Genomic DNA, 115,343 nt, shown 5'->3' on the forward strand with positions numbered 1-115,343 from the left:
TCCCACACCGGGGAGAAGTCGATCTCGCCGGCGACCTGCGAACGGTACGGGGACGGGTCGAAGAACGTGATCCGCCGGGTCGCGGTCCGGCCCTCGGTGAGCAGGTCCCAGAACTCCTTCGTGCCGTGCGCGCCCGGGGCGCGCACGCCGATCCCGGTGATGACGACGGGTCGGCTCAGGCTCATCGCTGTCACATCCCTCTTCAGAAGCCGTCGTGGTCGACGAGGCGCTCGGCGTTGCGCAACTGGCCGTCGTCGCGGACCAGCACGTCGCGCACGACGCAGCTCCGGACCATCTCCGGGCCGCCGCCCGGCCGCGTCGTGAGCACCAGCGCGTAGCTGGTGGCGCGGAGCCGGCCGGCGGTCAGCTCCTCGACGTCGACCATCGTGAACAGGTGCCGGCGCTGCTGCGGATCGGCGGCCTGTCGCTGGCGCACCTCGTACAGGTCGGACAGGATGCCCGGCCGGGTCCGGGCCGGCTCGCGGCCGGGCGTGTGGCCGAAGACCGCGTCCTCGGTGAAGGTGTCGGCGTAGGCCTCCAGTTTCCCTTCGTCCAGCGCCTGCATCTGGCGCGCGTAATACTGGAGAACCTCTGCATACAGTTCGGCGGCGACGCCGGGGATACCCACGATCTCGCGCTCCTTCGTCAAGCGTTCGGGTGCGATCAGTCTGTGTGAGCGGCCAAGAGCCTCGGTCGAGACGAACTCGACGTCAGTGCCTCGCCGGTGCCTCGGTCGGCGCCGCGTCCTTGGCCTCCAGCGCCGCCGTGGCCGCGTCCTCGGTGCGGGCCATGGCCACCCGCAGGATCGGTGGTGCCATGAGGGAGGTGACGATGGCGACCAGGACGATGACGGTGTAGGTGTCGATGCTCAGCACGCCGAGGCGCAGGCCGGTCATCGCGACGATCACTTCGATGACGCCGCGGGCGTTCATGCCGGCGCCGAGCGCGAGCGCCTCCCAGCGGCCGAGCCGGCTCAGCCGGGCGCCGAGGTAGGCGCCGGCGAACTTGCCGATGACGGCCACGGCCAGCACCACCAGGGCGGTCAGCAACACGGCGGGCTTGCGCAGCGCGGTGAGGTCCATACGCAGGCCGGCCATCGCGAAGAACAGCGGCGCGAGGAAGGCGAGCACCGTGGTGCGCAGCGGGAGGAGCTTCTTGGCGTCGAGCTCGCCGCTGGTGCCGACGAGCACGCCGCCGACGAACGCGCCGAACACCGCCTCCAGGTGCAGCGCCTGCGTCGCCGCGGCCGACAGCAGGACGATGAGCGTCACGACGGCCACGGTCGGCGCGGCCTCCGGCGACCGGTTCGCGGCCCGCAGCGCCAGCCGCACCAGCGGCCGGCCGGCCAGGGCCGCGAACGCGACCACGCCGATCGGGTAGAGCAGCGCGGTGGCGACCGTCCCGCCGGTGACGCCCACCGTGGCCATCGCCGAGACGACCGACAGCAGGAACCAGCCGACGATGTCGTCGACGACCCCGGAGGCGAGCGTCAACTGCCCGACATCGCGGTGCAGCAGGTTCATGTCGATGAGCGTCTTGGCGATGACCGGGATGGCGCTGACGCACATCGCGACGCCGAGGAACAGCGAGAACGTCGCCGGGTCGACGCCGTGCGGCAGCACCGACCTGGGCAGCAGCAGGCCGGTTCCGATACCGAGGCCGAGCGGCAGCAGCAGGCCGGCGAGGCTGACCCGGGCGGCGGTCGCGCCGCGGCGGCGCACGAGGCCGAACTTCAGCTCGATGCCGGTGAGGCCGACGAGCAGCACCACGCCGAACTGCCCGACCGCGTCGAGCATGTGCGTCTGCTCGGCCTGCCGCGGCAGCAGCCAGTTCGACACACCGGGCAGTACGTGCCGCAGGATCGACGGGCCGACGAGGACGCCGGCGCACAACTCGCCCACGACGGCGGGCATCTTGAGTCGCGCGGCCAGCCGGCCGAGGACGATGGCCAGCAACAGCAGCAGCGACACCTGCAACAGGAGCAGCAGCAGCGGGTGCTGGCCGATCGGCGCGATCGGGCCGGCGGACAGCGGCACGGACTCGGCGGTCACAGGCTCACCTCGGATCTTCGATGGCTTCGGTACCTGGCGCGGCAAGTCTGCAAGGGCGACCAAGAGATCTGGTCGAGGCGACCTCGAAGCCCTCTCGACCTGTTCGCGAGCCGCGGGGGCGATCGTGGAGGCATGACACTTCTGCCTCCTACCGACGTGCCCGCCGCCGCTCCTCCCACCGCCGCGCCGAAGCCGGTGGCGCTGGTCACCGGCGCCACGAGCGGCATCGGCCACGAGATCGCCCTGACCCTCGCGCGGCAGGGCTACGCCGTGTACCTCTGCGCGCGGACGGAGAAGGCCCTCGACGAGACGATCGAGGCGCTGCGCGGCGAGGGTCTCGACGCCGACGGCAGCACCTGCGACGTCACGTCCCCCGAGCAGGTTCGCGCCCTCGTGGGGGCCGCGGTCGAGCGCTACGGCCGCATCGACGTGCTCGTCAACAACGCCGGTCGGCCCGGCGGCGGCGCCACCGCGCAGCTCCCGGACGAGCTCTGGTTCGACGTCATCACCACCAACCTCAACAGCGTCTTCCTCGTGACGAAGGCGGCGCTGACGATCGGCGGCATGCTCGAGCGCGGCTCCGGGCGCATCGTCAACATCGCCTCGACCGGCGGCAAGCAGGGCGTGATCCACGCGGCGCCCTACACCGCCTCCAAGCACGGCGTCGTCGGCTTCAGCAAGTCGCTCGGGCTGGAGCTGGCAAAGACCGGGATCACGGTGAACGCCGTGTGCCCCGGCTTCGTCGAGACCCCGATGGCCGAGCGGGTGCGGGAGCACTACGCCGCGATCTGGGGCGTCGACGAGGACGAGGCGCACGGCCGGATCACCGCGCGGGTGCCGATCGGGCGGTACGTGGAGCCGAAGGAGGTCGCGGCGATGGTTACCTATCTCGTCGGCGACGGCGCGGCTGCGGTCACGGCGCAGGCCTTGAACGTCTGCGGCGGACTGGGCAACTACTGACGGCTCACTGCTTGACGAGCTGCTCGACGTAGCCGCGGGCGGCCGGCTCGAACTGCAGCGCCACGTGGGTGGAGACGGCGGTGACGTCCCGCCACAGGCGCTGCATCGGGCCGGACGTCGCCTGCCCCCGCGTCCCGGCCTGGCGGAACAGCCGGTCCACGGCCGTCACCGCCAGGTCGGTCGCCAGCGAGCAGTCGCGCAGGTTCCGGGCCGCGTCCAGGCGGCTCATCCCGCCGTCCGGATCGGCACACCGGTCGGCCAGGCCGGCGGCCCGGTCGAGCAGCAGCCGTGCCGCGTCCGCTTCGCCGGCGGCGCGGGCCAGGGCGAGTTCCGCGGACGCGCGCACGCCCTGCATGCCGACGGTCCCCGGTAGCTGCACGCCGCCGAGCTTGTCGGCGAACGCCGCCGTGAAGTCCCGGGTCATGCCCTGCGCCGCGCCGACCGCGGGGGCGGCGAACATGAGTCCGTTGACCGCCGGGAGCGGGGCCCGGTAGCAGGCGGGCGCACCGCCCGTGAAGTCGTCGATGCGCCCCTCGAGCAGGTCGGCCCGCTTGAACGCCCGGTGGTCGGGCACGAAGACGTCGGAGAGCGCCAGCGTGTTGCTCCCGGTCGCCTGCATCCCGATGCTGAACCAGGTGTCCTCGACGCGGTACGCCGAGCGGGGCACGGCGAAGAGCCACCCCTCGGTCGCGGTGCCGGACTGCGCGACGCCGCACACCACCGCCCAGTCCGAGTAGGCGATGGCGCTCATGTAGGGCCAGCGACCGGAGAGCAGCCAGCCGCCCGGGCGCGGCTCTGCGGTACCGAACGGTGTCACGGAACCGACGAGGACCGCGTCGGGGCCCGAGACCCACACCTCGGCCTGCCCGTCGGCCGGGAGATGGGCTCCGGCCATCCGGGCGATGCTGGCGATCAGCGAGGCGCACCAGGCGGTCGCCGGGCACTCGCCGGCGATCACGCCGACCGCGTCGACCAGCTCCCCGAAGGAGCCCTCGCGCCCGCCGACGGCGGCCGGCGCGAAGTGCCGGGCGAAGCCCGCCTCCACGACGGCCGCCATCACGGCGGGGTCGACCTCGCGGCGACGTTCGGCGGCCTCGGCGCAGCGCCCGGCAGCCGCCGCGATCCCGGCCGCGGCGGCGGACAACCCGGACATCACAATCTCCTCTCAGGAGCCGTTGGGCAGGTGGTGGAAGGCGCTGCGGAAGAACGCGAGCGGGCGGTCGTCGCGCAGCACGTCGAGCGCGACCACCTCGCCGATGAGGATGGCGTGGTCGCCGCCGTCCACCTCGCGATGGAGACGGCACTCGAGGTACGCCAGCGCCTTGCTCAGGATCGGCACGCCGGTGATCCCGGCGTGGACGTCGACGGCGTTGGCCCGGCGGGTGTGCCGGCTGGCGAAGATCCGGCACACCTCCTCCTGGTCGGCGGCGAGGATGTTGACCGCGAACGCGCCCGCGCGGCGCAGTGCCGGCAGCTCGCTGGACTCCTTCTGGATGCAGACCAGGATCAGCGGCGGGTCCAGCGACACCGACGTGAAGGAGTTCACGGTCACGCCGACGACGAAGGAGGTCGTGCCGCCGGTGACCACCGTGACCCCGGTCGTGAAGTGGCCGCAGACGCTGCGCAGCAGGCGAGCGTCGACGAGGGTACTGGCCTCGTTCATGCCGCACCCGTGAGCAGCCGGTCGACGAACAGTCCTTGCATGCCCTCGGAGATCTCCTCCGCCTGCTCCAGGGTCAGCAGCACGTCGCCGGTGAAGAGGCCGTCGGCCGTCCAGTCCTCGGCGCGCAGGCCGACCGCGTACGGGTTCACCGGCACGGCCGGGTCGGGCCGCTCCGTGAGACCCTGCGCGGCCCGGTGGAAGATGCCGACCGCGAGCGCCTCGGCGACGCGCACGTTCCGCGCGATGGCCGCGGCCAGCTCGTCGTCGCTGTAGTCGACGACCAACTGCCCGTGGCTGTCGCGGATCGCCTTGGCGGCGACGTAGGCGTTGGCCGGGCCCTCCGTCTCCACCCGCTCCAGGACGTTCCAGTCGCGGAAGATCTGCTGGACCCGGTCGTTGAGGGCGTAGAGCCGCTCGATGTCGGGGCGGACGCGCCGCAGGAACTCGTAGTCCAGGAACCGGTTCTTGACGAACAGCAGCACGACGCCGACATGGTTGAGCATGGCGTCCCAGCACAGCTTCGGCACCATCACGACGGGGTTGCCGAAGGCGAGGTAGTGGTCCTCGATCTTCGACAGCACGAAGGCGAACGTCTTGAGGTGGAAGTCGTTGTAGAACTCGAGCCGCTCGGCGACGTCCTCGCCGGCGAGATCGCGCACGACGAGATCGGTCGTGACGCTGTTGCCGTAGCCGATCATGTCGGAGCCGGGCGAGTAGAACGCGTCGGCGAAGGCGCCCGCCTCGCCGACGAGGGTCCAGCGGTCCTGGGAGTACACGCGCTCGACACCGAAGGCGAAGTCCTGCACCGTCAGGAAGTCCGCGACGTCGTCGACGCGGGTCTCGACGATCTCGGCGAGCTGCGGCTCGTGCCGGCGCAGCCAGTCGAGCACCCGGTCGAAGTCGCTGATCTCCTCGTACGGGCTGATCCGCGGGTCGGCGCAGATACCAACGCTGATGTGGTCGGAGCCGAGCGGAATCAGCCAGACCCAGTAGCCGTCGCCCATGAGGTGGTTGGTGCTGAACTGGCGGATGCCGACCCGGCGCATCCGGCCCAGCCACGCGGGGTTGTCGGCGCCCCACTGCTCCAGGTCGATCCCGCCGGTGAGGCGGAACCAGGAGGCGTTGACGGTGTGCGACACGTCGCGGCCGAGGCCGAGCTTGCGCCTGATCACGTGGGCGCGGCCGGCCGCGTCGACCAGCCACCGGCCTTCCACGGTGCGCTCGGTACCGCCCTGGCTGAAGGACACCAGGTGGTTGGACTCGGGCCGCAGCGTCACGTCCCGCACCGAACAGCCCTGCCGCAGGTCGGTGCCGAGGCTCAGGGCGAGGCGGGTGAGCTCGTTCTCGAAGCGGCCGCGGTCGATCTGATAGTTGTCGTGCGCCGGGAAGTCGGCCGGCCCGAGCTCGATGCGCCGTGTCAGGTCGGCGTTGTCCCCGGCGGGCTGGAAGAAGCGCAGCCCGTTCTTCTTCAGGTGGAACTTGTCCAGGTGTTCCTTCATGCCGAGGACCTCGGCGAAATAGTGCGCGCCCGCCGGGACCGTCGACTCGCCCACCTTGAACGCCGCCTCGGGTGCCAGCCCCTCGCGCTTGTCGAGGACCACGACGCTGGTCTCCGGACGGGCGCGCTTGAGCTGGATCGCGAGCGTGAGGCCCGCGAGTCCGCCGCCGAGGATCACGACATCGTGCGTACGCTGATCGGTCATTATTCCTCCTGCTGTTCGCGACGGACCCAGTCTGCGGGCGCGTGCTCGCGGCCCGCTCAAGGCCGAATGGAAGCTCGATCGCAGACGCGGGCTCAGGCGTGACAGGCCGGCAGGCCGCCGTGCAGCTCGACCATCGCGCCGAAGATCTCGTCGACGCCGGCGGCGGGCTCAGGGCCGCCGCGCAGCTCCGCGTAGGCCCGGTAGAGGTTGGGCACGAGCCGCTCGCGGTCGACGAGCCCGGCGAACTCGCCGAGGTCCGCGCCGCGAGCGACGTCGACCGGGGCGCGCCGCTCGGCCAGGCCGGCCTCGGCCAGCTCCAGCACCAAATCCAGATACCGCTCGGTGGCGCCGAGCAGCTCCGGCCCGCCGGGCGCCCCGTGCCCGGGCACGATCGTCTCGGCGCCGAACCTCCGCAGCGCCGCGACCGCGTCGCGCAGCCCGCCGACCGAGCCGGACAGCACGAGCGGCGTCACGCCCGACATCACGAGGTCACCGGTGAACAGCACGCGCTCCCGCGGCAACCAGACTACGGTGTCGCAGACGGTGTGCGCCGGCCCGAACGTGTGCAGCTCGGCGACGCGGTCGGCCAGGTGCAGCGTCAGCCTGCCGGTGAAGGTCATCTGCGGCGGGGCCAGCTCGATGTCGCCCCACTGCACGTCCGGCCACAGCTTCGTCAGATGCAGCCCGACGTCGAGCACCTCGGCCCGGGTCAGCTCGGCGCCGACGACGACGGCCTCGGGGAAGACGAAGTTGCCGAAGGTGTGGTCGCCGTGAGCGTGGGTGTTGACGACGATCCGGGGCGCGGCCGGCACCACAGCCCGGACCAGGTCGCGCAGGCGCCTGGCCCGCGCCTCGGTGGCCGCGGTGTCGACCAGCACGGCCGAGCCGCCGTCGACGATCACGCCGCCGTTGTTGAGGCACCAGCCCCCGTCGGGTTGCAGGAACGCGTGGACGCCGTCGGCGACCTCTTGTAGTCGTGGTGTTCCGGTGAATGCCCGCATGCCGACCACTGTCACACCGGGTCCTCGACGGTGGCTCGACGTCAGCCTTTGATCTCGCAGAGGGCGGTGCCGCCGGCCACGGTCGCACCGATCGCGACGGCGAGGCCGGAGACGGTGCCGGCCTTGTGGGCGGTGATCGGCTGCTCCATCTTCATGGCCTCGATCACGACGACCAGGTCGCCCGCCTCGACGGTACCGCCGTCGGCCACCGCGATCTTCACGATCGTGCCCTGCATCGGCGCGGTGAGCGCGTCGCTGGACGCGACCGGTCCGCCGCGGCCCTTCGGGCGCCGCCGTGGCGCGGCCGGGTGGCCGCCGCGTCCTCCGTTCACCGCGGCGACCGGCATGGTGCCCGGCAGCGAGACCTCGACCCGCTTGCCGTCGACCTCGACGACCAGCCGCTGCCGCTCCGCGGGTTCTTCGGCGTCGGGGGCGGCGGCAGGGTACGGCGGCAGCGTGTTGTCGAACTCGGTCTCGATCCAGCGCGTGTGGACCGCGAACGCCGCCCCGCCCGACGGCGCGAACGCCGGGTCGTCCACCACCGCCCGGTAGAACGGCAGCGCCGTGGCCATGCCGTCGACCTCGAACTCGCGCAGTGCCCGGCGCGCTCGTTGCAGCGCCTGTTCCCGGGTCGCGCCGGTCACGATGAGCTTGGCCAGCAGCGAGTCGAAGTTCTGCCCGATCCGCGTGCCCGCCTCGACGCCCGAGTCGAGCCGCACGCCCGGTCCGGACGGTGGCCGCCACACGGTCAGCGTGCCTGGGGCCGGCAGGAAGCCGCGGCCGGGGTCCTCGCCGTTGATCCGGAACTCGATGGCGTGGCCGCGCACCGGCGGGTCGTCGTAGCCGAGCGTCTCGCCGTCGGCGACGCGGAACATCTCGCGGACGAGATCGATGCCGGTGACCTCCTCGGTGACCGGGTGCTCGACCTGCAAGCGGGTGTTCACCTCGAGGAAGGAGATCGTGCCGTCGCGGCCGACGAGGAACTCGCACGTGCCGGCGCCGACGTAGCCGGCCTCGGCGAGGATCGCCTTGGAGGCCCGGGCGAGCTCGTCGAGCTGGGCCGGGGTCAGGAACGGCGCCGGCGCCTCCTCGACGAGCTTCTGGTGGCGCCGTTGCAGCGAGCAGTCCCTTGTGGACACCACCACGACGTTGCCGTGGCGGTCGGCGAGGCACTGCGTCTCCACGTGCCGGGGACGGTCGAGGTACCGCTCGGCGAAGCACTCGCCGCGCCCGAACGCGGCCACCGCCTCGCGGACCGCGGACTCGAACAGCTCCGGGATCTCCGCCAGGGTGCGGGCGACCTTCAGGCCGCGCCCGCCGCCGCCGAACGCCGCCTTGATGGCGACCGGCAGGCCGTGCCGCTGCGCGAACGCGACGATCTCCGCGGCGTTCGTGACCGGGTCCGGGGTGCCTGCGGCGAGCGGGGCCCCGACGCGCTGGGCGATATGCCGCGCGGTCACCTTGTCGCCGAGCGCGCGGATCGCCGCCGGCGGCGGGCCGATCCAGGTCAAGCCGGCGTCGAGCACCGCCTCGGCGAAGTCGGCGTTCTCGGACAGGAACCCGTATCCGGGGTGCACCGCGTCCGCGCCGGCCGCATGTGCCGCGGCCAGCAGCTTGCCGGCGTCCAGATAGGACTCGCCGGGTGTGGCGCCGCCGAGCGCGTAGGCCTCGTCGGCGGTGCGCACGTGCAACGCGTCGCGGTCCGGCTCGGCGTACACGGCGACGCTGGCGAGCCCGGCGTCCCGGCACGCGCGGGCCACCCGGACCGCGATCTCACCACGATTCGCGATCAGGACCTTCCGCATTTTCGGCTCCTCCTGCCTACCGGGAAAGCTGCCAGCTATGGCCGGGCCGGAACGCGACGCTGCGCTCAAGCCGGCGCCAATGGGCCGGATGCGGCCGCGGCGCCGGCGGGCTGCCGGTCCGGCCGAGCACCGCCAGGAGCGCGACGGCCAGCGCCGCCGTCTCGTCGGCGGAAAGGCGCCCACGCTCAACACGGAGGAACGGCGGCGCGTTCACTGTGGCGGGTTGCCGTGCTTGCGCATCGGCAGGTCGGCGTGCTTGGTCGTCAGCATGGCCAGGCTGCGGATGAGCACGGGCCGTGTCTCGGCCGGGTCGATCACGTCGTCGACGAGCCCGCGCTCGGCCGCGTGGTAGGGGTGCATGAGGTTCGTGCGGTACTCCTTCGTCAATTGCATGCGCGTGGCGTCCGGATCGTCGGCGGCCGCGATCTCGCGCCGGAAGATGACGTTCGCGGCGCCGTCGGCGCCCATGACGGCTATCTCGTTGGTCGGCCAAGCCAGGGACAGGTCCGCGCCGATGGAGCGCGAGTCCATGACGATGTACGCCCCACCGTACGCCTTGCGCAGCACCACCGAGATCCGCGGGACGGTGGCGTTGCAGTACGCGTACAGCAGCTTCGCCCCGTGCCGGATGATGCCGCCGTGCTCCTGCGCCACGCCGGGCAGGAATCCCGGCACGTCCAGGAGCGTGACGATGGGGAGGTTGAACGCGTCGCAGGTCTGCACGAAGCCGGCCGCCTTCTCGGCACCGGCGATGTCGAGCACGCCGGCCAGCGACTGCGGCTGGTTGGCGACGATGCCGACCACGCGCCCGCCGAGCCGGGCCAGGGTGCAGATGACATTGCCGGCCCAGCGCTCGTGCACCTCGAGATGCGCCCCGTCGTCGACGATCTCCTCGATGACGGCCCGCATGTCGTACGGCCGGTTGCCGTCGCTCGGCACCAGGTCGTAGAGCGCCTCGCCGCGCCGGTCGGCGGGGTCCGCGCCGAGCATCGCCGGGGGCTGCTCGCGGTTGTTCTGCGGCAGCATCGACAGCAGGTAGCGGACCTCCTCCAGGCAGGTCGCCTCGTCGTCGTAGACGAAGTGGGCCACGCCGGACCGCTCCGCGTGCACGTCGGCGCCGCCGAGGGCGTCGTGGCTGACCCGCTCGCCGGTGACGGCCTGCACGACGTCGGGCCCGGTGATGAACATCTGCGACGTGCCGCGGACCATGAAGACGAAGTCGGTCAATGCCGGGCTGTAGGCCGCCCCGCCGGCGCACGGGCCGAGCATCACGCTGATCTGCGGGATGACCCCGGACGCGCGGGTGTTGCGCTGGAAGATGCCGCCGTAGCCGGACAGCGCCGTGACGCCCTCCTGGATGCGGGCGCCGGCACCGTCGTTGAGGCTCACCAGCGGGGCGCCGGTGGCGATCGCGAGGTCCATCACCTTGTGGATCTTCTGCGCGTGCGCCTCGCCCAGCGCGCCGCCGAAGATGCGGAAGTCGTGGGCGTACACGAAGACGCTGCGCCCGTGCACGGTGCCCCAGCCGGTGACGACGCCGTCGGTGTGTGGCCGCTTGGCTTCCAGGCCGAAGCCGGTGGCGCGATGCCGCCGCAGCCCCTCGATCTCCTGGAAGGAGCCCTCGTCGAGGAGGGCGTCGATGCGCTCGCGAACGGTCAGCTTGCCCCGGGCGTGCTGGCGCCGCGTGGCCTCCGGATCGGGGCCCGCCACCACGCGCCGCTTGAGGTCGCTCAGCTCGTCCACACGCTGCAACACGGGAATTACCTCCATGAATAGCCTGGGCCGTCGGCGTTTCCCAGTCTGAACGGCGGGACTTGACCACGGCTCGAGCCCCGCCGGAGACTGGCTCAGCTAGCGCGGAGCAGGCGCGGCGCGCCGCTGGTGCGCATGCCGCCGAGGACCTCGGTCTGCAGCCGCTGCACCTCCGGTGTCGGCTCCAGGCCGAGCTCGGACTGCAGCACGCGGCGCAGGTCCTGGTAGGCCTGGAGGGCCTCGGCCCGACGGCCCGCCGACCGCAGCGCCTCGATGAGCTGCGCATGCAGCCACTCGTTGAGCCGGTGCTCCGCGACCAGCGACCGCAGCTCGGGAATGAGCTCGTGGTGCCGCCCGAGCCGGGCGTCGGCCTGGATGCGCAACTGCAGGGTGCGCAGCCGCACCTCGTTGAGCCGCGCCGCGTGGATGGTCAGCGGCGAGCCGGTCCGCACGTCCGCCAGCGCCGGGCCTCGCCACAGCGCGAGTGCCTGCCGCAGCCGGTCGGCGGCCTCGTCGACGCGGTCCTCCCGCCACAGCCGGCGCCCGTCGGCGGCCACTTCGAGGAACATTTCGGCGTCGACCCGCCCGTCGGTGACACGCAGCATGTAGCCGGGCGAGCGGGTGACGATGTCACAGCCGAAGACGCCCCCGCCAGTGACGCCGCCGAACGTCCTGCGGAGGTGATAGACGTAGGTCTGCAGGGTCGTGGCCGCGCTCCGCGGTGGCCGGTCCGCCCACAGCTCCTCGGACAGGGTGTCGGTGCTGACGACGCGGTTGGCGTTCAGCGCCAGTAAGGCGAGCACCGATTTGACCCTCGGGGCCGACGGCGCGAGATCGCGGCCGTTTCCGATGACCTCCAGGTGCCCGAGCATGTTGATCCTGATCATGTGTCCCCCGCTCAGTGTTGCCGTACTCGTGTGACTACGGGGTCGAACTGTATTGCGGCGTTCCCCCGTGCCCAAGGTTGATCGACGTTTCCTAGGGAGTAACCGGCGACGCCGAGGGGGGTAGGATGATACCCCTTTGGAGGTACGGCGTTCGCGGAAGCTCATCAATGGCAAAACGCTTGCTCCGCAATTAATCGAGCGGTAATGGAAACCGCCCGGAAAATTGTTGCCCGCTCAACCGCCAGAGCCGCCGGCGCGGTGTCCACTAACGTCGGCCGGGTCGTCGCGGGCCGGTTTTGTCGTACCCGTGTGGTGTGATGCCGGCGGTGGCCGCGGCTGGACCGCACGGCGCCCTACCCACCCGGGCAGGTCCGGACGGCCGCGACTGCTCGTGTCGGTGCGGGCGGTCCCGGCCGAGCACCGCATGCGCCGGTCCGACACCAAGGCCCGCGCCCCGGGCGGTCGCCGCCCGGGCGCCGAAACCCCGGCCGCCGGGGCTCGTGGCGCCGGCCGCGCCCGCCAGGCGGAGGCCCGCCCTGGCATCCGCGGCCGCGGTGGCGCGGCGCCGCTCGCCCGCGCCGCACGGCGCGGAACCACGACATCACCGACCCGGTTGTCTAGACCCACGGCGGCTGGATCAGCCGGGCGTCGAGCGCCTTGTTGACCGCGTCGATGCGCGAGGACGCGCCCAGCTTGTGGAAGACGTTGCGCAGGTGGCGCTTGACCGTGCCCTCGGCGATGTCCATGCGGGAGGCGATCTGCCGGTTGGTCAGGGCGTCCGCCACGAAGGTGAGCACCTCGAGCTCCCGCTCCGACAGCCCGGCACCGGCGAACGGCTCCGGCGGCTCCCTCGGGTCCGGCGGCACCTTCACCGGCAACGGCTTCGGCCGGGGCAGTGTGATCATCACCGTCCGCCGCGAGGTGCCGACCAGGTCCCGAATGGTCGACTTGAGCGTGCCCGGGCTGATGTTCTTGTGCAGATAGGCCCGCACACCGAGCTCCAGCAGGCGCTCCATGAGCCGCTGCTCGCTGTGGTTGGTCAGCACGATGACGCCGAGCTCGGGCCGGTTGGCCAGCAGCTCGCGCAGCAGCTCCTGCGGGTCGCCGTCGGCCATCGAGATGTCCAGCAGCAGCACGTCGGGCTGCGACTCGACCACGGCCCGCACGACCGACAAGCCCGCGTCCGCCTCGCCGACCACCTCGAAGTCCGGCTCACAGTCCAACACGTGCCGCAGGGACTCGCGCAGGAGCCGGGGATCGCCGGCGAGGACGATCCTCGTGACCTTCGCGTCATTCACGCGGCGGCTGTCTTCGCCCGAGTTTTGCCTTCCATCCGCCACCCCCGTGAATGTGACGTTGACGACAAACTATGAGTTTAGCCGATGTTGCAGGGCGCTCCCGAAAGTGCCACCCTGAACCGACCCTGATTCTGATCGCGTTGACCGGCACAGCTTCCGATACGACTCATTGTTGACAAAAACCGGGTGACGCGAGTCATACGCCGCCCCGGCGGAACGCCCGCATTCTTGCGTCGTCAATTATTTACGGTTACAGATGGTCCGGCCGCTGCCGGATTCCCGGCCGGCTGCGGGGGTGCCGCTCGGGCAGGTGACTCTCTTCGGTGGCCCGCAGCACCACGTTGTCCAGCGCCTCCCGCTCGCGGAAGAACCGCACGACGTCCCGGACCGCGTGCCCGACGCGGCGGGCCCGGTCGATTTCGGCGTCGTCCAGGTAGGTGCACTCGGTGATGACCACCGCCACCGGCTCACCCGGGTTTCCGACGCCCACCAGGACGGCGCGGCCGTCGCCCGGTGCGCTGGTACCGCATGACGCGGTAGACGACCGTTTCGGGGGCGGGCGCCGGGCTCCGGGCCGGGCAGCTCCATGATCATGGGAAAGATGCGGCTGTCGGGGCAGCCGCATCTTTCCCATGATCATGAGATCGAGCGGGACGGCGCCGGATCGCACGTCGGCCGGCACCCCTCGGCGACGACGCTCCCGGTTCCCCTCGCCCGGGCAGATCTCCGGCGACCGGGGCGGTGGCCACCACCTCGCCGCGCTGCTGCTCCACCACGCCGCGCGCGGCGAGGACGGCCGCGGGCCGGCGACGGCTCTCACCGATGCGATTCGGGGTCCACTTCGGACGGTCCACGGATCGCCGCCCTCTCGCCGGCGGCGGCGGTCACGGTGCTCACCGCCCCGCCGCGGCGCTGCGGGCCATGCGGTCGCATTACGGTGACATCCCGCTGTAGCGCGGCCAGCGGGCACCGCGAGACGGCATGCGAGTGGCCGGAGGGTGGGCTCCCTCCGGCCACTCGACTTCAGCAGTTCGGCCCGACCGTGCTCATTCCGGTGTAGACGAACGCGTCGCTGACCCAGGTGCCGTCGGTCAGCTTGTCCCAGACCGCGCTGGCGCCCCAGCGGCCGGTGAGGCTGGTGCCGTTGCGCCAGCAGGAGATGGTGACTGTGGTGCCGTCGGCGACGGACCCGACGATCGGGTAGCCGGTGCCGGGTCCTGAGCGCTTGTTGATGCTCGTGTCGTCGTTGGCGTCGACGATGCCCTGGTCGAAATCGAGCGCGCCGTAGTTGTACAGCAGGCCACCGACGTCCGCGGGCTGATTGCCGGCGTTCACCACCTTGCTGCCGTGCAGCGCGGAGCCGGCATACGGCTCCGACCCGTTGAGGAACACCCACCCGCCGGCGGATCGCGTGACCCACGAGGTGTGGGCTTCGCCCTTGAGGATGGCCCAGTGGACGTGCCGATAGAGGGCGTTGCCGCCGCAGGACACGTCGGTGCCGGTGTTGCCGAGGAAGGTTCCTTCGGTGACGGACGCGCCGTTGTAGTCGACAGGCGACCACAGGTGGTAGTAGTCGGTGGTGTAGCCGCTGCCGTGGTAGACACGCACCCAGCCGCCGTACTGTCCCGAGCCGCTCCCGTCGCACATCAGATACGCGTTGCCGCCGCCGGCGGCCAGCACACGATAGTCACCACCGTTGAGGTCGATCGAGCTGTACGGGGTGTCGGTGCCGCTCCAGCCGTGCGGCCCGCCGGTGTACCTCCAGGACTGGCCGAGCGTGAACGGCAGGCGCAGGCCGGTGTTGTACGTGGTGTCGGCCGTGGACCGCAACGTGCCGGTGGCCCGGCCCAGCACCCGGCGCTCCCCCGCGGAAACGATGGTCGCCGGCGCTCGGCGGGCCAGCGCGGTGAACTCCGTGGTGCCGTCGAGGCTCGCCTGCCAGCCGCTGCCGGTGCGGTGCGCGAGGAACATCCGCCCGATCGGATACTGGTCGGGTCGCGCGGGTGCGGTCAGCACGGCACTGCCGAAGGCCCAGTCGCCGGCCTGGCGCTGGACACGCACCCGCGAGTGCCGCCCGGCGGCGGTTGCCTGCGCGTGGCTCACGTGCACCCGTCGCAGGATCGCGGCGGACACGGTTTCGTACAAGCTGCCCTCTGGAACGGCTGGTCGGGCGGCCGCCGACGTGCCGGCGGAGGCCACGCCGAAGAGCGCCGCAAGCAGCGTGGTCGTCGCGGCGGCGAACGCGCGCCTGGCGACGGAGGTGTACGCGAACATGGCTTGCTCCTCACGTATCGACGAATGGGAATCCGAGCAGAACCACGTCCGTCAATGTATGGCAAGACTCCAATCGCAGGTAGCCGAAGCAGCCGGGTTCACCCGAATGTGGACGTCGGGTCGGGTCGCGCTCGACTCACTGGTCCCCATCCGCGGGATGTGGCTGCTCATGCCCGCGCTGCGCAGCCCCGGGCCGGGCGGGCGCTGTCGCCGCGGGTCAGTCGTAGGTGTAGAAGCCGCGGCCGCTCTTGCGGCCCAGCAGTCCCGCGTCGACCATGCGGGCGAGCAGCGGCGGGGCGGCGTAGAGAGGCTCCTTGAACTCGTCATAGAGCGAGTCGGCGACCGCCTTGGTGGTGTCCAGTCCGATCAGGTCCGCGAGCGCGAGGGGGCCTTGGGGGTGCGCCGCGCCCAGCACCAGTCCCTGGTCGATGTCCTTGGCCGTCGCGAAGCCGGACTCCAGCATCCGGATCGCCGAGAGCACAAACGGGATCAGCAAGGCATTGACCACGAACCCGGCGCGGTCCTGGCAGTCGATCGCCGTCTTGCCCAGGCGTCCCTCGACGAGAGCCCGCGCCCGTTCGGTGGTGTCGGCCGAGGTGAGGAGGCTGGGGACCAGCTCGACCAGACGTAGCACAGGCACGGGGTTGAAGAAGTGCACGCCGATGACGTTCTGGGGCCGCGAGGTGGCCACGCCGAGCTTCATGATCGGGATGGACGACGTGTTCGACGCGAAGATCGCGGTGGGCGAGACCACGATCTTGTCGAGTTTGCGGAATAGGTCGGTCTTGGCCGCCTCGTCCTCGACGATCGCCTCGACGACGATGTCGCGGTCGGCGAGGGCCTCGAGTTCGGCGGCGACGCGGAGCCGGCCGAGCACCTCCGATGCCGACTCGATCCGGCCTTTGGCCTCGGCCCGCTCCAGCGACTTCGCCACGCGCGCGCGACCGGCCGCCGCTGCCGCCTCATTGGACTCGGCCACCACGACATCCAGGCCCGCGCGGGAGCACACCTCCGCGATCCCGGCCCCCATCAGACCGCATCCGACCACTCCGACTCGTTCCATGACGCCACCCTCTCCGGTCTTGCCGTACACCCGCACTCAGTTCCGTCAGTACGGTACTCAGTACCGAAGGTGGCTTCAAGGTGCCTCGATGACGGGATGCCGGTGCCCGACGGGGATTTCCTCGGGCGCATCGACCCGGTGGTCAGCATCTCCGGGCAGCTCGTTTCCCTCACCGAGATCCGCGACCCTGAGCCAACCGTCAGACGATGGCACGGAAGCGGCGCTCGGGCCGTCCGGTGCTGCCGTAGCGGGAACGAACCTCCGCCGCGCCGGTGGTGGCCAGGTGCTGCAGGTAGCGGCGCGCGCTGGCCCGGGAGATGCCGATCGATTCGGCGCACTCGGCGGCGGAGAGCCCGTTGCCACCGGCGCTGCGCAGCGCGTTGCGAACCAGTTCGATGGTTTCCGCGGTGATGCCTTTCGGCATCCCGCTCGGTGCCGCACCGCCGGTCCGACGGGCGAAGAACCGGTCGATATCCTCCTGGCGCGCCTCCTCCCGCCGGCTCTCGGTGAGGTCGCCCAGGCTGCGATGCCACTCCGCGTACTGTTCGAGCCGTTCCCGCAGGTCCTGGTAGCGGAAGGGTTTGATCAGGTAGCTGACCACCCCGCCGCGCAGCGCCTGTTTGACCGATTCCGCGTCCCGGGCGGCGCTGACCACGATGACGTCCACGCCCGTCGCCGCGTGAGCACGCAGTTGCTGAATGACCTCCAACCCGGTCATGTCGGGCAGGTAGATGTCGAGCAGGACGAGGTCCGGACGCAGCCGCACCACCGACTCGATCGCCTCGGCGCCGGTGTGCGCGGTCCCCACCACCTCGTACTCCGGCGTGCGCTCGACGAAGCCGCTGTGCACCCGCGCCACCATGAAGTCGTCGTCCACCACCAGGACCCGGATCATGACGCGGTACCCGCGTACTTCGGCAGCCGGGCGACGAACACGGCGCCGCCGTCGTTGGCGACGCGCACGTCGCCGTCGCGGCGCAGGCAGACGAGGCGTACCAGAGCCAGGCCGATGCCCCGTGGCCGGCCGGGGTCACCAGCTTTGGTGGAGAACCCACGCTCGAAAACGTCTTCGGCGAGTTCCGGGGACACGCCCGGTCCGCAGTCACGGACCGTCACCACAACCTCCTCGTCTGCCTCACGCACCTCAACCTCCGCCCAGCCGGGCATGCCGGCACCGAGGGCGTCCAGGGCGTTGTCCACCAGGTTGCCGACCACCGTCGCAACATCTGCCGATAACCGTTCATCGATGTGTCCCAGGCTCGACGTGGGCGCTATCCGTAACTCGATGCCCTGCTCCGCCGCGACGCTGCCCTTCGCCACGAGCAGCGCGGCGACGGCCGGGTCGGCGATGCGGGAGGTGACGCTCCCGGTCAGCTCGGCGTGGCGCGCGGTGATGCGGTGGATGTACCCGGTCACCTCCCCGTACTCGCCGAGTTCCACGAGGCCGGAGATGGTGTGCAGCCGGTTGCTGAACTCGTGGGCCTGCGCGCGCAGGGCGTCGGTGGCCTGCTGGACCGCGTCCAGCTTGTGTTGCAGTGTGATCAGCTCGGTCCGATCACGCAGCGTGGTCACCGAGCCGAGCGGGCGGCCCCGGCTGGTGACCGGCATCCGGTTGAGGATCAGGACCCGGTCGCCGACCGGCACGGCCAGGTCGGACCCGCCGGTCTTGCCGGACAGCACGTCCAGCAACGGAACGCCGAGTTTCAGCTCACGCAGCGTGCGTCCGACAGCATCCGGGGAGAGGTCCAGCAGCGAGATCGCCTCGTCGTTGATGAGTGTCACCGTCTGTTGCCGGTCCAGCGCGATCACGCCTTCCTTGATGCCGTGGAGCAGCGCGTCGCGGTGCTCCACGAGACCGGTGATCTCGATCGGCTCCAGTCCGAGGGTCTGGCGCTTGACCCGCCGGGCGACCAGCAGGGAGCCGAGCACGCCGAGCGCGCTCGCGATGCCGAGATAGGTCAACAGGTTCGGCATCGCCGATCGAAGATCGTCGAGCAGGGACGGCTGCCGCCGGCTGACCACCACCACTCCGACCACCTCGCCGAGGCTCTGCGGGTTGTCGCTGAGCACCGGCACCTGGGCCGCGACGAACTTCTCGCCGTCGTGCTCCGCCTCGCCGACCCAGCCGCGGCGCGAGACGAGTGAGCTCTCCGGCAGGTCGAGCGGCTTGGCGAGCTGATCCGGGTCCGGGGACGCGATGACGATGCCGTCGGAGCCGACCACGATCACCGACGTGGACCCGGAGACGCTGCGGGTGTTCTCGGCGACCGTACGGATGTACACCGTCTGGTCGGCGGTCGTACGGTAATCGAGTTCACCCCGGCCTAACAAGCGCTGGTTCTCCAATGCTTCGCGCAGGCTGGTCGAGGCCGCCATCGCTTCGGCCACCGATCGGGCGGTGCGCCCCTCCGTCCGGGAGAAGTCCGCCTTGGATTGTGCCAGCGAGACGGCCGCCACGCCGATCAGCACCATACAGACGATGCCGAGCTGCAGGGCGAGCAGTTGGCCGGCGAGTGAGATCCTGGGCCGCACGTTTGCTACCTCCTCCGCGGTGTCGTGAGCACAAAGGCCAATATTTTCTTTGCGCTCGCAAACGTGACAGCGGTCATATGGCCCTCGCATCATCGCACCGTCATTCCAACGACACACCCCTGACCCCGGAAGGAAACATATGCGCATGCGACCACGGCTTCGCGCCATAGCAGCAGTGGCAGTTCTGAGCCTGGGACTTTCGATCACCGGATGCGGCGCGAGCGCCGACGACAAGACCGGCGGCAGCGCTGACAGCGGACCGGTCACCGGGCTGCGAATCATGGTGCCGAACAGCCCCGGCAGTGGCTACGACACGACCGCCCGCACCGCGTCGAAGGCCATGGAGGACGCCAACCTCGCCCGCAGCATCGAAGTGTTCAACCTCGCCGGGGCCGGCGGAACGGTCGGGTTGCAGCGCCTGGTGAACGAAAAGGGCAACGGCGACATGATCATGCAGATGGGCCTGGGCGTCGTCGGCGCCGTCTACACCAACAAGTCGAAGGCCACGCTGCAGGAGACGACCCCGATCGCCAAGCTGATCGAGGAGTCCGAGGCGATCGTGGTGCCGAAGAACTCGCCGTACAAGACCCTGCAGGACCTGCTGACGGCGTGGAAGGCGGACCCGCACAAGGTGCCGGTCGGCGGCGCCTCGAACAAGGGCGGCCCGGACCACCTCACGCCGATGCTGCTGGCCAAGGCCGTCGGCGTCGCGCCGAAGGACGTGAACTACGTCAGCTACGACGGCGGCGGCGAACTGCTCGCCGGCATCCTCGGCAACAAGATCGCCTTCGGTGCCACCGGCATCGGTGAGGTCGCCGAGCAGGCCAAGGCCGGCGAGGTGCGGATCCTCGCGGTGACCACCGCCGCGCGGGTCGCGGGCGTCGACGCGCCGACCCTCAAGGAGCAGGGCGTGGACCTGGTCTTCACCAACTGGCGCGGGCTCGTGGCTCCGCCCGGGATCTCCGACGAGAAGAAGAAGCAACTGGTCGACCTGGTCACCAAGATGCACGACTCGAAGCAGTGGAAGGACGCCTTGGCCGCGAAGGGCTGGACCGACGCGTTCGTCGCCGGTGACGCTTTCGCAACGTTCCTGAAGAGCGAGAACGACCGGGTCGCCGGGGTGTTGGGCGAGTTGGGCCTGGCGTGATCACGCGGACTATTCGCTGGGGGCAGGGCCGCTCCGAGATCGGTGTGGCCCTGTTCCTCCTCGTCCTGGGCATTCTCATGCTCATCGACGCGGCCCGGATCCGGTCGGGGCTGGGTGTGCAGGGACCGGTCGGGCCCAAGGCCATACCGACGGTCATCGGCATCCTGCTCGTGACCAACGCGGTCCTGCTGGCGTGGGACGTCATGCGCGGCGGGCGGGGTGAGCCGGACGTCGGCGAGGACGTCGACCTGTCGCAGGGCACCGACCGGCGGGCCATGCTCCTGCTCGCGGCCTCGTTCATGGCCAACATCGCCCTCATCGAGCGGGCCGGCTGGCCAATCTCCGGCGCCGTGCTGTTCTACGGCTGCGCGTACGCGCTCGGCAGCCGGCACTACATCCGCGACGCGATCATCGCCGTCGCCCTGTCGGTCGGTACCTGGTACCTGTTCGCCGTCGGGCTCGGCATCGGGCTGCCGGTCGGCATCTTGAAGGGAATCCTCTGAATGGGCGGGCTGAGCGACCTCATCGGCGGTTTCAGCACCGCGCTGACGCCCGCCAACCTGCTCTACGCGTTCATCGGCGTGCTGCTGGGCACCGCGATCGGCGTGCTGCCCGGCATCGGCCCGGCGATGGCGATCGCGCTGCTGTTGCCGATCACCTACGGCATCGACGATCCGGTGGCCGCGTTCATCATGTTCGCCGGCATCTACTACGGCGGCATGTACGGCGGATCCACCACCTCCATCCTGCTCAACACGCCCGGCGAGAGCGCGTCGGTGATGACCGCCATCGAGGGCAACAAGATGGCCAAGCGGGGCCGCGCGGCCCAGGCGCTGGCGACCGCGGCGATCGGGTCGTTCATCGCCGGAACGATCGGCACGCTGCTGGTGGCGCTGCTCGCCCCGACCGTCGTGCGCCTGGCCGTGCAACTGGGCGCGCCCGACATGTTCGCGATCATGGTCCTCGCCTTCTTGGCGGTGACCTCGGTGCTCGGGTCCTCGCGGGTCCGCGGCCTCGCCTCGTTGCTGCTCGGCCTCACCATTGGCCTGATCGGCATCGACCAGGTGAGCGGCCAGCAACGGCTCACCTACGACATACCGCAGTTGGCCGACGGCATCGACGTGATCGTCGTCGCGGTCGGGCTCTTCGCCGTCGGTGAGGCCCTGTGGGTGGCCGCGCACCTGCGCCATGGCACGGCCGGGATCATTCACACCGGTCGGGCCAGGATGGGGCGCGAGGACTGGGCACGGTCCTGGAAGCCGTGGCTGCGGGGCACCGCGATCGGCTTCCCGTTCGGCGCGGTGCCGGCCGGCGGCGCGGAGCTGCCGACCTTCCTGTCGTACGTGACGGAGAAGCGGTTCTCGAAGCGCCCGGAGGAGTTCGGCCACGGCGCCATCGAGGGCGTGGCCGGGCCGGAGGCGACCAACAACGCCTCGGCCGCCGGCGGGCTGGTGCCCCTGCTCACCCTCGGCCTGCCGACCACCGCGACGGCGGCCGTGCTGCTGGCGGCCTTCCAGCAGTACGGCATCCAGCCCGGTCCGCTGTTGCTGTCGAACGAACCGGAACTGGTCTGGGGGCTGCTCGCCAGCCTCCTGATCGGCAACGCCATGCTGCTGGTGCTCAACCTGCCGCTGGCGCCGATGTGGGCCAGGCTGCTGCGCATCCCGCGGCCGTACCTGTACGCGGGCATCCTCTTCTTCGCCAGCCTCGGCGCCTACGCGGTGAACGCGTCCACCTTCGACCTGATGGTGCTGTTCGTCATCGGCGTTATCGGCTTCGCGATGCGTCGCTTCGGGTTGCCGGTGATGCCGGCGATCATCGGTGTCATCCTCGGGCCACGCGCCGAGGTGCAGATGCGCCGCGCGCTGCAGATCAGCGACGGCGAGATCAGCGGGCTGTTCAACACCACGTTCGCCGTCACGGTCTACGGGATCGTCGGGCTGCTGATCCTGTGGCCGCTGATCAACCGTTTCGTCATCCGGCGGCGGAACCGGCCGGTACCAGTCACCGGATCCGACCCGGCCACGGCGGAGGAACCGGCGACGGAGACCGGTGCGGCGTTGCGCCGGTCGGCGGGCGCCCCGGACCACACCGCCACGGCCGAACGGGAAGACCACCACAACGCGAGGGAGGACTCGTGACGATCATCGTCGGCTACGTACCCAGCCCGGAGGGCAGGGCCGCCCTGCGGCACGGGATCGCCGAGGCGACGCTGCGCGGCGAGACCATCCTGGTCATCAACGCCTCCCGGGGCGACGCGTACGCCGACCCCCGTTTCGCGCTGACGGAGGAGCTGGACCGGGTCCGCGCCGAACTCGCCGGCACGGGCGTGCCCTTCGAAGTGCGCCAGGTCGTGCGCGGGCTGGACTCGGCCGAAGAGGTGATCAAGGCGGCGGAGGCCACGGGCGCGCCCCTCATCGTCATCGGCCTGCGGCACCGCACACCGGTCGGCAAGCTCATCATGGGCAGCACCGCACAGCAGATCCTGCTCGACGCGCCGTGCCCGGTGCTCGCGGTCAAGGCCGACCCGGCCGACGCATGAGGGCCCGCCGTTCTCACCGAGCGTCTGAACCGGGAGCGTACATGTAGACTTGTATGCCGACCCGGACGGACGTCCGGGGCCTCGGCCAGCGGTGCGCGGCCGCAGGTGGCGGTCCGGAGGAAATGGTATTGGACGCGCGATCCGGGGGACGGGTGTCGGGGGCGACCGTCGTCTACGACACCCTCCGGGACCGGATCATGAGCCAGGCGCTCGCGCCCGGCGTGCGGCTCAACGAGATCGAGCTTGCCGCCTCGCTCTCGGTGAGCCGCACGCCGCTGCGGGAGGCCCTGCGCATGCTGCTCTCCGAGGGACTGGTCAACCAGCTTCCCACCGGTGGCATGGTGGTCGCACCGCTGGATCCGCAGGACATGCGCGAGCTGTACGTGGTGCGTGCCGCGCTGGAAGGCGTCGTGGCGCGGGAGGCCTGCCCGCGGCTGACCGAGGAGCACCTCGCCGCGCTCGACGCGATCATCGATCAGATGAGCCGGCTGCTCGACTATCCGGGCGAAATGCTCCGGCTCGGTCAGCAGTTCCACACCCTGCTGCTCGTGGCCTCCGACAACCGTCGCTGCGAGCAGTTGCTCCGCCAACTCCACAGCCACCTCAACCGGTACCAGACGATCACCGCCTCCATCGAGCCCCGCCGGCATGAGGCCTATGCCGAGCACCAGGCGATCCTGGAGGCGCTCCGCGCCCGCGACGCCGACGCCGCCGAGGCGCGGATGCGGAGACACATCATGGCGGCGTATACCGAAGCACGCTCGGCGCACCCCGGGGAGTCGTGACGCTGCGAGCCTACGCGCGGTACCGCTCCTGCGGTGACGGCACGGCGACGTGTCCGTGCATCAGCCGGCGGGCCGTGCGCAGCAGCGCCGCGCTGACCGGGTGCACCGCACCGTCGCGTTGCTCCATCACCGCGTCGGCCACGACGACCCCGGACGGGTTGGCCAGCCGCAGCGGCCCGGTCACACCGCCGGCGATCGTCCACGGCAGGGTGCCCGGCACGCGGGCGGCCACGGCCAGGCACAGCGCTCCGGTGACCGTCACCGCCCGATGCGTGCGCTCCATCGACAGCATCCGCACGCCGAGGTCGTGGGCCGCCGGCTCGATCCGTTCGCCGGCGAGCGTCCGGAACGCGTCCGGCGGCGATATGACCGCCACCTTCGGGTTGGCCAGCGGCACGGCCTCCGGCGTCGCGCCGAGCCCCATGAGCACACCGCCTGCCCGGCGGATCCGGTCGAGCAGCGCCATGGCCCCGGTGTCGTCGTCGAGCTCCTGCGGTTGCTCGACACCCCGCAGGCCGACGTCCCGGGCCGCGACGATGACGACCGGGTTGGCCGCGTCGACCAGCGACGCGCGGATCACGTCGGCGCCGACGCGCAGTTCGTCGACCGGACGCCCGGTCGGCAGCAGCCCGGCGGTACGCGAACCGGCCGGGTCGAGGAAGTCCAGCCGCACCGGGGCTCCCGTGCCCGCCACCCCCGGCACCACCAGGTCGCCCCGCACCACGGCACGCCCGTGCCGTACCGGGAACCGGGCGTGGATGATCTTGCCGGTGTTGGTGTTGTGGATGCGTACGAGCGCCTCGCCGTCCGGCCTCGGGCACAGGCCCTCGTCGACGGCGAACGGCCCCACCGCCGAGGACAGGTTGCCGCAGTTCGCCCCGTAGTCGACCACCGGCGCGTCGACCGCCACCTGGGCGAAGGTGTAGTCGATGTCGGCGTCGGCGCGGGTCGGCGGGCCGATGACGGCCGCCTTGGAGAGCGAGGAGATCCCCCCACCCATGCCGTCCAGTTGGCGCCCGTACGGGTCGGGGCTGCCCAGCGCGCCGAGCAGCAGCGCGTCGCGCGCCGCCGGGTCGGCCGGGAGGTCACGCTCGTGGAAGAAGAGGCCCTTGCTGGTGCCGCCGCGCATGAAGACGGCCGGCACGAACATCTGGCTCACGCTGCCTCCTCCGCTCCGCTCCCCCGACCGCGCGAGCCGCAACTGAACCCATGGTGAGCGGCCCCTCCGCTACGCTCCGGACCGCTCACGCCGCCTCCTCCCCGGCTTTGACGAGCTCGCGCCACACCGCGGGCAGGATGCCGCCGTGGCGCAGCCGGTCGACCTCCTCCGGGGTGTCGGCGCGACACCGCAGCGGCACCGTCGTATGCGTTTCGTCGGCCCGCCGCACGACGCACTCGACGGTCGCGCCCGGCACGATGCTGGCCGGCAGGAGTAGGTCGAACGTCTCCGACCCGGTCAGCCCCAGCGATCGCGCGTCGACGCCGTCGGGAAACTGCAGCGGCAGGATGCCCATACCCACCAGGTTGGCTCGGTGGATGCGTTCGAACCCGCCGGCGATGACCGCCCGCACGCCGAGCAGCGCCGGCCCCTTGGCCGCCCAGTCCCGCGAGGACCCGCAGCCGTAGTCGCGCCCGGCGAGGACCACCAGGGGCACGCCGCGGCCGGCGTACTCCCGGGCCGCGTCGAACACGGAGGCCGTGCGGCCCTCGGGAAAGACGCGGGTGACCGACCCCTCGACGCCCGGCACGATCGCGTTGCGGAGCCGGCGGTTGGCGAACGTCGACCGCATGCCCACCTCGTGATTGCCCCGCCGGGTGCCGTACGAGTTGAAGTTCGCCGGCGTGACCGCCCGGTCCCGCAGATATTGCCCGGCCGCGCTCTGCGCCAGGATCGTCCCGGACGGTGAGATGTCGTCCGTCGTCACCGAGTCACCGAGGATCACCAGCGGCCGGGCGCCACGCACATCGGTCAGCGGCGGCGGGACGAGCGGCAGATCCTGGAAGTACGGCGGGCGGCGGATGTACGTGCTGTCCGGATCCCAGGGAAAGCGGAGCTGCCGGGGCTCCGTCGTGGCGCGCCACCGTTCGCCGCCGTCGAAGAGGTCGGCGTAGTCGTGATCGAACATCGCCGGCCGCAGTGCCTGCTCGACGACCGCGCTCACCTCCTCCGGTGCGGGCCACAGGTCCCGCAGATGTACCGGCACGCCGTCGCGGTCGGCGCCGAGCGGCTCGGCGGTCAGGTCCGCGGTGATCGAACCGGTCAGCGCGTAGGCCACCACGAGGGCGGGCGCGGCGAGGTAGGCGGCCCGCACGTCCGGGTGGATGCGCCCGGCGAAGTTGCGGTTGCCGGAGACCACGGCGACCGCGACCAGCTCGCTGTCGGTGATCGCGGCGGAGAGGACCGGGTCGATCGGCCCGGACATGCCGTTGCAGGTGGCGCAGCCGAATCCGGCCACCTGGAAGCCGAGCTGGTCGAGGTCGGCCTGCAGGCCGGACCCGGCGAGCATCGAGGCGATCACCTGGGAGCCGGGGGTCAGTGACGTCTTCACCCACGGCTTGGTGGACAGCCCGCGCCGCACCGCGTTACGGGCGAGCAGACCGGCGGTAGCCATCGCGCGGGGGTTCGAGGTGTTGGTACAACTGGCGATGGCGGCGATGATCACGGCGCCGTCGCGCAGCCGGTACGACCCGCCGTAGACCGATGCCGTGGCCGGCGCGGCGCGGCCGGTCTCGCCGGCCAGGTGCCGGCCGAACGCTCGAGCGGCGTCGGCCAGGTCGATCCGGTCCTCTGGGCGGCGCGGTCCGGCGATGCTCGGCCCGACCCGGGCCAGATCCAGGCGGACGACCTCGTCGTAGTCCGGGGTGTCCGCGCCGGGTTCGCGCCACAGGCCCAGCTCCCGGGCGTACCCCTCCGCGAGCGCGACCTGCTCCGGCGCGCGCCCGGTGGCCCGCAGGAACTTGATCGTGTGCCGGTCGACCGGGAAGAACGAGCACGTCGCGCCCTGCTCGGGCGCCATGTTGGCGATGGTGGCGCGGTCGGGCACGCCGAGCGTGTCCAGGCCCGGACCGAAGAACTCGACGAAGGAGCCGATGACGCCGACCTGTCGCAGCAGCTCGGTGACGGTGAGAGCGAGATCTGTGGGTGTCGCCGTATCCGGCAACCGGCCGTGCACCTCGACGCCGACGACCCGCGGCAGGGCGAATGTGAACGGGTGGCCGAGCAGCACGGCCTGCGCCTCGATGCCGCCGAGTCCCCAGCCGAGGACGCCGACACCGTTTACCATCGGCGTGTGGCTGTCGGTGCCGAGCACGGTGTCCGGGAAGGCCAGGGCGGGGCCGGGACCTCGGTCGTCGGTCCAGACGATCCGGGCGAGTCGCTCGACGTTGATCTGGTGCATGATCCCCTTGCCCGGCGGCACCACCCGCAGGTTGTCGAACGCCTGCTCGCACCAGCGCAGGAAGCCGAAGCGCTCGACGTTGCGCTCGTGTTCGAGTCGCAGGTTCACCGCGCCCGCGTCGGCACGCGCCCAGGCGTCGACCCGCAGCGAGTGGTCGATGACCAGGTCGACCGGCAGCCGCGCGTCGACGGCGGACGGGTCGCCGCCGGCCTCGGCCACGGCGTCGCGCAGCGCGGCGAGGTCGACCAGCAGCGGCACGGCGAGCAGGTCCTGCAACAGCAGCCGGGCGGGGAAGAGCGACACCGGCGCACCGACGCGCCGTTCGAGGATCGTGTCGACGGCCTCCGGCGATCCGCCGCGCCGGGCGGCGGTGCGGACCGCGCCTTCGGCCAGGACCCGCAGCACGTACGGCAGCCGGCGCCAGACCGGGGCCGGCACCCCGACATCGGTGCGCCGGTAGGCCCGGCCGTCGACGGTGAAGGTTCGCTCAGGGAAGGGGCTCACGCGGACTCCTGCTTGTGCTCGGGCGGCGTGGGTCGCTAGCCTGTCATACATGTATACAAAAATGCAAGCGGCATTCGCGGCGGGCACCGCGGGAACGGCCGACCTGGTCGACGAGATCGGCGACGAGGTGCGCTCGTGCGACGTGCAGTTCACGCAGTACGGCGGGGTGCGCCGGTTCTTCGGGCCGGTCCGGACGATCCGCTGTCACCAGGACAACGCGCTGGTGAAGCAGGTGCTCTCGACGCCCGGAGACCGGGGCGTCCTGGTCGTGGACGGGGGCGGTTCCCTCCACACCGCCCTGGTGGGCGACGTCATCGCCGGTCTCGGTGTGCGGAACGGCTGGGCCGGGCTGGTCCTGCACGGCGCGGTCCGCGACACCGAGGCCTTGGCCGCACTGCCGCTGGGCATCAAGGCCCTCGGCACCAACCCCCGCAAGAGCGGCAAGACGGCGGCGGGCGAGACCGACGTCCCGGTGACCTTCGGCGGCGTCGTCTTCTCCCCCGGTGACACGCTGTACAGCGACCCCGACGGCATCGTGCTGGTCCGCTGAGCCGCACCGACCGATGCCCGTCCCGAACCGAGCCCAACAGCACCTGCTGCTCGTACACACCATCCTGGTGCAGGCGGTCACGTTCATGCTGCGCCCCGCCGCCACGTACCAGGCCCTCGACCTCGCCGTGCCGGCCACCTGGCTCGGCGTCCTGGGCGCCAGCTTCGCCGTCGCGCCGCTCCTCCTCGCGGTGCCTTCCGGCCAGGCCGTCGACCGGTTCGGCGAACGACGTGTCGTGCTGGTCGGCTCCGTGCTGCTCGGCGCGGCCGGTGTCGGCTTCGCCCTGTTCAGCGACTCGGTCGCCGGGCTGGTGCTGGCCAGCATGGTCCTCGGCACCGGCCACCTGTGCTCGGTCGTCGGGCAACAGGCGCTGGTCGCGAACCGCACGCCGGCGCACCGGTACGACGTGGCCTTCGGTCACTACACCTTCGCCGCGTCGCTGGGGCAGGCGCTCGGCCCGGGCCTCATCGTGGCGTTCGGCGGCGCACGGCCCATCCCCGACACCCGCGCCGTCTTCATCGGCGCCATCGCCCTGACCCTGCCGCTGCTGGCCACCGCGGCGGTCCTGCGGCCGTCGCACCACCACCGGGCGGCCGGCGAGCGCGCCCCAGCCGGGTTCCGCGACCTGCTCCGGCTGGACGGCCTGGTGCGGGCCCTCGCCGTGAGCTGTGTCGTCCTCGCCGCCGTCGACATCACCGTCGTGTACCTGCCGGCGCTGGGCGCGGAACGCGGCATCGCCGCCGGGTTCATCGGCACGTTGCTCGCGCTGCGCGCCGCCGCGTCCATGACGTCCCGGCTGTTCCTGGGCCGGCTGACCGACGCCATCGGCCGGCGATGGCTGCTCATCGGCACCGTCGCCCTCGCCGCCGTCGGCCTCGGGCTGCTCCTGCTGCCCATGCCGCTGTGGTTGATGGCCGTCGTCGTCATCGCGGCGGGCCTGGGGCTCGGCGCCGGTCAACCGCTGACCATGTCCTTCCTCGCCGAGTCGGCCTCGCCCGGCCTGCGCGGCCGAGCCATGTCGCTGCGCCTGACCGGCAATCGGCTCGGCCAGGTCCTCATTCCCAGCGTCGCCGGCCTCGTCTCGGCCGGAGCCGGCGCGGCCGGCGTCCTCGCGTTCACCGCCGCCGGCCTCGCGATGGCCGCCGTCACGGCTCGCGGCCTGCACCGCTCACCACCCACGACCGGCAGGCCATGACCGCGCCGAAACCGGCCGTGAGCACAATGCACAAAATCTTCAGAACATCAGTTATGCGCAAAACGAAGAAAAGGCTAGGAGCCGTCCACCGGGCTCCCTACCCTCCTGCGTACACCCGAAACAACAATCCGAATCCGCCGGGTAACACGAGGAGCCCGAATTGGCTATTCTGGCAATTCGTGTCGAAATGCCACGACCGCGCACCCGGCCGGTCACGGAGACAGTCGCACCGGCGCCCGCGGCCGAACAGGCCACCGCCGCGCCGGCGGCCGCATCGGACCCCAGCGGCGCATTCCTCGACTTCCGCTGACAGGACAGCCGCGGAACGCCCGCCGTCTTGTCGCAGCGTCACATTCCGAACGTTGTCCTGGTCCGGGAAGGAAATAGTTGGCGGAGCGGAGATGGCTCCGGGTCGCGGCCGCTGCGGCGGTCCTGGCCCTGGGCCCGGTCATTTCGGCGTGCGACGCGAGTGCGGACAGCGATGCCTCGGCTGCTCACGCCGGGCCGGTCAACGGCCTGAGGATCCTGGTGCCCAACAACCCGGGCAGCGGCTACGACACCACCGCGCGCACGGCGGCCAAAGTCATGCAGGACGCCGGTCTGGCGCGGGATGTGTCGGTCTTCAACGTCGCCGGCGCCGGCGGCACCGTGGGCCTGCGGCGCGTGGCCGACGCGAAGGGCGACGAGAACCTGCTCATGCAGATGGGGCTCGGCGTCGTCGGTGCTGTCTACACCAACAAGTCCAAGGTGACGCTCACGGACACCACGCCCATCGCCCGCCTCATCGAAGAAGTCGAAGCGGTGGTGGTGCCGAAGGATTCGCCCTACAACACCTTGCAGGACCTGGTGACGGCCTGGAAGGCGGATCCTGGGAAGGTCCCGGTCGGTGGCGCGTCGGCGCCGGGTGGCCCGGATCATCTGATGCCGATGCTACTGGCGAAGGCGGTGGGCGTGGCGCCGAAGAGCGTCAAGTTCGTCAGCTACGGCGGTGGTGGCGAGCTCCGGGCCGCGGTCCTCGGCAAGGAGGTGGCCTTCGCGGCCACGGGCATCGGTGAGGTCGCCGAGCAGGCCAAGGTGGGTGAGGTGAAGATCCTCGCGGTGACCAGCGCGCAACGGGTCGCCGGCGTCCACGCGCCGACCCTCAAGGAGCTGGGCGTGGACCTGGTCTTCGCGAACTGGCGCGGGCTCGTCGCGACATCGGGCCTGTCCGCCGAGAAGCGGCAGCAGCTCGTCGACCTCGTCACGAAGATGCACGACTCCGCGGAATGGAAGGTGGCGCTGGCGGCGAAGGGCTGGACCGACGCGTTCGTGGCGGGCGACCCGTTCACCACGTTCCTGACGAGCGAAAACGACCGAGTCGCCAAGGTGCTGAAGGAGTTGGGGCTCGGGTGAACTCGGACATCGTCCGGCGGGGACAGCACCGCACCGAGTCGAGGACAGCCCCTCTCCCTCATGATGGACGGAGCACTTTCATGATCGGCTCAATGCAGCCAACCCGCCGTGGCGTCGCGATCGCCGACAGAAATGTCGTCACGGCCGCCACGGCACAGCTTGCCCGGCAGGAGCGGCGTCGCCGGGTCATGAATCGGGTGGCGCAGCTCACCGCCCTCGCCATGCTGATCGGCGGGTGGCAACTCGCCGGAATGTACTGGCTTGACCCATTCCTCTACAGCATGCCTACCGCGGTGTGGGAGCGGTTGGTCGAATGGTTCAGCGTCGGCACGCCGATCGGCTCCATTTGGGAACAGATCTTGACCTCCCTGCGAGAATCCGGTGTCGGGTTCGGTCTGGGCGCGACCGCCGGCGTCTTGTTCGGCATCCTGGTCGGTGTCAGTCGCGTGCTTTCCGACTTTCTCGGCCCCTTGATTCGGGCTGCCAACATCGTTCCCAGCATCGTGCTCGTCACCTTGTTCTTCATCTGGTTCGAGCTCGGCACATCCTCAAAGGTGGCGACCGTGATCGCCATGGTCTTCTTCGCCACCTTTTTCGCGACGTTCAGCGGAATCCGAGACGTCGACGTGCGGATGATCCAGGAGGCCGAACTGTTCGGGGTGAGCGCCGCCGCTCGCGTCACGACCGTCATCGTGCCGCTCGCCGCCACCCGAATCGTCGCGGGACTGCGGTCGGCCGCCGAGCTTGCCTGGATCGGAGCGATCATGGCGGAGTTCATCGGCGGACGGAAGGGACTGGGGTTGCTCGTCCGCTACGGCGAGGCGACGTTCGACGCGACCGGCATCCTCGCCGGAATGATCGTGATCACCGCGATAGCGGTCGCCGGTAAGGCCATCCTGACGAGCATCGAACGATCGCTGGTCTCGTCGCGCTGACAACGCGCCCTCGACCGAGGCGTCCGACGCCACCGACCTCGGGTGCGTGGGCCCGCGGCGTCGGTGGCCGCCGGTCACTCGACCGCGCGCCCGGCCGGTGAGGACGACCTCGACCGCGCGGACGGCGTCGACGGCGCCCGGAGCGCCGTGCTGCTCATGGTAACGGGCAGCGGTGTGGTGGCCGCCTCCGTGGAGATGACCAGCTCGACGCTGAGCATCGGCGCGGTCGCGGTCCCGGCGATGGTCCTCGGCTGGATCGCCGGCGACCGGGTCAGCCGGCGGATGGACCAGACCTGGACCCGACGGGCGGTCATCGCGCTCCTCGCGGTCGGCGCGGTGCTCGCGGCGGTGACCGCTTGAGTCACCCGCGTTCCCAGGCCGTCCGCCGACGCGCTCGGTCATCCCGGCTCGCCGTCGCGGCGGTCTCCGTGGGTGGCGCGCCGGGTTCCCCGACCCGTCGACCGAACTATCTGGGGCAAACCGCTGCCGTGTCCCTATCCCAGTCCCTATCATCGGCGTCTATTCCGCGGAATTGCCTTAGGGTGTCACACACCGTTCAGCCTTCGTCTGTCGACCGGTCGAAGCCGGGCGCCTAGCGTCCATGGACCGGCCCGCAGGTTACCGGAGCCGAATCATCGCATCTGGGAGGTCGCCCCTATGTCCCGTGCGCATGTCCGGCGAGTCATCCTCGCCTTGTCCCTGCCCGCAGCCGGGTTAGCGGGCCCGTTGATCGCCGGCCCGGCGTCCGCGGATCCCGCCGGAACGGCTCCGATCGCCGCCATCCAGGGCACGAACACCGACACGTCGCCGTACGCCAACAGGGAGGTGACGACCGAGGGCGTCGTGACCGCCACCTACACCACCGGCGGATTCAACGGCTTCTTCCTGGAGTCCGGCGGCGCCGGGGGCAGCGAGGCGGACGACACCACGCCGGGCGCCTCCGACGCGATCTTCGTGTTCGGCTCGGGCGTGGCCGGCCAGGTCAACATCGGCGACAGCGTCCGCGTCACCGGCACCGTGCAGGAGTACCAGGGCTTGACCGAGATCGTCCGCCCGGCGGTCACGAAGCTCGCCAACCCGCTGCCTGCCGTCGTGCCGAACGTGATCCCGTGGTCCGGCCTCACGACGGACGCCCAGAAGGAGGCGCACGAGGGCGAGCTGATCCTGCCCCAGGGCAACTTCACCGTGTCGGACAACTACGGCACGAACCGGTACGGCTCCTTCAGCCTCGCCGCCGGTGACACGCCGCTGCGCCAGCCCACGGACGCCGGGCCGCCCGGCAGCGCCCAGGCACAGGCCGTGGTCGCCGAGAACACCGCCCGGATGGTGACCCTGGACGACGGCGCGAGCTGGAACTACAGCGGCAACGCGTACACCGGCCAGCCACTGCCGTGGCTCACGCCCGGCAACGCCGTCAGCGTCGGCTCGAAGGTCACGTTCCACCAGCCGGTGATCCTCGAGTACCGGTTCTCGCTGTGGAACTTCCAGCCGGTCCGGCAGGTGACGGACGCCGGCGCCGCGGTCGCGACCTTCTCCGACACCCGCGCCGGGAACCAGCGACCGGCCGCCGTCGGCGGCAACGTCCGCCTGGCCACGTTCAACGTCCAGAACTACTTCCCGACGACCGGGGAGGCGTACGTCGCCAACGGACTCGGCACCTGCACCTACCACAACGACCGGGCCGGCAACCCCATCGCCGTGGACAGGTGCACCGGCCCCGGCAACAGCCCCGGCCCGCGCGGCGCCGCCAACGACGCCAGCTTCCGGCGGCAGCAGGCGAAGATCGTCACCGGCATCAACCGGCTCGGTGCCAGCGTCGTGTCGCTGGAGGAGGTCGAGAACTCCGCGAAGTTCGGCAAGCCTCGCGACACCGCGCTCGCCGAGCTCGTCGACGCGCTCAACGCCGCCGCCGGCTCGACGGTGTGGGCGTACGTGCCGTCGCCGACCGACGACAAGCTGCCGCCGCTCGCCGAGCAGGACGTGATCCGTACGGCATTCATCTACAGGCCGGCGGACGTCGCGCTCGTCGGCGGGTCGGTGGTGCTCACCGGTGACTCGGGCCCCGGCCAGCCGTTCTCGATCGCCCGCCAGCCGCTGGCCCAGGGCTTCAAGAAGGCGGGCACGACCGACGCCGACGCGTTCCTGGTCGTCGCCAACCACTGGAAGTCGAAGGGCAAGGGCACCCCGCTCTACGACGGCGACACCGAGAACACGTCCTCGCCGGCGGTGAACCAGGGCTGGTTCAACGCGACCCGGGTGCGCCAGGCACAGGACACGAGCGCGTTCGCCACGCAGGTGGCGGCGAGCCTGGGCACGAACCGGATCTTCCTGGTCGGCGACTTCAACGCCTACACGCAGGAGGACCCGATGCGGGTCCTGTACGCCAACGGCTACACCGACCTCGGCGCCGCCATCGACCCCTCCGGGTCGACGTACGCCTACAACAGCCTGCTGGGCTCGCTCGACCACGTGCTGGCCAACCCGGCCGCCCGTGCGATGGTCACCGGTGCGGACGTGTGGCAGATCAACGCCCAGGAGGCGGTCGCCTACTCGTACAGCCGCTACAACTACAACGTCACCCTGCTGTTCAACGGCAGCGACCCGTTCGCGGCGGCGGACCACAACCCGGTCATCGTCGGGCTGAACGCCCCGGTGACGCCGGCCTGGAGCGCCTCGAAGGTGTACAACACCGGCGACAAGGTCGCCTACCAGGGCTCCATGTGGCAGGCGAGTTGGTGGACCCAGAACCAGGTCCCGGGTGACCCGTACGGCCCGTGGCAGCAGATCGTGACGGCTCCCGACGGCACCGCCGTCTGGACCCCGTCGCGCATCTTCAACACCGGAGACACCGTCGTCTACCAAGGCAAGAAGTACGTCGCCCGGTGGTGGACGCGCAACCAGGCGCCGGGTGACCCGTACGGCCCGTGGAAGAGCGTCGTCTGATCCGACCGCACAGCGACCCGGGGCCGCCCTCCACGCGAGGACGGCCCCGGCCGTAACGGCCACGCGCCCGGCGTGCCGGTTGTGGCCGGACCCGCCGCGGTGGCGAGTGTGGCGCATTTGGCTCTTCTGGCCCTTGTGGGACACCCGGGCGGTTCGGTTAGGGTTGCCATCCACGACAGTGGGACAGCCGTCTCACATTTCGGGCCAGCGTTGTCCCGTCGCGATCCGGATGCGCCGTCAGGCAACGGAGGCCAGTCATGCCTGATCCGATGGGATTCATGAAGTACCGCCGGCAGCTCCCGCTGCTGCGCCCGGTGCCCGAGCGGGTCGCCGACTGGCGCGACGTGTACCAGCGCGTCGACCAACAGGTGATCCACGAGCAGTCCAGCCGGTGCATGAACTGTGGCGTCCCGTACTGCCACAACGCCTGCCCGCTGGGCAACCTGATCCCGGACTGGAACGACCTGGTGCGCGTCGGCGACTGGGAGCGCGCCGCGGAGACGTTGCACGCCACGAACAACTTCCCCGAGTTCACCGGTCGGCTCTGTCCGGCACCGTGCGAGGCGGCCTGCGTGCTCGGCATCGGTGACGACCCGGTGACGATCAAGCAGGTAGAGGTCGAGATCATCAACCGCGTGACCGATGGCGGGCCGCTGCGGCCGTTGACGGTCGCGACGCGCTCCGGTCGCAGCGTGGCCGTGGTCGGCTCCGGGCCGGCCGGTCTGGCCGCCGCACAACAGCTCGCGCGGGCCGGACACGCGACGACCGTGTACGAGCGCAGCGACGCCGTCGGCGGCCTGCTCCGCTACGGCATTCCCGACTTCAAGCTGGAAAAGCGCCACATCGACCTGCGGGCCGCTCAGCTCGCCGCCGAGGGAGTGGCGTTCGTCACCGGCTGCGAGGTCGGCGTCGACGTCTCGCTGGCCGAGCTGCGGGAGCGGCACGACGCCGTCGTCCTGGCCTGCGGCGCCCTCGACCCACGCGACGTGCCGACCACTCCCGGTCGCGAGCTCAGCGGCATTCACCAGGCGATGGTCTACCTGGAGGGCGCGAACCGGGTCGTCGCCGGCTCGCTGGACGCACCGCCGATCGACGCGGCCGGCCTGAACGTCATCGTCGTGGGCGGCGGCGACACGGCCGCGGACTGCCTCGGCACCGCGCACCGACAGGGCGCGGCCAGCGTGCAGTTGGTGGAGGTGGCACCGCTGCCTCCACCGCAGCGGGACGGCGGCCGCGACCCCTGGCCGACCTGGCCGACCATGCTGCGCAGCGGCTCGGCGCACGAGGAGGGCGGCGAGCGCAACTTCGGCTGCGCGGTGCGCCGCTTCCTCGGCGACGACGAGGGGCGGCTGCGCGCGGTCGAACTGGTGGACGTCCTCATCGGCCCCGGCTTCACGCTGAGCGAGATCGAGGGCACGATCCGCGAAGTGCCGGCCGACCTGGCGCTGCTGGCGATCGGATTCGCCGGTACGCAGCCCGGACCGCACCTGGCCCAGGCGGAGCTCACCCGCAACGGGCGCGGCACGATCGACGCCGGCGGCGACTGGCAGACCCGGGCGCCGGGCGTCTTCGTGGCCGGCGACGCCCGGCGGGGACCGTCGTTGATCGTCTGGGCGATCGCGGAGGGCCGCTCGGTCGCCGCGGCGGTCCACCAGTACCTGGGCGGCGGTGGACGCCTGCCCGCCCCGGTCACCCCGACCTCGATGCCGCTCAGCGCGAGGTAGGCCCGGCACCGGGAACCAGCGACGGGACGATCCCGCGGTGGCGCCTCCGGCGGGGCTTCGGGTCCGCTCGGGCCGGCGCCGCGGGGCTCGACCACGCCTCGGCGCCGTAGCCTACGTCGATGACATCGCATCGAAGCCCTGTATGAGGTTCCAGACCTGATCCGGCACTTCCTCCTGAGCGAAATGGCCGGCGTCCGTCAACAACGCGGTCGTCACGTCTCGGACTCCAGCGTCGCGGAATCCCCGGGCGTAAGTGGCGATGTCGCCGCCTTCACCGTCTCCTCGCAGGTACAGCAGCGGGGTGTCCACGGGTGCGGCTTCGGCGAAGGCGGCGTTGTCCCGTGCGTCCTGAGCGAAAGCCCGGTACAGATCGAACCCGGCGGTGAGAGCGGCATCGCTGCGGTAGGCGGCGGCATGGGCGGCCCGTGATGCCGGGGAGATCCTCGCCGGGTCCACCGACAGCACGTCGTAGAAGTAGTCGAAGTACTCGGCCTGGCGCCCCTGGACCAGCATCTCGGGCAGTGCCGGCACGGCGTGCAACCCGAAGTGCCAGATGTAGGGGTTCTTGAGGACGTCACCCCACGGCTCGACGCCGGGGATCGCCGTGTTCATGATGACCACGCGGTCAACGTCGCCGTACCGCCGGAGGTAGGAATAGGCAACCATGCCGCCGGCGTCGTGACCGACCAGCGTCAGGTCGGCGAGCCCAAGGCTCCGCACCAGGCCGTGGACCACCTGCGCCAGCTCGAGCTTCGACCCGCCGGCGACCGCTCCGGCCGACTCACCGATGCCGGGCAGGTCGATGGCGATCATCCGCGCGCCGGCGTCGGCGACATCCATCACCCTCTCCCAGGTCCGCCACGACTCCGGCCAGCCGTGCAGGAACAGATACGGCCGGCCCAGCGGATCCCCTGCCTCCACCACGTGCAGCGAGAGGTCGGCGATCGCCAGCCGTGTGTGACGCGGCCTGGTAGACATGCCTCACGTCTATCAAACGACGTGGATCACGTCCACCGATCCGAGCTCGCCGCCGCGGCGGCCACCCGCCTGCCGGTGCGCGTGGTGGACGGCGGTACCGCTTATTTAAGACTTGACTTAATTAACCTGTCACTGACATAGTTCCCGGGTGCACGCGTTCGACATCCTCGGCGACCCGGTGCGACGCCGAATACTGGAGCTCCTCGCCGACGGAGAGCAGGCCGCCGGCGCCGTCAGCGAGGTCGTCCGGGCCGAGTTTGGCATCTCGCCACCGGCGGTGTCGCAGCACCTGCGAGTGCTGCGGGAGTCGGGTTTCGTCACCGTCCGCCCGGACGGCACGCGACGCCTCTACGCGGTGGAGGCAGCACCGCTGCGAGAGGTCGACATCTGGCTGGATCGCTTCCGGCAGTTCTGGAGCCAGCGCCTGGACGCGTTGGCCACCGAACTCGCCCGCGGCAAACGCGAACGCCGTGCACAGCGCGACAACGGTGGAGACACCGACGGGGACCCTCGTCGGGGGACCGCGTCCGTCAGCGAGGAGGACACATGATCGACGTCGTCGACCAGACCAACGCAACCCAGCGGGAGACAGGCATGGACAACGCCGGCGGCACCCCCGAGATCACCGGTGACCACTGATGACCCACGACGTCACCGCCGCCGCCGGATCGACCAGGACGCTGCTGACCTGCGGCATTGTCGCCGGACCGCTCTACATCGTCGTGGTCGTCCTGCAGATGCTCACCAGGGACGGATTCGACATCAGCCGGCACCCGGCCAGCATGCTGAGCAACGGCGACCAAGGATGGATCCAGATCGCCAACTTCGTGGCCTGCGGTCTGCTGTTCGTGGCGTGCGCGATCGGGCTGCGCCGGATCCTCGGCCCGACGGCGGGTCCGGGAGCGACATGGGGGCCGCGGCTGATCGGCGTCTTCGGTGCCGGGATGCTGGGCGCGGCCGCGTTCTCCGCCGACCCGGCCGACGGCTTCCCGCCGGGCACTCCGAACGGCACACCCACCACGATGAGCTGGCACGCGGGGGTCCACCTCCTGGTCGCCGGCATCGCCTTTCTCGCGCTCATCGCCGCATGCTTCGTCTTCACCCGACGGTTCGCCGCGGCGGGCCGTACCGATTGGGCGGCCTTCAGCGGTGTGACCGGCGCGGCCTTCCTCGCCACCTGGAGCCTGATCTTCACCTTGCAGGGATCGCGCCCGGCCAACATCGCCTTCGCCCTCGCGATCGCCCTCGCAATGGTATGGGCGTCGCTCCTGGCCGCGCACCATCGGCCCCGACCCGCGACAGCATGAACCGGTAACGCGCCTCCCCCTCCCCCGTCGTTCAGCCCAACAGTCCCTCGTCAACTCGAACAAGACCAACAACTCGGGCGCGGGGCTCGCGAGGTGTCGCCGCCGACGCCCGCCGACCCGCGCGCTTTGCGTAGGGCGAAATCGTCGATGCCGAGTACGCGTGGCGCGGCGGTGAGCGTGGGCTCCGGGGCGCAGCGCAGTAGCCGGAGCAGGGTGCTGCGGGACACGTCGATGGCCAGCTTGGCCGCCGGCCGGACCCCGGCCCGGCCGGCGAGAGCCGTACCGATGCCGTGCAGCAGATCCTGCAGCGGCTGGCTGCGCCGGCGCCGCCTATCGGTCAAGCCGGATATCTGCTCGACGAACGTGCGCACCGCGCAGTCGCTCACTCGGCAGTTGAACCTCCGGACCTGCAGGACCAGCCACACCGGCCGCCCGCCGATCGGTGTGTCGGCCAGGCTGCGCTGGTAGCGGCCGCGTATCGAAGTCGACACCGTGCCGCAGCCCAGACACGTGGCGGTCTCGCCACGAGCTCGACCGAACAGGTAGTTGGCCTCGGGGCCGGACTCCACCCGCTCGATCAGCACGCCAGACAGGTGCGGCAGGACGACCTCAGTACTCCGAATGATCACGGGTGGCCGTACCCATATCCTTACGACACACCGAAACGGCCCGGACGATCTTCCGATCGTCCGGGCCGTTGGTTAAATCTCAAGCCTAGATAGCGGCACTAACGGAGGCATGCGGTGGCGGCACACACAGCGCGGGGCGGTAAGCCGCAGGTGGGCGAACCGGTCATCGACCGTGCGTTCAAACTGCTCGCCTCGTTCGGGCCTGACGACCGGGTCATGTCCTTGGCGAAGCTGAGCCGCCGGGCGGACGTCCCGAAGAGCAGCGCGCTGCGTATCGCTCGCAAATTGTGTGACTTCGGGGCGCTGGAGCGGCTGGAGACTGGCGAGTTCGTGATCGGGCTGCGATTGCTGGAACTCGCGGCGATGGCTCCGCGCGGCCACGGGCTGCGGGCGGTCGCGCTCCCGTACATGGAAGACCTTCATCACGCTACCCGCCAGCACGTACTGCTCGCGGTGCGCAGCGGCAATGAGGCAGTGCTGGTCGAACGGTTGTCTGCCCGGAATGCTGGCAGCGTCCTATATTACGTGGGCGGCCGCATTCCGCTGTACGGCACCGGAGTGGGCATGTGCCTGCTGGCCTATGCGCCGACTGCGTTCCAGGAGGAGGTCCTCAGCGGCGAACTCGTGCTGCGACCGGAACACCGCCGCCTGGACCAGGGCCAGGTTCGCGCCCAACTGGCGACGATCCGCAAGGAGGGCATCGCGATCATCAGGCGGCCGCGCCCAGAGCCGATGACTTCGGTCGCCGGGCCGGTCTTTGGCCCACACAAAGACATGATCGCCGCGTTGTCCGTGGTTGCCCCGACGGCCGCCACCGACGCCGTCGCCCTGCGTCCGGCCGTCACAGCGGTCTGCCGTGCGATCTCCCGGGGACTATCGCCTTAGGCATGTTGGGCGGCGGTGATGACGCCGCGGACGGCGTCGCGGACTCGGTCGGCGGCGTGCTGCGGGTCGGGTTGGCCGGCGTCGAGCCAGGCGATGACGGCGGCGATCGCCACGGTCGGGACGAGGTCGGCCGCCCACGCCGCCCACGCTGGATCGGGGATGCTGTCGGCGAGGTGCTCGCGGGCGACGGCGGTCATCTGGCCGCGTCGCTGGTCGGCACCCCGGAGGTGGTGTTCCTGGACGAGCCGACGACCGGCGTGGACCCGGCGAGCCGGCGGGAGCTGTGGGCGCTGATCCGGGATCTCGTCGAGGGCGGCACGACGGTGCTCCTCACGACGCAGTACCTCGAGGAAGCTGACCACCTCGCGCACCGCATCGCGGTCCTCGACCAGGGCCGGATCGTGCGGGAGGGCACCGCCGCAGAGCTCAAGGCACAGCTCGGCGGCGCGGTCGTCGAGGTCGGTGTCGGCGAGCGTGACCGGGTCCGGACGATGACCGCACTGGCCGGCCGCGGCGCGGCCGCGCATGGTGAGGCGATCGCCGTGCCCGCGCCGGACGGGGTGGGCACGCTTGAGCAGGTGCTGCAGGTCCTGGCTGCGGCGGGCATCGCGCCGCAGGTGGTTGGGCTGCGGCAGCCGAGCCTGGACGACGTTTTCCTCGCCCTCACCGGCCGTCCCGCGGCTGGGCCGGCCGCCGCTGTTGTTGGGCGGGCGGCGTGACGGCGGCGCCCGCGCCGGGCGCGCTGGTGCTGCGACCGGGGCCGCGCCGGGGCGTACGCGACGTGGCGGTCCTGACCCGCCGGAACCTGTTGCACACCGTGCGGATGCCCGGGGTGCTGCTGGTGGCGAGCGTCATGCCGGTGGTGTTCGTGCTGATGTTCACCGCCGTGTTCGGCGGCGCGGTCGGCGCGGTCCTGCCCGCAGCGGCAGCGGGCCGGTATGTCAACTGGCTGGTGCCGGGGCTCCTGGCGCAGTTCGCGTTGTTCGCCGGGGCGGGGACCGCGTCGGGGATCGCCGACGATCTCGCGCGCGGGACGGTGGACCGGTTCCGGTCGCTGCCGATGACCGGCGTCGCCGTCCTCGCCGGGCGGACGCTGTCGGACTTGTGCCGCTCGGCCGCAACCCTCGTCCTGATGAGCGGCGTCGGGTTCCTGCTCGGCTTCCGGTGGCAGACCAGCGTGCTCGGCCTCGCCGCCGGGATCGGGGTGGCGCTGCTGTTCGGGTTCGCGTGGTCGTGGGTGATGGCCGTGGCCGGGCTGCTGGTGCGCACGGCTGAGGCGGTGCAGGGCGCGGTGTACATGGTGGTGTTCCCGCTCGGGTTCACCAGCGCCGTGTTCGTCCCGGCCCAGACGATGCCCGGCTGGTTGCGGTCGTTCGCCGAGCACCAGCCGGTCACCGTCACCGTCACCGCCAACGCGGTCCGCGGCCTCGTCCTCGGCCCCGGCGCGCTGCCGCCCGGGCAGAGTGTTGCCGGGCAGGTCGGGCTGACCACGGTGTGGGCGGCCGCCATTCTCGCGATCGCGGTGCCGGTCGCGGTGCGGCTCTACCGCCGTGCCGGGACCTGACCATCCTCGGCCGGCCGGCCGGGCGGCCGCTGATCCAGCGGGCGGCGAGCAACCCGGAAGCGGCGGTGAGCGCCGCGGCGACGACGGTGGCGTTGAGGCCCAGGGTGTCAGCGAGGACTCCGGCGACGAGGGCGTCGGCAACGTAGCCGATGTCGCGCCAGAACCGGTAGGTGTCGAGGGCGTTGGCCCGCCAGACCGGGTGGGCGTGGTCGGACGCCGACGCGATCAGCGCCGGATACACCATCGCGGTGCCCAGGCCGAGCAGGACCGTGGACAGCACCCCGGCGAGGAGCGGATGGTCGAGCAGGGCGAGCGCGGCGACCAACCCGGCGGCCTGCACGAGCATGCCGGCGACGATGAGCGGTTTGCGACCGGTGCGGTCGGCGAGGTGTCCGGTAGGGATCTGCCCGAAGCCCCACAGTAGCGGGTAGAGGCCTTTGATGAGGCCGACGGCGGCGAGGCTGAGGCCGTGGTCGGTGAACAGCAGCGGAAAGACGCCCCAGGTGAGGCCGTCGTTGAGGTTGTTGACGAGGCCGGCCTGGCAGGCGCCGCGCAGCGACCCGGTGCCGCCATGACGTCCGCGCGAACGTCGCCGCGAGCCCCGGCCGCTGGTCGGGCGCCGGTGGCGGGGGCGGGATGCTGGGCGAGTTCGAGGGCGACGTGGGCGGCGGTGTCGCGCACGACGAGGGACAGCAGCCCGGCGGCGACGAAGACGACGCCGATCAGCTCCGGAGCTGGGCGCGGCCCGTAGCGGGTGGCGAGGTACCCGGTGACCAGAGCCGTCGTGCCGACCGCGGCTTACCCGGCGGCCTCGTTCAGGCGGTGGCCAGGCCGCGGCGGCGGGCCGGTCTATTTGGACTACAACGCCACCGCCCCGATCGACCCGCGTATCGCCGACGCCATGGTCCCGTGCCTGACCACCTGGTTCGGCAACCCGTCCAGCGGCCACCCCTACGCCGACCGCCCCCGCGGCGCTCTGCAGCAGGCCCGCGCGCAGGTCGCCGCCCTCGTCGGCGCCCGCCCGGACGAGGTCGTGTTCACCAGTTCCGGATGGATGCGGTCCTTTCAGGAATGCGCAGGCAGCGTCGAGGCCCACGCAGTCACGGTGTCGGCGTAGAGCTTCGGGTCTGCACCATGCATGGAATGGGGCATCTGCGGGAATGGCCGGTAGGTCAACGAATGCCCGGCGGCCTCCACGAGTTCCCGAACCCGTCGTACCTGCTCGTCGGAGATCGCGCCGAGCAGGTGCCCGGTGTCGGCGTCGACTCGGTGGAAGTGGTGGGTGAACAGCACAGGCACCCGGACCGCCGCCAGCATGGCCTCGTGGTCGCAACCGACCATGACCGTGCCGGTGACGAAGGCTCTGGCCCACTCCGGGTCGTACTCCCTCAAGTTTTGCGGTGGCTGCGGCCCCGGCGGTGGCTGGTCGCCGCCTATGATGGCCAGACTCTTGAGCAGTACCGGCGGGACTTCGCGCGGCATCGCCTGCATTGCGCCCAGCCAATCGCCGACGGACCACTGGTCCCCGAGCCATTTACTCCAGACCGCGAACATCGGGCCCATGGCCTGATGGATCGATGGTCCGCAGGCCGGCCGCGCCTGCGACGCGAACAGCGGCGGGTCCTCCCACACAGCACCACGGATCTGGCCAGGCTTGGCGTAGGCAGATAGCCATGCGGCCAACACGCCCCCGGATGACAGGCCGGCCACGATGGTCGAACGGCCGATGACCAAGTCGATAAACCGGACGAGATCGTTGCCGAGGTTGTCCAAAGTGTAACGTCCCGGCGTCCATGACGAGCGGCCCTGCCCGCGCAGGTCGACCGCGTAGGCCCGGAAGTGCTTGGCCAGCAACGGCAACGCCTGCTCATACCCCCACCAGGACTCCGACTGTCCGGGAATGAGTAGCAGCGCCGGGTGCTCAGCATCGCCGGCAACGGCGTAGTTCATCCGGATCTCACCGAGGTCGACGGTCTTCTCGGTAAAGTTGTGCGGCACGAATGTGTCGGCACGTTGCGCTGCTTCGATATTCACTATCGATCGCTCCATATTCTTTCTGACTGCCCCGTTCCAGCGCGGAGCGCGTCGGCATCTTCTGGACTGTGCTGCGAAGCGGCTGCTGTACCAGTGGCCAACCGTTCGAAGAACGCGGCCTGCCGCCGGGCACGGCGTACCGGGTCAGGGACGGGTGGTGGCGGCCTGCGACATCGCCATGTACGGGTGGGCTGAGTGGACCCGATCCGTTCCGCCGTATCGAACTCGACCAACCGGCCATGTTGAGGGCCGCAATCCGGGATGCCACGTGTTGGACCACCGCGAGGTCATGGGAATGAACAGGTAACTGACTTTCAGCGTTTGGCGCAACTCGTCGAGCAGGTTGAGTACCTGCACCTGGATCGACAGGCCGAGGGCGCTGACGGCCTCGTCACAGACCATCACCCGGATAGCACGGGTTCGGCTCGTACGTGTGGGTGACACCGGGCGCTGTCTCACTCGACTGCAGCCGGTACGGACGAGCGCCAGCGGTACTGGTGACCAACGCCATGTCGCCAGCAGGGATCACCTTCGGCCCTAGCCTTCCAGGACGCTCCAGTCCCTAACATTGCCGCTCCCCCGGAAGCTTTGAGCACGGAACCTTTCCGGACCCTTGACCGGACAATGCTGGCGACCGCCGGCGCCTTCCGTGAGCGCACGTTTCAATCATCGGCACGGTTATTTTCCCGACGTGTGGTTCCCCTCGTAACGTGGAGGCCAGAACTTGAGGGATAGAGGTTCATGGCTGAGATGAGACGCCGGTTCGATCCGGAGTTCCGCGAAGGTGCGGTCCGGATCGTGCGTGAGACCGGCAAGTCGATCGCGCAGGTCGCGCATGATCTAGGGATCAACGACGGCACCCTGGCCAACTGGATGAAGAAGGACCGCGAGGCCCGTGGCGAGGCCGCGGCCGGGCATCTGTCCGAGGATGAGCGGGCGGAGCTGGCGCGGTTGCGGCGGTAGAACGCCGAGCTGGCGATGGAGCGTGATGACGCCCCTATGTGGCCGGCACAAGGATCCCGACCGTGATCCGAGGCCGCCGGCGGGCCGCCTACACCCGCCCGCACGGCGTGCGGCACCTGTTTGCCGCCCTGGACCTGGGCCGCGACGTCATGTACGGGCAGGTCAAGAAGCGTCGGCCGGATCTGTGCCGTGCCGGCGGGCGTGCCGCTCGAGGTTGCCGCCGGGCCATGGCCGCCGTCGTCGCCGTGCCGCTGGCCCGGCTCGGGTCTCGCCCGGCGATCCGCGGCAGGGGGAGGCAGGGCGTGGCTCGGCACTGGCGCGGATCGATCAGGTTGCCGGCTGTCCGGTCGTGGGCATCGCCATGAGCTGCCCCACCCCGGCCCACATGCCGCTGCGGCGGGTGTCATCGGCGAAGTCCGCCGGATCCCCTGGCGCCGGCCGCCACTCGGGTGCCCAGGTCACCCCCGGGTCGACCAGTTGACAACGGCCGGCGAAGAACCGCTCGACCTGTGCGCGCGGTCGCGGTTTGCCCGCGGTGGTGGTCCGTTGTGTGTAGACCTCGCGGGCAGCCGCGGTGCGTTCGTCGCTGAGCGCGAACGTCTCCGCCGCCCCGTGCGAGATGACGAGGTAGCTGCCCGTCGGCAGTTCCGCGACGAGGTGGTCGACGAGCCCGAACGCCTGGGTGTCGTCGGGGACGAAATGCAGCACGGCGGCGAGGATCAGCGCTGTCGGCGTGGTGAAGTCGAGCATCCGGCGGACCTCGGAATGGCCCAGGATTGCCTGCGGCTCGCGAAGGTCACCGCGGATGGCCGTGGCCCGGTCGTTGCCGTGCAGGATTTCGAGGCTCTCCGCCACCGCGACCGGGTCGATGTCGACGTAGACCACCCTGGCGTCGGGCGCGGCGGCCTGGGCGATCTCGTGGACGTTGCCGGCCGTCGGGATCCCCGATCCGATGTCCAGGAACTGCCGGACGCCGGCCTCGGCCAGGAACCGCACGGCGCGCCCCAGGAAGGCCCGGTTGTTGCGGGCTACCGCCGGCACCACCGGGAACTGGTCGATGACCGTCTGGGCCGCCTGCCGGTCCGCCTGGAAGTTGTGCACTCCGCCCAGGTAGAAGTCGTACATCCTGGCCGCGGTGGCCGGCTTCTGCTCGCTCCTCTGCGTGCCGCCGGTCGGGCTGTTCATCCGTATGTGCCCCTCACAGTTGCGATCGACGTCGGCCATCACCCACGACCGTCAGGATGGTACCGGTGCCGGCCCACCGGCGACGGTCCACCGCGCGGGTGGCGGAGTTCCGGGAGGGATGTCCCCGCGAGGATCAGGACGGGGCCCAGGGGCCTTGGACGAACGCGCCGCCGGTGGTGAACGGGAACGAGTTCATCGTGCAGCCGTTCAGCGCGATCGTCTGCGTCTGCATGATCGGGGCGGGGCCGGAGCCGGGGCACTTCATGTGGTCGAAGCCCAGGAAGTGGCCCATCTCGTGGTTGATCGTGTTGGCGTGGAAGTCCTCGCCGGGATGCCCGGCGATACCCTTCAACCAGCGGCGCAGGTTGAGCAGGATCGTCTGGCCGTAGCGGCACGAGTAGATACCCTGCGTGTTGACACCGACGGAGGCGCACAGCTTGTCCACCGTGTCGGGGGTCGCCAGGCGCAGGCGGACACTGAAGTCGGTGCCGCTCACCCGCTGGAACGACCAGCTCGCGTCGGCCAGCCTGTTCGGACCGTAGGTCACCGGGTGCTCGGCGGACAGGGTCCAGCCGCGCGGCGCGCCGATCGCCCGCTCGACCTCCGCGGCGGTCTCCGCCGGCGTCCAGACCGGGTTGCCACCCCACTGGATACCGTCCTCGACCTCCACCCGGTACCGCACCAGCGTCGCGCCACCACCGACGACCTCCGTCCCACCGGAAGCGACCGTGAAGGTCCCCGCACCCCGCATCGGAACGCCGTCGGCACCGGGGCTGACCGGTTGGGCGCCGCCGGTGTCACCGCCGGGACTGACGGGCTTGGCACCCCCGATGCCGGCGCCCACGCCCGGCGCAGGGGCGTCCGTGTGCGGTGCGGGTCCCGCGTGGTGTGCGGATCGGGGCGCCCCTGCCGCGATGAACCCGGCCGTGGCAAGCAACCCGCCGAGCAGTGTCACGACAACCGCGACAGGTATCAGGTAATGATTGACGCGCATGCCTCAGCCCACGGAGCTTGAGGCACGCGCGAACACCCGGAATCCGCCCATGCCCGGCACCGTAGGAATCCGGCGGTTGGAAACTGATGAAGAACCGGTGGCACCGGCCGGGACGGATCGAAACCCGACCCGGCTTTCGCGGGATCTTCACAATCGGCGCGGGAGCACGGCTGTGACGAGCGCGCGGATGGTGGCCGGCACGCTGAGGCCCGGCCTCGGCGGGCCTGATGGTCGGCGTCGATCGCCAGGTCCGGCGCCGGGTCCCCCGGCTATTCGACGGGCAGGTCGGGCATGAGGTGGCCGACGCGGCGCAGCGTACGCAGGTAGTTGGCGCCGCCGGGCACGGCCGCCAGCCGGGAGCGCAGCCGGGTCGGCTATCCGAACCGGTCGGCCAGCCTCGTCAGCTTGGTGACGTACGCCGGCCAGTCATAGTCGTGGGGGATGTTGGTGTTCTCCCGCCGCAAGCCGATCGCCGCGTCGTGCTGCTCGCGCATGATGTCGGCGTGACCGGCGTGACGGGCGAGGTCGCAGGTCACGTGGACGATGATCCTGTGCAGCGTCACGACCTGTCCATCCGGCCGCCACCACGGCACCCGGCCCGGCGCGTCGAGCGGCAACTGCTCGATCGTCTGATCCGCGAACGTCCCGACACGGCGATACAGGTCGATCAGCCCGTCCTTCGTCTCGTCCTCCCGCGCGTACCAGTCCGCCTGCGGGTCCTCGTCGTACAACTGTATGGGGACCAGTTCTCCGGGCGTCGGGAACTCGCGCCCGAAGGTAGGCCCGAAGTAGACGGCCTCGACGTTGAGGCAGTGCTTGAGGACGCCCAGCAGGTTGTTGCCGGTCCCGGTGCGGGGCAGCCTGGCCTCGCGTTCGCTCAGCCCGTCGAGCTTCCAGATCAGGTCGTCGCGAGTCTCCTGGAGGTAGTGGCGCAGCGCAGCCTTCGGTTCGCCCAAGTCAGCCATGCCGGCCAGTTTTCCTCATGCGTCGAGCGATCGCACGAGGTTTCGCCGGCGAGACCAGCGCCCGGCTCGATCCGCCGCGACGGCTCCCCCGGCAGCCGATGCGACCGCGGCGCCGCGCACGTCTCCCACCGTCTCGACGCCACGGAAACCGCCGTGGTGACCGGCCGGGGCGCCACGCTCTGTTCGTCGCGCATGATCGGTACGTGATTCTTTGCTGGCGACGCAACACCTGGCGGGGCGGCTGAGCTCTCTCACAGTGAGGAGGTGCGATGGCCGTCGACGAGCCTGAAGTGCAGCGCCAGCTCTGCGAGTATCTCGCAGCGCGCCGCGACGCGGTGCGCCGACTCGACTACGTGCTGTGCGGCTGCCGGTCCCCTGGCACCCGATCAGCACACTCCGCGACGGCAGCTTCCTCAGCTTCACGTCGCAGACGCTCTTCCGCTCCGCCGACGCCCAGCACTGGACCCCGGTGAAGGCGCTGACCCGCTGACCCCTCCACACAAGACCTGGAGTGAGCATGTCCGAACACGACGACGTCCAGACCCGCGTCCTGGAGGACCTCAGCGATGCGGTCCACTATCGACGGTGGCTCGCCGGTCTGGCCGAGCCCTACCTCGGCGATGACCCGATCGAGATCGGGGCCGGGATCGGTGACTACGCCGCGGAATGGGTTTCGACGCTACCACGTATCACCGTCACAGAGGCCGACGAGTGTCGCCTCAAGACGTAGCACGAGCGCTTCGTGGACACCCGCGGGTGACCGTGCAGGCCCTCACGCTGCCCACAGCAGAGCGTCGCGAGCACAGCGCCGCGGTGGCCCTCAACGTCCTGGAACATATCGAGGACGACCTAGCCGCAGTACAGGCCGTCGCCGGGCTCGTGCGTCCCGGCGGCGCGGTCGTGCTGATCGTGCCGGCGTTCCCGTCCGCGATGAGCCGATTTGATCGCTCGGTCGGGCACGCGCGCCGGTACACCCGCCGCTCGCTGTCCACTGTGCTCACCGCGGCCGGACTGGAACTCCACGATGTCCGTTATGTCAACCCCATCGGCCTGCTCAACTGGTACCTCATCTGCACGCTGCTCGGCTCGTTCCCGCGCAACGGTGTCGTGCTGCGCGGCTACGACCGGCTGGTGGTTCCGCTGGCACGGCGGCTCGAACGCCGTTGGCGCCCCCCGTTCGGCCAGTCGATCTTCGCCGTGGCCCACCGTCCCTGTCCAGGCTGAGGCACCGAACTCGTGGACCGTGCTGACCTTCCTCTCCGACGCGCCGCCCTGGGCGGGCCGGTACGGAGAGGCGGTCACCGCCGCCACCTGCTGGCGGGGGACCGCGCTCGCGGTCGTGGACGAACCGAATCTGCCCGGCGGGCTTGACCTTGACGCTACGTCAACCCCGCATGCTGGCCGTCATGAGCATCCCGCCAACAACCCAGGCGATCCAGGGACCTGCGATCCACGTGCAGGGCCTGGGAAAGTCGTACCAGGAACTGCGTGTGCTGCGCGGCGTGGACCTCCAGGTGGCGCGGGGCAGCATCGTCGCCCTGCTCGGCTCGAACGGGGCGGGCAAGACGACGCTGGTGAAGATCCTGTCCACGCTGCTCAAGGCCGACGCGGGGACCGCCCGGGTCAACGGCTTCGACGTCGCGACACGGGCCGCCGACGTACGCGAGTCCATCAGTCTCACCGGGCAGTTCGCGGCGGTGGACGAGATCCTCACCGGGCGGGAGAACCTCGTCCTGGTCGCCAGGCTGAGGCACCTCAGGGAGCCGGGCGCGATCGCGGATGATCTCCTGAGGCGCTTCGCGCTGACCGAGGCGGGCACCCGGAGGGTCGCGACGTATTCCGGTGGCATGCGCCGCCGTCTGGACATCGCGATGAGTCTGATCGGGAATCCGCCGGTCATCTTCCTCGACGAACCGACGACCGGGCTGGACCCGGAGGCGCGCATCGAGGTGTGGCAGGCCGTCAAGAAACTCGCCGCGGGCGGCACGACCGTGCTGCTCACCACGCAGTACCTGGGCGAGGCCGAACAGCTTGCCGACCGGATCGCGATCCTCCACCAGGGCCGGATCATCGTCGACGGCACCCTTTCCGAGCTCAAACAGCTCCTGCCGCCCGCCAAGGTCGAGTACGTCAAGAAGCAGCCCTCCCTCGAAGACGTCTTCCTCGCGGTCGTCGGTTCCGCCGGCAGCGAAACCGAGCACGGCGACGCCGACAAGGGCGACCAAGACCGCAAGACCACGTCGAACGAGAGGTAGGCGACAGCGATGGCCACACGTTTCCTGGGCGACACCGCCGTGCTCACCGGACGGACCATGCGCCACGTCACACGCAGCCTGGATACCGTCATCACGACCACGATCACGCCCGTCGCCATGATGCTGATGTTCGTGTACGTCTTCGGTGGCGCGATCGACACCGGGACGGTCTCGTACGTGAGCTACCTGCTTCCCGGCATTCTGCTCATCACGATTGCATCGGGCGTCTCCTACACCGCGTTCCGGCTCTTCACGGACATACAGGGCGGGATCTTCGAGCGATTCAACTCCATGCCGATCGCCCGATCGGGCGTGCTGTGGGCGCACGTGCTGACCTCGCTGACCGCCAGCATGATCTCGCTCGTGCTCATCGTCGGCGTCGCCCTCCTCATGGGCTTCCGCTCGGGCGCAGGAGTGCCGGCGTGGCTCGCGGTCGCCGGTATCCTGATCCTGTTCACACTGGCAATGACCTGGATCGCCGTGATCCCCGGCCTCACCGCGAAGACCGTGGACGGCGCGAGCGCGTTCGCCTACCCGCTCATCTTCCTGCCGTTCATCAGCTCGGCCTTCGTGCCCACCGACACCATGCCAGGCCCGGTGCGTGCCTTCGCCGAACACCAGCCGGTGACCTCCATCGTCAACACGATCCGCGATCTGTTCACCGAGCAACCGGTCGGCACCGACATCTGGACCGCCCTCGCCTGGTGCGTCGGCGTCCTCATCGTTGCTTACGTCTTCGCCAACATCTCCTACCGTCGGAGGATCTCCTGAGCCGGGCGTCGACCGGGCCGGGCGAGTCGGGGCAGGATCCGCAGCATGCTGACGATCGGTCAACTAGCGGCGTACGCCGGCGTCACGGTGCGGGCGGTGCGGCACTATCACCACATCGGACTCCTACCCGAGCCGGACCGGGACGCCTCGGGTTACCGGCGTTACGGCGCGAAAGCAGTCGTGGCCATCATCAAGATCCGCACCCTCGCCAACGCCGGCGTGCCGCTGTCCCAGATCGGTCGGATGCTCGAAGCCGACGCGCCGACCTTCGCCGAAGCGGTCCAACGGATCGACAACCACCTGCACGAGGAGATCGAACGGCTGGAGACCAGCCGCAGACAGATCGCGCAGTTGGCCGCCGGGGACAGTCTGGCGTTACCGCCGGAGGTGGTCGCCTATCTCGATCGGCTCCGGGAGATCGGGGCGTCAGAGCGGATGGTGGAGGGGGAACGGGACGGGTGGATCCTGCTGGCGGCCCGCTGGCCCGATCGCATCCACGAAATCATGCCCGCCAAATTCGCGCAGCTCGGTGACCCGCGACTCGTTCGGCTCTATCGGGTCCTGTCGGAGATGCTGGAAAGCGACGCGAACGACGATCCGCGCATGGAGGAAGCCGCCGACATCATGGCCGACCTGGCCGAGCAGGCATACGACTCCAGCGAGAACAACCTCCGCGAGCTGGCGAACGATCTGACGTTCGACCTTCTGGACGCACTTGCCGTCGAGTCCGACCCGCGGGCGCGGCGGATGCTGGACCTGATGCGCAAGCGTGGCTGGGCCAGTTGGACCCGGCAGGAGCGGCTGGCGCCGCCGCCCGACTAGCCTCCGGACGTCCGCCCACCCCGGTGAGGCGCTACGGGATGGTGACGCACAGTCGTGCGGGTGGTGTCTGTCGCTCATGATCGCCGCTGGACCCGGGATGGCGCGTTCCGGTCCGGGCGACTCCATGATCATGGGAAAGATCTGGCTATCGGGGCAGCCACATCTTTCCCATGATCATGGGATCGAGCGGCCCGCGCGGCGGATCGCGCCAGAACGCGCGCCGGCGACCTTCACGCGTTCCCGTTGCCCGCCGAGGGTGCCGGCGCGGCTCGGGCGGACGTCGCCTGCGCGACCCCGGGCCGCAGCAGCGACGCTTCGCGGCCGGGGTGCCGCCGCGCCGACAGCAGGGTCAGCACCGTGGCCACCGTGCCCACGAGCAGGGCGGTCCAGACGTTCAGGCGCAGGCCGAGGATGTGGTTCGCCGGATCGGTGCGCAGCATTTCGATCCACAACCGGCCCACCGTGTAGAGCGCCACGTACATCCCGAAGACGCGGCCGTGCCCGAGCCGCCAGCGGCGGTCCGCCCAGATCACCACGCCGGCCGCGCCAAAGGCCCACAGCAACTCGTAGAGGAACGTGGGATGGAACGTCCCCAGCACTTCGGGCCGGCCGTCCGAGCCGAGAACGGCATGACCGGCGGACTGGTCCCACCGGTAGATCCGCAGCCCCCAGGGCAGGTCGGTGGGTCCGCCGTACAGCTCGTTGTTGAACCAGTTCCCCAGCCGGCCGATGCCCTGCGCCAGCGCGATGCCCGGTGCGGCCGCGTCGGCCATCGGAGGCAGGCGCACGCCGGCGCGGCGGGCACCGATCCAGCCGCCGAGCGCGCCGAGGCCGATGGCGCCCCAGACGCCCAGGCCACCCTCCCAGATGTACAGCGCGCTGATCGGATCACCGTCCGGACCGAAGTACGGCTGCCACGTCGTCATGACGTGGTACAACCGGCCACCGACGACGCCGAACGGGACCGCCCAGGTGGCGATGTCCAGGACGACACCGGGCCGGCCACCGCGTTGCGTCCACCGGCGCTGGGTGAGCCAGATCGCGACGGCGATGCCGATCAGGATGGAGATCGCGTAGCCCCGCACCGGCAGCGGCCCGAGGTGCCAGACGCCCTGGGCCGGGCTCGGGATCGCGGCGAGCGGGCTCACCCCGCGCAGCCCTTCCGCATCCGCGCCGAACAGGAACCGGTCCTGTCCACGACATCCGGCGCCGCGGCTGATACTCGCATGAGGACACTTCCTGGAGTCACCGCGACAGGATAGCCCGCTGGCGCCGTTCACTCATGGCGGTGACGCCGTCAGCGCGGAGTGGCCTGCGCACCACCCGGCGCCCGCGGAACCGGGCTCGGACGAGACTCAGCGCCATTGCCAGGTGATCCCGTACTGGCCTGGCGGGGGGTCGAGAGCGATGTACTGGAAAACCGGCGTCTTGGCGTCCACCCTGGCGTCGCCCTTGTGCTGCCAGGGCAGCGTGCTCCGGGGCTGCCAGTAGGCGTGGCAGCGTTCGGGTAGCATCTGTGGGTCGAAGTTGACCTGCACCACCAGCTCCCGGGTCGGCTTCCAGACCGCGATTTGCGCATGCCGATCGGTCTGCCCCGGAGGAAACCGCAGCGCGAACTCGACGACCGCCAAATCACCGGTTTGCATCGGCCGGTCGAGGAGAAACTCGAACACGCAGGTCGACGTGGGCACGTCGGCGCGGAACCGGGCCGGGCGGCACCCCTCGGCGAAGGTGATCATCGGCGGTTGGGACAGGGTGACGCACCGGGTAATGAAGATCATCCGGGTGACGTTGTCCCGGTCGGCGCGGACCAGGCGGCGCACCCGGACGGATTCCTCATGCCCGGCATGGTCGATACGGTAGGACAGGTGCTGCGACACTTTGGCGAGATGGTCGAGGTCCTCGGGGCCTGCGTCGATCTTCGCCAACGCCCGGACGACAGCCTCCGGGACCTTCCAGAGTTGGTCGTACGCCATCGAGGTCCCTGGGCGCGGAATCCACCGGCCCCGCGGTTTCCGCGGACCGATCAGGTCGGAGAGGCTGCCGGCAGGCTGGTCGAGGATCCGCTCCAGCACGCTGACAGCGGCCACCGAGCGGGTGCGTTCCGGCTGGTTGCTACCGTTCTGCCAGTAGCTCAGCGTGCTGGCGCTGACCGGTGTGCGGTTCTTCCGGAGCTGGTTCGCGATCTCTTGCAGACTGAGATGGCTGTGCTGGATGGCCGCTCGCAACGCGGTGCTGAACTCGCCGGGTGCGACCGGCCGACCTGAATTGCGCGCTGTCGGCGACTCCATTCGAGAACACCTCCTGACCTTCGGTGCGGTCGATGTCCGGGATCGATCGACCGTGACCATGCTCGTAGCCGATCGATGACCATCTGAATTCGATGATCACCGATGGACTGGAGCATGGTCAACGATACGACCCGGCGGCCGGGCCTGGACAGCCTGGTGGCCGAGCGGGCCGCCGGGGCGCCGCAACCCCCACCCGACCGAGCCCACCGGGCCGTCACCACGCAGCGCGAGCCGGGCCGCCGAGCGCCTCGGTCAGTCCGGCCGCCGCCATCGAGCACGCCGACCCCACCTCACCCTGGCAGCCGACCTCGGCACCCGAGATCGAGGCTCCCTGGTCGCTGGGCTCGGTCACCGAGGCGCGCCGGGGGACGAACCGCCGCGGAGCCGCCGGGGCTGCCCGCTGCCGTCGGCGGGGACCGTGAAGATGGCGGGGTGACCGTCCACCGGCTGGGCGTAAGCGATGGTGTCCGGGTCGAGCCAGGCCGGCTGGTCGTCGATGTGGTTGGTCTCGGCGAGCGCGGTGTCCACTCCTGTGTCGAGGTGGAGCACGTGCAGGCGCCACCGGTTGTCGACGCGCTTCTTGTACGCCAGTCGATCACCGTTCGGGGACAGCGACGGGCACTCGACGTTGTCCCTTACCGCTTCCAGCCGTCGCGCGTCCAGGTCGCCGCGCATCAGCCAGGTCCGCTCACCGGACGCCATCGTCGCGTAGAAGGTGCGGTCGTCCTTGGCGAAGGTGATGCCCCAGAAGTTGCGGTTCTCGGCGGTGAACGTCCGGCCGTCCACGACGGCGGTGAAGTCTTCCAGGGATCCGTAGTGCTGCCGGGTGGCCAGATCGTAGACACCGGCTGTCGTGGAGAATGCGCCGCCGGCGAGATACGAGTCTCCGGAGCGGAACACGGTCCAGGCCACCAACCGGCCGGAGGCGGAGACCCGGGTCCGGCTGGGTGTGCCCCAGAGGTCGAGCACGGTCGGCTGTGCCGAACCGCCGGAGAAGATGGCGGCCTCGTACCCGCCGGGAACGGTCGACGCGCGCAGGCAGGCGAGGGTGCCACCTGCGGCATAGGTACGCACGCAGGCCGGGCCGACACCGACCACCCGTTCCGGGTCGTTCCGGGAGACCTGGCGGGTCCGCCCGTCCCGGTCGTCGACGTAGAGGAGGGTGCCGGGGCGGTCGAGATCCAGGGGTGCCGCGCCCTGGGCGTGCTTCGCGCCGGCCCAGCGCCAGCCGGTGTAGCCGGTGGCGCCGACCAGGACCAGGGCGATCAGGAGAGCACCGAACAGGCGGGATCTGGTGGTCATGGGGTGTCTCCCTGGCGTCGCGGTGCGGCGCCGACGATGATGGCGAGGCCGAGGACGACGGCCAGGACGGCAAACGCCCACTGTGGTCCGGCGGCTTGCAACGTCGCGCCGAAGCCGACCGCGCCGGCCGCCCGGGCAAGCGTTTGGACGGTTTGCACGGCCGCCAGCCCGGTCGCCCGCAGCGCTTCCGGTATCAGCGGCCCGACGTGGGCCATCAGCACGCCGTCGGTCGCGGCGTAGAACAGTCCGTGCAGGCCGAGGGCGAGCACGGCAGCCGGCCAGCCGATCGTCGTGAACCCGACGAGCAGGTACGCCGCGAGCAGGAGGCCGTGGCCGGCGAGGAAGATCCGCCAGCGGCCCCAGCGGTCGGCCAGACGACCGACCGGCGCGGCGGCGGCCAGGAAGGTGATCGCGGTGGCCAGCGGGAGCAGCGGCAGGACGGCGGTGGGCAGGGCGGCCCGCTGCTGGATCGCGACGTACAGGACCATGTCGCCGACGGTGAACAGCCCGAGCAGGCCGGCGGCCAGCCAGGTGCGGCGCACCGCCGGTAGGTTGAGCACGGACAGCACGACGCGGGGCGCGAGCCGGTGCCGGGGGGCCGCGACGACCGCGGGCACGCGCACGAAGAACAGCAGGATCAACACACCCACGATGCCGAGGCTGAAGCTGGTCACGAAGACCGCGTCGTACCCGACCGCGAGGGCCACCAGCCCGGCGGCGGCCAGGGGGCCGAGCATCGCACCCGTGGTGTCCATCGCCCGGTGGACCCCGAACGCCCGGCCGAGCCGGTCGGCGGGAGCGGCCATGGTGATCATCGCGTCGCGCGGGCCGGTGCGGATGCCCTTGCCGGCCCGGTCGACGGTGAGCACCGCCCCCAGTCCGGCCAGCGACCCGCCGGCCAGGGGCAGCCCCAACTTGGCCACGGCGGACAGCGCGTAGCCCACCGTGGCCACCGCCTTGAGCCGGCCGAGCCGATCCGCGACGTATCCGCCCGCCACGCGCAACACGGCGGTGGCGGTCGCGTACAGCCCCTCGATCATGCCGAGTTGCAGAAAGCCGGCACCGACACCGTAGACGAGGTACAGCGGCAGCACCGCGGTGACCATCTCCGCAGACACGTCGGTGACCAGGCTGACCAGGCCGAGTCCGAGGATGGTCGGCGGCACGGCGCGTGCCGCGGTGCCGGAGGGTCGGGAGGCGTCGGTGCTGCGGGTGGTTGCCAGATACATCACGCGTGACTTTCGGTTGCCAGGCAGGCCCGGCCGGCGCGTGCACACGCGCCGGCCGGGCCCGGGATCAGTTGGTGATGCTCAGGTCGTCGACCTGGGCCTCGAAGAGGCTGGCGGTGCCGGCGTCAGCCGCCTCCACCTGGATACGGATGGTCCTGCCGGCCCACGCCCCGAGGTCCACCGTGGCGTTCCGCCACGCGCCGGCGACCTCGGCCGCCGCGCCGACCTTCTCGAACACGGTGGTCACCGTGGTGCCGTCCACGATCCGTACCCGCAGGTAGTCATCGGAGCCGGAGTTGTCACCGTGGGCGACGCTGTAGGCGAAGCTCAGCTTCGCCGTCCCGGCGGGAACCACGATCTGCGGCGACCGAATCGACGTCACGCCGCCGTCGAGGTCGTTGGATCCGTATGCGGCTCCTGCCGCTGCCCCGGTGACCAGGCAGTTGACGCCGCTGGTGACGGTGCCGAGCTGCTTGACCTGGTTACTGTAGGTGGAAACCGTCTGGTCCGGGTCGCCGCGCTGGAGCCGACCGGCGGTAGCGGTGTCCGTACCGGCCGGGTTGACCGTCCATCCCTTGTCCGACTCGAAGTCGTCGGAGAAGGCGGCCGTGCCGCCGGTGACCGTCACCTGAAGGTTTGCGGTGCGGGTAACGGCCCCCGAGGTGGCGGTGATGGTCGCGGTGCTGGTGCCGGCATTCGCCGACGACGAGGCGGTCAGGGTGAGCGTCGAGGTCGCACTGCCGTTCGCCGGCGGGGTGACCGAGGTCGGGTTCAGCGTCGCCGTCACTCCGGCGGGCAGGCCCGAGACCGACAGCGCGGTCGCGGCGGAGAAGCCGCCGGTGCTGGACACCCGCACCGAGGTCGTGGTGCTGCCGCCCTGCCTGAGCGTCACCGCCGTGGGGTCCGTGGTGACCCCGAAGTCCGGGGCGGTGCTGGCCTTCCGGCACGTGCCGGTGACCCGGTCGGTGAAGGTGCGGCCGGCGACCGGCACGAACTCCACGGTGTAGCCGGTGGCCGTCAGCGTCATCTTCCCCACGCCGAAGGTGTTGTTGTTGAACACCTCGGACGGTCCGGCGGACCGCGTGGTGGCCGAGTACAGCGCCCGGCCACCGGTGCCGATCACGAACTGCCGCACACCGTTGGCGTCGTCGCGGGTGCCGTCGGCGCGGGCCGGGGCGAAGCGCTCGTAGTGGTGGTCGTGGCCGTTGATGATGAGATCGGCCTTGGCGTCGTACAGTGCGCTGTACAGGACTCCCATGCCGCTGTTGTCACCGTGATCGCCGCTGGAGAAGCGCGGGTGGTGCCAGTAGGCCGCGGTGCACGGCTTGGTGTTGGTGGCGAGGTCGTTCTTCAGCCAGGTCACCTGCGGGGAACCGGCCGAGACGCTGACGTTGGAGTTGAGCGAGACGAAGTGCCAGTCACCCACGTCGAAGCTGTAGTAGCCCTGGTCGCGTGCGCCGGTCTGGACGCCGTTGCCGTTGTAGTAGTCGAAGTAGCCCGCCGCGCCCGACGTGCGGTACTCGTGGTTACCCGGCGAGGGATGGACGATGTTGTTGAACTTCCCCCAGTTCGGGTGGTAGTTGCTGTTGTACTCCGACAGGGTGCCGCTGTCGTACGCGTTGTCACCGGCGGTGATCACGGCGGTCGGGTTCATCGCCGTCACCACATCGTCGGTCTGGTTGCAGGCGGTGCCGCAGATGTCACCCGCCGCCGCCACCGTCACGCTCGCGGCGGCCAAGGGTTGACTGCCCGACTGGAACGCGTCGATGCGGTAGCGGCTGGCCGGATCGGCAAGGCTCGGACTGATCTGCACACACTCACCGGCGAAAGCGCGAGTGTGGAACGCCTTTCCTGGCCAGTGCCGACCGGTGAAGGTGAAGCTGCCACCGGCGACACCGGACACGGTGACGGTGTCCTCACCCCGCAGCGACAGCTCGGTGAACCGCAGGCGGAGCCATTCGGCCCCCTGCCGGCACACGGTTTGCGGGGCCGCGGCACGCGCCTGCCCGCCCGCCCCGCTGATGTCGGTACGGCCGGTGGTGGTGCCTCGCTCGGACAGTTGGGCAACCTGGGCGACGGGTTCCGGCGCGGACATCGTCGCCCGGTCGGGCTCGATCCGCGCGCTGGCTTGCGATCCAGCCGTCAACAGCGCCGCGACGACCAGTCCGGTGGTGGCCGAGGCGAGAACTGTTGTTCGTCTCCGTCTGATTCTGGGCGGTAGCGGAATCTGCATCGGTTCCTCTTGTGAAGAGTGGGGATAGCGGGCAGCCGAAGCCACTCGGAGAAGGGGGAAGGGTCCCGCTGCGCAGGGGTGGGATGAAACATGCGTGCTGCGTGGCAGGTTCTTCGCTCGTGGCGTCCTGCCTGCCCTGGGGCTACGCTGACCTTAATCAACGTCGATTTTTCGTCAACGAGTCGGCCGACTTCACACTGAATAAACCTGGCCAGGCTCCGGCCGGGCGGCGCTCGCGGCGCACCGGCCGGAGGCGAGGGGACCAGCGGGCCGTCGATGACGTCGGCGAGGCCCCTGCTCGATGACGGCGTGACCGCGGCGGGTCAGATCGGCGTCCACGGCGGATTCGGTGGTGTCGGCGCGGCAGGCCGTGCCCGATGGCACCGCAGGCCCGCGCGCAGGCTTGTTACGCATCGATCTTGCAGTTGTGGTGCCCAACAAACCGGGCATTCAGGGAGTGTTCGGGCACCACAACTGCAAGATCGGCAAAGGGGGGGAGGGGGAGCGGGTCGATGTTGGTGGATACCGCGCTAGGCGGACAGCAGGCCGGCGACCCGTTCGCCGGCGTCGACGAACTCCGCCATGATCCGGTTGACGATGCCGGCGCAGGTCTCCTGTCGGTTCATCATCCCGACCACCTGGCCCACCGGCGTGCCGAGAACGTCGTCGATGCCGTGCTCCACCGCGCTGGTCATCGCGTCCCGGACGAGCTGGCCCTGCAGCGGTGTGGGCAACGCGGCCGGCGCGCCCCTGCCCTCCCATGCGTCGACCCACGGGGTACGCAGCAGCCGGGCCGGCTTCCCGGAGTACGACCGGGACACCACGGTGTCGGCCGACGTCGCGGCGAGCAGCCGCCTGACCAGGCCCGGTTGCAGGTCGCTCTCCGGGGTTGTCAGCCACACCGAGCCCAGCCAGACGCCCTGCGCGCCCAACGCCATGGCCGCCGCCATCTGCCGGCCGTCCGCGATGCCGCCGGCGGCCAGGACCGGTCGCCCGCCGGCCACGTCGACCACCTGAGGTACCAGGACCATCGAGGAGATCTTCCCGACGTGCCCGCCGGCCTCGTGGCCCTGGGCGATCAGGATGTCCATCCCCGCCTCGACCTGCTTTTCCGCGTGGCGCGGGCTACCCACCAGCGCGCCCAGGCGCACGCCCTGTGACCGAGCCGCTTGTGCCACCGATGCCGGCGGCGAGCCGAGCGCGGAGACCAGGAGCGAGATGTCGGCGGCGAGCGACACCTCGGCCAGCTCCACGAAGTTGTCGGTGGTCAGCTTGTGCGCGGAGTAGAGCCGGGCACTGTCCGTGTCGGCCGGCGGCGGTACTTCGAAGCGGCCGACGAGTTCCCGGACGAAGCGCACCTGTTCGGCGGGCAGCGCGGTGTCGTCGACGGCCGGCGGGACAGCGGTGGACGGGAAGATGAGGTCGACGCCGAACGGGCGGCCCCGGCACTCGGTCTTGATCCAGGCCAGGTCCACCGCCAGCTCGGCGGCGGAGTGCCGGGACACGCCCAGCACGCCCATGCCACCGGCCCGGCTCACCGCCGCGACCACATCGCGGCAGTGGCTGAACGCGAAGAGGGGGTACTCGATCCCCAGGTCATTACACACGTCGATATTCATGCGAGGGACTCCCTGAGCACGTTCTTGAGCGTCTTTCCGGCCGCGTTCTTGGGCAGCTCGTCGACCAGACGCACCACGCGGGGTGCCTTGAAGTCGGCGAGCACCGTGCGGCAGTACTCAACAATGGACAGCTCCGTGGCCGGCGCACCGGGGCGCAGGACGACGGCGGCGACCGGCACCTCGCCCAGGGCCTCGTGCGAAACGCCGAACACGGCTGCTTCCAGCACGTCGGGATGCCGCAGCAACGCGTGCTCGATCTCGGCCGGAGCGATGTTGTACCCGCCCCGGACGATCAGTTCGCGGCGCCGGTCGACGAAGTACAGGAAACCCTCGTCGTCGAAGCGCACGATGTCACCGGAGCGGATCCAGCCGTCCACGAACACCGAGGCGGTGGCCTCGGGATCGCGATGGTATCCGCGCATCACCGACGGGCCACGGAATTGCAGCTCGCCGGGCACGCCCGCGACGACCTCCCGTCCCGCGTCGTCGACGACCCGGAACCGGCTGGCCCGACCGGCCGCGCGTGCCCCGATCGACCCCGGTCGGTGCCGGGTGTACTCGGCGGGCAGGTAGGTGCCGCCCGGCCCGGCCTCGGTGAACCCGTACGTCTGCATGAATCCGACCCCGGGCAGCCGCTCGCTCAGCCGTTCGATGACCGAGGTGGCCATACTCGCGCCGCCGTAGTCGAGCAGCCGTAGCGAACCGAGGTCGTGGTCGGCGAGCCCGTCGTACGCCAGCCAGTACTGGTAGATGCTCGGGACCGCGACGTACACGGTGGCGCCGAACTGTTCGATGCGTTCCAGGCAGCCGGGCAGCACCGGTTCGTCGACGACGACGTGGCCGCCGGCCCAGAGGCAGGACATCGCGTTGAAGTGCAGCCCAGCGCCGCTGACCACCGGAAACGGGCTCTGCAACACGTCGTCGCCGGTGAGCCGGAAGCAGTCGGCCCAGGCGATCCCGGCCGCCAGCGACGACGCGTGCGTGTGCTCGACGCCCTTGGGCAGCCCGGTGGTACCCGAGGTGTAGAGCACGGCGGCGAGATCGATCTCGTCGGCCCGGTGCGCGGGCCCGGGACCGGCGTGTTCCGCGAGTTCGGCGACGGCGACGGTCCGGACTCCGGGCACCGGCGCGGCGTCACCGGCCACCACCAGGGTTTCGGCGCCGCAGTGATCGAGCAGGCCCGCGACCTCCACCGGCGACAACCGGGGACTCATCGGCACGTTGACCGCGCCGGCCTTGAGGACAGCATGGTAAAGGACGAGTCCGGCGATACCGTGGTCGTTGCCGATCGCCCATGCGACCGGCGCACCGGGTGCCGCCACGCCGGCGGCGAGCAGCCCGCCGGCCAGCCGGGACGACGCCGTGTCGAGCTCGGTGTAGCTCAGGGTGCGATAGCCCGCACCGTCGCGGCCGGACACGGCGGGCCGGTCGCCCAGGTCGGCCGCCCGCTTCCGGAGCAGGGCCGGGACGGTGCGCGGGGTGTACTCGCGGGGCAGCGGATCAGTCACGGCCGGCACCGCCCACCGGCACCAGCCGACCCTCGGTGGCCATGGCTCGCGCCAGTTCGTCGCGCAGCGCGCTCTCGGAGCCCCATGCCGGGGCGGCCACGAGCACCTGTGCGAGCAGTGCCCCGACGGCGCACTCGTCGGTGTAGCCGATGGCGCCGTGCACCTGCAACGCCACCCGGGCAGCCCGTTCGGCCGCCGCACCGGCGGCGAGCACGGCGACGCAGGCGTCCCGGCCGGCCGACCCGATGCCGGTGTCGCGTGCCACCGCCGCGCCGGCCACCAACGGCCGGGCCATCGCCAAGGCGGTGTGTGCGTCGGCGAGCTGATGCTTGACCGCCTGGAACGAACCGATGGCCACGCCGAACTGTTCGCGGGTCCGGGCATGCTCGACGGCGAGCGCGAGCGCGGCCGCGCCGGTACCGATCAGGTATGCCGCCGTGGCGGTACGGGCGCAGGCCAAGGCGTCCACGGCCGTGCCGGCCGGCAGGTCCGTCCACGCGGTCGCGGAGACGGTCCACCAGCGCGGTCGTCCGAGCAGATCGCGCCGGGCGAACGGGGCGGCGGCGGCCGCGGGCACGACGCCCAGCCGGTGCCCGTCGACCACGAGCACGCTGCTCACCAGGTCGGCGTCGAGCACGAGGCCGGCATGGGCGCAGCCGAGCCGGTGCGCCCCGGTCAGCACGTCGGGCAGCAGTTCGGGCACGGCGGTGGCGAGCAGCGGGCCGGTGATCACGGCGGCGACCCACGGGAACCGGGTTGCCCGACGGCCGAGCTCCTCGACGGCGGCGATGCCCTCGACCATGCCCAGGCCGAGCCCGCCGAGTTCCTCGGGGACGAGCAGGCCGGGCAGGCCGATACCGGTGATCGCCGCCCAGGGTTCCGCGGTGTCCGGCGTGGCGGCGACGATGTCGCGCACGGTGCCGGCCATCGCGCGCTGTTCGGCGGTGAATGCGAAGTCCATGTCATCCCCTCGGCAGGCCGAGCAGTCGTTCGGCCACGATGGTCCGCTGGATCTCGTTGGTGCCGGCGTAGATCGGCCCGGCCAGTGCGAACAGCAGCCCCTGCCGCCACGTCTCCCGGTCCGGTTCGGTCGCGCCGGGGAGGTCGTCGAGGATCGCCATGGCCGTCTCGTGCAACAGCAGATCCAGTTCCGACCAGTACGGCTTGGTCATGCTGGCCGAGTACGCCGGCTCCGTGCCGGCGGCCGACGCGTACCCGTGCAGCCGGTACGCCTGCGCCATCGACCATGCTGTCTGCACCGCGTACCGGTGGCTGAGCCGACGCGGCTCGTCCAGCCGGCGCCACAGCGCGACGAGTTGGTCGGCCACCGCCAGGAACCGGCCGGGACTGCGCAGGCTGACCCCGCGCTCGTGGCCGGCGGCGGACATCGCGATCCGCCAGCCGTGGCCCGGTTCCCCGATGACGTCGGACTCGGGGACGAACAGGCCGTCGAAGAAGATCTCGGCGAACACCGGCTCACCGTCGATCCGGCGGATCGGGCGGACAGTGACGTCGGGGCTGTCGAGCGTGAACATGAGGTACGTCAGGCCACGATGACCGCGTCCGGGCGGACCGGAGCGGAACAGGCCGAAGCCCCGGTCGGCCACCACGGCGCGGGAACTCCAGATCTTCTGCCCGTGCAGCGCGAAACCCCCGGGAACCGGATCGGCCCGGCAGGCGACGCCGGCCAGGTCGCTGCCGGCGCCGGGTTCGGACCATGCCTGTGCCCAGACGACGTCACCGGCCACCATCGCCGGCAGCACCCGGGCGCGCTGCTCCTCGGTGCCGTGCTCCAGCAGGGTCGAGCCGAGCAGGGTCAGGCCGTTGTGGTTGATCCGGGCCGGCGCGCCGGCCGCGTGGTACTCCTCCTCGAACAACAGCCAGTCGACGAGGTCGTAGTCGCGACCGCCGTACCGCTGCGGCCACCGCACCACCGACCAGCCGCTGCCGGCCAGGGTCCGCTCCCAGGCCCGGTGCAGCGCCGCGCCGGCCTCGGTATCCATCGATGGAAGTGGTTGCATCGGCACGTGTTCGCGCAGCCAGGCGCGCGCTTCGCGGCGCCGGGCCTGCCGCTGCGCGGACACGGTCAGGTTCATGCCCGGCCGTTCCGGACGCTGTCCCGCATGGCCTTCGGGTCGAACCCGGCCAGGGAGTCGCTCGACACCTCGGCGTTGTGCGCGTGCGCCACGTGGTGCAGCCCGAACACGGAGTCGATTCCGGCGTGCAGACCCATCAGATCCTCGCACTGGTTGACCGCCTTCTTGGCCAGCGCCAGCCCGAACGCCGGTTTGCCGGCGATGCTTCCGGCGAGCCTGAACGTCTCCTCTTCCAGGCGTTCGGGCTCGACCACCCGGTTGACCATCCCGAGTTCCTTGGCCTCGGCCGCACCGACTCGGCGGCCGGTGTAGAGGAACTCCTTGGCCATCCGGGGGCCCATCACCCACGGATGCGCGAAGTACTCGACCCCGGGGATTCCCATGGTGACCACGGGGTCGCAGAAGAACGCGTCCTCGGCGGCGACGATGAGGTCGCAGCTCCACGCGAGCATCAGGCCGCCGGCGATGCACGCTCCCTGGACCATGGCGATCGTCGGCTTGGGTATCGCCCGCCAGCGCCGGCACATCCCGAGGTACACCTCGGCCTCGCGGGTCAGCCGGCCGTCGGCGCCGGCCCGGCCCACGTGGGTGGGCAGGATCGCGGCCCGCCTGGGGTACTCGACGCCGACGTCGCGGCCGGGGGTGCCGATGTCGTGCCCGGCGGAGAAGTGCTTGCCGGCGCCGGCCAGCACGATGACGGCGACGTCGTCGTCGTCGACCGCCCGGCTGAACGCGTCGTCGAGTGCGTACGTCATCGCGGAGTTCTGGGCGTTGCCGAAGGCCGGCCGGTTCATGGTCACCACGGCCATGGCATCGCGCCGCTCGTATCGGACGGGGTTCTCGTCGGTCATGGAAGCTCCCGGGGGATCAGTCGCTCGACGGCAACGGCTTGGTCGGACGCAGGGTGAGGTCGCGGCCGGCGTAGCTGAGCGGCCCGGCGCCCGGCCTGGTCACCAGCACCTCGATGCGCAGCACCTCGTCGACGAGCTCGTACCGCTTACCGAGCAGCAGCGTCGGCGCATCCTCCGGTACCGCACCACCATCGGCGGCCTCGCCGGTCATGGGCAGCCCGGCACAGCGCAGCGGCTCGGTCACGCCGTCGGCGCGTACGACGATGACCTCCCCACCGTCGACCTGGCTGTGCAGGCGGGTACCGATGGTGAACATGCTCAACTCCTTGACGACGTGCGGGTGAGTGCCGCCGCGAGGTCGCGGCGGACCAGCTTGCCTGTGGGGCTGTACGGGAGTTCGTCGACGAACACCACCTCGTCGGGGGTGCGCGAGGAGCGCAGCCGAGCCCGGCACCAGTCGATCAGCTCGGCGGCGGAGACCGCGCCGGCGCGGGCGATCACGGCGGCGACGATACGTTCGCCCCACTCGGGGTCGGGCAGTCCCAGCACGGCCGCGTCGCGGACCGCCGGGTGCGCGGTGAGCACATCCTCGACCTCGGCGGGCGCGATGTTCTCACCGCCCCGGATGATGGTGTCGTCGAGCCTGCCCTGGACGAACACGTACCCGTCGGCGTCGAGGAAGCCACCGTCACGGGTGTTGAACCAGCCCTCGGCGTCCAGCGCCGTGCCCTGGCCGACGTATTCGCCGCTGACCTGCGGACCGCGCACCCACAGCTCGCCGGGTACGTCCGCCGGGAGTACGGTGCCGTCCGGGCCGCGTACCTGGAACTCGACGCCCGGCAGGGGCCGCCCGACGCTGCCCAGCCGCCGGGCGACGGACCCGTCCGGGGATCGCACCGCCGCCCGATGGTCCTCGGGGGTGAGCAGGGTCAGGGTGGAACTCGTCTCGGTCAGCCCGTAGGCGTTGGTCATGCCGGTGTGCGGGAACGCGGCCAGGGCTGCCCGGATCGTCTCGGGCGACATCCGCGCTCCGCCGTACGCGAGGTGGCGCAGCGTCGGTACCTCGGGATCGCGCCCGTCCAGGTGTCCCAGGATGCGAGCCAGCATGGTCGGCACCACCATGGCGGAGGTCACCCCTTCGCGTCGGCAGGTGGCCAGCCACTCCCCCGGATCGAACCGCGGCAGGTACGCCAGGCGCCGCCCGCTGAGCGGATTGGTCAGCGCCGAACCCACCCCCGCCACGTGGTACGGCGGGACACTCACCAGGCTGACCTCGTCGGGTGCGGCGCCGACCAGTTCGACGGAGTTGAGCACGTACGAGGCCAGGTTGGCGTGGCGCAGCGGCACGGCCTTGGGCGCGGCGGTGGTACCACTGGTGAACAGGATGACGGCGACCTCGTCGCCGTCGGCGCGGCCGGCGGGTGCCTCCGCGCCGGTAGCGGTGGCCAGCAGATCGAGCCATCCCGTGGTGTCGACGTCGGCACGAAGGCGGTGGGCCTGTTCCGGATCGGCGATGACCATCGGCCGCTCGAACCGCGCGACCAACTCGGCCAGGGCGGCGTCGGTCAGCCGGTAGTTGAGCGGGACGAACGGCACCGCCGCGGCGCAACACGCGAACAGCGTCATGGGCACGGCCGGACCGTTGACGCCGAGGAACAGGCACGCGTCGCTCCCGGCGAGCCGGCTCGCTCCCGAAGCGGCCCGGCGCAGCAGACCGGCCAGGGTGACCGGGCCGGTGTGGTCGCGCAGCACCTCGCGATCGGCGTCGATCGCGGCCGCGGCCTCGAGCAGCGCAGACAGCATGTTGTGACCCCGTTCGTGGATGTCCCGCCCCGGTCGCCGGACGACCTTGTCGAAATCAGTAGGGGTATTTAACGTTAGGTGTCCGTACTAGTCAAGGGAGCCGGTGATGAACCTGTCCCGCCCGCGGCGCACCAGGTACCTCGATGCGTGACGTCGCACCGACCAGGAAGCTGGCCGCCAGGATCGAAGGCGACGGCCCGGAATTCGACGAACTGGTGAGCCTGGCCCGCGCCTCCGGCATGCACACCATCGCCGTCGCTCTCCCCCGGGCGCCGGTCACCCTCGTCGAGGTGACCGACACCGGCCGCGCGGCGCGCGCGGCGGCCGTCGTCGAGAACCTCGCTCCCGTGGCCGCCTGGGCCGCCAGTGGGGCGATGGCGCTCACCGGCCCGGCGGGCGGTCCACCGGCGGCACCCGAGGCGCCGATCGCCAACCGGATCAATGCCGCCACCGCGTGGTGGTCGGTGCTCAGCGAGCTGTGGGGGCGGCGCACCGGCGTCCCCGGCGCCCAGTTGCTCGCCGAACGCGCGGCGTGGACCGGCCGGCGACGCGCCGGGCAGGAGTCCGTCGGCGGCTCCTGCCGCATCGTCGGCGCCGGAGACGGCTGGCTGGCGGTGAACCTGGCGCGGGCCTCCGACGCCGAACTGGTACCGGCCTGGCTCGCCGACCCGGCCCTGCACGACCTCGACACCGCCCACCTCTGGCCGCTGATCGCGGCCCGGCTGCGCGACCGCCGTGTCGACGACCTGGTCCACCGCGCCCGGGGGCTCGGGATTCCGGCGGCGGCGCTCGGGACCCGGCACGGCGCCACCGACCCGGGCGCCGGAACCGGCACGCCATGGCGGCTGGTCCCGCGCGGCGGGGACGCCCGGCCGGCCGGGCGGATCGCGCGGGTCGTCGACCTGACCGCGCTGTGGGCGGGGCCGCTCTGCGCCGGCCTGCTGGCCCGCGCCGGGGCCGACGTCGTCAAGGTGGAGTCCGTCGACCGGCTCGACGGTGCGCGCCACGCCGCCGGCGGCTTCTACGACGTGCTGCACGGCCCCCACCGCAGCGTCACTCTCGACCTGCGTCAGGCCTCCGGCCGCCGGCAGCTCGCCGGACTCATCGCATCGGCCGACGTCGTGCTGGAATCGTCCCGCCCCCGCGCCCTGACCAACCTGGGCCTGAGCCGAGCGGCGTTCTTCGCGGCGAATCCGACGCTCACCTGGATGTCCATCTCCGGGTACCGATCACCGCCCGACGCACCGGCGTTCGGTGACGACGCCGCCGTCGCGGCCGGTGCCGTCATACCCGGGCCGGAACCGAAGTTCTGCGCCGACGCGCTCGCCGACCCGGTCACCGGGCTCTACGCGGCGATCGCGACCGTCACCTCCCGCCTGCTCGGTGGCGGGCACCACGCCCAGCTCACGCTCGAGGAGTGTTGCCGCCACGTCGTGCGGCCCTGCCGCCGCCCGCAGCCGCCGTACGGCATCACGCACACCGGGGCCGACTCCTGGCGGGTGCACGTCGCAGGCCACTCCGTCGACGTCGCCGCACCGGCGTCACGGCCGCATCCTGGCCGGGCACCCGAACCCGGCGAACACAACGGCGAACCTCGGTGGGCGCAGTGAGCCACCTGACCCTCCGGGACGTCGAGGTCAACGGCGAGCCGGAGGTCGACGTCCGGGTCGAGAACGGCACCGTGGTCCGCATCGGCCCGCGTCTCGCCGGCGACGACCCCGACGCCGTCGACGGCCGGGGCGGCGCGCTCCTGCCGGGACTGCACGACAACCACATCCACCTCATGGCGCTGGCCGCCGCGCTCGACTCCGTGGACTGCCGGGCGACCACCGACGCCGACACGTTCGCACGGTTGCTCCGCACCGCACCGCGGGGCGGCACATTGCGTGTCGTCGGCTACGACGACTCGATAGCCGGTCCGCTCGACGCGGCGGCACTCGACCGCATGCTGCCCGACCGCCCGGTGCGCGTACAGTACCGCACCGGCGGCGTCTGGGTGCTCAACAGCGCCGCACTCCGCCGGCACCCGGAGGTGCCCCGTGACGGCATCCTCGTGCGTGGCGACGCGCTGCTGCGCGACGGCTCCGCCGGGTTTCCCGACCTGGCCCGGGTGGCCCGCCTGCTCGCGGCACACGGCGTGACCGGCGTGACCGACGCGACACCGGACCTGGACGGTGCGGCCGCTCGGCACCTCGCCGAGTCGCACGCGAACGGCACGCTCCCGCAACGGCTGCTGTTGCTGGGCGCCGGCGACGCCGACTGCCCGGCCGACCTGCTGGGCCCCCGCAAGATGGTCATCGACGAGTGGAATCCGCCCGACCTCGACGCCATGGCCGCCCGGATCGGCCAGTGCCATGCGCGGGGGCGCAACGTCGCGATCCACTGCACGACCCGGACGGAGACCGTTCTGGCCGTAGCGGCGCTCGATCGGGCCGGCGCACGGGCCGGCGACCGGCTCGAGCACGGCGGGGTGATCCCGCGGGAGTACGACGCGTGGCTCCGCGCGCACGAGGTCGCCGTGGTCACCCAACCGAACTTCGTCGCCGAGCGCGGCGAAGAATACGTCCACCGGGTCGATCGCGACGATCTCGCGGTGCTCTACCGTGCGCGCAGCCTGGACACCGCCGGGATCACCGTGGCCGGTGGCACCGACGCACCCTTCGGTGGCGTCGACCCGTGGGCGGCGATGGCCGCCGCGCAGCACCGGAGCACATCGCACGGCCGGTGCCTGGGAGCGTCGGAACGCCTGACCGGCGCCCGGGCGCTCGCCTTGTTCACCGTGGATCCGCTCCGCCTGGGCCGCGGGCGAACGGTCGAGCCCGGCGCACCGGCGGACCTGTGCCTGCTGGACCGACCGCTGGCCGACGCCCTGCGACAGCCGGGTGAGGTTCGGGTACGCGCCACGTTCGTGGCCGGCAACCGCATTCCCGCGCAGCGGCTCGGCGGATCGCGTGGCCCGCTTCCGGACCGTCGCGCGGGCCGCTGAGCAGCCGCCGAGGTGATCTCCTTGACGGACACAGCATAGGGTACCTAACCTTTAAGCGCCCTTTGTAGCAGCGGGAAGCGGGAATCCATGGTTGACGAAGAAGCAGGCCGTGTGCGGATGGATCGCGACGGCGAGGTGGCGATCATCACGCTGGACCGGCCGGAAAAGCTGAACGCCTACACGCCCGAGATGTTCCACGAGATGATGGAGGCGTTCGAGCGGTTCCGCACCGACCCCGGCCTTCGGGTCGCGGTGCTGACCGGTGCCGGAGAGCGTGCGTTCTGCGCCGGCGCCGATCTGTCCAAGACCGTCGGCGCGCTGACCGACGGCGGCCCGCGCCACTTCGCGGACATCACCAAGCGGTTCTTCTCCGACATCTACAAGCCGATCATCACGGCCGTCAACGGCCTGTGCATCGCGGGCGGACTCGAGATGATGCAGGGCACCGACCTTCGCCTGGCGGTGCCGCACGCGACCTTCGGGCTGGGCGAGGTGCGCTGGGGCATCACTCCCGGCGGCGGCTCGCACGTGCGGCTGCCGCGTCAGATCCCGTGGGCGGTCGCCATGGAGATCCTGCTGACCGGCCGGCCCATCTCCGCGCAGCGCGCGCTCGAGGTCGGGCTCATCAACCGGATCGTCGAGCCCGAACGCCTCCTGGACGAGTCGCTGGCACTGGCCCGAACGATCGCGGCGAACGCTCCGCTGGCCGTGCAGGCGGCGAAGGAGATCGCCGTGCGGGCGATGCAACTGGAGACACCGTTCGAGCTCGAGTACTACATCTCCGGCCCGATCCTGCGCACGGAGGACGCCAAGGAGGGGCCGAGAGCCTTCGCCGAGAAGCGCCCGCCGGCCTACCGAGGACGGTAGCCATGACGGTCACCGAGTCCTTCGCCGACGCGACGGCCATCGCCGGCGTGGGCGAGACCCGCTACTGCCGCGGGGCCGACCCGCGAGCCACGGACACCTCGCTCGCGGTGGACGCGTCGCTGGCCGCGCTGGCCGACGCCGGCATTCCACGGCACCAGGTGGACGGGCTCATCGCGCCGTACATGGGACCCAGCGCCGAGGATCTGATCGTCAACCTGGGGCTCGACCGGGTGCGGTACGCCGTCCAGGTGAATCTCGGCGGAGCGAGTCCGGTCGCGGCGGTCGGCTACGCGGCGGCCGCCATCGCCGCGGGCGCGGCCGAGGTGATGCTCGTCGCGGTCGGCTGGGCCGGATACTCCGGGCGGCGGGCCCGCTCGCTGAGCGACGTGGACGCCTCCACGCCGTACCGCCGGGCGGTGCGCGACCGGTACGGACCCAACGGGGTTCACGCTCCCGCCCAGGTCTACGCCCAGATGGCGCGACGGCACATGCACGAGTTCGGTACCCCGCCCGAGGCGCTGGGCCAGGTGGCGGTCACGACCCGCCGACACGCGTCCGCCCACCCCAACGCCGTCATGACCAGACCCCTCACGCTCGAGGACTACTTTTCCTCACGCTGGATCGCCGAGCCGTACCGCCTGCTGGACTGCTGCCTGGAGACCGACGCCGGGGCGGCCCTCGTGCTGGTGTCGGCCGAACGCGCCCGCCGGCTCGACGGGCACCATCCCGTCCTCGTCGCCGCGTGTACCGACGGCCGGCCGTCGGATCCGCTGGACATGTACAACCGGACCGACTTCTTCGAGATCGGGCTCACCGAAGCCGCGCCCAGAGCCTGGACGATGGCCGGCGCCGGCCCCGAGGAGATGGACTTCGCGCAGGTCTACGACTGCTTCACCTTCGAGGTGATCCAGCAGCTCGAGGAGGCGGGCTTCTGCCGGCGCGGAGCCGGTGGGGAGTTCGTGCTCAGCGGCGCGACCGAGCTGGGTGGCCGGCTGCCGGTCAACACGCACGGCGGGCTGCTCTCGCAGGCCCACGCCCTGGGCCTCAACCACGTGGTCGAGGCCGTCGTCCAGCTTCGGCACGAGGCCGGGCCGCGCCAGGTGGCCGGCGCCAGCATCGGGGCCGTCACCGGTTGGGGAGACCTGGGAGACGGAAGCATCGCCGTGCTGAAGCGAGGAGACCGCGGATGAGCCAGGTTCCACCACCCGCCGTCGCCATGGCATGCTGCACAGCCTGCCGTCGGTGGTTCGTCGTGGCGCCCGCACGCTGCCCCGCCGACGCCGCGCACGAGATCCTCGACCGGCCGTTGAGCGGACACGGTGTCGTCTTCTCGTTCACGGTCACGCACCAGCCCATGCGCGCGTCCGCCGGGGACCGGGTGCCTTACGCCACCGTCCTCGTCGAGCTCGACGAGGGCCCGAGGGTGCTCGCACACGTGGACGCCTCGCTGCCCCGCCCGGCCATCGGGCAGCCGGTGCTCATCCGGGCGCAGGACGACGCAGACGACCCGCACATCCCCCCCGGTGCCTACATCGCCACCGCCCGACCACGAACCCCGGAAGGCACGCCGTGAACGCCTCCCCGCCGGCCGGCCACCTGCTCAGCGGCGTCGTGGTCCTCGACCTCTGCGACAACCTGGCCGGGGCGTACTGTGCCCGGTTGCTGCGTGACGCCGCGGCCACCGTGCTGCGCCCGCACGGACAGCCGATCCACATCGAGGACGGTGGGACCGGATCGTCGAGCGCCGCGCGGGACGCGCTCGCGCGGATGTTGAACGCCCGCAAGGAGATCATCGCCGATGACGAGGTCGCGGCTGCGATCGACCGGGCCGACGTCGTCATCGACAGTGCCACCTGGTCGGGGTACGACGCGGCCGGCGCCTTCGCCGCCCGGCCGGGCCTCGCCGCCGTCACCGTCACCGAGTTCGGTCTGTCCGGGCCGTGGGCGGGCCGGGACGGCGGGTCCGCGATCCGCCAGGCGATGGCGGGATCGACCTATTGGCGGGGCGACGAATCGCTGCCTCCGGTCATGGCCGGCGGGGACATGGAACAGTTCCTCGCCGGCGCGTATGCCGCCGCGGCCGCCGTCGCCGCGGTCCGGCAGTCTCGGCGCACCGGTATGGGCGACCACCTGGACCTGTCGCTGTTCGAGGTCACCAACCTCGGCCTCACCACGCTCGGACCCACGCTCGCGAGCATGTGGGGCAAGGCCGGCGAGGACTTCCCGCACCGGTCCCTGCAGATCCCGGCCATCGAACGGGTGAAGGACGGGTGGGTGGGGCTTTGCACGATCTCCGCCCGCCAGCGTCAGGATCTCATGCTCCTCATCGGTCGGCCGGATCTCGCCGACGACGAGGCGCTCTCGTACGCGGGCATGCCGACCGCGCGGTCAGCCGGCGTCCGGCGCGCCATCGAGGACTGGACGGAGTCGCGTACCGGCGAGGAGGTCATCGACGCCGCCTCCGCGTTGCGGATCCCGGTGGCGCCCATCGGCAACGGCGCCACCCTGCTCGACAACGAACACCTCGACGCCCGGGGCTTCTTCCAGCCCACGGGCACGGGGCTGAGACAACCGGGCGCGCCCTTCCGCTTCCACCCGGTCGAGCCGCCTGCCGGTGCACGGGAGGGCGGCGGCCGGCCGGAGTCGTCGGCCCCGGTGGCCGCCGGGGACCCTGACGGCACAGGGCATCTCGACGGGCTGCGGGTCCTCGACCTCACCGCCTGGTGGGCCGGCCCGGCCGCCTCGCACCTGCTGGCCGCGTTCGGCGCCGATGTGGTGAAGGTCGAGTCCGTCAGCCACCCGGACGGGATGCGCTACTCGTTCGTCGTCGATCCCGGCGCGCATCAATGGTGGGAAAGGGCGCCGGTGTTCTTCGCGCTCAACACCAACAAGCGCGGCATCACCCTCGACCTGACGACCGACCGTGGTCGTGAGCTGCTACAGGAGCTTGCCGCCAACGCCGACGTGCTCATCGAGAACTTCTCGGCCCGCGTACTCGACTCGTTCGGGCTGGACTGGTCGGCGATCCGGGCTCGCAATCCCGGCCTGACCGTGGTCCGGATGCCGGCGTTCGGCCTGGACGGTCCGTGGCGCGACCGGACGGCATTCGCGCAGACGATCGAGCAGTGCAGCGGTCTGGCCTGGATCACCGGGCACCCGCAAGGACCGCCGGTGGCTCCGCGCGGCATCTGTGACCCGCTCGCCGGCATTCACGCCGCCTTCGCGTGCCTGTCCGCGTTGGAGGGCCGCGACCGGGGAGCCGCCACCGGCGTCGTGGAGGTGTCCATGCTGGAGCCCGCGGTGATCGCGGCGGCCGGACAGGTGCTCGCCTGGCAGCTCGAACGGCGGCTGCCGGAGCGGCTGGGCAACGGCCACCCCGGACACTGCCCGCAGGGCGTGTACCCGACCGCTGACGGCGCCTGGGTGAGCATCAGCGTCCGGGACCGGGACGGCTGGCGAGCGCTCGCGCGGCAGTTGCACCGACCCGACTGGCTCGACGTGCGGTGGGACTCCGCCGAGGCCCGGCGCGCCGAGAGCGAACGGATCGACACCGCCATCACCGGCTGGTGCCAGCGACACGACGCCGCGACCGCCGTAGCACGGCTGGTCGCCGGCGGCGTCCCGGCCGCTCGGGTGGACGGCAGCGGCAGGGCGCTGCGGCACCCGCAGTTCGAGCACCGCCACTTCTTCGAACCGGTGGCCCACGAAGTGGCCGGCACGCATCCGGTGCCCGGGCTTCCGTTCCGCTCCACCACCTTCCGTCAGCCGTGGAACCGGCGGCCGGCACCGACCCTCGGGCAGCACACCGAGGAGGTGCTGCACAACTGGCTCGGCATGTCGGCTTCGAGCGTGGCCGGGCTGACCGCGGCCGGCATCAGCGGCACATGGCCTACCAACGTCGATGCGGTGGAATGAGCATGAGGCCATGGGAAGCTCCGGCCGCGTTGGCGGACCGGCTCGCGACCCCGTTGCTGGATCAGGACGGGCAGTTGACCGATCCGTTGCTCGTCGTGGACCTCGACGCCGGCCCGATACCCGAGCCGCCGTTCCAGGTGCCGAGCCCATCCGACCGGATTCTGCTCGGTGTCACCAGGCACAACCGGCCCGTCCCGGCTTTGCGGCCACTGCTGGAGGCACTGGACCTGATCATTTGTCCGTCAGGTGCGGGCGAATCGCATCGTGCCCTCGTCGGGGTGCCGTCACCCGTGAGCGCCGCCGCCGCCCTGCACGCCGCCGCCACGGCACATCCGACGGCCGCGACGACCCTCGCGGGGCTGTTGCGCTGGGCCCCGGAGCTGCCTGTGCCAATCGGCCTCGACGCCGAATCGCTCGCGTACTCCACGCTGCTGGGAGGCGCGGAGTTTCAGCAGTGGCTCGCACGGCGCGGACCCCGCCCGCCACGGCCGCCGGCCGGCGACCCGCCGGTGCTCGTCGAGCGCATCGGCGATGCGTTGCGCATCACCCTGCATCGCCCGGAGCGCCGCAACGCGTACGGCCGAGAGGTTCGAGACGCACTCGTCGCGGCCCTCCGGATCGCCGACGTCGATGCCGGTGTCGAGCGCATCGTGCTGGACGGCGCGGGACCGTCGTTCTGCTCGGGCGGGGACCTCGACGAATTCGGCACCGCCCCCGACCTGGCGACCGCTCACCTGATCCGGACCAGGGCCGGAGCGGGCAGGCTGCTGCACAGGCTGGCCGACCGGACGGAGGTGCGTCTGCACGGCTTCTGTGTCGGCGCCGGCATCGAGCTCCCCGCCTTCGCCGGCCGGGTCGTGGCCGCGCCGGACACCCGCATCCGACTCCCCGAGATCGGCATGGGCCTCATTCCGGGCGCCGGCGGCACGGTCAGCATTCCACGCCGCATCGGTCGCTGGCGAGCCCTGTACCTGGCGCTGTCCGGCGACACCCTCGACGCGCGGACCGCCCTGTCATGGGGCCTCGTCGACGAGGTCACCGCCGGTTGACGTGCCGCCCCCCATCCGACCCCACACACACCTCAGGACCACAATGCCTCCAACCTCCCACGCCGCACCGCCCGAGCAGCCGAGCCTGCGTGACGCCCTGCTCGCCCGCCGCTTCGACGACGCCCACGGACTGCGCTACCGCGACGACCACTGGACCTGGGCGCAGTACGTGGCGGCCTGCGCCCAGCGGGCGCACTGGATACTCGCCCGGCACCGCCCGCCCCGGCCGTTGCACATCGGCGTCCTGATGGACAACTACCCGGAGTTCACCTTCCTGCTCGGCGCCGCGGCGTTGGCCGGCGCCACGGTGGTGGGGCTGAACCCGACCCGCCGGGGTCAGGAGCTGGCGCGCGACATCGAGCACACCGACTGCGCGGTGGTGATCACCCAGGAGTCGTATCTTCCGCTGCTGGCCGGCCTGGAGCTGACGGTGCCGGTGATCGACGCCGCCGACCCCGGCTACCTGGCCGACGTCGCGGGCCGGCCGGCCGAGCCGCCCACGCACCACCAGGCCTCCGCCGAGGCGCTGTTCGGTCTGGTCTTCACCTCCGGCACCACCGGCAGCCCGAAGGCCGTGCGGTGCACCCAGGGCAGTCTGCTGCGCCGGGCTCGCCGGGTGGTCGACCTGGTCGAGCTGGCCCCCGCCGACGTCTGCTACGTCGCCATGCCGCTGTTCCACTCCAACTCGCTCATCCTGGGCTGGGCCCCGGCCATGGTCGCCGGGGCCGCCGTCGTGCTACGGGAACGGTTCTCGGCCTCCGCCTTCGGTGACGATGTACGCCGATACGGCGTGACCTACAGCAACTATGTGGGCAAGCCGCTGTCGTACATCCTCGCCACTGCGCCTCGCCCCGACGACGCCGCCACCACCCTGCGCCTGGTCTACGGCAACGAGGCGCCGGACTCCGTCATCGCCGAGTTCGGCAGGCGCTTCGGTTGCCGGGTCATCGACGGTTTCGGCACCACCGAGGGCGGCATCGGATTCAACCGCACGGCGGAAACCCCGCCGAACTCGGTCGGCGTGCCGCGCGGGAACATCAAGGTGCTCGACCCGGCGACCGAACAGGAGTGCCCGGTCGCCGAGTTCGACGCGCACGGCAACCTCCGCAACGCCGACGTGGCGGTCGGTGAGCTGGTCAACGTCGGCGGCGTCGGCACCTTCGAGGGGTACTACCGCGCCGAGGCCGCGATGCGCGAACGGGTACGGGGCGGCTCGTACTGGAGCGGCGACCTGGGGTACCGGGACGCCGCCGGTTACTTCTACTTCGCCGGCCGCGCCGGGGACTGGCTACGGGTCGACGGCGAGAACCTCGCCCTCGCCCCGATCGAGCGGACACTCGCCCGCTACCCGGGCTTCGCCGAAACCGCGGTGTACCCGGTACCGGACCCGGCGGCCGGCGACCAGGTCATGATCGCGGTGGTTCCCCGGGACGCCTTCGACGGCACCGACTTCGCCGAGTGGCTGGACCGCCAGCCCGACCTCGGCGCCAAGTGGGCACCCGCTTTCGTCCGGGTCAGCCGGACCCTGCCCACCACGTTGACGAACAAGCTGCTGCGCCGCGATCTGGTGGCCCAGTGCTGGGAATGCGCCGATCCGGTGTGGTGGCGTCCCCGGCGCGCCGGGGCCTACCAGCCGCTCGACGCGGCGGCGCGGGAGCGGATCCGGGCGGACTTCGCCCGGCATGGACGCGAACGACTGTTGCGACCCGGCCCGGCGGCGGGCCAGAAACGGAGTGTGTGAGGTGCTGCTGGAGGGCAAGGTCGCAGTGGTCACCGGGGCCGGCACCGGACTGGGGCGGGCGGAGGCGATCGCCCTGGCGCGGTCCGGTGCCTTCGTCGTCGTGAACGACCTCGGCGTCGCGCTGGACGGGGCGCCCGACGAGAACCGTGCCGAGAGCGTGGTCAGCGAGATCCGGAAGTTCGGCGGTGAGGCCGTCGCACACGCCGGTGACGTCAGCGACTTCGACGCGGCGGGCGCACTGGTGGAGTGCGCCGTCTCGACGTACGGCTCGCTGGACATCCTGGTCAACAATGCCGGCATCCTGCGCGACCGCATGATCTTCAACATGTCCGTCGACGACTGGGACGCGGTCATCCGGGTGCACCTGCGCGGCCACTTCAACACCTCCCGGTGGGCCACGAGCCACTGGCGGCGGCTGGCCCGGCGCACCGGGGAACCCGCGTACGGACGGATCGTGAACACCGCGTCCGAGGCGTTCCTGCTCGGCTCGCCCGGCCAGCCGAACTACGCCGCGGCCAAGGCCGGCATCGTTTCGCTCACGCTGGCCACCGCGCGCTCCTGCGCCAAGTACGGCGTGCTGGCCAACGCGATCTGTCCCCGTGCCAACACCCGGATGACGGGTACCGAGCGGGCTGACGGCGATCCGGACGACCCGTTCGGCGCGGCGCGCGTAACGCCGCTGGTGACCTATCTGGCCTCACCCCGCGCGGCTCGCGTGTCGGGCCAGGTGTTCGTCGTGTACGGCGGGATGATCGCGCTGCTCAAGGCGCCCGCCGTGGACCGCCGCTTCGACGCGGGCGCGGCCGGCTGGACCGCGGAGTCGCTGGCCGGCGAGCTCGAGCCGCTCTTCGCCACCCGTACCCCCGTCGAGGACGGCTACCTGGCGACCGAGTTGCGGGCGCTGGCCAGCGACTCGTGGAACACCCGGGAACGGTGACGCACGGGGCCCCGGTCACGGCCGGGGCCCAGTGCGTGGCCGTCGGTGGCTGGAGCGTTACCGGCGCTCGATGATGGTGGCCGAGGCGAGCGCCGAACCCGCGCACATCGAGACGAGCGCGGTACTCGCGTCGCGGCGCTCCAGTTCGTGCAGAGCGGTGGCGATCAACCGCGCTCCGGTGGCGCCGACCGGGTGCCCCAGCGCGAGCCCGCCGCCGTTGACGTTGAGCCGGTCCAGATCGGGCCGGTGCACGCCGGCCCAGGACAGCGGCACCGCGGCGAAGGCTTCGTTGATCTCGAACAGGTCGATGTCACCGATCGTCATGCCGGCCCGGTCCAGCACGGCGCTGGTCGCCGCGACCGGGCCGTCGAGGTGGAAGAACGGGTCGGCACCCACCATAACCTGGCTGACGATGCGCGCCCGTGGCCGCAGCCCCGAGGCGACCGCGAGGTCGTCACGCATCCACAGGACGGCCGACGCCCCGTCGGACACCGGCGCCGAGGTGGCCGCGGTGTGCAGGCTCTCCGGCCGGACCGGGTCCAGGCCGGCGAGGGTGCTGCGATCGGTCGGCCGTGGAATGCCGTCCCGGGTCACCTGGACCGGGCCGTCCACAGTGGATACGGTAACCGGTACCACCTCACGGTCGAACCGTCCCTCCGCCCAGGCCCGCAGCGCCTTGCGGTGCGAGTGCACCGCGAACTCGTCCAGCGCGTCCCGCCCGAAGCCGCGATGCCGAGCGATCCGCTCGGCGGCCGCGAACTGGTCCGGCATGTCGATCGTCCAGCCCGGGGGGCGGTGCGCGTGCACGCCCGCGATCCGGTTGCCGAGCAGCGGGACCCGGCTCATGCTCTCCACCCCGCAGGCGACGCCCACGTCGATGACGCCCGCCTCGATGAGGCCGGCGACGATGTGGTTCGCCTGCTGGCTGGAGGAGCACGCGCAGTTGACCACCGTCGCTGCCGTCGTCGTGGGCAGCCCGGCGGCGAGCCAGGCGGTCCGGCCGACGTTGGACGCCTGCTCCCCGGACTGTGTCACGCAGCCGCAGAATAGCTGCTCCACCCGCGCCGGATCGACGCCGGTCCGGCCGAACAGGGCGGTGAGCACCTGGCCGAGCAGTTCGGCCGGATGCACGCCGGCCAGTTCCTTGCCCCGTTTGGTCATCGGGCTGCGGACCGCCTCGACGATCACCGCGTTCGCCATCGTCAACCTTTCTCTTGCCACGCTCCCGCGCTCAACTGACGGGCAGGGTGGCTCGACGGCAACTGGTAAGGAATCCAAATATTAAGGTTACCGCCACACATGTCAAGAGCCGACCTGGAAGTGTTGACGGTCAACGTCGACCTGGGTATGGTCCAAGAAACTTAGGACACTTAACTAGTGTGGTGTACCGCGAGCCAGCCTGATCCCGAAACGCGCCTGACGAGCGAGGTACCCGTGCACATCTTCTACACCGGCGAGCAGTTGGCCCTGCGCGAGGAGTCCCGCCGCTATTTCGCCCTCCTCGGGCGCGACCTGCCCGCGCCCGACAGCGATGAGGTCGAGGTACGGCGGGAGTGGTACCGCCGGCTGCGGCGGCGGCTGGGCGCGGACGGCTGGCTCGGCGTCGGCTGGCCCCGCGAGGTGGGCGGCCAGGGTCGCACTCCGCTGGAACAGTACGTCTTCTTCGAGGAGGTACAGCGCGCCGGCATTCCGTATCCGATGATCTCGGTGAACACGGTGGGCCCGACACTGATGAGCTACGGCAGCCCGCAGCAGCAACAGGAGTACCTGCCCGCGATCCTGCGCGGCGACATCGAGTTCTCCATCGGCTACACCGAACCGGAGGCGGGCAGCGATCTGGCGTCGTTGACCACCAGGGCGCACCGCGACGGCGACGAGTACGTCATCAACGGCGCCAAGATCTTCACCTCCGGCGCGGAGGTCTCCGACTACATCTGGCTGGCGGCACGCACCGACCCGGACGCTCCCAAGCATCGCGGTCTATCCATCTTCATCGTGCCCACCTCGGCACCCGGATTCTCGGTCGCGCCGCTGCACACCATCGCCGCGCGCATCCGCCGCACCACCTCCACCCACTACGACAACGTCCGGGTGCCGGCCGCGAACCTGGTCGGGCACGAGGGCGGCGGCTGGCGCCTGATCACCAGCCAGCTCAACCACGAGCGGGTCGCGATGGCCGCCGCGGGCGCCCGGATCTTCGGCCTGTTCGACTCCGTGGTCCAGTGGGCCGGAGAGCAACCCACGACCGGCGGGCGGCTCATCGACGAGAACTGGGTACGGCAGCTCCTGGCCCGCGCCTACGTCCGCATGGAAACCCTGAAGCTGCATAGCTGGCGGGTCGCGGACGCGCTCAACCGCGACGAACTGACACCCGCGCTGGCCTCCAGTGCGAAAGTGGTCGGCACCGAGGCCATCCTCGACGTCATCGGCCTGCTCATGCAGATCGTCGGCGAGCGGGCCTACCTCGCCGCCGACGACCCGGGAGCACCGCTGGCCGGCCGGCTGGACATCGAGTACCAGGCATCGGTGGTGGGCACCTTCGGCGGCGGCAACAACGACGTGCAGCGCGAACTTGTCGCCATGTCCGGACTGGGCCTGCCCCGGGCACCCCGCTAAGACCTGTTCAAGGAGAACCTTATGACGACCCTGCCGCTGTTCCGCACCGTTCAGGACTGACGCCGGTCATGGACTTCAGCCTCACCGAAGAGCAGGCGGCGATCCGCGAGACCTGTACGGCCGTCCTGGCCGAGCACGACATCGTGCGCACCGGCTGGCGCGACCTCCCCGGCGGAGCCGACTGGCTGGACGCACCGCTGTGGCGGAAGCTGGTCGAGGCCGGCATCCCCGAGCTGTACCTGCCGCAGCGCTGCGGCGGCGGCGACTACGGCGCGATCGAGCGCTGCGTCGCCGCCGAGAGCCTGGGCTGGCACCTGGGCCGGGTACCGCTGATCGAGACGACGGTGCTCGCCGGCATGCCGCTGGCCGCCGCCGGCACCCCACGGGCTGACGCGCTGCTGCGGGACATCCGACGCGGCGCACTCGTGGTCGGAGCGTACCGGGAACCGGCCCGCCCGGGCTTCGGTGCGGCCGGGGTTGTCGCCGACGCCGGCACGCTCACCGGCGCCAAGTCGTTCGTCGCGTTCGCCGAGCCCGCCGAGAGCTTCGTGGTCTCCGCCGCCACCCCGGACGGCACCGGGCTGTTCCTGGTCGACCCGGCCGGGCCCGGGGTGCGTACCATCGAACACACCGCCACCAATGGCCGTCCGGAATGGACAGTCGAGTTCACCGGCTGCCCCGCCGAGCCGCTGCTGGCGCCGGGCGCCGCCACCGAAGACGTCCTCAACCGCACCTGGGCGCACGCCGCCGTCGCCTCGGCCGGCCTGCTGGTCGGCATCACCGGCCGGGCGTTGGAACTCAGCCGGGCACACGTGCTGTCCCGCCGCCAGTTCGGGCGGCCACTGGCCGAGTTCCAGGCGGTCACGATGCACATGGCCGACGCCTTCATCGACGTCGCCACGATCCGGTATGCCACCTACCAGGCCGCCTGGTGCCTGGACCACGACCGCGACGACCGGGAGGTCACCGTCGCCCAGATCGTCGCCGGCGAAGCATCGGCCCGGGTGCTCGGTATCGCCCAGCACCTCCACGGCGGGACGGGCGTGGACCGGGACTATCCGCTGCACCAGTTCCTGCGGTGGGCCAAACACGAGGAGCTCAGTTACGGGTCGGCCATGGCGCACCTGGACCGGTTGGGCGACGCACTCGCCGGGCAGGTGCCGGGATGAGCGCGGATGACACCGCACCGCTGCGCGGACTCGTCGTCGTCGAGTGGGGTAGTGACCACAGCCTGGCGTACGCGGGCTGGCTGCTGCGCCTCCTGGGCGCCGACGTCGTCAAGATCGAGCCACCGGACGGCGACCCGAGACGCACCGCGCCGCCGTTGGCGCCGACCGGCACCAGCGCCATGTTCGAGTTCCTCGACGGCGGTAAGCGCAGCGCCCGCGTCGATGCCACCGACCGGGCCGCCATCACCCGGCTGATCGAGCGGGCCGACCTGGTCCTGGAGGCGATGGGCCCCGGCCGCGTCGAGGCGCTCGGTCTCGGGGACCTGTTGACCCGGCCCGGCATCCGGTTCGTCCGCGTCTCCCCGTTCGGCCAGGACGGCCCGCACGCCCCGCATCCGGCGACCCCCTTCACTCTCCAGGCGGCCAGCGGCTGGCTGCAACGGCGCGGCAACAGCGCGAGGCCGATCCAGGTCGGTGGCCGGTACCCGCTGGCTTTCCAGGCGGTACACACCGCGCTGGCCGGACTGATCGCGCTGGCGATACCCACCACGGCGCCGGTGGTCGCCGATCTGTCCCTCCAGGAATGCCTGCAAACCTCCACGCCGCTGCCCACCCGGCTGCTCGACCTGCTGCGCCAGCTCGGCCGCGAGGAGCAGTTGGAGCGCCGGCCGCTGGGCGTGGTGCGCTGCCGCGACGGCTGGGCGGGCATCAACATCCTCACCGCACAGCAGTGGGCCGACGTGTGCGTGCTGCTGGGCGTCGAGGAGTTCGTCGACGGATGGGCGGTCCTGCGCCGCGATCCGGCACGGCTGGCCGAGTTCTCCCGCCGCACCCGCGACGTCCTCGCCGGAATGGCCGTCGACGACGTCGTCTCACTCTGCCAGGCGTTGCGGGTGCCGGCGAACCCGATCGGCGACGGCGGCACGCTGCCGGGGCTCGCCCACTGGCGGGAACGGGAGTTCTTCGTGACCCGGGAACGCGACGGCGTCACGTGGCGTCACCCGTCGGCACCCTGGCGCTTCTCCCGCAGCCCGCTGGCCCCGCCCCGGAACGCTCCCGATCTCGGCGAGTACCAGCCGACGCCCGGTGCGCCCTGGCCGACGCCCGGCTGGGGCAGTGTGGCCGCGCCCCTGTCCCGGTTGCGGATCCTCGATCTCACCACCTTCTGGGCCGGCCCGTCGATGACCTGTGTGCTCGGCGGGTACGGGGCGGACGTCATCAAGGTGGAGTCGATCCAGCGACCCGACGGGCAGCGGTACGGGCTGACCTTCCGGGAACTGGGTGACGACTGGTACGAGCACAGCGGCCTGTGGCAGGGAACCAACCTCAACAAGCGCAGCCTGACCCTGGATCTGACCCGCGAACCCGGCCGCGACCTGGTCCGGCGTCTCGTCGCTCGCGCCGACGTCCTGGTGGAGAACTACTCCGTGCGGGTGCTGGACTCCTTCGGCCTGGGCTGGGACGAGGTGCGCGCGCTCAACCCGCGCGCGGTGCTGGTCCGGCTGCCCGGTTTCGGCCTGACCGGCCCGTGGCGGGACTACGTCGGCTGGGGCATGACGTTCGAACAACTCTGCGGCCCCGCCTGGCAGACCGGCGAGCCGGACGGGCCGCCGGTCACCCCCGGCGGCTACTGCGACGCCCTGGTCGGCATGCACGGCGCGGTCGCCACCCTGGCCGCGCTCGTCGAACGGGACCGCTCCGGCATCGGGCAGCTCGTCGAGGTGCCGCAGATCGAGGTGGTCGCCTGCGCGACGGCGGACCAGATGGTCACCGCCACGCTCACCGGCGCCGCCCCGGGACGGGTCGGCAACGACAGCCCGGATGCCCTGCTCCAGGACGTCTTCCCGCTGGCCGGACCGGACGAGTGGCTGGCCCTCAGCGTGCAGACCGCGGCACAGCTCGCCGCGCTGCGCACCGTCGTCGGCGACCGCGACGGGCCGGTCCGCGAGGCGGTCGCCGCCTGGGCGGAGGCCCGGAAGCCGGACGAGACCGTGCCGGCGCTGCTCGCCGCCGGGATACCAGCCGCCCGGGTGGAGACCCCCGCCACGATCCGCGAACACCCGCAACTGGTGGCCCGCGGCTACTGGACGACCGTCGCCCGGCGGCGTACCGGCAGCGCCGTCTTCCCCACGTTCCCGGTCCGGTTCACGCCCGGCCCGCCCAACGCGCACCGGCGCCCGGCCCCGACCCTCGGCCAGCACAACGAGGAGATCCTGCGCGACGAGCTCGGCCTCGACGACGCCGCGATCGCCGCGCTGGCCGCGGACCAGATCATCGGTACCACCCCACTGGGCGCCTGACCTCGGTGGCACCGGCCCACCGCACCTAGGAACGGAAGAACTGGCGTGAAACCCGACTTCGACACCTACTCGACCGCGTACCGGCACGTCGCGATCACCCGCACGGATGGGATCATCGAGCTCACGCTGCACACCGACGGCGGACCGCTGGTGTGGGGCGACGGTCCGCACACCGAACTCGGCTACTGCTTCGCCGACGTCGCCGCCGATCCGGACAACCGCGTCGTCATCCTCACCGGCGCCGGGGACCGCTTCCTGGCCGATCTTGACACCAGTTGGGTGGGCGGCATGAACCCCGTCAAGTGGGACAAGATCTTTCAGCATGGGCGACGGCTGCTGACCAACCTGCTCGCCATCGAGGTGCCGGTGATCGCCGCGGTGAACGGCCCGGCTCGGGTGCACGCCGAGCTGGCCGTCATGTCGGACATCGTGCTCGCCGCCGACACCGCCGACTTCCAGGACGCTCCCCACTTCCGGTACGGCACTGTGCCGGGCGACGGCGTCCACATCGTCTGGCCTCATCTGCTCGGCCCCAACCGCGGCCGATACTTCCTGCTGACCGGACAACGGCTCAGCGCCGCGGAGGCGCACACCCTCGGCGTGGTCAACGAGGTGCTCCCCGGGGAACAGCTCATGCACCGCGCCCGGCAACTCGCCGGCGACCTGGCCCGTCAGCCCGACATGGCGCTGCGCTACACGCGGGCCGCGCTCACCGAGGAGCTCAAGCGGCGACTGGCCGACGGCCTCGGATACGGGCTCGCCCTCGAAGGCCTCGCCGCCTACCAGTCCTGGCCGTGACCGGCGCTTCCGCTGAATCATATCGGCCAATCGAGTGACTCACCCACTCGAATCTCCAGTGCGCCAACAAGCCCTTGACGTGCTACTGGGGCCTGGTTATGCTTCGGGCCTCTAACTATTTGGTAGCTGAACTAAAATCCGTATCTCTTCACCTTGTCGGCTTTTGTGACGCAGATGAGCGACGTCCGCGAGCCGAGCCGGATGTGACCGGCGCACCGGGATCAATGTGGTCTTCAAGCAGGAGAGTCGACATGCATGAGAAACGCGGCAATCCAAAGCGCGGGTATCTGAACAGGGCCCTCGCCAGCATCGCCATGTTGGGGTTGCTGGCGGCTGCCGCCATGGGATGTTCGAGCGGCGGCAAGGACAAGACGCCGACCGACCTGAGCGTGGACAGCAACGGAAAGCTGAGCCAGCCGACGACCATCACCGTCGCGTTACCGGCTCGGTTGGGTGCGTTCACCGACGCCTTGATGGCCCAGGAGTGGGGCGAGTTCCAAGCCAGGAACCTGAAGGTGGATCTGAAGCTGATTCCCTCGAGTGATGCGTTGGTGCTGCTCGCCAAGGGCGACGTGGACGTCGTTCTCACCGGGATCAGCGCGAACCTGTTGAACGCCGCGAGTTCCGGCATCGACATCCGGCTCGCGATGCCGCAATACCTGACGAACCCCAAAGGCAAGACGGGCTGGTACGTGAGCACGAAGGCACTGGGGGGTGCGACGTTCTCCCCGGAGATGCTCAAGGGCAAGACGGTGGCCTCCAGCCAGGGCTCTGACGGAGCATCGATCCTGGGCCTTGTCGACACCCTACGATCGGCCAACCTGACCTTGAAGGACGTGACCGTCAAGAAGATGGCGAGTGCGGACATGGTCACGGCGCTGGAGAACGGCGCCGTGTTCGCCGCCGTGGTGTCCGAGCCGCTCAACGTCGCCCTCGAGGCGAAGCGGAGCGCCGTGATGTTCACGTCTGTCAGCCGCCCGGATTGGCCGCCCGCCTCAGCCATCTTCGGGCCGAACCTGCTCAAGAAGCACCCTGCGGTCGCGAAGGCATACGCGGCGGCGATCCTGGCGACCCGCGCGAAGCTGGCCGGTGACTACGTCAACGATCCCAAGCGCGCGCCGGAAGTCGCGAAAGCGCTCGATCTGTCGATGGAGCAACTCCAGAGCGCGACCTCGTACGTGTGGAAGACCGATCTGCGCTTCCCGGACGGATATGTCGAGCAGTATCAGGACATCTGGAAGCAGGCTGACCTGCTGACATATTCGACGAAACTGTCCGGTGCCGACATCGTGGACACTTCGGCGTTGGACTGGGCGATCGGCCAACGGTAGTCCCCGAACCGGCCAGCGGGTTCATCCTCGGTCACGGCACCGTCGCCGTGGCGATTCCCCCAGGAAAGGAGGCCGATCCGGATGTCGAATCATGATCTGACGATACGTGGGTGCACGGTGGTGGACGGAACCGGCGCCGCACCTTACACCGCCGACATCGGCATCAAGGACGGGGTGATCGCCGAGATCGGCGACCTCGACGACCGCTCCGGTCGCACGATCGACGGCGACGGGGCCGTGGCCATGCCGGGCTTCGTCGACATGCACACGCATTTCGACGCGCAGGCCACCTGGGCACAGCACATGCAGCCGGCGTCCTGGCACGGCGTGACGACGGCCGTGATGGGAAACTGCGGCGTCGGCTTCGCGCCCGTCGTCCCGGCCGACCGTGATCGCCTGGTCAAGCTCATGGAGGGCGTCGAGGACATACCAGGCGTCGTGCTGCAAGAGGGTCTCGAATGGAACTGGAACTCCTTCCCCGAGTACCTGGATGCCGTCGACGGCCTCCGGCACGACATGGACCTCGCCGCGCAACTCCCGCACGCCCCGCTGCGGGTTCGAGTCATGGGCGAGCGAGCTCTGGCCCGAGAGCCCGCGACCGACGAGGACATCGACAAGATGGCGGCGATCGCCGCTGAAGCCTTCGCGGCCGGTGCGGTCGGTTTCAGCACTTCGCGCCTCCTCAACCACAAGAGCAGAGCCGGCGAGGTCATCCCTTCCTACGGGGCCGGCCAGGCTGAACTCGTCGCGATCGCCCGTGCCCTCGGCAGGGGCGGTCGCGGCGCGTTCCAGTTGGTTTCCGACTTCGACGATCTGGACGTCGACTTCGGCTTGATCGAGGCGATCGTCGAGGCGTCGAACGTCCCGCTGTCGTTCACGCTGGTCCAACGCAAGGACGAGCCCGAGCTCTACACCGAGATCCTGCGAAGGATCGCCGCGCTGAACCGGTCCGGCCACAAGGTGCGCGGGCAGGTCGCCGCGCGTGCCATCGGCATGATCATGGGTTTGCACTGCACGCTGCATCCCTTCATGACCAACCCGGTCTGGAAGGCCGAGATATCCCGGCTCCCGGTTCCCGAGCAGATACGCGTGATGCGGCGGGACGAGGTCCGTGCCGCGATCCTCAGCGCGCAGAACGACGAGTTGGTTCCGTCGCTGATCGGCGGGGCGTATCTCTACCGCTGGGCGGACATGTACGAACTCGCCGATCCGCCCAACTACGAACCCGGTCCCACCGAATCGCTGGTCGCGCGCGCCCGAACCCGTGGGGTCACGCCGGCGGAGATCTGCTACGACATTCTCGTCCGGGACGAGCAGGGCGGGATGATCTATCTGCCCTCCGCCAACTACGCCTACGGCAGCCTGGATGTGGCGCGCCAGTTGATCAGGAACGAGTACACGTTGCCGGGCCTCTCCGACGCGGGCGCTCATGTCGGCACCATCTGTGACGCGAGCTTCCCGACGACGATGCTGCAGTCGTGTGTGACCCCCGCGGGGGTCGACTGGGACGGGGTCCGCGACTTCGTTCGCAGGCAGGCCCGGTCCACGGCCGAGTTCGTCGGCCTCACCGATCGAGGCATCCTGGCTCCGGGCTACAAGGCCGATCTGAACGTCGTAGATCTGCGGTCACTCGCCGTCGGAGCGCCGTACGCCTCCTATGACCTGCCGAGCGGCGGGCGACGGTTGCTCCAGCGGGCGACGGGCTACCTGTACACAGTGGTGTCCGGCGCGGTCACCTACCGAGACGGGGTACCCACCGGAGAACTGCCCGGCAGGCTGGTACGGAGCCGCTGGCATGCGGCGGCGTAGCGCGTCAGGCCGGGCGCCCAGGACTCAAGGAGCGACGATCGCCATGGGGGCACATTGAGAGAGCTTCACGGTCGTACGGTACGCGACACGCCGGACGAGATCTTCTCGCCTCGGCGGACGGCTGTCCTGGCCATCGACATGCAGAACGACTTCTGTGATCCTGACGGAGCGTTCCCCTCCGCGATGGCGGCAGACGTGTCGATGGCCAGACGAATCGTCCCCGGTCTTGCCGACTTCCTGTCCGCCGCTCGCGCCGCGGGCGTGCTCGTCGCGCACACCCAGCACATCGCGTCGGCCGGCTTCCGGAGCGACTCGGCCGTACGGATTCGACGCGAGCTCGGACTCGCGGACGGTGGCCGGGGCTGGCCCGCCGGGTTCCAGTACACCGTCGCGGGCACGTGGGGTGCCGAGTTCATACCCGAACTGACACCGAACGCGCGGGATCTGGTCGTGCCGAAGTACCGAACCAGCGCGTTCGTCGGGACGAGTCTGGATCTCCTGCTGCGAGCAAACGAGATCGAGACCGTGATCGTCACAGGCTGCGTCACCAACGGCTGTGTGCTCGCCACCACCGTGCACGCCGGAGCCCTCGACTACTCCGTTCATGTCATCCCCGACTACGTGGCAGCTTGGGACCGCGGTCTGCACGAGGCCGCGCTGAGCCTCATGCCCACGGCCGAGCGGCGTGCGGTTGACGCCGCGTGGAACGTGGACGGTTGAGCCAACGGTGCGGGTGCCGGTCGCGGCCGGCCGGCACCCGCACCACTACCCGTTCGCCTTCCGACGGGCCGTCCCCTGCCGCCGCTCGGCGAACAGCCGCTGCTGATTGCTGTCGACCAGCTTGGCCACGATAGCGCCCAGCCGCTTCACCTGGGCCGGGCCGATGAACGACAGAATCTCCGCCGCCAACCGGTCCTCCGAGGCCTGGGTCTCCAGGTACAGTCGCTCGCCGTCGGGCGTCAGCTCCAGGATCACCGCCCGCCGGTCCTGGGCGACCCCGAAGTGCCGCTTGATCAATCCTTTCTTGACCATCGACTCGATGGTCTCCGAGATCGCCGGCGGTGTGATGCCGAATCGGCTCGCCAGCTCACTCGACAGTGTCACGCCGCCGTGAATGTGTTTGAGGATGCGCATCTGTCGATAGCTCAGACCATGCACACCGATGAGCTCCTTTTCTTCCAGCCGCACGATGATCTGCGCAAGGCGGATCAACTCACGACCCACCGGGACAGCCGAGTCGAGCGGATCAACTTCCGGAACTCTCTGCGAAGCTGGCATGGCTGAATAATAAAGGGTCCACACCAACTGCGGCCAACCTACCGGCAGAGTACGCGGTCAACGAGTCCGGCAAACCACGTCCAAGGCCACAACCCGAGTGCCGCGAATGGCCAGCGGGTTGATCTCCACCTCCTCGACCTCCTCGTGGTCGAGCGCGAGCTGAGCCACCGCGCCCATGGCGCCGACCACTGCGGGCAGCGTCGCCGGCACGATCCCGCGCGGATGCGCGGTCAGCCGCCCACCGGCCAGCCGGTGCAACGCCGCCGCGACGTGCTCGTCCGGCTCCGTCGCCATCACCGTCTCCGCCTGGCCCACAATCTCCACCAACCGTCCGCCCAGCCCGACGACGAGCACCGGGCCGAAGTCGGCGTCGCGGCGTACCCCACAGAACAGCTCCACGTCCGGGGTGACCATTTCCTGCACCAACAGTTCGGCCGGCATACCGAGCGAGGCGGCGACCTCCAGCAGCTCGGCCGCGGCGGCGCGGACCGCCTGGGCGTCGGCGAGTCCCAGGACGACGCCACCGTGGTCGGACTTGTGCACCAGTGTGGTCGAGTCCAGCTTCAGCGCCACCGGGAAGCCGACGCTCGACGCGACCTTCACCGCCGTCTCGACATCAGTGGCAGTGCCGAACCCCGCGGTCGGCACGTCGAACGCTTGCAGCAACAGGAACGCGTCGGCCTGACGAAGCATGCCCCGGTGCGGGATCGTGCCCTTCCGCCCGGACGGCGTCCGGCGGCGTTCCGCCGCCGCGGGCGCGGGATACCGCACGAGGCCGGCCACGACGTCGAGCGCCCGGCTCGGATCGGACACGGCCGGAACCCCGCGCACGGACAGATCATGGGCGGCCGCATCGTCGTGCGCGGCGACGACCAGGGGGGTCCCCGTAGGGCTGTGGTACCGCGACAGCGTCTCGATGATCTCGTCCCGCCGTGTCGAGTTGGTGCCGTAGAGCACCAGGCAGTCGTAGGAACTGGACCGTAGAGCCCGTTCGAGCACCTGCGGAAGGATGGCCGGGTCGTTGATGCTCTGCGCGGTCACGTCGATCGGGTTGATCGGGCTGGCGAACGGCGGCAGCACTGCCCGCAGCTCCTCCTGCTCCGCTGACGGCAGCGCCGGAACGGTGAGCCCCCGACTCGTCGCCACGTCGGCCAGGTGGATACCCATGCCACCGCTCGCGGTCACGATGCCGATCCGGTTGCCCTTCGGGCGGTTGCCGGCGAGCAACACCGCCGCGTGGTCGACGAGCGCCTTCGGGCTCGCCGCGAAGACGACGCCCTCGCCGCGCAAGGCCGTGCGGAGTGCGTCGTCGTCCGACGCGATCGCGCCGGTGTGCCCCTGGGCGCCGCGGGCTCCAGCCTCCGACGTGCCCATCTTGAGCATCACGATCGGCTTGCCGAGATCTGCCGCTCGTGCGGCGACCCTCGCCATCCGCCGCGGCTCGCGCAAACCCTCCACGCACAGGATCACGACCTGGATCTCGTCCTGCTCGACCGCATACTCGACAGCGTCAGCCGCCACGACGTCGCACTCGTTGCCCGTCGCGCACATGAGCGCCGCTCCGAGTCCCCGCCGCTGCACGTCATTGAAGATACCGCCGCCGACGGCGCCGCTCTGGCTGATCACCGCGATCGGCCGCCGGCTCGCCGGTCGCGTGTCGAACCGCATGAAGCTCGCGACCATCGAGTTGTGCATGTTCACGATGCCGACCGCGTTCGGACCCAGTACGGGCATGCCGGCGTTCCCGGCGATACATCGGATACGATGCTGGGCCTCGGCACCCGCGGCACCCAACTCGGCGAAGCCGCTGCTGAGCACGACGGCGGCACCGGCACCGGCGCGGGCGGATTCGTCGACGACGTCGGCGACAGCGTGTGCGGGAACGCAGACGAGCACCAGGTCGGGCGGTGCCGGCAACTCGCTCACGCGTGTCGCACCCGGTACGCCCCGCAGGTCGTTGCCGGAGGAGGAAATGGCGAACACCTCCCCCGTGAATCCTCCGGCCAGCAGGTAGGCGAGCAGCCGCCCGCCGAGGCGGGTCTCGTCAGCGCTCGCGCCCACGACGGCGATCGAGCGCGGCCGGAACAGCCGGTCGAGGGCCACCAGACGGTTGGTCGTCCGCATCAGGCCGCCCCCTCCGGCTCGAACTTCAGCAGTGTCACGTCGCCGACGTCGACGAACACCGGGCGCACCCGCATGCCCACCTTGATCTCCTCCGGCGCGACGTTCACCAGCTCACTCGTGCACCGGGGGCCCTCGTCGAACTCGACGACGGCGAGGAGCTGCGGCACGTCCCCGGCCCACTCGGATGAGGTCGGGCGGTGCGCCACCGTGAAGGTGTAGACCGAGCCGGTCCCGCCGACCTCACGCCACTCCAGGTCGTCGGCCAGGGTCAGCGGGGCGAGCACGCGCGGGTAGTACACCCAGCTTCCGGTGCTCGGCGAGTACTGCAGGAGAACCTTGCGGTCCCGCAGGCCCGTCCAGAACGGTGCCGAGGTCGCGGTGGCCACGGGCAGTGGTTTGTCCATGGTCGGTCACTCCCCCCGCAGGATCAACGCGACCTGCTCGCTCATGATCCCGCCGTTACCGGTGACGAACGCGGTGTCGCAGCCGGGCACCTGTGCTTCGCCGGCGCGGCCCATGATCTGACGGGCCGCATCGCACACGTGCGACATCCCGCCGGCCATACCGCTCTGCCCGAACGAAAGCTGCCCGCCCTGCGTGTTGCAGGGAAAGTCGCCGCGGTAGGTGAGGTCATGCTCTCGGACGAACTGGGCGCCGGCGCCCTTCTTGCAGAAACCGGCGTCCTCGATCGTCAGCAGTGCGGTGATCGTGTAGCAGTCGTAGAGCGAGACCATGTCGATGTCGGACCGGGCGACGCCCGCCATGGCGAAGGCCCGGTCCGCCGCTGCCGCGATCGGCGTACGCAGCAGGTCACGCGCATAGGTGGGCGTCTTGAACTCCAGCCGTTCGCCGCAGCCGACGACCCAGACCGGTCGGTGGTTGGCCCGCCGCGCCACCTCCCGGGAGGCGACGACCACCGACGCGCCGCCGAAGCAGCGCATGACCGTCTCCAGCATGTGGATCGGATCGCAGACCATGGGACTGGCGAGCACATCGTCGACCGTGATCGGCTTGCCGTGGAAGACAGCGTCCGGGTTGGCGCAGGCGTTGAACCGCTGATCGACCGCGATCTTGGCCAGAGCCTGAGCGTCGTAGCCGAACTCAGCGGCGTAGCGGTTGGCGATCATGGCGTAGGGCGCGTTCTGCGCGATGTTGCCGTACGGGATCTCGAACTCGGCCTGCGGCGAGCCGAACAGCTCGCTGGATGCGCCGTACCGGCGAATGTCATGCGCCGGACGATGCGGCGACTCCGCGACCGGGCCGGCCGGCACGGTGCACAGCACGACGTCGGCGAGGCCCATCTCGATCGCCGCGGCCGCGCGCCAGATCATGCCCGCGCTGGTCGCACCGCCGAGGTCTACGAACTCGGCGAAATCGACCTCGATACCGAGGTACTCGGCGAGGGTCGCGGGCACGAACCGGGCCGACTCGGCGACATGGGTGGCGACCAGTCCGTTCACGTCGGTGGGGGCGATGCCCGCGTCGTCGAGCGCGGCCCTGGACAACAGCGCCCACTGCTCGATCGTCGGCCGCGGGGTCAGCGTCGACCGGCGTTCCGGGCGCAGCTCGGTGAACCCGACGATGGCCGCGTCCCCGCGCAGGCCAGTCACGGCACGTCTCCGATCGACCCGATCGACCCGATCGAAAGGGATGCCTTTCCTGACATCAGCACAGTTCCTTCCTGGTTGAGTGCCCGCAGCTCGACGTCGACGAGGTCGGCGGCGTCGGCGCCGCGGCGGCGTCCGGTGACGGTCGCGCAGAATCGCAGCAACTGATCGGGGTAGGCGCTGGCGCGGTTGGTGATCGACATGGACACCACCCGGCCGCGGGTGCCCACCCAGTCGGTGAGGACCTTCATCATCAGCGCGCTCTGCAGCGGACCATGCACAAGGATGTCCGGGTGTCCCTCCACCGTGGTCGCCCAATCGCGGTCATAGTGGATGCGGTGCCCGTTGTACGTCGCGGCGCTGAAGAAGAAGAGCTGTGCCCGGCTGACGGTCGTCTCCAGCACCGGCAGTTCGTCACCCGGCTGCGCCGTCTGCGGTTCGATAGCGGTTCCCATCACTCCTCCGGCCGGACGATCGTGGATCGGCGCACGACGGCGACGAGTTCGCCGCGCTGGTTCTCGAACGAGATCTCCCGGGTCAACACCACGAACCGGCCGCTGCGCCCCTGTTTTTCGACGATGCCGCCGATGCGAGTCGTCGCGGTGAGCGTGTCACCGGGGTAGGCCCACGCGTGGTACTCGGCCTCCTGCCCGCCGGCCATACGCTTGCCCGGCAGCGGAATGGGCCGGCCCCGATCGACCGGGATACCGTCGGGGCGCAGGTCGGCCAGGTCGGCGACCGGGGCGACGACGTAGGTGACGAACATCGGCGGCATGACGACGTCGGGATGACCGGCCGCCGCCGCGGCGTCCCGGTCGAAGTACAGCGGGTTGTGATCGCCGACTGCGGCGGCGTACCGCTGGAACTCGGTGGCGCAGACCTCGCCGCGGTGCTGCTCGACGACGGTGCCGACGAGGGCCGCGAGCTCGGGGGTGACCAGCGGCTCAGACATGGGCGGCCGCCCGCTCCGCTCGCGCACGGGCGAGCTCGCGCGCGAGGCGCCGCAGGAGGACCTCCCGGCCGCCGCCGCGCAACTCGAGCAACTTGGCCCGCTCCGACCACAGGTGCAGGTCGGTCTCCCGCAGGTAACCCATTCCGCCGTGTAGCTGGTGAGCGGTGAGGGTGTTCTGTTTGAAGGCCTGGTGGCAGGTGAGCGCGGCGATGACCACCTCCCGCTCGGCGAGTTCCCCGCGTCCGACGGCCCACGCCGCCTGCCACGCCGTCAGCCGCGCACCCTGCACCGCGATGCGCATGTCCGCGACGTGGTGAGCGACGGCCTGGAACGCGCCGAGCGGGCGGCCGAACTGGTGCCGGGTCAGCACGTGCTCGACCGTCCGGTCGAGGACCCGCTCGGCACCGCCGACCGCCTCGGCGGTCTGCAACGCCGTCAGGGCGTTGCTCGCCCGCCGCAGCCGGAGCAGCACCGCGGCCGCGTCGGCGTTGGGCGGCACGATGACGTCGTCGTCGCGGAGCGGGACGTCGCTGAGGAGCACGTGGCTCTGGGACTGCCGGGCCTGGGTCGCGAGCCGGCGCCGGTCCACACCGTCCGCACCTGAGGGCAGGCAGACGACCCCGATGCCGGCGGCGCCGAAGTCCACGGGCACGAGGAGCGCGTCCGCCTCGGCCACGTCGGCGACGTACGGCAGCCGGCCGGCCAGCCGCCAGCCGCCGACGCCCCGCGTCGCACGGACCCGGGGGGCACAGTCGGAGGCGTCGTCGGGAGCGGACAGCGCGACCGTCGCGCGGAGCTCGCCCGCCAGCAGTGGCGCGAGAACCCGCTTGGCTGTGGCTTCGTCGGCGAGCAGCGACACGGCGACCCCGAATCCGATCGAGTTCAGGATCGCCGACGGGCAGAGGGCGTAGCCCGCCTCGCGGTAGAACAGCGCCAGGTCGAGCAGCGTCGCGCCGTCACCGCCGGCCGACGTGGGCAGGGCCAGCCCGAACATCGACTGGTCGACGAGCCGGCGCCACAGGGCGGGCGGCAACGCCGTGGGGTCCGCCTGTACCCGCCGCACGACCTCGGTCGGGCACTCGCGGGCGAGCAGGGCGCGCATGCTGGCGCTGAACGCCTCCTCTTCCGGGGACAGCGTGAGGTTCATCGAGTGGCCTCCGGTCGGGTGAAGGGCTTGCGAGACGAAGGCAGACCGTGGCCGCGCTGTGCGATGACGTCGCGGAGCACCTCGTTGGTGCCGCCGCCGAAGCGCCGCAGCGGGGCCGCGCGGTACAGTTGCTCCATCGCGCCGGACATCGGCGCCTCCGGCTCGGCAGCGGTCAACTGGCCGGCCATGCCGAGCAGTTGGACGCATTGGTCGGCGATACGCTGCCGCATCTCGCTGGAGTACACCTTCTCGCAGGTGACCGACATCGTCGGATCACGCCGCTGCGCCGTCAGGGATGCCGCCTCGAGGCCCAGCAGCCGCGTCACCTCGATCTCAGCCTCGATGATCGCGAGCCGGCGCTGCACGTCCGGACGGTCGATCAGGCGGGCGCCGGTCTCATCGGGGCGGCAACAGTGGGCGACGAACTCGTCGACGACGCGCCGCAGGTCGCCGGAGCTCGTCAGCGCGCCCCGTTCCAGGGTCAGCGCCCCGGTGATGTACTGCCAGCCCTTGTTCGGCTCGCCGATGAGATTGCGCTTGGGAACCCGTACGTTGTCGAAGAAGGTGATGTTCGTGCGATAGTCGGCCCAGGTGATCAGCGGCCGCACCGCCACCCCCGGCGCGTCGATGGGCACCATGATCACCGAGATGCCCCGGTGTTTGGGCGCCTCCGGGTCGGTGCGCACGCACAGCCACTCGTGGGTCGCGTGGTGGGCGTTGCTGTTCCAGATCTTGGAGCCGTTGATGACCCACTCGTCGCCGTCCAGCACCGCCGACGTCGACAGGCTGGCCAGGTCGGAGCCGGCGTCCGGCTCGGAGTAGCCGACCGCCGCGACGATCTCGCCGGACGCGATGCCGGGCAGGAAGTCGGCCCGGTTCTCCGGCGTGCCGAACCGCATGATGATCGGGGCCACGGAGGTGACGGTGAGGTCGGGAGGAGGTGCGCCCGCGTAGTCGAACTCGTTGACGAGGATGTGCTGCGCCATCGCCCCGAGGCCGAGGCCGCCGTGTTCGGCGGGCCAGTTCAGGCCGTACCATCCGAGCTCGCCGACCCGGGCGCGGAATGCCGCCGACGCCGGTCCGGCCTTCCCGACCGACGGCGTGCGCTGCTCGGCGCGCACCTCGTCGGTGAGGTTGGCGGCCAGGAACGCGCGCACCTCGTCACGCCAGGCCAGCTCCTGCGTGTCGTACTCGAAATCCATGAACGGCACTCCTTCGTTGTGCTCGCACGGCGCTCGGCCGCGACGGACGTGTCGGCGGACGCATCGATGGACGATCTGGAGCAGGATCAGTGCGTCATGCCGGCACCAGGCGCGAACGCTCCGGAGGCGACGAGCTCCGCAATGCCGGCGCCGTCGCCCTCGGCGACACGGGCTATCAGGGGTGGGTGGGCGACCACGAGCTCGTTGCCGTCGTACCCGAGCACCGCGCCGTTGATCGATCGGGGATCGGCGCAGAGGAGCCCGGCGATGACCGGCGCCACCCGGTCCGGCGGCCGGTTGCGGTCGGGAGTCTCGACACCGCGCACGGTGCTCATGCGGGTGTAGGCCTTGGGCGCGAAAGCGACCACGGCCACCCCGGCGTCGGCGAGGTCGAGGCTCCAGGCCCGGGTCAGCGCGACGATCGCGGCCTTGGTCGCGCCGTAGGTGCCCATGCCGGCCATACCGACGAAGGACTTCGACGTGGTGTTGACCACGACGCCCGTACGGCGAGCCGTCATCCTGCGCAACGCGTGGTGAGCGACGGCGACGGTGCCGAGTAGGTTGACCTCCAGGCTGCGCCGCACCCGCTCCATCGTCTCGTCCGCCACCGTGGCGACGTGGAAGATCCCGGCGTTGTTGATGACCGCGTCGAGGGGGCCCACCCGCTCCTCGGCATCGGCGACCAGTTGCCCGGCCGCATCCCATTCGCTGACGTCACAGGGCAGTGCGACCCCGTTCGGCAGTGCGTCCGCGGCCTGCCGGACCTCGGCTGCGTCTATGTCACTGAGGACGACCCGAGCGCCCCGATCGGCAAGGTACCGCGCGTAGGCGAGGCCAAGACCGCGCGCCGCCCCGGTGATCAGCACCGACCGGCCATCGACATCTACGTTCATCGCTCCTCCTCGACGGCTGTGGCGACCTCGCCGAGCAGCCGCACGAGCCGCTGGATCGCGGGATCCCGCCAGCCGGCGCCGGTCAGTCGCACACGCGTGATCGCGAACCCTGTGCCCGTGCGCACATTGCCCCAGGCCAGCGAGCCACCGGAGCCCGGATGGCCGAACGTGGCACTCCCGGCGGCGAACGGCACATCCCACTCCCAGCCGTTCTCGTTGCCGACGTAGAAGCCGAGGCCGTGCACGACTTGCGAGCCGATGGTCCGGTCGGTCTCGCGCAGCAGCGGCCGGGCGGCGCGCCGCACCCAGGCCGGGTCCACCACCGGGCCCGCCACGCCCCGCTGGCCGGCGATGCCCGCGTACAACGTGGCGAGCGCTCGTGCGTTGGTGATGCCGTTGACGGCCGGGATGACGGCGCGGCGGACGTCCGGGCGCCCGTAGACCGCCTGGCTCACCGCCAGCCGCTCGGGAAGCGCTCGGGCGAGAAGGCTACCGGGATCCGGCGGCCGGCGCGGATCCCGGACGACGGCGTGCACGCGCGGCTCGACCGCGTCGGGGATGCCGAACCAGAACTCCGCCACGCCGAGGGGGTCGAGCAGTTCCCTGCGAACCAGCGTGGCCACGTCGGCCCGCACGTCGAGGGCCCGCCGGACGGTCTCGCCAAGCAGCCAGCCGTAGGTGAGCGCGTGATACGCGCGGACCGCACCCGCCGGCCACAGCAGCTCGAGGGCGGCCACCCGTTCGACCATGGCGGACCAGTCGCACATCTGCTCCACTGTCACGCCGGCGGGCATCTGGGGTATCCCCGCCGTGTGCAGCAGGACGTGCCGCACCGTCACGTCCTGCTTGCCGTTCGCGGCGAACTCCGGCCAGACAGTGCGGACCGGTTGGTCCAGTTCCAGCGCTCCTCGGCTGAGCGCGACCAGCGCGAGGCCCGACAGCACGCCCTTGGAGACCGAGAAGACCGGCAGCAGCGACCGACGGGTGAGCGGCGGCTCGGCGGCGTCGTGGGCACCGGCTGTCACGTCGGCCAGCACTGTCCCGTCGCGCACCACACAGACCTGGACACCGAGTTCGCCGTCGTGCGTCAGCGCCTCCAGCGCGGCACTTAGGCGTCCGGACGGATCCGCTGCCGCGTCCAGGGCCACGCTCCGCGTCACCGTCATCCGGCCATCACCTGCTCCCGCAGTTGACCGCCGATCGCGTTCGTGGCCTCCACCAAGGCCTTCGCGATCGCGCTGATCTGGTCACCGACGAACTGCCCGGGACGGCCGAACAGGGTGCACGCGAGCACCGGAGCACCGGTCGGCTCGAAGACCGGCGCGATCACGAAGTTGGCCACCGTCTGGTCGCCGGGTGCGGCCGGCGGCGTGCGGGCCCGGACGAGGTCGGCGACCTCCATCGCCACTTCGATCATGCGCGGTGAGGCATCCGCCCGGGTGAGCTTGGCCAGCACGGAGTCCAGGCCGACGTCGAGGTCGTGTTCGCCGCCCAGGGAGTATCCGCGGGCCCGCACCGCGGCGAGCGCCTCGATGCTCACGTCGCGCCGAGCCCGTTCACCCGTGTCGAGTCGGGCGAGCCATTCGGCGATCTCTTCGGGCGATGCCCACGCGTAGAAGACGGTGCCGAGCGGAGGGGCGAGCGGGACGCGCCGGCCGATGCGCGTCGGAAGGTGCTCCGGCTCGACGTCGCCGAACATGTCGAGCACGACCATGTCCTCGCCTTCACGGGCGCACACCAGTCCACCGCAGCCGAACCGCTGGGCCAGCGCGAAAACCGCCTCGCGCGCGGCCAGGAATCCGGAATGCGTGCGCCCGGCCGCCGAGCCGAGCCTGGTGAGCGCGGTTCCGAGGAGAAACCCACGGCGGCGTTCCGCACGGCGTACCAGATTGTGGCTCTGCAAGCAGGCCAGGGTGGCCGAGCAGGTCGCCGGGTGGATGGCGAGCGCGGCGGAGATCTCGGTGAGCGTGCGCGCGTGGGACGGCTCGTCGGCCAGATAGTTCAGGATCGCGACGGCCCGGTCCACTGCCGGTACTGGTGTCGGCATCGTTCAGCGCCCTCCGTCACGACGCCGCCTGGTCGACGAGACTCGGCGAAGCGTGCGATGCAGCAACCAGAACCGGATCAGGCCGTCGCCCCATTGCGTCACGATGCGTCCCCTGGAGTCCTTCATGTAGTTGTTGGCGTGGGCCCACGCGGTGTTGGCGAGCCGCCGCTGCAGCCAACGGTTGTAGGCGTCCACGATCCATGGGCGTACCTCGATCGCCGTCGCCCCGGAACGAAGCATCGTGCGGAGCTCTCGGACGATGTAGTTGGCCTGCAACTCGTGATGGAACAGGATCGGGCCACCGTTCGTGTTGGGGCCGTACAGCATGTAGAAGTTCGGAAAGCCCGGCACGGTCATACCGAGGAAGGCGAACGGGCCGTCACGCCAGACGTCACGCAGCCGCCGACCGTCCCGGCCGAAGACGTCGAGCGTCGACAGGTATTCCGACGCGCGGAACCCGGTCGCGATCACGAGCACGTCCGCCTTGTGCTTGGTGCCGGACTCGTCGATGACGACACCCGGGCCGATGTCGGCCACGGCACGGGTCACGAGACGTACGTTGTCTCGAAGTAACGCGGGATAGAACGTGCTTTGCAGAATGCGTCGCTTGCCGGAGAACTCGTACTGCGGCGTGACCGCCGCCTTGAGGTCCGGCCGGTCGCCGAACACCTTGTCGATGTAGGCACGTGCCATGACCTCGGCGCGGGCGTTCCGCTTGCTGCCCGAGTGGTGCACCGCCCCGCCCTGGTACGCCAACTGTGCCTGAACGAACAGCTTGAGCCGCCGCAGCCGGCGACGGACCGGGCTGGCGTAACGGCGCATCTCCTCGGCGGTGAAGTCCCGGTCCCCCTTCGGCAGGATCCACCCCGGCTCCCGCTGGAACATCGTCACCTGCTCCACCCGGTCGGCGATGGCCGGCACGATCTGCGTCGCGGTCGAACCGCTGCCCACGATCGCCACCCGCTTCCCCGCCAGGTCAACGCCGTGATCCCAGTACTGCGTGTGGAACGCGGGCCCGCCGAAACTGTTCAGGCCGGACCAGTCGGGCAGCTTGGGGTCGCTGAGGAATCCGACCGCGCTGACCAGGACATCCACCTCGTGCGTGGCGCCGGTGGAGTCTCGCAGGCGGTAGCGATGCTCGTCGTCGCTCCACCGTGCGTCGAGCACGCGGGTGCCGAACCGGAAGTGCTCGCGTATCCCTTCGGCGTCAAGGATGTCCTGGATGTACCGCAGGATCTCCGCCTGCCCTGCGTGCGTCCGCGTCCAGTTGTGGCTGGCGAAGGAGAACGAGTACAGCGCGGAGTGGACGTCGACCTCGGCGCCCGGATACGTGTTGCGCCACCAGGTCCCGCCCGGCCCCGCCTCAGCCTCGAAGACGACGAAGTCGTCGAAGCCGGCGCGCTTCAGTTTGACCGCCGCGGCGATACCGCCGAGGCCGGCACCGACGATCGCGATCGAGGGGCGTCTGCGGGCTCTCCGGGACATCAGATCCATCAGGCCACCCGCTTCTTGAATACAAGAATCTGTTCTTCTATGCAGATGTAGTTAGCATTACTCAGGATCTCGGCGCGGTCAAGAGGTCGCGACCGGCGGCTCCGGCTCGGCTTCTACGAACTCCACCGGCACCGGCACGCCGTCACGGCGCGGCGGCACCATCGGCGACCGCGCCCCGTCCGCGAACATAATCAACACTGTTGCCCCGTCGGGTCCGCTGGTCAGCGGGCCGTAGACGACGCCGGCCCGCACCACACGGATGTCCCCCGGTCCGTACCAGCGCCGCCCGACCCGCTGCGAGCCGGCAAGGACGATCTCGGCGTAGTCGGTGTCGTGGGTGTGCATGCCGACCCGGACCCACGGCTCGAACCTGACCCGGATCACCTTGGGGGCGCCCGCCGGATCATCGGAATCGCCCACCACGAAGGCGCGTGCGTCGATGCCGGGCCGAGCACGGCTGGCCGGGAGCTCGTCCCACGACAGGTCCCGGTGCGGTCTCATCTCGGCACCAGCGGCAGACCGCGCCGCTCGGCGGCGATCAGTGCCGGGCGGATGCCGAGGCGCATGCCGCTCACCCGGCCCCGGTGAATGCCACCACGGCGCTGCCGTTGTTCAGCGGGCCGACCGCGGCCAGGGTGGCGCCACGGCGGGCCACCTGCCGCGGTCCAGCCCGACCGGCCGCCTGCAAAACGGCCTCGGCGAGGTGCCCGATGCCGTGCAGCCGGCCCTCCGCGAGCTGGCCGCCGAAGGTGTTCACCGGCAGTGCTCCGTCGAGGGCGATGCGGCCGTCCTGAATGAACTCGTACGCCTCCCCGGTCCCGCAGAAGCCCAGCGCCTCGAGCCACCAGTAGACGAAGAAGCTGTAGCCGTCGTAGAGCTGCGCCGCCGTGACGTCGGCCGGGGTCAGTCCGGTATTGCGCCACAACAGGTCGCCGACCACACGAGCCTCCTGCTCGATGTGCCGCAGCGGCGGCCCGAACGACAACTGGGACGACATCGGGCTGACCTTGCCGCCGACGTACTGGCTGTAGCCCGCGACGAGCGCCGGCGGGTTGCGCAGGTCCTTCGCGCGCTCAGCGCTGGTGAGCACGAGCGCGGCCGCCCCGTCGACGGGAAGGTCGCAGTCGAGAAGGCACACCGGGTCGGCGAGCATGCGCGATTCGAGGTACTCCTGCGCGGTGAGCGGCTTGTCACGGAAGTACGCGTGCGGGTTGTGGCGCGCGTTCGCCCGGTTCTGAACGATCAACGACGCCATGTGCTCGCGCGTCGCTCCGTACTGGTGCATGTAGCGGGCATAGGCGGCGCCGTAGTACTGATAGCCCCGGTGCAGGCCGAACGGCGCGGTGAACTGCTGCACGCCCGGAGCCCGGTCGGACGTGAAGGCGTTGTAGGAGCCGGCCGGGTTGTGCATCGTCCGATACACCACGCAGGTTTCAGCGGCACCGGATGCCACCGCGTTGACCGCCTCGATGAACCCGTTGGGAATCAGGTTGTCAACCTGTACGTGCCAGCGCAGCGTGCTCGTCAGGCCGAGGATCCGCGCGATGAAATGCACGCTCACCACGTCGACGCCGTCGATGTTCGGACTGCCGAAGACGGGCGTCTCGGGGTACGTGACCAGCCCGTCGACGTCGGACACCGGCAGACCGGCGTCATCGAGTGCGGCGGAGATGGCATCGACGGCGAGCATCCCGACGGGCCGCTCGCTCCTGCGCGGCAGTTCGGAGAAGCCCACGCCGACGACCGCGACCCGGCCGCCCAGTCCCCGGGCGCTCACTCGTCCACCAGCTCGAACTGCGGGAGGCAGATGTCCTCCGTCAGCCGCTCGAACACCACACGTACCCGAGCACCGATGCGCACTTCCCCGGCCTCCGCGCCGACGAGGTTGGCGACGAGGACGAGCCCGGGCTGCTCGTCCAGCTCCACCCACAGGTTCACGTAGGGAACACGATCCTCGAAGCCGGTGATGCGCTTGTCCCGCATGACCACGAAAGATTCGACGACACCGCGCCCGGACACCTCCCTGAACTCGAGCTCGTCGCGGCCGCAGCAGGTGCACACCGGCTGCGGCGGGTGGAACCAGCGGCCGCTTCGGTGACACCGTTGAATGACCAGCCGCCCTTGTGCGGCGGCCTGCCAGAACGGACGTGAGAGCGCGTCCGGCATCGGTAGCGGCGGCAACGCTGAGCGCTTGAGTGTGACGATCGCCGGACCGGTGCCGGCGAGCGATTCAACCATTGGGTCCTCGCCTCGAAACCGTCTTGCTTCGAATACCTGGCTGTTGGCCGACCGGGCGCGACCGCTGGTCACCCCCGGCGCAGGGTCCCGCACTACGGCCCAAACTACTTCGGTACCTGTACTATGGTGATGCCGAACAGTACGGAGCTGACACTATGATGTCAACCGCCGCGCAACCTCGTCGCGACCCACTCACCAGCCAGGCCGCGTCGGCTCCGCCCCGACCGGCCGCCCCAGAGGGCCGATCCACGGAATATAGTTCTGGCACCGAACTTGACAGGGACCGAACTTTATGATGATTTGGCACTCTCAGCTAGGCCGCTGACGCGGCGAGCTCTGAATGTCGAGGAGGCCCCCGGTGAGCGAGCGCGACGAGTCGTTGGACAAGCGGATCGCTTCGTATGTCGGCGCCCCGCTGGGACCGGTCCGGCGGGCGCGCTGGGCGGTGAACGAGTCCATGATCGGGCACTGGGCCGACGCCATGGAGGACCGCAACCCCGTCTACACCGATTCGGATCTCGCGGCCCAGTCGGTCTACGGTGGCATCATCGCCCCACCGACCATGCTCCAGGCCTGGACCATGCCGGGCCTCCAGCCGCGGGTGCAGGATCTGGAGGTGGAGATCAAGGCATTCCTGGCCGAACACGGCTATCGCGGTGTCGTCGCGACGAACTGCGAACAGGAGTACTTCGCGCCACTGCGCCCCGGCGACCACGTCACCGCGGAGGGCCTGGTCGAGGACATCTCCGCCGAGAAGAAGACGGCGCTCGGGCCGGCCCGCTTTCTGACAACGCTGTACCGCTACCGCACCGACGACGGGACGCTCGCGGCAACGCATCGCTTCCGAATCCTCTGCTACCGGCCGACGGCCAAAACCTCCTGACAACGCCACCACGCCACCCGCGTCGGTGAGCTGATCGCCGCCTCATCGACCAGGAGACCCGAGGAGCCGCACCATGCCGATCGACACCCTTCCCGCCACTCGCCGCGTCGCCGACGTGGCCGTCGGTACCGAACTGCCACCGCTGGTCATCCCGCTGACCGTAACCAAGATCGTCGCGACGGCGATCGCGACCCGCGACTACGCACTCGTGCACCACGACCAGGCGACCGCGCGTGAACGAGGGCTACAGGACATCATCGTCAACATCCTGACCAGCAATGGGCTGGTGGGCCGGCTCGTCACCGACTGGGCCGGGCCGAACGCGGTGCTGAAGAAGGTCGCGATCCGGCTCGGTGTGTCGGCGTATCCGGGTGACGACCTCACGCTGTCCGGCACTGTCACCGAAATCGACGGCAACACGGTGACGATCGCCGTGACCGGCGCCGTACCGCGGGGCAACCACGTCACCGGAACCGTCCTGGTGGACCTTCCGAACTAGCCGTGCAACGGTCGCCTACCGGCGTACACCCGTCCCGGCCACCGCGGCCCGATCGGGTTCCCGGTACGCGGCGACGAATGCCTGATCCGGTGGGTCGGGATTGATCACGGCGGGATATTGCGTGGTGATCACCGGGCCGGTTAGGCTTCGGCTCAAGTCCTACAGCCACCGAACAATTAGGAAGCAATACCGGTTCCGATGGAAATGCCGGTCCCGGTAGATATGGGTACCAGTCCCAGCGACTGGCTGGTCGGAGTCCAGGAGTAGCGGCGTGGCGCACAAGATCCTCATCAAGGACGTGGCCAAGGTGTATGGCACCAGGCAGACGGTCGACGCCTTGGCCGACGTCAACCTCACCATCGACGACGGCGAGTTCGTCTGCATCGTCGGGCCGTCCGGCTGCGGGAAGTCGACGCTGCTGCGGATGGTGGCGAACCTGCACCGGCCGACGGCGGGTTCGGTGGAAATCGTCACCGAACGGGCTCAGCCGTGGCCAACCGCGATGGTGTTCCAGGACTACGGGATCTTTCCGTGGAAGACGGTCGAGCAGAATGTGGCGTTCGGATTGCGTCCGCGGGGGGTGGGTAGGGCCGAAACGCGGCAGCGGGTCGGGCGGTGGTTGCAGCAGATGGGGCTGACCGACTTCGCGAAGGTGTATCCGGCCAGCCTCTCAGGTGGCATGCGGCAGCGGGTCTCCATTGCCCGCGCGATGGCCGTCGAGCCGGAGGTGCTGCTGATGGACGAGCCGTTCGCGGCGCTGGACGCCCAGTTGCGCCGGGTCTTGCAGGAGGAGTTGCTGGCCATCTGGCAGAAGAACGCCCGCACCGTCGTATTCGTCACCCACAGCCTCGACGAGGCGATCCTGCTCGGCGACCGGGTGGTGGTCATGTCCGCCCGCCCGGGGCGCATCATCGGCGAGCATCACGTCCCCTTCCCGCGGCCACGCACCCCGGACATCCGCGCCACCGCCGAGTTCGCCGCGCTCGAGCAGCGCATCTGGGAACAGCTCCGCAGCGAGGTCGAGCAGGCCACCGGCCACACCGATCCCACCTCCCTGGGCGAATCGGCAACGCTGGAGGTGGCGCGGTGAACCCCACGACCGCCGTGAGCCCCACCCCCGCCCGCACCCCCTGTGTGGTCGCCCCGACCAGCCGCGAGCTCGACCCGGTCGGCCACGCCCGCCGCACGCGCCGCTACACGACGGTGCTGGCCATCACCACCCCGGTGGTACTGCTCGCGGTGTGGCAACTCGCCGCCATCCAAGAATGGATCGACACCCGGTTCTTCCCCGCCCCGAGCCGCATCGCCGCCACCGCCTGGACCATGACCCAGAACGGCACCCTGGCCGACGACGTGTGGACGACCCTGCGCGCGCTGATGATCGGGTTCGCCCTCGGCCTCTTCGTCGGCGTCGCCACCGGCGTCGCCCTCGGCCTGTCCTGGATCGTCCGCGCCGCCCTGGAACCCCTGCTGTCCGCCCTCTACACCGTGCCCAAGCTCGCCCTGCTCCCCTTGCTCCTGCTGATCTTCGGACTCGGTGAGACCCCGCGGATCCTCCTCGTGGCCATCGGCGTCTTCTTCATCATCTGGATCAGCGTCGTCGAGGCCATCCTCGACATCCCCGAGGGCTACAAGGAAGCCGCCGAATCCTTCGGCGTGCGCGGCTGGATGTGTTTCACCAACGTCACACTCCCCGCGATCCTGCCCCAGATCGCCACCGGCATCCGCCTCGCCATCGGCAACGCCGTCCTCATCATCGTCGGCATCGAATTCGTCAACGGCGACTCCGGAATCGGCTACCGCATCTGGCACTCCTGGTCACTGTTCGCCGCCGACCAGATGTACGTCGGCATCATCACCGTCGCTCTCCTCGGCTTCCTCCTCAGCTTCCTGGTCCAAACCACCGCCCGGCTAGTCATCCGCTGGACCCCACGAAACACCACCCGCTGACCGAACACACCTGGCGATTTGCCGCATCGCCTCATCGGGTGAGGATCAGTACCCCGGTGGCGGCGCTGAGGGCGACGAACGCGGTCACCGTACCGGTGAGCAGGAACCGCGGCCATGAGATGTCCACGCCGTAGCCGCGACACCGGGCGTACCAGATCAGGGTCGCCAGCGAGGCCCACGGCGTGATGAGGGGCCCGACGTTCGTGCCGATCAACAGGCCGAGCAGTTGGTCGTGCGTTGCCTGGCTCGCCGGGATGACCGCCTCGATCGCCACGTACGCCGGTAAGTTGTTGCCCGCGTTCGACAGCACCGCACCGATCCCGGCCGCGCGCAGCGTCCCCCACGGTCCGGTGTCGTCGCCCACGAGGCTCCGCAGCATGCCGGCGAGCCCGTGTGCGGTGATCGCGTCGACCGTGAGGAACAGACCGGTCACGAACGCGAGCAGTTGCCAGGGGATCATCCGCGGGGTCAGCACGGCGCGGTGGCGCACCGCGAACGCCAGCAGCACGACGGCCATGCAGGCCGGCGAGACGAGCTGGATGGGCACTCCGACGAGCAGCCCCACCACGAAGATCACACAGGACCCGGCCGCGACGACGAACAACGAACGATCCCGGGGCCGGTACGGGCTCGGCGGCGGATATCTGTCCTCGTGCCGTGCCCCGCGCCGCCAGTAGAACAGCCAGAGGCACGCCATGGTCGCCGCGACGGACGCCAGCTCGACGAGCCACAGCCGGGCGGCGAACTGCGACGACGACAGTTGGACGCGGTTCATCGCCAGCAGGTTGGTCAGGTTGGACACCGGGAGCAGCAGGCTCGCCGTGTTCGCCAGCCAGACGGTGGTCATCGCGAGCGGCGTCTTCGGCATGCCGATGCGCACAGCGGTGGCCAGCATGACCGGGGTGAGCAGAACCGCCGTGGTGTCCAGGTTGAGCGTGGCCGTGGTGATCGACGCGAAGCCGACGCACATCAGGAACAGCGCGAAATAGTTGCCTCGGGCGGTCCGGGCCAGCCGCGCGGCGATGACGTCGAAGACCTCCGCGGCGGCGGTCAGCTCCGCGAGCACGATGACCGAGCCGAGGAAGATCAGCAACGGCAGGAGCCTCCTGACCGTACCGGCCGCGGCGGGGATCGGGACCAGGCCGGTCGCGACGGCAAGCAGGCCGAGCACGGCGAAGATGATCGCGATCCAGTCGAGCACGCCGAGCCGGCGCACGAAGGGCGGTCCAGAGACCTCCGGCTGCTTGGCTTGAGATCTCAATGTGCCCATACGCCTATCTGTCCGAGCGCCTGACGTGGCCGCGGCCATCGTACGCAGGTGGCCCGGAGGATCCCGGTGCCGGTGACGATCCGCTCCCCGGCCGGCGTGGACGACGGCGCATCAGGGAAGCGCTCGTGGCCGTCACACACCGAGCTCGGCGCCGTGAGCCTGGAGGCTGTCGACCACCGCCGCGATGGCCGGCCGTGCCCACGAGGCGGCGCGGATGACCGCGTCGATCCGGCGGTGCCTGGGCGGATCGAGCAGTACGGCCGGGACGTCCGTGCCGAGCAGTGCCAGCCGGGGCAGCACCGCCGTGCCGACGCCCTGGCTCACCAGGGCCGCGATGGTGGCGAGACCTTCGAATTCCCACCGGGTGGCCGGGCGGATACCCAAGCGCGCCAGGATTGGGTCGGTGGCCACCCGTGAGGGTTGATCGGAGGGAGCGCACAGCCACACGTCTCCGTCGGCCGGACCGGCCAGCATGAGCGGGTCGCGCAGCAGCAGCCGGCGTCGCAGGCCCGGTTCGCACACCGGATCGTCGCTCCAGTCGTCCACCAGCGCGACGTCGACCTCGCGAGAACGCAACGCGTCGAGGGCCCGGAGCGGGTCGTACTGGCGCAGGACGAGATCGAGCGCGGGATATGCGCGCCGCACCGCGATGAGCGCCGGAGCCCACGCCGTGGCGGCCGTCGGCACTCCACTGACGACAACGCGGCCGGCAACCGCTCCGGCGGCGGACGCCACGTCGGCCTCGGCCGCCTCGGCGGCGTCGAGCAGTCCGGCGGCGTGGCCGGCCAGCCGAAGCCCGGCAGCGGTCAGCGCGGCACTGCGCGCCGATCGCTCCAGCAGGGCCGCACCCACCTCCCGTTCGAGGACGGCGAGCTGCTGTGACACGGCCGACTGGGTGTATCCGGTCGCGGACGCGACGGCGGCGATCGTGCCGTGCAGGGCGAACAGGTGCAGCAGCCGGAGCCGGCGCAGTTCGAGCATCAGCGTTTCTTACTCTCACGGACGACTATTCGCGCTGTACCTGGTGCCTCTTCGCGGCCACTGTGGGTGGAGCATCCACATCGAGGAGGATATCCATGTCCGTCTCCGCGACGCTCGCGATCAACGACGAGGTCGCACGCCGCCACAGCGCAGGGCTGTCCTGCCTGCCGCTCGGCTTCGGCGAGGCCGGCCTGCCCGTGCATCCGCTGCTCACCGCCGAGTTGTCGCGCTGGTCCGGCGTGGCGTCCTACGGCCCGGTCACGGGTATCGCCGCGCTGCGCGAGGCGGCCGCCGGGTACTGGCAGCGGCGGGGCCTGCACACGACCGCCGACCAGGTGATCGCGGGGCCGGGCAGCAAGGCGCTGCTGTGGGCCGTGCTGCGCGCCTGCGGCGGTGCGGTCGCGCTGCCCCGGCCGAGCTGGGTCAGCTACGCGGCGCAGGCCGCGCTGCATGGCCTGCCGGTGCACCTGGTGCCGACTCCGCCGGGCCAGGGTGGTGCGCCCGATCCGGAACGACTCGCCACGGTGATCAAGGCGGCCGAGGCTGCCGGGCAGCCGCTCACCACCGTGGTGCTTACGCTGCCGGACAACCCGACCGGCACGCTGGCCGCCCGGAACACCATCGCGGCGGTGTGCGAACTCGCCCGGAAGCACAACCTGACGGTGGTCTCCGACGAGATCTACCGGGACCTCGTGCACGACGCCCACGCCGACTTCGTCAGCCCGGCCGAGTTGGCCCCCGAGCGGGTCGTGGTGACGACCGGGCTGAGCAAGAGCCTCGCGCTCGGCGGTTGGCGAACCGGGGTGGCACGGTTCCCGGCGACGCCGGCCGGGGACTCCCTGCGGGCTGACGTCGCCGCCATCGCCAGCGAGGTGTGGTCGGCACCGGCGCAGCCGATCCAGCGGGCGGCCGCGCTGGCCTTCACGGAGCCCGCGGCGCTGCGCGAGCGGGTGCGCGACAGCCGGCGGTTGCACGCGCGAATCGTCGCCGCCGTCGCCGACGTCCTGATCGAGGCCGGGGCACGTCTGACCTATCCGAGCGGCGGCTTCTACCTCTACCCCGACATGCGCGAGCTCGCCGGCCGGTTCGGCGTCGCCGACGACACCGAACTGGCGGCCGTGTTGCTCTACCGGTGCGACATGGCCAGCCTGCCCGGTTCTACGTTCGGAGACGATCCCGCGGCGCTGCGACTGCGGATCGCCACGGGGCTGCTCTACGGCGACGACGACGAGCAGCGCACCGCCGCGTTGCAGGCCGAGGATCCCGTGCGACTGCCCTGGATCGCGGATCATCTCCACCAGCTCAACCTGGCGCTGACCGGCGCGCGTGCCGACGCTCGACCCGGCCGCCGCGAACCGCGGCCACGTCGGACCTCTTCGCCACACGACGCATCGTAGCGGGCGGCATCCCGATCGCGCGTACGGTGCCCGGTTGAGCCGTGGCTACCACGCTGGTTGCACGACCGGTACGGCGTTGGGTGGATCGGCCGGCGAGAAGCTCCAACCACAACCCGATGCCTGTCGATCATTTCCTTCGTACATTCGACGGGCGACCGCCCGGCTCAATGCCCATGCGCCGCAAGGCGGGTCCGAGAGAAGGGCGGAACCCTGATGCGCCGATGGACGCGTCGGCCGTGGGATCGGAGACCAGCACGGTGATCGAGTCTTCGCCGCGGAGCTCGGCGCCGCAGCCCAGAGCCGTGGTTCGGGTCGGTCCACGCCGGACCGTGGCGGGGCCGGCGGTCCGGCCCGCCGCTTCGCCCGGCCTGATCGGCCGGGCCATCGAAGCGATGCGGGCCGGTCCGGCCCGGGTCGCGCGCGAGCGGTCCTGGTCGGCGATCGCCGGCCGGCGGCCGATCGGGTCGCCGGTCGTCGCCTTCGTCGCCGGTAAGGGCGGGGTCGGAACCACGTCGGCGGCGGCCGGCCTGGCGCTGACCACGGCCGCGTTCTGGCCCGGCGAGGTGGCGTTGGCCGACGCCCGCACCGGCACCGCGTCCCTCGGTCTGCGCATCGGTGGCCTGTCGGCGCCGGACGCGACGGCCTTCGCGGCCGGGGTGGTGGAACCGCTGCGCACCGCGGGCGTGAGCATCGTCGACGGCGCGTCCTGGGACACCCCGCTCGCCCGGCCCACGCTTGCCCGGCTCATCGCCGACCTGCGAGAAGACCACGTGTTCACCGTCCTGGACGTCGGCGACGACGCGGGCGACACCGGGCACAGCGCGCTGGCCCGCGCGGATCGGGTCGTGGTCGTGACCACCCCGGAACCGGACGCGGTGGCCGCGGCCGAACGCACCCTCGACCGGCTGGGCGGCATCGACCCGAGCCGGGCCGACACCGCGATCGTCGCCGTCACCGGAGCCGGGCGGCTGGGTCGACGGGCCGGGCACCGGCATGCCGTACCGCGGAATGCCGCCCACGTCGTACGGCTGCCTTGGGATCCCGGCCTGAGCGGCGGGGCCGGCCTGGAGCTGGACCGGCTGCGACGGGCGACGCGGGCCGCCTTCCTCGAGCTCGCCGCCGCGATCGGCGACGAGTCGGCCACCGTGGAGGGTGGGGCATGAACCGGCTTCTCGCGGCGAAAGGTCTCCTTCGCCGCAACGTGTCCGGCGGCCTGGCGCTGGCGGTCGCGGCCGGTCTGGTCGGCACCATCTTCGGGCTCGGCGCGACCGGGCAGGCACCCGAGGTCGTCGACGGAGACGCCTGGCTGTGGAGCAGCACCGAAGGTGAGGTGGCCCGGGTCAACTCCAGCTCGGGCGGGGTCGATCTGCGCCAACCGGTCGCCGACTCGCAGGGCCACCGTGTCCGCGTGACCCAAGACGACCAGTTCGTCTTCCTGCACGATCTCGACACGGGTCGGGTCACCTCGGTGGATCTGGCTCGCATGGGCTTCTCCGGCTCACTCGGCATCGGCACCCGGGACGACGTCGTCGCGGCGCTGTCCGGTGGCGTCGCCGCGCTCGTGAACCGCACGACCGGGCTGATCCGGGCCGTGGACCCCACGACGTTGCAGGCCCTGGGCGCGCCGCTGCAGTTGCCGGCGCCCCTCGTCGGCGGCGCGGCCTTCGACACCTCCAACACGCTTTGGGTCGGCCTGCCCAGCCAGGGCACCGTGGTGGGGCTGCGGATCACCGGCGGGAGCGTCTCCGTGGCCAGCACCGTCCCGGTCGCGCCGCCCGGGCACGACCTCGCCGTCAGTGCCCTGGACAGCGGCGTGCTGGCCGTCGACCGCGGCGGCACCGCCATCGTCGCGGTGGTCGGCGATCGGGTCCACCGGAGCACCTCACCGATTCCGCTCACCGGCGCGCTGGTACCGGAGCGGACCGTCGGCACACTCGTCGCGGTGACGGTACCGCAGGCCGAGGCGGTGGTGACGGTTCAAGACGTCGACAAGAACGGACCGGTCGGACGGCTGCCGTTGCCGAAGTCGGACGATGCCGCACCGGCCGTGCCCTTCGCCGGCCGGGTCTACGTGCCAGACGCGCAGACGCACACCGTACGGGTCTTCGGCGCCGACGGCAGGCCGGTCGGCAGTATCACGGTGCCCGACGCGGACGGGCCGTTGGAGCTCGAGGTACGCGAGCAGCACCTGTTCGTCAACGCACCTGACTCGTCGTCCGCGTCGATCGTCGACCAGCACGGCGGGGTACAGGTGGTCGAAAAGCACCCGCTTCCCCCGGCCAGCCCCGCACCGAGCGGCAGCGCCGGCGCCGACCCGGCGAACCAGTCGTCCGCTCCCCCGTCGACGCCGCCGGCCACGCCGAGCGGGCCGGCCCCGCCGACCGCGAAGACCCTGCCGACGCCGGCGCTCACGCCCGACGAGCCCGGTCCCGAGGACGAGCCGGCGCCGGCGCCGTCCGCTCCGCCGGCCACACCGCAACCGCCCGGCGCGCCGGTGCCGGTGACGGCGCTCGCCGGAGACGGCGCCGTGTCGCTCACCTGGGGCCGTGCCGCGTCCGGCGGCGCACCGGTGCAGCAGTACACCGTGGTGTGGACCGGCGGTTCCCGCACCGTGGACGGCGACACGCTCAGCACCGTCGTGACCGGTCTGAGCAACGGCACGACGTACCGCTTCCGCGTGACCGCACGCAACCGCTACGGGGAGGGGCCGCCGGCACTGTCCGGTCCCGTCACCCCGGTCACCGGTCCCCCACCGGCAGCGCCCGGCCGGCCGAGTGCCACCGCCGACCGCAATGTCGTGACGGTGAGCTGGCCGGCCGTGGCGGATGCCCGGGAGTACGTCGTCACACCGCGGCGGGCGGGCGTGGCCGGCGCGGATCCGGTGCAGCGGGTCACCGGCACCACCACCGAGTTCGCCGGGCTCTCCCTCGGCAAGACCTACACCTTCACCGTGACGGCCGTCGACAGTGCCGGGCGGGCCGGCCCGGCGAGCCCGGCGAGCAACGAGGTCGTGCCTCGTGACGCCCCGACGGTCGTCATCAGCGGCACCACCGCCACCGCGACGTCGGTGACGGTGAAGCTCTCGGTGAACACCGGCGGATCGCCCACCACCTGCCACCTCACGCTCACGCCGAGCGGCAAGTCGGCCGACGGCTGCACCACCACGACCTTCACCGGCCTGTCCGGGAAGACGACGTACACGGTGAAGGTGGTGGCCACCAACGCGCTCGGCTCGGCGAGTGCCAGCGCGAAGCGCACCACCAGCCAAACGGCCTGGCCGGGCCGGGTGACGTGCGTCGACAAGCCGACCAACCCCAACCCCAGATACTGCGTCAAGAATGGCGGCATCGGCGTCTTCACCTCGCCGCGCTACGTCGAGGACGGCTCGCATCACCGGCTCAAGCCCGGCGCGAGGATCAATGTGGTCTGCCGTGCCACCGGCACCAAGATGTACGCGTACGTCTACAACAAGAACAAGGAAAGCAACATCTGGCTGAAGATGAACGACGGATATTGGATTAGCTGGGTGTGGGCCACGCTGGACAACGGCGACAAGGTGAGCGCGGTGCCCAAATGCGCCTGAACGACACCGAGCTCACCGACTTCGCCGAGGTGTCCGGCCGGATGGCGGCGTCGATCTCATCGGTGCTGCTGGGCAAGGCCGACGTGGTGCGGCTCGCGCTGATCGCCTTGTTCGCCGAGGGCCACCTGCTGGTCGAGGACGTGCCAGGCGTGGGAAAGACGACGTTGGCCCGCGCCGTCGCCGCCACCGTGATCGGGCACTTCCGCCGCATCCAGTTCACCCCCGACCTGCTGCCCTCGGACGTGTCCGGCGTGACGGTCTTCAACCAGGCGCGGGGGCAGTTCGAGTTCCATCCGGGTCCGGTGTTCGCCAACGTCGTCGTCGCCGACGAAATCAACCGGGCCTCACCGAAGACCCAGTCGGCGCTGCTGGAGGTGATGGAGGAACGCCACGTGACGGTGGACGGCGTCCGGCACGCCGTGCCGCGGCCGTTCCTCGTCTGCGCTACGCAGAACCCGGTGGAGATGGACGGCACCTACCGGCTCCCCGAGGCGCAGTTGGACCGGTTCCTGATGAAGGTGTCGGTGGGCTACCCGGACGAGGCCCACGAGATCGAGGTGATGCGCGGCGACGCGGTCCGCTCGCCCGAGACGATCGTCCCGGTGGCCACCACCGACGACGTGGCCCGCATGATCGGCCTCGCCACGCGGGTCGTGCTCCACGACGCGGTGTACGCCTACATCCGCCGCATCGCCGTGGCGACGCGGCGGCACCCGGAGGTGCGGCTCGGGCTGTCGCCGCGCGGCTGCGTCGCGCTGTCGCGCGCCGCTCGCGCCGCGGCCCTGACCGAGGCCCGGCCGTACGCGTTGGCCGAAGACGTGAAATCACTCGCGCCCGCGGTGTGCTCGCACCGGCTGCTCCTCACGCCCGACGCCGCCGTGCGGGGGCGTACCGCCGCAGACGTGATCGCCGAGATCCTGGACGAGGTGGCCGCACCGCTTCCGGTGTTGAGCGGGGATCCCTGATGCCCACCCCCCGCGGCTGGACCGTGCTCGCCGCCGGCGTGGCACTGCTCGCGGTGGGGCTGGCGGCCGGCTATCGCGAACTGGCCGACCTGGGCAGCGCGGGCGTGCTCGCGGTCGTGCTCGCCGCGTGCTGGGTGGGCCTACCCCCCAGGCTCAGCGTCGACCGCACCATCGAGCCGACCCGTGTCGGCCGTGGGCAACGGTGCCGCGCGACGCTCGACATCCACACGGCGTCCGGTGGCACGCGCGTGCTGCGCATCGTCGACCCGGTCGCCGGCCCGGCCGGCGAACAGGCCGCGCCCGTCACGACGGTACGAGTGCGCGGCGGCCTTCCGGTGCGTGTCTCCTACGACGTGCCGACCGACCAGCGCGGGGAGCTTCGCGTGGGCCCGTTGCTCGTCGGCCGACGCGACCTGCTCGGCCTGTGCGACGCTCGGCGCGCCGTCGGTGCACCCGCCGGCCTGCTGGTGCGCCCGCGTTGGCATCCGCTGCGTGGCGTGCCGGCCGGGCTGTCGCCGAGCCCCGACGGGAACGCCGACGGCGCCCAGTACGGCAGCATCGTGTTCCACGCGCTGCGCGAGTACCAGTTCGGCGACGATCTCCGCCGGGTGCACTGGCGCACGTCGGCGCACGTCGGCACGCTGATGGTCCGCGAGCACGTCGATGCCGCACTGCCGCGGCTGGTGTTGCTCGTCGACGACAGCGCCGAGGCATATCGGGGCGACGCCGAGGCGGTCGAGACCGCGGTCGAGGCCGCCGCGTCCATCCTGGTCGCCGCCGGCCGGGCCGGACTGCCCGTGGTGCTGTGGCTGGCCTCCGGCCGCCTGCCGGTCGAGACGACGGAGGCGGGCCTCGACCTGCTGGCGCGGCTGCGGCCGGTGCCGCGCGTGGATCTGGTCAGCACCGCTCGCCGGCTGGGCCTGGGCC

108 protein-coding genes and 2 pseudogenes (2 of these 110 cut by a window edge) are annotated in these 115,343 nt (G+C 70.9%); 51 read left to right on the plus strand and 59 right to left on the minus strand.

Features of this window, described 5'->3' with window-relative positions; translation table 11 throughout:
- The 3 genes from Drose_RS24555 to Drose_RS24565 all read right to left on the minus strand — a co-directional run.
- Positions 1–179 carry the 5' portion of a beta-ketoacyl-[acyl-carrier-protein] synthase family protein gene (locus Drose_RS24555; RefSeq protein ID WP_313900053.1) on the minus strand. It extends 1,090 nt beyond the left edge of the window, so 179 of the gene's 1,269 nt are visible here — the first part of the coding sequence; its start codon is at positions 177–179; its stop codon lies off the left edge, out of view.
- A gap of 23 nt (positions 180–202) precedes the next feature.
- Positions 203–628, minus strand: a complete 426-nt coding sequence (locus tag Drose_RS24560) for a nuclear transport factor 2 family protein (RefSeq protein ID WP_260723663.1) — start codon at positions 626–628, stop codon at positions 203–205.
- An 82-nt stretch (positions 629–710) separates the two neighbouring features.
- On the minus strand, positions 711–2,051 hold the full coding sequence (locus tag Drose_RS24565; protein WP_260723664.1) for a cation:proton antiporter: 1,341 nt from the start codon (positions 2,049–2,051) through the stop codon (positions 711–713).
- A gap of 132 nt (positions 2,052–2,183) precedes the next feature.
- On the opposite strand from Drose_RS24565, the gene Drose_RS24570 reads away from it, so the two are divergent.
- The gene (locus Drose_RS24570) at positions 2,184–3,011 is read left to right on the plus strand and encodes an SDR family NAD(P)-dependent oxidoreductase (protein WP_260723665.1); all 828 of its coding nucleotides are present in this window, start codon (positions 2,184–2,186) and stop codon (positions 3,009–3,011) included.
- Between the two features lie 4 nt (positions 3,012–3,015).
- Here Drose_RS24570 and Drose_RS24575 read toward each other — a convergent pair whose 3' ends face one another.
- The 14 genes from Drose_RS24575 to Drose_RS24640 all read right to left on the minus strand — a co-directional run bounded on the left by Drose_RS24575 (position 3,016) and on the right by Drose_RS24640 (position 18,989).
- Positions 3,016–4,164, minus strand: coding sequence for an acyl-CoA dehydrogenase family protein (locus tag Drose_RS24575; RefSeq protein WP_260723666.1), 1,149 nt, complete (start codon positions 4,162–4,164; stop codon positions 3,016–3,018).
- A gap of 12 nt (positions 4,165–4,176) precedes the next feature.
- Positions 4,177–4,674 carry a flavin reductase family protein gene (locus Drose_RS24580; RefSeq protein WP_260723667.1) on the minus strand — a complete coding sequence of 166 codons (498 nt, stop codon included), beginning with the start codon at positions 4,672–4,674 and terminating at the stop codon, positions 4,177–4,179.
- Entirely contained in the window at positions 4,671–6,377 is a 1,707-nt protein-coding gene (locus Drose_RS24585) for an NAD(P)/FAD-dependent oxidoreductase (protein ID WP_260723668.1), read from the minus strand. The genes Drose_RS24580 and Drose_RS24585 overlap by 4 nt, the downstream gene beginning before the upstream one ends.
- A gap of 92 nt (positions 6,378–6,469) precedes the next feature.
- Complete coding sequence (locus Drose_RS24590; RefSeq protein WP_260723669.1) at positions 6,470–7,378, minus strand: MBL fold metallo-hydrolase; 909 nt, start codon at positions 7,376–7,378, stop codon at positions 6,470–6,472.
- A gap of 41 nt (positions 7,379–7,419) precedes the next feature.
- On the minus strand, positions 7,420–9,183 hold the full coding sequence (locus Drose_RS24595; protein WP_260723670.1) for an acetyl/propionyl/methylcrotonyl-CoA carboxylase subunit alpha: 1,764 nt from the start codon (positions 9,181–9,183) through the stop codon (positions 7,420–7,422).
- Between the two features lie 16 nt (positions 9,184–9,199).
- Positions 9,200–9,397 (minus strand): acyl-CoA carboxylase epsilon subunit, encoded by a 198-nt coding sequence (locus tag Drose_RS24600; protein WP_260723671.1) that lies wholly within the window; start codon positions 9,395–9,397, stop codon positions 9,200–9,202.
- Complete coding sequence (locus Drose_RS24605) at positions 9,394–10,938, minus strand: acyl-CoA carboxylase subunit beta (protein ID WP_260723672.1); 1,545 nt, start codon at positions 10,936–10,938, stop codon at positions 9,394–9,396. Before Drose_RS24605 ends, Drose_RS24600 begins: the two co-directional genes overlap by 4 nt.
- Positions 10,939–11,030: 92 nt before the next feature.
- Positions 11,031–11,822, minus strand: coding sequence for an AfsR/SARP family transcriptional regulator (locus Drose_RS24610; protein WP_260723673.1), 792 nt, complete (start codon positions 11,820–11,822; stop codon positions 11,031–11,033).
- A 617-nt stretch (positions 11,823–12,439) separates the two neighbouring features.
- On the minus strand, positions 12,440–13,120 hold the full coding sequence (locus Drose_RS24615) for a response regulator transcription factor (RefSeq protein WP_260723674.1): 681 nt from the start codon (positions 13,118–13,120) through the stop codon (positions 12,440–12,442).
- A 250-nt stretch (positions 13,121–13,370) separates the two neighbouring features.
- Positions 13,371–13,583, minus strand: a complete 213-nt coding sequence (locus Drose_RS24620) for a hypothetical protein (protein ID WP_260723675.1) — start codon at positions 13,581–13,583, stop codon at positions 13,371–13,373.
- A 560-nt stretch (positions 13,584–14,143) separates the two neighbouring features.
- On the minus strand, positions 14,144–15,394 hold the full coding sequence (locus Drose_RS24625; protein ID WP_260723676.1) for a peptidoglycan DD-metalloendopeptidase family protein: 1,251 nt from the start codon (positions 15,392–15,394) through the stop codon (positions 14,144–14,146).
- Positions 15,395–15,611: 217 nt separating this feature from the next.
- Entirely contained in the window at positions 15,612–16,457 is an 846-nt protein-coding gene (locus Drose_RS24630; protein ID WP_260723677.1) for a 3-hydroxybutyryl-CoA dehydrogenase, read from the minus strand.
- Positions 16,458–16,656: 199 nt separating this feature from the next.
- Positions 16,657–17,352 carry a response regulator gene (locus tag Drose_RS24635; protein WP_260723678.1) on the minus strand — a complete coding sequence of 232 codons (696 nt, stop codon included), beginning with the start codon at positions 17,350–17,352 and terminating at the stop codon, positions 16,657–16,659.
- Positions 17,349–18,989 (minus strand): sensor histidine kinase, encoded by a 1,641-nt coding sequence (locus Drose_RS24640; RefSeq protein WP_260723679.1) that lies wholly within the window; start codon positions 18,987–18,989, stop codon positions 17,349–17,351. The genes Drose_RS24635 and Drose_RS24640 overlap by 4 nt, the downstream gene beginning before the upstream one ends.
- 175 nt (positions 18,990–19,164) lie before the next feature.
- On the opposite strand from Drose_RS24640, the gene Drose_RS24645 reads away from it, so the two are divergent.
- From Drose_RS24645 to Drose_RS24665, 5 genes are all read left to right on the plus strand, one after another.
- Positions 19,165–20,136: a Bug family tripartite tricarboxylate transporter substrate binding protein gene (locus Drose_RS24645; RefSeq protein ID WP_260723680.1), complete on the plus strand. Its 972-nt coding sequence runs from the start codon at positions 19,165–19,167 to the stop codon at positions 20,134–20,136.
- Complete coding sequence (locus Drose_RS24650; protein WP_260723681.1) at positions 20,133–20,639, plus strand: tripartite tricarboxylate transporter TctB family protein; 507 nt, start codon at positions 20,133–20,135, stop codon at positions 20,637–20,639. The genes Drose_RS24645 and Drose_RS24650 overlap by 4 nt, the downstream gene beginning before the upstream one ends.
- Entirely contained in the window at positions 20,640–22,277 is a 1,638-nt protein-coding gene (locus Drose_RS24655) for a tripartite tricarboxylate transporter permease (protein WP_260723682.1), read from the plus strand.
- Positions 22,274–22,678: a universal stress protein gene (locus Drose_RS24660; protein ID WP_260723683.1), complete on the plus strand. Its 405-nt coding sequence runs from the start codon at positions 22,274–22,276 to the stop codon at positions 22,676–22,678. Before Drose_RS24655 ends, Drose_RS24660 begins: the two co-directional genes overlap by 4 nt.
- Positions 22,679–22,806: 128 nt before the next feature.
- On the plus strand, positions 22,807–23,463 hold the full coding sequence (locus tag Drose_RS24665) for a GntR family transcriptional regulator (protein WP_260723684.1): 657 nt from the start codon (positions 22,807–22,809) through the stop codon (positions 23,461–23,463).
- 10 nt (positions 23,464–23,473) lie between these two features.
- On the opposite strand, the gene Drose_RS24670 is transcribed toward Drose_RS24665, so the two are convergent.
- Entirely contained in the window at positions 23,474–24,613 is a 1,140-nt protein-coding gene (locus Drose_RS24670) for a 2-methylaconitate cis-trans isomerase PrpF family protein (RefSeq protein WP_260729801.1), read from the minus strand.
- A gap of 94 nt (positions 24,614–24,707) precedes the next feature.
- Positions 24,708–27,365 carry an aconitate hydratase AcnA gene (gene acnA, locus Drose_RS24675; protein WP_260723685.1) on the minus strand — a complete coding sequence of 886 codons (2,658 nt, stop codon included), beginning with the start codon at positions 27,363–27,365 and terminating at the stop codon, positions 24,708–24,710.
- A 49-nt stretch (positions 27,366–27,414) separates the two neighbouring features.
- Here acnA and rraA point away from each other — a divergent pair, with 49 nt between their 5' ends.
- From rraA to Drose_RS24710, 7 genes are all read left to right on the plus strand, one after another.
- The gene (gene rraA, locus Drose_RS24680; RefSeq protein ID WP_260723686.1) at positions 27,415–27,915 is read left to right on the plus strand and encodes a ribonuclease E activity regulator RraA; all 501 of its coding nucleotides are present in this window, start codon (positions 27,415–27,417) and stop codon (positions 27,913–27,915) included.
- 13 nt (positions 27,916–27,928) lie between these two features.
- Positions 27,929–29,110: an MFS transporter gene (locus tag Drose_RS24685; RefSeq protein WP_260723687.1), complete on the plus strand. Its 1,182-nt coding sequence runs from the start codon at positions 27,929–27,931 to the stop codon at positions 29,108–29,110.
- Between the two features lie 387 nt (positions 29,111–29,497).
- Entirely contained in the window at positions 29,498–30,502 is a 1,005-nt protein-coding gene (locus Drose_RS24690; RefSeq protein ID WP_260723688.1) for a Bug family tripartite tricarboxylate transporter substrate binding protein, read from the plus strand.
- Complete coding sequence (locus Drose_RS24695; RefSeq protein ID WP_260723689.1) at positions 30,499–31,437, plus strand: ABC transporter permease; 939 nt, start codon at positions 30,499–30,501, stop codon at positions 31,435–31,437. The genes Drose_RS24690 and Drose_RS24695 overlap by 4 nt, the downstream gene beginning before the upstream one ends.
- A gap of 42 nt (positions 31,438–31,479) precedes the next feature.
- Complete coding sequence (locus Drose_RS24700) at positions 31,480–31,797, plus strand: hypothetical protein (protein WP_260723690.1); 318 nt, start codon at positions 31,480–31,482, stop codon at positions 31,795–31,797.
- Positions 31,798–32,094: 297 nt separating this feature from the next.
- Positions 32,095–34,380: an ExeM/NucH family extracellular endonuclease gene (locus Drose_RS24705; RefSeq protein WP_260723691.1), complete on the plus strand. Its 2,286-nt coding sequence runs from the start codon at positions 32,095–32,097 to the stop codon at positions 34,378–34,380.
- Between the two features lie 257 nt (positions 34,381–34,637).
- On the plus strand, positions 34,638–36,104 hold the full coding sequence (locus Drose_RS24710; protein WP_260723692.1) for a glutamate synthase subunit beta: 1,467 nt from the start codon (positions 34,638–34,640) through the stop codon (positions 36,102–36,104).
- Between the two features lie 111 nt (positions 36,105–36,215).
- Here Drose_RS24710 and Drose_RS24715 read toward each other — a convergent pair whose 3' ends face one another.
- Positions 36,216–37,082: an alpha/beta fold hydrolase gene (locus tag Drose_RS24715; RefSeq protein WP_260723693.1), complete on the minus strand. Its 867-nt coding sequence runs from the start codon at positions 37,080–37,082 to the stop codon at positions 36,216–36,218.
- A gap of 148 nt (positions 37,083–37,230) precedes the next feature.
- Here Drose_RS24715 and Drose_RS24720 point away from each other — a divergent pair, with 148 nt between their 5' ends.
- A complete protein-coding gene (locus tag Drose_RS24720) occupies positions 37,231–37,632 on the plus strand; it encodes an ArsR/SmtB family transcription factor (protein WP_260723694.1) in 402 nt (133 codons plus the stop codon).
- An 88-nt stretch (positions 37,633–37,720) separates the two neighbouring features.
- Positions 37,721–38,389 carry a DUF998 domain-containing protein gene (locus Drose_RS24725; RefSeq protein ID WP_260723695.1) on the plus strand — a complete coding sequence of 223 codons (669 nt, stop codon included), beginning with the start codon at positions 37,721–37,723 and terminating at the stop codon, positions 38,387–38,389.
- A 50-nt stretch (positions 38,390–38,439) separates the two neighbouring features.
- Here the strand turns inward: Drose_RS24725 and Drose_RS24730 are convergent, their stop codons facing one another.
- Positions 38,440–39,018 carry a transposase family protein gene (locus Drose_RS24730; protein WP_260723696.1) on the minus strand — a complete coding sequence of 193 codons (579 nt, stop codon included), beginning with the start codon at positions 39,016–39,018 and terminating at the stop codon, positions 38,440–38,442.
- A 150-nt stretch (positions 39,019–39,168) separates the two neighbouring features.
- Between Drose_RS24730 and Drose_RS24735 the strand changes: the two genes are divergently transcribed.
- Positions 39,169–39,903, plus strand: a complete 735-nt coding sequence (locus Drose_RS24735) for an IclR family transcriptional regulator (RefSeq protein WP_260723697.1) — start codon at positions 39,169–39,171, stop codon at positions 39,901–39,903.
- On the opposite strand, the gene Drose_RS24740 is transcribed toward Drose_RS24735, so the two are convergent.
- The gene (locus tag Drose_RS24740) at positions 39,900–40,100 is read right to left on the minus strand and encodes a hypothetical protein (RefSeq protein WP_260723698.1); all 201 of its coding nucleotides are present in this window, start codon (positions 40,098–40,100) and stop codon (positions 39,900–39,902) included. The two genes, Drose_RS24735 and Drose_RS24740, sit on opposite strands and share 4 nt — an antisense overlap.
- On the opposite strand from Drose_RS24740, the gene Drose_RS38815 reads away from it, so the two are divergent.
- Together Drose_RS38815 and Drose_RS24750 are read left to right on the plus strand one after the other, a co-directional pair.
- A complete protein-coding gene (locus tag Drose_RS38815) occupies positions 40,077–40,622 on the plus strand; it encodes a DrrA family ABC transporter ATP-binding protein (protein WP_313899931.1) in 546 nt (181 codons plus the stop codon). The genes Drose_RS24740 and Drose_RS38815 overlap by 24 nt on opposite strands.
- Positions 40,619–41,467: an ABC transporter permease gene (locus Drose_RS24750; RefSeq protein ID WP_260723699.1), complete on the plus strand. Its 849-nt coding sequence runs from the start codon at positions 40,619–40,621 to the stop codon at positions 41,465–41,467. Before Drose_RS38815 ends, Drose_RS24750 begins: the two co-directional genes overlap by 4 nt.
- Before the next feature lie 13 nt (positions 41,468–41,480).
- Here Drose_RS24750 and Drose_RS39170 read toward each other — a convergent pair.
- Positions 41,481–42,320, minus strand: a pseudogene (locus Drose_RS39170) (MFS transporter); the annotation flags it as partial.
- Between Drose_RS39170 and Drose_RS24760 the strand changes: the two are divergent.
- Positions 42,237–42,584 (plus strand): aminotransferase class V-fold PLP-dependent enzyme, encoded by a 348-nt coding sequence (locus tag Drose_RS24760; RefSeq protein ID WP_260723701.1) that lies wholly within the window; start codon positions 42,237–42,239, stop codon positions 42,582–42,584. The pseudogene Drose_RS39170 and the gene Drose_RS24760 overlap by 84 nt on opposite strands.
- Here the strand turns inward: Drose_RS24760 and Drose_RS24765 are convergent.
- Both Drose_RS24765 and Drose_RS24770 read right to left on the minus strand, forming a co-directional pair.
- Complete coding sequence (locus tag Drose_RS24765; protein WP_260723702.1) at positions 42,533–43,501, minus strand: alpha/beta hydrolase; 969 nt, start codon at positions 43,499–43,501, stop codon at positions 42,533–42,535. The two genes, Drose_RS24760 and Drose_RS24765, sit on opposite strands and share 52 nt — an antisense overlap.
- Before the next feature lie 144 nt (positions 43,502–43,645).
- The gene (locus Drose_RS24770; protein ID WP_260723703.1) at positions 43,646–43,903 is read right to left on the minus strand and encodes a hypothetical protein; all 258 of its coding nucleotides are present in this window, start codon (positions 43,901–43,903) and stop codon (positions 43,646–43,648) included.
- Positions 43,904–44,242: 339 nt separating this feature from the next.
- Between Drose_RS24770 and Drose_RS24775 the strand changes: the two genes are divergently transcribed.
- Entirely contained in the window at positions 44,243–44,464 is a 222-nt protein-coding gene (locus Drose_RS24775; RefSeq protein ID WP_260723704.1) for a transposase, read from the plus strand.
- A gap of 327 nt (positions 44,465–44,791) precedes the next feature.
- Here the strand turns inward: Drose_RS24775 and Drose_RS24780 are convergent, their stop codons facing one another.
- The 3 genes from Drose_RS24780 to Drose_RS24790 form a co-directional block, all read right to left on the minus strand.
- Entirely contained in the window at positions 44,792–45,649 is an 858-nt protein-coding gene (locus Drose_RS24780) for an SAM-dependent methyltransferase (protein WP_390891452.1), read from the minus strand.
- 133 nt (positions 45,650–45,782) lie between these two features.
- Positions 45,783–46,643 (minus strand): DUF3152 domain-containing protein, encoded by an 861-nt coding sequence (locus Drose_RS24785; protein ID WP_260723706.1) that lies wholly within the window; start codon positions 46,641–46,643, stop codon positions 45,783–45,785.
- Positions 46,644–47,017: 374 nt separating this feature from the next.
- A complete protein-coding gene (locus tag Drose_RS24790; RefSeq protein ID WP_260723707.1) occupies positions 47,018–47,608 on the minus strand; it encodes a DinB family protein in 591 nt (196 codons plus the stop codon).
- A gap of 358 nt (positions 47,609–47,966) precedes the next feature.
- Between Drose_RS24790 and Drose_RS24795 the strand changes: the two genes are divergently transcribed.
- The 6 genes from Drose_RS24795 (at position 47,967) to Drose_RS24820 (ending at position 51,456) form a co-directional block, all read left to right on the plus strand.
- The gene (locus Drose_RS24795; RefSeq protein WP_260723708.1) at positions 47,967–48,098 is read left to right on the plus strand and encodes a hypothetical protein; all 132 of its coding nucleotides are present in this window, start codon (positions 47,967–47,969) and stop codon (positions 48,096–48,098) included.
- Between the two features lie 27 nt (positions 48,099–48,125).
- Positions 48,126–48,338, plus strand: a complete 213-nt coding sequence (locus Drose_RS24800) for a hypothetical protein (RefSeq protein ID WP_260723709.1) — start codon at positions 48,126–48,128, stop codon at positions 48,336–48,338.
- 26 nt (positions 48,339–48,364) lie between these two features.
- A complete protein-coding gene (locus Drose_RS24805) occupies positions 48,365–48,832 on the plus strand; it encodes a class I SAM-dependent methyltransferase (RefSeq protein WP_260723710.1) in 468 nt (155 codons plus the stop codon).
- A gap of 182 nt (positions 48,833–49,014) precedes the next feature.
- Positions 49,015–49,863, plus strand: a complete 849-nt coding sequence (locus Drose_RS24810) for an ABC transporter ATP-binding protein (protein ID WP_260723711.1) — start codon at positions 49,015–49,017, stop codon at positions 49,861–49,863.
- A gap of 9 nt (positions 49,864–49,872) precedes the next feature.
- Entirely contained in the window at positions 49,873–50,634 is a 762-nt protein-coding gene (locus Drose_RS24815) for an ABC transporter permease (protein ID WP_260723712.1), read from the plus strand.
- A gap of 45 nt (positions 50,635–50,679) precedes the next feature.
- Complete coding sequence (locus Drose_RS24820; protein WP_260723713.1) at positions 50,680–51,456, plus strand: helix-turn-helix domain-containing protein; 777 nt, start codon at positions 50,680–50,682, stop codon at positions 51,454–51,456.
- A gap of 230 nt (positions 51,457–51,686) precedes the next feature.
- Here Drose_RS24820 and lgt read toward each other — a convergent pair whose 3' ends face one another.
- From lgt to Drose_RS24885, 13 genes and pseudogenes are all read right to left on the minus strand, one after another.
- Positions 51,687–52,604, minus strand: a complete 918-nt coding sequence (lgt, locus tag Drose_RS24825) for a prolipoprotein diacylglyceryl transferase (RefSeq protein WP_260723714.1) — start codon at positions 52,602–52,604, stop codon at positions 51,687–51,689.
- A 207-nt stretch (positions 52,605–52,811) separates the two neighbouring features.
- The gene (locus Drose_RS24830; protein WP_260723715.1) at positions 52,812–53,807 is read right to left on the minus strand and encodes a hypothetical protein; all 996 of its coding nucleotides are present in this window, start codon (positions 53,805–53,807) and stop codon (positions 52,812–52,814) included.
- A 178-nt stretch (positions 53,808–53,985) separates the two neighbouring features.
- Positions 53,986–54,075, minus strand: a pseudogene (locus tag Drose_RS24835) (L-serine ammonia-lyase, iron-sulfur-dependent, subunit alpha); the annotation flags it as partial.
- A 20-nt stretch (positions 54,076–54,095) separates the two neighbouring features.
- Positions 54,096–55,049 (minus strand): TolB family protein, encoded by a 954-nt coding sequence (locus Drose_RS24840; protein WP_260723716.1) that lies wholly within the window; start codon positions 55,047–55,049, stop codon positions 54,096–54,098.
- On the minus strand, positions 55,046–56,278 hold the full coding sequence (locus Drose_RS24845) for an MFS transporter (RefSeq protein WP_260723717.1): 1,233 nt from the start codon (positions 56,276–56,278) through the stop codon (positions 55,046–55,048). The genes Drose_RS24840 and Drose_RS24845 overlap by 4 nt, the downstream gene beginning before the upstream one ends.
- Positions 56,279–56,345: 67 nt before the next feature.
- A complete protein-coding gene (locus Drose_RS24850; RefSeq protein WP_260723718.1) occupies positions 56,346–58,373 on the minus strand; it encodes a metallophosphoesterase in 2,028 nt (675 codons plus the stop codon).
- A 668-nt stretch (positions 58,374–59,041) separates the two neighbouring features.
- A complete protein-coding gene (locus Drose_RS24855) occupies positions 59,042–60,130 on the minus strand; it encodes an NAD(P)H-dependent flavin oxidoreductase (protein WP_260723719.1) in 1,089 nt (362 codons plus the stop codon).
- Complete coding sequence (locus tag Drose_RS24860; protein WP_260723720.1) at positions 60,127–61,638, minus strand: class I adenylate-forming enzyme family protein; 1,512 nt, start codon at positions 61,636–61,638, stop codon at positions 60,127–60,129. Before Drose_RS24860 ends, Drose_RS24855 begins: the two co-directional genes overlap by 4 nt.
- Positions 61,631–62,599: an acyl-CoA dehydrogenase gene (locus Drose_RS24865; RefSeq protein ID WP_260723721.1), complete on the minus strand. Its 969-nt coding sequence runs from the start codon at positions 62,597–62,599 to the stop codon at positions 61,631–61,633. The genes Drose_RS24860 and Drose_RS24865 overlap by 8 nt, the downstream gene beginning before the upstream one ends.
- A gap of 1 nt (position 62,600) precedes the next feature.
- Positions 62,601–63,734, minus strand: coding sequence for an acyl-CoA dehydrogenase family protein (locus Drose_RS24870; RefSeq protein ID WP_260723722.1), 1,134 nt, complete (start codon positions 63,732–63,734; stop codon positions 62,601–62,603).
- Positions 63,731–64,585 (minus strand): enoyl-CoA hydratase, encoded by an 855-nt coding sequence (locus Drose_RS24875; protein ID WP_260723723.1) that lies wholly within the window; start codon positions 64,583–64,585, stop codon positions 63,731–63,733. The genes Drose_RS24870 and Drose_RS24875 overlap by 4 nt, the downstream gene beginning before the upstream one ends.
- A 16-nt stretch (positions 64,586–64,601) precedes the next feature.
- Positions 64,602–64,901 carry a hypothetical protein gene (locus tag Drose_RS24880; protein ID WP_260723724.1) on the minus strand — a complete coding sequence of 100 codons (300 nt, stop codon included), beginning with the start codon at positions 64,899–64,901 and terminating at the stop codon, positions 64,602–64,604.
- Between the two features lie 2 nt (positions 64,902–64,903).
- Positions 64,904–66,388: a class I adenylate-forming enzyme family protein gene (locus tag Drose_RS24885; protein WP_260723725.1), complete on the minus strand. Its 1,485-nt coding sequence runs from the start codon at positions 66,386–66,388 to the stop codon at positions 64,904–64,906.
- A gap of 143 nt (positions 66,389–66,531) precedes the next feature.
- Here Drose_RS24885 and Drose_RS24890 point away from each other — a divergent pair, with 143 nt between their 5' ends.
- The 9 genes from Drose_RS24890 (at position 66,532) to Drose_RS24930 (ending at position 77,883) form a co-directional block, all read left to right on the plus strand.
- Complete coding sequence (locus tag Drose_RS24890) at positions 66,532–67,998, plus strand: CoA transferase (RefSeq protein WP_260723726.1); 1,467 nt, start codon at positions 66,532–66,534, stop codon at positions 67,996–67,998.
- On the plus strand, positions 67,995–69,374 hold the full coding sequence (locus Drose_RS24895; RefSeq protein ID WP_260723727.1) for an amidohydrolase family protein: 1,380 nt from the start codon (positions 67,995–67,997) through the stop codon (positions 69,372–69,374). The genes Drose_RS24890 and Drose_RS24895 overlap by 4 nt, the downstream gene beginning before the upstream one ends.
- A 117-nt stretch (positions 69,375–69,491) precedes the next feature.
- Positions 69,492–70,241: an enoyl-CoA hydratase/isomerase family protein gene (locus Drose_RS24900; RefSeq protein WP_260723728.1), complete on the plus strand. Its 750-nt coding sequence runs from the start codon at positions 69,492–69,494 to the stop codon at positions 70,239–70,241.
- 2 nt (positions 70,242–70,243) lie between these two features.
- The gene (locus Drose_RS24905; RefSeq protein ID WP_260723729.1) at positions 70,244–71,431 is read left to right on the plus strand and encodes a thiolase family protein; all 1,188 of its coding nucleotides are present in this window, start codon (positions 70,244–70,246) and stop codon (positions 71,429–71,431) included.
- Entirely contained in the window at positions 71,428–71,814 is a 387-nt protein-coding gene (locus Drose_RS24910; protein ID WP_260723730.1) for a Zn-ribbon domain-containing OB-fold protein, read from the plus strand. Before Drose_RS24905 ends, Drose_RS24910 begins: the two co-directional genes overlap by 4 nt.
- Positions 71,811–74,156 carry a CoA transferase gene (locus Drose_RS24915; RefSeq protein WP_260723731.1) on the plus strand — a complete coding sequence of 782 codons (2,346 nt, stop codon included), beginning with the start codon at positions 71,811–71,813 and terminating at the stop codon, positions 74,154–74,156. Before Drose_RS24910 ends, Drose_RS24915 begins: the two co-directional genes overlap by 4 nt.
- A 2-nt stretch (positions 74,157–74,158) precedes the next feature.
- Complete coding sequence (locus Drose_RS24920) at positions 74,159–75,205, plus strand: enoyl-CoA hydratase/isomerase family protein (protein ID WP_260723732.1); 1,047 nt, start codon at positions 74,159–74,161, stop codon at positions 75,203–75,205.
- Between the two features lie 43 nt (positions 75,206–75,248).
- Positions 75,249–76,946: an AMP-binding protein gene (locus Drose_RS24925; protein WP_260723733.1), complete on the plus strand. Its 1,698-nt coding sequence runs from the start codon at positions 75,249–75,251 to the stop codon at positions 76,944–76,946.
- Position 76,947: 1 nt separating this feature from the next.
- Entirely contained in the window at positions 76,948–77,883 is a 936-nt protein-coding gene (locus Drose_RS24930; protein ID WP_260723734.1) for an SDR family NAD(P)-dependent oxidoreductase, read from the plus strand.
- Between the two features lie 57 nt (positions 77,884–77,940).
- Here the strand turns inward: Drose_RS24930 and Drose_RS24935 are convergent, their stop codons facing one another.
- On the minus strand, positions 77,941–79,083 hold the full coding sequence (locus Drose_RS24935) for a steroid 3-ketoacyl-CoA thiolase (protein WP_260723735.1): 1,143 nt from the start codon (positions 79,081–79,083) through the stop codon (positions 77,941–77,943).
- A gap of 234 nt (positions 79,084–79,317) precedes the next feature.
- On the opposite strand from Drose_RS24935, the gene Drose_RS24940 reads away from it, so the two are divergent.
- From Drose_RS24940 to Drose_RS24970, 7 genes are all read left to right on the plus strand, one after another.
- The gene (locus Drose_RS24940; protein ID WP_260723736.1) at positions 79,318–80,499 is read left to right on the plus strand and encodes an acyl-CoA dehydrogenase family protein; all 1,182 of its coding nucleotides are present in this window, start codon (positions 79,318–79,320) and stop codon (positions 80,497–80,499) included.
- A gap of 68 nt (positions 80,500–80,567) precedes the next feature.
- Positions 80,568–81,668, plus strand: a complete 1,101-nt coding sequence (locus tag Drose_RS24945) for an acyl-CoA dehydrogenase family protein (protein ID WP_260723737.1) — start codon at positions 80,568–80,570, stop codon at positions 81,666–81,668.
- Positions 81,665–83,968 (plus strand): CaiB/BaiF CoA-transferase family protein, encoded by a 2,304-nt coding sequence (locus Drose_RS24950; protein WP_260723738.1) that lies wholly within the window; start codon positions 81,665–81,667, stop codon positions 83,966–83,968. The genes Drose_RS24945 and Drose_RS24950 overlap by 4 nt, the downstream gene beginning before the upstream one ends.
- A 45-nt stretch (positions 83,969–84,013) precedes the next feature.
- Complete coding sequence (locus Drose_RS24955) at positions 84,014–84,766, plus strand: enoyl-CoA hydratase/isomerase family protein (protein WP_260723739.1); 753 nt, start codon at positions 84,014–84,016, stop codon at positions 84,764–84,766.
- Between the two features lie 251 nt (positions 84,767–85,017).
- Positions 85,018–86,097 (plus strand): ABC transporter substrate-binding protein, encoded by a 1,080-nt coding sequence (locus Drose_RS24960; protein ID WP_260723740.1) that lies wholly within the window; start codon positions 85,018–85,020, stop codon positions 86,095–86,097.
- Between the two features lie 120 nt (positions 86,098–86,217).
- A complete protein-coding gene (locus Drose_RS24965; RefSeq protein ID WP_260723741.1) occupies positions 86,218–87,906 on the plus strand; it encodes an N-acyl-D-amino-acid deacylase family protein in 1,689 nt (562 codons plus the stop codon).
- A gap of 54 nt (positions 87,907–87,960) precedes the next feature.
- Positions 87,961–88,626: a cysteine hydrolase family protein gene (locus Drose_RS24970; RefSeq protein ID WP_260723742.1), complete on the plus strand. Its 666-nt coding sequence runs from the start codon at positions 87,961–87,963 to the stop codon at positions 88,624–88,626.
- Positions 88,627–88,671: 45 nt separating this feature from the next.
- On the opposite strand, the gene Drose_RS24975 is transcribed toward Drose_RS24970, so the two are convergent.
- From Drose_RS24975 to Drose_RS25045, 15 genes are all read right to left on the minus strand, one after another.
- Positions 88,672–89,184: a MarR family winged helix-turn-helix transcriptional regulator gene (locus Drose_RS24975; RefSeq protein WP_260723743.1), complete on the minus strand. Its 513-nt coding sequence runs from the start codon at positions 89,182–89,184 to the stop codon at positions 88,672–88,674.
- A 57-nt stretch (positions 89,185–89,241) separates the two neighbouring features.
- Positions 89,242–91,308 (minus strand): acetate--CoA ligase family protein, encoded by a 2,067-nt coding sequence (locus Drose_RS24980; RefSeq protein ID WP_260723744.1) that lies wholly within the window; start codon positions 91,306–91,308, stop codon positions 89,242–89,244.
- Positions 91,308–91,712: a Zn-ribbon domain-containing OB-fold protein gene (locus tag Drose_RS24985; RefSeq protein ID WP_260723745.1), complete on the minus strand. Its 405-nt coding sequence runs from the start codon at positions 91,710–91,712 to the stop codon at positions 91,308–91,310. The genes Drose_RS24980 and Drose_RS24985 overlap by 1 nt, the downstream gene beginning before the upstream one ends.
- A gap of 6 nt (positions 91,713–91,718) precedes the next feature.
- Complete coding sequence (locus Drose_RS24990; protein WP_260723746.1) at positions 91,719–92,918, minus strand: thiolase family protein; 1,200 nt, start codon at positions 92,916–92,918, stop codon at positions 91,719–91,721.
- A complete protein-coding gene (locus Drose_RS24995; protein ID WP_260723747.1) occupies positions 92,915–93,370 on the minus strand; it encodes a hotdog family protein in 456 nt (151 codons plus the stop codon). The genes Drose_RS24990 and Drose_RS24995 overlap by 4 nt, the downstream gene beginning before the upstream one ends.
- Positions 93,370–93,867 (minus strand): MaoC family dehydratase N-terminal domain-containing protein, encoded by a 498-nt coding sequence (locus Drose_RS25000; protein ID WP_260723748.1) that lies wholly within the window; start codon positions 93,865–93,867, stop codon positions 93,370–93,372. Before Drose_RS25000 ends, Drose_RS24995 begins: the two co-directional genes overlap by 1 nt.
- Entirely contained in the window at positions 93,860–95,014 is a 1,155-nt protein-coding gene (locus tag Drose_RS25005; RefSeq protein WP_260723749.1) for an acyl-CoA dehydrogenase family protein, read from the minus strand. The genes Drose_RS25000 and Drose_RS25005 overlap by 8 nt, the downstream gene beginning before the upstream one ends.
- The gene (locus tag Drose_RS25010; protein WP_260723750.1) at positions 95,011–96,216 is read right to left on the minus strand and encodes an acyl-CoA dehydrogenase family protein; all 1,206 of its coding nucleotides are present in this window, start codon (positions 96,214–96,216) and stop codon (positions 95,011–95,013) included. Before Drose_RS25010 ends, Drose_RS25005 begins: the two co-directional genes overlap by 4 nt.
- A gap of 86 nt (positions 96,217–96,302) precedes the next feature.
- Positions 96,303–97,109: an SDR family NAD(P)-dependent oxidoreductase gene (locus tag Drose_RS25015; protein ID WP_260723751.1), complete on the minus strand. Its 807-nt coding sequence runs from the start codon at positions 97,107–97,109 to the stop codon at positions 96,303–96,305.
- On the minus strand, positions 97,106–98,275 hold the full coding sequence (locus tag Drose_RS25020) for a serine hydrolase domain-containing protein (RefSeq protein ID WP_260723752.1): 1,170 nt from the start codon (positions 98,273–98,275) through the stop codon (positions 97,106–97,108). Before Drose_RS25020 ends, Drose_RS25015 begins: the two co-directional genes overlap by 4 nt.
- Entirely contained in the window at positions 98,272–99,156 is an 885-nt protein-coding gene (locus Drose_RS25025) for an IclR family transcriptional regulator (RefSeq protein WP_260723753.1), read from the minus strand. The genes Drose_RS25020 and Drose_RS25025 overlap by 4 nt, the downstream gene beginning before the upstream one ends.
- Positions 99,157–99,159: 3 nt before the next feature.
- Entirely contained in the window at positions 99,160–100,650 is a 1,491-nt protein-coding gene (locus tag Drose_RS25030; protein WP_260723754.1) for a flavin-containing monooxygenase, read from the minus strand.
- Between the two features lie 78 nt (positions 100,651–100,728).
- Complete coding sequence (locus Drose_RS25035; RefSeq protein WP_260723755.1) at positions 100,729–101,151, minus strand: hypothetical protein; 423 nt, start codon at positions 101,149–101,151, stop codon at positions 100,729–100,731.
- Between the two features lie 70 nt (positions 101,152–101,221).
- Positions 101,222–102,427: a thiolase C-terminal domain-containing protein gene (locus tag Drose_RS25040; RefSeq protein ID WP_260723756.1), complete on the minus strand. Its 1,206-nt coding sequence runs from the start codon at positions 102,425–102,427 to the stop codon at positions 101,222–101,224.
- On the minus strand, positions 102,424–102,960 hold the full coding sequence (locus Drose_RS25045; RefSeq protein WP_260723757.1) for a Zn-ribbon domain-containing OB-fold protein: 537 nt from the start codon (positions 102,958–102,960) through the stop codon (positions 102,424–102,426). The genes Drose_RS25040 and Drose_RS25045 overlap by 4 nt, the downstream gene beginning before the upstream one ends.
- Positions 102,961–103,246: 286 nt before the next feature.
- On the opposite strand from Drose_RS25045, the gene Drose_RS25050 reads away from it, so the two are divergent.
- The 4 genes from Drose_RS25050 (at position 103,247) to Drose_RS25065 (ending at position 106,220) form a co-directional block, all read left to right on the plus strand.
- Positions 103,247–103,771 carry a MaoC family dehydratase N-terminal domain-containing protein gene (locus tag Drose_RS25050; protein WP_260723758.1) on the plus strand — a complete coding sequence of 175 codons (525 nt, stop codon included), beginning with the start codon at positions 103,247–103,249 and terminating at the stop codon, positions 103,769–103,771.
- A gap of 73 nt (positions 103,772–103,844) precedes the next feature.
- Positions 103,845–104,270, plus strand: coding sequence for a MaoC/PaaZ C-terminal domain-containing protein (locus Drose_RS25055; RefSeq protein ID WP_260723759.1), 426 nt, complete (start codon positions 103,845–103,847; stop codon positions 104,268–104,270).
- A 271-nt stretch (positions 104,271–104,541) separates the two neighbouring features.
- Positions 104,542–105,360, plus strand: coding sequence for an ABC transporter ATP-binding protein (locus Drose_RS25060; protein WP_260723760.1), 819 nt, complete (start codon positions 104,542–104,544; stop codon positions 105,358–105,360).
- On the plus strand, positions 105,357–106,220 hold the full coding sequence (locus tag Drose_RS25065) for an ABC transporter permease (protein WP_260723761.1): 864 nt from the start codon (positions 105,357–105,359) through the stop codon (positions 106,218–106,220). Before Drose_RS25060 ends, Drose_RS25065 begins: the two co-directional genes overlap by 4 nt.
- A 31-nt stretch (positions 106,221–106,251) precedes the next feature.
- Here Drose_RS25065 and Drose_RS25070 read toward each other — a convergent pair whose 3' ends face one another.
- Together Drose_RS25070 and Drose_RS25075 are read right to left on the minus strand one after the other, a co-directional pair.
- The gene (locus Drose_RS25070) at positions 106,252–107,490 is read right to left on the minus strand and encodes an ArsB/NhaD family transporter (protein WP_260723762.1); all 1,239 of its coding nucleotides are present in this window, start codon (positions 107,488–107,490) and stop codon (positions 106,252–106,254) included.
- 132 nt (positions 107,491–107,622) lie between these two features.
- Complete coding sequence (locus tag Drose_RS25075) at positions 107,623–108,471, minus strand: LysR family transcriptional regulator (RefSeq protein WP_260723763.1); 849 nt, start codon at positions 108,469–108,471, stop codon at positions 107,623–107,625.
- Between the two features lie 95 nt (positions 108,472–108,566).
- Here Drose_RS25075 and Drose_RS25080 point away from each other — a divergent pair, with 95 nt between their 5' ends.
- From Drose_RS25080 to Drose_RS25100, 5 genes are all read left to right on the plus strand, one after another.
- Positions 108,567–109,868: a pyridoxal phosphate-dependent aminotransferase gene (locus Drose_RS25080; protein WP_260723764.1), complete on the plus strand. Its 1,302-nt coding sequence runs from the start codon at positions 108,567–108,569 to the stop codon at positions 109,866–109,868.
- Positions 109,869–110,170: 302 nt separating this feature from the next.
- Positions 110,171–111,031 carry a MinD/ParA family ATP-binding protein gene (locus Drose_RS25085; protein WP_260723765.1) on the plus strand — a complete coding sequence of 287 codons (861 nt, stop codon included), beginning with the start codon at positions 110,171–110,173 and terminating at the stop codon, positions 111,029–111,031.
- Complete coding sequence (locus Drose_RS25090) at positions 111,028–113,451, plus strand: fibronectin type III domain-containing protein (protein ID WP_260723766.1); 2,424 nt, start codon at positions 111,028–111,030, stop codon at positions 113,449–113,451. The genes Drose_RS25085 and Drose_RS25090 overlap by 4 nt, the downstream gene beginning before the upstream one ends.
- Positions 113,442–114,416, plus strand: a complete 975-nt coding sequence (locus Drose_RS25095; protein ID WP_260723767.1) for an AAA family ATPase — start codon at positions 113,442–113,444, stop codon at positions 114,414–114,416. The genes Drose_RS25090 and Drose_RS25095 overlap by 10 nt, the downstream gene beginning before the upstream one ends.
- A protein-coding gene (locus Drose_RS25100) for a DUF58 domain-containing protein (protein WP_260723768.1) crosses the window boundary here: on the plus strand, positions 114,416–115,343 show its 5' portion. Its footprint extends 203 nt past the window's final position; only the first 928 of its 1,131 coding nucleotides appear in the window; its start codon is at positions 114,416–114,418; its stop codon lies beyond the right edge, outside the window. Before Drose_RS25095 ends, Drose_RS25100 begins: the two co-directional genes overlap by 1 nt.

The sequence above is a fragment of the Dactylosporangium roseum genome (assembly GCF_025264685.1).
In the GTDB taxonomy this organism is placed as follows: domain Bacteria; phylum Actinomycetota; class Actinomycetes; order Mycobacteriales; family Micromonosporaceae; genus Dactylosporangium; species Dactylosporangium roseum.

Coding starts and splice junctions, on each gene's coding strand:
- Drose_RS24570 (WP_260723665.1), top strand. CDS start 2,184: ATGACACTTCTGCCTCCTACCGACGTGCCCGCCGCCGCTCCTCCCACC.
- Drose_RS24575 (WP_260723666.1), bottom strand. CDS start 4,164: ATGTCCGGGTTGTCCGCCGCCGCGGCCGGGATCGCGGCGGCTGCCGGG.
- Drose_RS24580 (WP_260723667.1), bottom strand. CDS start 4,674: ATGAACGAGGCCAGTACCCTCGTCGACGCTCGCCTGCTGCGCAGCGTC.
- Drose_RS24585 (WP_260723668.1), bottom strand. CDS start 6,377: ATGACCGATCAGCGTACGCACGATGTCGTGATCCTCGGCGGCGGACTC.
- Drose_RS24590 (WP_260723669.1), bottom strand. CDS start 7,378: ATGCGGGCATTCACCGGAACACCACGACTACAAGAGGTCGCCGACGGC.
- Drose_RS24595 (WP_260723670.1), bottom strand. CDS start 9,183: ATGCGGAAGGTCCTGATCGCGAATCGTGGTGAGATCGCGGTCCGGGTG.
- Drose_RS24610 (WP_260723673.1), bottom strand. CDS start 11,822: ATGATCAGGATCAACATGCTCGGGCACCTGGAGGTCATCGGAAACGGC.
- Drose_RS24625 (WP_260723676.1), bottom strand. CDS start 15,394: ATGTTCGCGTACACCTCCGTCGCCAGGCGCGCGTTCGCCGCCGCGACG.
- Drose_RS24630 (WP_260723677.1), bottom strand. CDS start 16,457: ATGGAACGAGTCGGAGTGGTCGGATGCGGTCTGATGGGGGCCGGGATC.
- Drose_RS24635 (WP_260723678.1), bottom strand. CDS start 17,352: ATGATCCGGGTCCTGGTGGTGGACGACGACTTCATGGTGGCGCGGGTG.
- Drose_RS24655 (WP_260723682.1), top strand. CDS start 20,640: ATGGGCGGGCTGAGCGACCTCATCGGCGGTTTCAGCACCGCGCTGACG.
- Drose_RS24670 (WP_260729801.1), bottom strand. CDS start 24,613: ATGTTCGTGCCGGCCGTCTTCATGCGCGGCGGCACCAGCAAGGGCCTC.
- rraA (WP_260723686.1), top strand. CDS start 27,415: ATGTATACAAAAATGCAAGCGGCATTCGCGGCGGGCACCGCGGGAACG.
- Drose_RS24685 (WP_260723687.1), top strand. CDS start 27,929: ATGCCCGTCCCGAACCGAGCCCAACAGCACCTGCTGCTCGTACACACC.
- Drose_RS24705 (WP_260723691.1), top strand. CDS start 32,095: ATGTCCCGTGCGCATGTCCGGCGAGTCATCCTCGCCTTGTCCCTGCCC.
- Drose_RS24710 (WP_260723692.1), top strand. CDS start 34,638: ATGCCTGATCCGATGGGATTCATGAAGTACCGCCGGCAGCTCCCGCTG.
- Drose_RS24715 (WP_260723693.1), bottom strand. CDS start 37,082: ATGTCTACCAGGCCGCGTCACACACGGCTGGCGATCGCCGACCTCTCG.
- Drose_RS24725 (WP_260723695.1), top strand. CDS start 37,721: ATGACCCACGACGTCACCGCCGCCGCCGGATCGACCAGGACGCTGCTG.
- Drose_RS24740 (WP_260723698.1), bottom strand. CDS start 40,100: ATGACCGCCGTCGCCCGCGAGCACCTCGCCGACAGCATCCCCGATCCA.
- Drose_RS24770 (WP_260723703.1), bottom strand. CDS start 43,903: ATGGTCTGTGACGAGGCCGTCAGCGCCCTCGGCCTGTCGATCCAGGTG.
- Drose_RS24775 (WP_260723704.1), top strand. CDS start 44,243: ATGGCTGAGATGAGACGCCGGTTCGATCCGGAGTTCCGCGAAGGTGCG.
- Drose_RS24780 (WP_390891452.1), bottom strand. CDS start 45,649: ATGAACAGCCCGACCGGCGGCACGCAGAGGAGCGAGCAGAAGCCGGCC.
- Drose_RS24785 (WP_260723706.1), bottom strand. CDS start 46,643: ATGCGCGTCAATCATTACCTGATACCTGTCGCGGTTGTCGTGACACTG.
- Drose_RS24790 (WP_260723707.1), bottom strand. CDS start 47,608: ATGGCTGACTTGGGCGAACCGAAGGCTGCGCTGCGCCACTACCTCCAG.
- Drose_RS24800 (WP_260723709.1), top strand. CDS start 48,126: ATGTCCGAACACGACGACGTCCAGACCCGCGTCCTGGAGGACCTCAGC.
- Drose_RS24810 (WP_260723711.1), top strand. CDS start 49,015: ATGAGCATCCCGCCAACAACCCAGGCGATCCAGGGACCTGCGATCCAC.
- Drose_RS24815 (WP_260723712.1), top strand. CDS start 49,873: ATGGCCACACGTTTCCTGGGCGACACCGCCGTGCTCACCGGACGGACC.
- Drose_RS24820 (WP_260723713.1), top strand. CDS start 50,680: ATGCTGACGATCGGTCAACTAGCGGCGTACGCCGGCGTCACGGTGCGG.
- Drose_RS24830 (WP_260723715.1), bottom strand. CDS start 53,807: ATGGTCACGGTCGATCGATCCCGGACATCGACCGCACCGAAGGTCAGG.
- Drose_RS24840 (WP_260723716.1), bottom strand. CDS start 55,049: ATGACCACCAGATCCCGCCTGTTCGGTGCTCTCCTGATCGCCCTGGTC.
- Drose_RS24845 (WP_260723717.1), bottom strand. CDS start 56,278: ATGTATCTGGCAACCACCCGCAGCACCGACGCCTCCCGACCCTCCGGC.
- Drose_RS24850 (WP_260723718.1), bottom strand. CDS start 58,373: ATGTCCGCGCCGGAACCCGTCGCCCAGGTTGCCCAACTGTCCGAGCGA.
- Drose_RS24855 (WP_260723719.1), bottom strand. CDS start 60,130: ATGAATATCGACGTGTGTAATGACCTGGGGATCGAGTACCCCCTCTTC.
- Drose_RS24865 (WP_260723721.1), bottom strand. CDS start 62,599: ATGGACTTCGCATTCACCGCCGAACAGCGCGCGATGGCCGGCACCGTG.
- Drose_RS24870 (WP_260723722.1), bottom strand. CDS start 63,734: ATGAACCTGACCGTGTCCGCGCAGCGGCAGGCCCGGCGCCGCGAAGCG.
- Drose_RS24875 (WP_260723723.1), bottom strand. CDS start 64,585: ATGACCGACGAGAACCCCGTCCGATACGAGCGGCGCGATGCCATGGCC.
- Drose_RS24880 (WP_260723724.1), bottom strand. CDS start 64,901: ATGTTCACCATCGGTACCCGCCTGCACAGCCAGGTCGACGGTGGGGAG.
- Drose_RS24885 (WP_260723725.1), bottom strand. CDS start 66,388: ATGCTGTCTGCGCTGCTCGAGGCCGCGGCCGCGATCGACGCCGATCGC.
- Drose_RS24890 (WP_260723726.1), top strand. CDS start 66,532: ATGCGTGACGTCGCACCGACCAGGAAGCTGGCCGCCAGGATCGAAGGC.
- Drose_RS24900 (WP_260723728.1), top strand. CDS start 69,492: ATGGATCGCGACGGCGAGGTGGCGATCATCACGCTGGACCGGCCGGAA.
- Drose_RS24905 (WP_260723729.1), top strand. CDS start 70,244: ATGACGGTCACCGAGTCCTTCGCCGACGCGACGGCCATCGCCGGCGTG.
- Drose_RS24910 (WP_260723730.1), top strand. CDS start 71,428: ATGAGCCAGGTTCCACCACCCGCCGTCGCCATGGCATGCTGCACAGCC.
- Drose_RS24920 (WP_260723732.1), top strand. CDS start 74,159: ATGAGGCCATGGGAAGCTCCGGCCGCGTTGGCGGACCGGCTCGCGACC.
- Drose_RS24925 (WP_260723733.1), top strand. CDS start 75,249: ATGCCTCCAACCTCCCACGCCGCACCGCCCGAGCAGCCGAGCCTGCGT.
- Drose_RS24935 (WP_260723735.1), bottom strand. CDS start 79,083: ATGGCGAACGCGGTGATCGTCGAGGCGGTCCGCAGCCCGATGACCAAA.
- Drose_RS24945 (WP_260723737.1), top strand. CDS start 80,568: ATGGACTTCAGCCTCACCGAAGAGCAGGCGGCGATCCGCGAGACCTGT.
- Drose_RS24950 (WP_260723738.1), top strand. CDS start 81,665: ATGAGCGCGGATGACACCGCACCGCTGCGCGGACTCGTCGTCGTCGAG.
- Drose_RS24960 (WP_260723740.1), top strand. CDS start 85,018: ATGCATGAGAAACGCGGCAATCCAAAGCGCGGGTATCTGAACAGGGCC.
- Drose_RS24975 (WP_260723743.1), bottom strand. CDS start 89,184: ATGCCAGCTTCGCAGAGAGTTCCGGAAGTTGATCCGCTCGACTCGGCT.
- Drose_RS24980 (WP_260723744.1), bottom strand. CDS start 91,308: ATGCGGACGACCAACCGTCTGGTGGCCCTCGACCGGCTGTTCCGGCCG.
- Drose_RS24985 (WP_260723745.1), bottom strand. CDS start 91,712: ATGGACAAACCACTGCCCGTGGCCACCGCGACCTCGGCACCGTTCTGG.
- Drose_RS24995 (WP_260723747.1), bottom strand. CDS start 93,370: ATGGGAACCGCTATCGAACCGCAGACGGCGCAGCCGGGTGACGAACTG.
- Drose_RS25000 (WP_260723748.1), bottom strand. CDS start 93,867: ATGTCTGAGCCGCTGGTCACCCCCGAGCTCGCGGCCCTCGTCGGCACC.
- Drose_RS25005 (WP_260723749.1), bottom strand. CDS start 95,014: ATGAACCTCACGCTGTCCCCGGAAGAGGAGGCGTTCAGCGCCAGCATG.
- Drose_RS25010 (WP_260723750.1), bottom strand. CDS start 96,216: ATGGATTTCGAGTACGACACGCAGGAGCTGGCCTGGCGTGACGAGGTG.
- Drose_RS25015 (WP_260723751.1), bottom strand. CDS start 97,109: ATGAACGTAGATGTCGATGGCCGGTCGGTGCTGATCACCGGGGCGGCG.
- Drose_RS25020 (WP_260723752.1), bottom strand. CDS start 98,275: ATGACGGTGACGCGGAGCGTGGCCCTGGACGCGGCAGCGGATCCGTCC.
- Drose_RS25025 (WP_260723753.1), bottom strand. CDS start 99,156: ATGCCGACACCAGTACCGGCAGTGGACCGGGCCGTCGCGATCCTGAAC.
- Drose_RS25030 (WP_260723754.1), bottom strand. CDS start 100,650: ATGGATCTGATGTCCCGGAGAGCCCGCAGACGCCCCTCGATCGCGATC.
- Drose_RS25035 (WP_260723755.1), bottom strand. CDS start 101,151: ATGAGACCGCACCGGGACCTGTCGTGGGACGAGCTCCCGGCCAGCCGT.
- Drose_RS25055 (WP_260723759.1), top strand. CDS start 103,845: ATGCCGATCGACACCCTTCCCGCCACTCGCCGCGTCGCCGACGTGGCC.
- Drose_RS25070 (WP_260723762.1), bottom strand. CDS start 107,490: ATGGGCACATTGAGATCTCAAGCCAAGCAGCCGGAGGTCTCTGGACCG.
- Drose_RS25075 (WP_260723763.1), bottom strand. CDS start 108,471: ATGCTCGAACTGCGCCGGCTCCGGCTGCTGCACCTGTTCGCCCTGCAC.
- Drose_RS25080 (WP_260723764.1), top strand. CDS start 108,567: ATGTCCGTCTCCGCGACGCTCGCGATCAACGACGAGGTCGCACGCCGC.
- Drose_RS25090 (WP_260723766.1), top strand. CDS start 111,028: ATGAACCGGCTTCTCGCGGCGAAAGGTCTCCTTCGCCGCAACGTGTCC.
- Drose_RS25095 (WP_260723767.1), top strand. CDS start 113,442: ATGCGCCTGAACGACACCGAGCTCACCGACTTCGCCGAGGTGTCCGGC.